Source organism: Prevotella amnii CRIS 21A-A, assembly GCF_000177355.1.
In the GTDB taxonomy this organism is placed as follows: Bacteria; Bacteroidota; Bacteroidia; order Bacteroidales; family Bacteroidaceae; genus Prevotella; species Prevotella amnii.
In genome coordinates this window covers 1-107,227 of sequence record NZ_ADFQ01000075.1, presented here as the reverse complement: position 1 = coordinate 107,227, position 107,227 = coordinate 1, and the positions used below count along the sequence as shown (strand labels likewise).

83 protein-coding genes, 5 tRNA genes and 3 pseudogenes are annotated in these 107,227 nt (G+C 37.2%); 41 read left to right on the top strand and 50 right to left on the bottom strand.

Annotated elements, in window-relative coordinates; genetic code table 11:
- Window positions 1-38: 38 nt before the first annotated feature.
- From rpoC to HMPREF9018_RS06820, 18 genes and pseudogenes are all read right to left on the bottom strand, one after another.
- The gene (gene rpoC / locus HMPREF9018_RS06900) at window positions 39-4,412 is read right to left on the bottom strand and encodes a DNA-directed RNA polymerase subunit beta' (RefSeq protein ID WP_008449764.1); all 4,374 of its coding nucleotides are present in this window, start codon (window positions 4,410-4,412) and stop codon (window positions 39-41) included.
- A 26-nt stretch (window positions 4,413-4,438) separates the two neighbouring features.
- On the bottom strand, window positions 4,439-8,248 hold the full coding sequence (gene rpoB, locus HMPREF9018_RS06895; RefSeq protein ID WP_008449693.1) for a DNA-directed RNA polymerase subunit beta: 3,810 nt from the start codon (window positions 8,246-8,248) through the stop codon (window positions 4,439-4,441).
- Window positions 8,249-8,389: 141 nt separating this feature from the next.
- Complete coding sequence (gene rplL / locus HMPREF9018_RS06890) at window positions 8,390-8,764, bottom strand: 50S ribosomal protein L7/L12 (RefSeq protein ID WP_008449674.1); 375 nt, start codon at window positions 8,762-8,764, stop codon at window positions 8,390-8,392.
- 59 nt (window positions 8,765-8,823) lie between these two features.
- Window positions 8,824-9,342, bottom strand: coding sequence for a 50S ribosomal protein L10 (gene rplJ, locus HMPREF9018_RS06885; RefSeq protein WP_008449683.1), 519 nt, complete (start codon window positions 9,340-9,342; stop codon window positions 8,824-8,826).
- An 18-nt stretch (window positions 9,343-9,360) separates the two neighbouring features.
- On the bottom strand, window positions 9,361-10,053 hold the full coding sequence (rplA, locus tag HMPREF9018_RS06880) for a 50S ribosomal protein L1 (protein WP_008449733.1): 693 nt from the start codon (window positions 10,051-10,053) through the stop codon (window positions 9,361-9,363).
- A 21-nt stretch (window positions 10,054-10,074) separates the two neighbouring features.
- Window positions 10,075-10,515: a 50S ribosomal protein L11 gene (gene rplK, locus HMPREF9018_RS06875; protein ID WP_008449628.1), complete on the bottom strand. Its 441-nt coding sequence runs from the start codon at window positions 10,513-10,515 to the stop codon at window positions 10,075-10,077.
- A gap of 60 nt (window positions 10,516-10,575) precedes the next feature.
- Window positions 10,576-11,121 carry a transcription termination/antitermination protein NusG gene (gene nusG / locus HMPREF9018_RS06870; protein WP_008449608.1) on the bottom strand — a complete coding sequence of 182 codons (546 nt, stop codon included), beginning with the start codon at window positions 11,119-11,121 and terminating at the stop codon, window positions 10,576-10,578.
- Window positions 11,122-11,135: 14 nt separating this feature from the next.
- Window positions 11,136-11,327, bottom strand: coding sequence for a preprotein translocase subunit SecE (secE, locus tag HMPREF9018_RS10735; RefSeq protein ID WP_081452778.1), 192 nt, complete (start codon window positions 11,325-11,327; stop codon window positions 11,136-11,138).
- 16 nt (window positions 11,328-11,343) lie between these two features.
- Window positions 11,344-11,416, bottom strand: a tRNA-Trp gene (locus tag HMPREF9018_RS06865).
- A 60-nt stretch (window positions 11,417-11,476) separates the two neighbouring features.
- The gene (tuf, locus tag HMPREF9018_RS06860) at window positions 11,477-12,673 is read right to left on the bottom strand and encodes an elongation factor Tu (RefSeq protein WP_008449622.1); all 1,197 of its coding nucleotides are present in this window, start codon (window positions 12,671-12,673) and stop codon (window positions 11,477-11,479) included.
- Window positions 12,674-12,744: 71 nt separating this feature from the next.
- Window positions 12,745-12,816, bottom strand: a tRNA-Thr gene (locus HMPREF9018_RS06855).
- Window positions 12,817-12,822: 6 nt separating this feature from the next.
- Window positions 12,823-12,895, bottom strand: a tRNA-Gly gene (locus HMPREF9018_RS06850).
- A 9-nt stretch (window positions 12,896-12,904) separates the two neighbouring features.
- Window positions 12,905-12,986: transfer RNA gene (locus tag HMPREF9018_RS06845), tRNA-Tyr, on the bottom strand.
- Window positions 12,987-13,019: 33 nt separating this feature from the next.
- A tRNA-Thr gene (locus HMPREF9018_RS06840) sits at window positions 13,020-13,093 on the bottom strand.
- Window positions 13,094-13,192: 99 nt separating this feature from the next.
- The gene (gene hpf, locus HMPREF9018_RS06835; RefSeq protein WP_008449667.1) at window positions 13,193-13,492 is read right to left on the bottom strand and encodes a ribosome hibernation-promoting factor, HPF/YfiA family; all 300 of its coding nucleotides are present in this window, start codon (window positions 13,490-13,492) and stop codon (window positions 13,193-13,195) included.
- A 22-nt stretch (window positions 13,493-13,514) separates the two neighbouring features.
- A complete protein-coding gene (locus tag HMPREF9018_RS06830) occupies window positions 13,515-14,393 on the bottom strand; it encodes a tyrosine-type recombinase/integrase (RefSeq protein ID WP_008449673.1) in 879 nt (292 codons plus the stop codon).
- A 72-nt stretch (window positions 14,394-14,465) separates the two neighbouring features.
- Entirely contained in the window at window positions 14,466-14,657 is a 192-nt protein-coding gene (gene rpsU / locus HMPREF9018_RS06825) for a 30S ribosomal protein S21 (protein ID WP_008449704.1), read from the bottom strand.
- A gap of 227 nt (window positions 14,658-14,884) precedes the next feature.
- Window positions 14,885-15,280 (bottom strand): annotated as a pseudogene (locus HMPREF9018_RS06820) (LuxR family transcriptional regulator); the annotation flags it as partial.
- 198 nt (window positions 15,281-15,478) lie between these two features.
- Here HMPREF9018_RS06820 and HMPREF9018_RS06815 point away from each other — a divergent pair.
- The 5 genes and pseudogenes from HMPREF9018_RS06815 to HMPREF9018_RS11110 form a co-directional block, all read left to right on the top strand.
- Complete coding sequence (locus HMPREF9018_RS06815; protein ID WP_231551720.1) at window positions 15,479-15,721, top strand: hypothetical protein; 243 nt, start codon at window positions 15,479-15,481, stop codon at window positions 15,719-15,721.
- Window positions 15,722-15,901: 180 nt separating this feature from the next.
- Window positions 15,902-16,057 (top strand): hypothetical protein, encoded by a 156-nt coding sequence (locus HMPREF9018_RS11010; protein WP_157794589.1) that lies wholly within the window; start codon window positions 15,902-15,904, stop codon window positions 16,055-16,057.
- 59 nt (window positions 16,058-16,116) lie between these two features.
- Window positions 16,117-17,577, top strand: coding sequence for a radical SAM/SPASM domain-containing protein (locus tag HMPREF9018_RS06810; protein WP_008449749.1), 1,461 nt, complete (start codon window positions 16,117-16,119; stop codon window positions 17,575-17,577).
- A 12-nt stretch (window positions 17,578-17,589) separates the two neighbouring features.
- On the top strand, window positions 17,590-19,884 hold the full coding sequence (locus HMPREF9018_RS06805; protein ID WP_008449696.1) for an outer membrane beta-barrel family protein: 2,295 nt from the start codon (window positions 17,590-17,592) through the stop codon (window positions 19,882-19,884).
- An 8-nt stretch (window positions 19,885-19,892) separates the two neighbouring features.
- Window positions 19,893-20,496 (top strand): annotated as a pseudogene (locus HMPREF9018_RS11110) (cysteine peptidase family C39 domain-containing protein); the annotation flags it as partial.
- 520 nt (window positions 20,497-21,016) lie between these two features.
- Here the strand turns inward: HMPREF9018_RS11110 and HMPREF9018_RS06795 are convergent.
- The 5 genes from HMPREF9018_RS06795 to HMPREF9018_RS06775 form a co-directional block, all read right to left on the bottom strand.
- On the bottom strand, window positions 21,017-22,078 hold the full coding sequence (locus tag HMPREF9018_RS06795) for a relaxase/mobilization nuclease domain-containing protein (RefSeq protein WP_008449737.1): 1,062 nt from the start codon (window positions 22,076-22,078) through the stop codon (window positions 21,017-21,019).
- Window positions 22,062-22,493, bottom strand: coding sequence for a plasmid mobilization protein (locus HMPREF9018_RS06790; protein ID WP_008449726.1), 432 nt, complete (start codon window positions 22,491-22,493; stop codon window positions 22,062-22,064). Before HMPREF9018_RS06790 ends, HMPREF9018_RS06795 begins: the two co-directional genes overlap by 17 nt.
- A 360-nt stretch (window positions 22,494-22,853) precedes the next feature.
- Window positions 22,854-23,315: a DUF3408 domain-containing protein gene (locus HMPREF9018_RS06785; RefSeq protein WP_008449678.1), complete on the bottom strand. Its 462-nt coding sequence runs from the start codon at window positions 23,313-23,315 to the stop codon at window positions 22,854-22,856.
- Window positions 23,316-23,319: 4 nt separating this feature from the next.
- Window positions 23,320-24,288, bottom strand: coding sequence for a toprim domain-containing protein (locus tag HMPREF9018_RS06780; protein ID WP_039864613.1), 969 nt, complete (start codon window positions 24,286-24,288; stop codon window positions 23,320-23,322).
- A 181-nt stretch (window positions 24,289-24,469) separates the two neighbouring features.
- Window positions 24,470-25,834 carry a virulence-associated E family protein gene (locus HMPREF9018_RS06775; protein ID WP_009435903.1) on the bottom strand — a complete coding sequence of 455 codons (1,365 nt, stop codon included), beginning with the start codon at window positions 25,832-25,834 and terminating at the stop codon, window positions 24,470-24,472.
- A gap of 376 nt (window positions 25,835-26,210) precedes the next feature.
- Here HMPREF9018_RS06775 and HMPREF9018_RS06770 point away from each other — a divergent pair, with 376 nt between their 5' ends.
- On the top strand, window positions 26,211-26,513 hold the full coding sequence (locus tag HMPREF9018_RS06770; RefSeq protein ID WP_008449658.1) for a helix-turn-helix domain-containing protein: 303 nt from the start codon (window positions 26,211-26,213) through the stop codon (window positions 26,511-26,513).
- 11 nt (window positions 26,514-26,524) lie between these two features.
- Window positions 26,525-26,815, top strand: a complete 291-nt coding sequence (locus tag HMPREF9018_RS06765; protein ID WP_008449754.1) for a helix-turn-helix domain-containing protein — start codon at window positions 26,525-26,527, stop codon at window positions 26,813-26,815.
- Between the two features lie 277 nt (window positions 26,816-27,092).
- Here HMPREF9018_RS06765 and HMPREF9018_RS11285 read toward each other — a convergent pair whose 3' ends face one another.
- From HMPREF9018_RS11285 to HMPREF9018_RS06755, 3 genes and pseudogenes are all read right to left on the bottom strand, one after another.
- Window positions 27,093-27,269 carry a response regulator transcription factor gene (locus HMPREF9018_RS11285; protein ID WP_009435960.1) on the bottom strand — a complete coding sequence of 59 codons (177 nt, stop codon included), beginning with the start codon at window positions 27,267-27,269 and terminating at the stop codon, window positions 27,093-27,095.
- Between the two features lie 236 nt (window positions 27,270-27,505).
- Window positions 27,506-27,691 (bottom strand): annotated as a pseudogene (locus tag HMPREF9018_RS11280) (hypothetical protein).
- 12 nt (window positions 27,692-27,703) lie between these two features.
- Window positions 27,704-28,990 (bottom strand): IS1380-like element ISBf12 family transposase, encoded by a 1,287-nt coding sequence (locus tag HMPREF9018_RS06755; protein ID WP_008449762.1) that lies wholly within the window; start codon window positions 28,988-28,990, stop codon window positions 27,704-27,706.
- Between the two features lie 334 nt (window positions 28,991-29,324).
- Between HMPREF9018_RS06755 and HMPREF9018_RS10715 the strand changes: the two genes are divergently transcribed.
- Window positions 29,325-30,461, top strand: coding sequence for an ISAzo13 family transposase (locus HMPREF9018_RS10715; protein WP_008449745.1), 1,137 nt, complete (start codon window positions 29,325-29,327; stop codon window positions 30,459-30,461).
- 167 nt (window positions 30,462-30,628) lie between these two features.
- Here HMPREF9018_RS10715 and HMPREF9018_RS06745 read toward each other — a convergent pair whose 3' ends face one another.
- The 9 genes from HMPREF9018_RS06745 to HMPREF9018_RS06705 all read right to left on the bottom strand — a co-directional run bounded on the left by HMPREF9018_RS06745 (window position 30,629) and on the right by HMPREF9018_RS06705 (window position 40,252).
- Window positions 30,629-32,794: a TonB-dependent receptor gene (locus tag HMPREF9018_RS06745; protein WP_008449669.1), complete on the bottom strand. Its 2,166-nt coding sequence runs from the start codon at window positions 32,792-32,794 to the stop codon at window positions 30,629-30,631.
- 65 nt (window positions 32,795-32,859) lie between these two features.
- Entirely contained in the window at window positions 32,860-33,642 is a 783-nt protein-coding gene (locus tag HMPREF9018_RS06740; protein ID WP_008449717.1) for a tetratricopeptide repeat protein, read from the bottom strand.
- A gap of 45 nt (window positions 33,643-33,687) precedes the next feature.
- Complete coding sequence (locus HMPREF9018_RS06735) at window positions 33,688-34,140, bottom strand: hypothetical protein (protein WP_230586368.1); 453 nt, start codon at window positions 34,138-34,140, stop codon at window positions 33,688-33,690.
- Window positions 34,141-34,217: 77 nt separating this feature from the next.
- A complete protein-coding gene (locus tag HMPREF9018_RS06730) occupies window positions 34,218-34,940 on the bottom strand; it encodes an ABC transporter permease (protein ID WP_008449671.1) in 723 nt (240 codons plus the stop codon).
- Between the two features lie 147 nt (window positions 34,941-35,087).
- The gene (locus HMPREF9018_RS06725; RefSeq protein WP_008449715.1) at window positions 35,088-35,960 is read right to left on the bottom strand and encodes an ABC transporter ATP-binding protein; all 873 of its coding nucleotides are present in this window, start codon (window positions 35,958-35,960) and stop codon (window positions 35,088-35,090) included.
- Window positions 35,938-36,822, bottom strand: a complete 885-nt coding sequence (locus HMPREF9018_RS06720) for a SagB/ThcOx family dehydrogenase (protein WP_009012966.1) — start codon at window positions 36,820-36,822, stop codon at window positions 35,938-35,940. The genes HMPREF9018_RS06725 and HMPREF9018_RS06720 overlap by 23 nt, the downstream gene beginning before the upstream one ends.
- Window positions 36,823-36,826: 4 nt before the next feature.
- Window positions 36,827-38,122 carry a YcaO-like family protein gene (locus tag HMPREF9018_RS06715; protein WP_009012965.1) on the bottom strand — a complete coding sequence of 432 codons (1,296 nt, stop codon included), beginning with the start codon at window positions 38,120-38,122 and terminating at the stop codon, window positions 36,827-36,829.
- Window positions 38,123-38,134: 12 nt separating this feature from the next.
- Complete coding sequence (locus HMPREF9018_RS06710) at window positions 38,135-39,094, bottom strand: TOMM precursor leader peptide-binding protein (RefSeq protein WP_008449695.1); 960 nt, start codon at window positions 39,092-39,094, stop codon at window positions 38,135-38,137.
- Between the two features lie 732 nt (window positions 39,095-39,826).
- Window positions 39,827-40,252: a hypothetical protein gene (locus HMPREF9018_RS06705; RefSeq protein ID WP_019036535.1), complete on the bottom strand. Its 426-nt coding sequence runs from the start codon at window positions 40,250-40,252 to the stop codon at window positions 39,827-39,829.
- A gap of 206 nt (window positions 40,253-40,458) precedes the next feature.
- On the opposite strand from HMPREF9018_RS06705, the gene HMPREF9018_RS06700 reads away from it, so the two are divergent.
- The 7 genes from HMPREF9018_RS06700 (at window position 40,459) to HMPREF9018_RS06670 (ending at window position 48,632) form a co-directional block, all read left to right on the top strand.
- Window positions 40,459-40,638, top strand: coding sequence for a hypothetical protein (locus HMPREF9018_RS06700; protein ID WP_009012962.1), 180 nt, complete (start codon window positions 40,459-40,461; stop codon window positions 40,636-40,638).
- Window positions 40,639-40,790: 152 nt separating this feature from the next.
- Complete coding sequence (locus HMPREF9018_RS06695; RefSeq protein WP_008449654.1) at window positions 40,791-42,068, top strand: radical SAM/SPASM domain-containing protein; 1,278 nt, start codon at window positions 40,791-40,793, stop codon at window positions 42,066-42,068.
- An 8-nt stretch (window positions 42,069-42,076) separates the two neighbouring features.
- Window positions 42,077-43,816: a TonB-dependent receptor gene (locus HMPREF9018_RS06690; RefSeq protein WP_008449688.1), complete on the top strand. Its 1,740-nt coding sequence runs from the start codon at window positions 42,077-42,079 to the stop codon at window positions 43,814-43,816.
- Between the two features lie 162 nt (window positions 43,817-43,978).
- Window positions 43,979-45,058 (top strand): IS110 family RNA-guided transposase, encoded by a 1,080-nt coding sequence (locus HMPREF9018_RS06685; RefSeq protein WP_008449660.1) that lies wholly within the window; start codon window positions 43,979-43,981, stop codon window positions 45,056-45,058.
- Between the two features lie 326 nt (window positions 45,059-45,384).
- Window positions 45,385-45,945, top strand: coding sequence for a hypothetical protein (locus HMPREF9018_RS06680; protein WP_008449663.1), 561 nt, complete (start codon window positions 45,385-45,387; stop codon window positions 45,943-45,945).
- The gene (locus HMPREF9018_RS06675) at window positions 45,946-48,135 is read left to right on the top strand and encodes a peptidase domain-containing ABC transporter (protein WP_008449702.1); all 2,190 of its coding nucleotides are present in this window, start codon (window positions 45,946-45,948) and stop codon (window positions 48,133-48,135) included. It begins immediately after the preceding gene.
- Window positions 48,136-48,152: 17 nt separating this feature from the next.
- On the top strand, window positions 48,153-48,632 hold the full coding sequence (locus tag HMPREF9018_RS06670) for a hypothetical protein (protein ID WP_008449756.1): 480 nt from the start codon (window positions 48,153-48,155) through the stop codon (window positions 48,630-48,632).
- A 174-nt stretch (window positions 48,633-48,806) separates the two neighbouring features.
- On the opposite strand, the gene HMPREF9018_RS06665 is transcribed toward HMPREF9018_RS06670, so the two are convergent.
- The 5 genes from HMPREF9018_RS06665 to HMPREF9018_RS06645 all read right to left on the bottom strand — a co-directional run bounded on the left by HMPREF9018_RS06665 (window position 48,807) and on the right by HMPREF9018_RS06645 (window position 55,064).
- A complete protein-coding gene (locus HMPREF9018_RS06665) occupies window positions 48,807-49,223 on the bottom strand; it encodes a hypothetical protein (RefSeq protein WP_009012960.1) in 417 nt (138 codons plus the stop codon).
- The gene (locus HMPREF9018_RS06660) at window positions 49,220-50,515 is read right to left on the bottom strand and encodes a site-specific integrase (RefSeq protein WP_008449741.1); all 1,296 of its coding nucleotides are present in this window, start codon (window positions 50,513-50,515) and stop codon (window positions 49,220-49,222) included. Before HMPREF9018_RS06660 ends, HMPREF9018_RS06665 begins: the two co-directional genes overlap by 4 nt.
- A gap of 64 nt (window positions 50,516-50,579) precedes the next feature.
- Window positions 50,580-51,809: a site-specific integrase gene (locus HMPREF9018_RS06655; RefSeq protein ID WP_008449768.1), complete on the bottom strand. Its 1,230-nt coding sequence runs from the start codon at window positions 51,807-51,809 to the stop codon at window positions 50,580-50,582.
- Between the two features lie 522 nt (window positions 51,810-52,331).
- Entirely contained in the window at window positions 52,332-54,026 is a 1,695-nt protein-coding gene (locus HMPREF9018_RS06650) for a phosphoethanolamine transferase (RefSeq protein ID WP_008449600.1), read from the bottom strand.
- Between the two features lie 177 nt (window positions 54,027-54,203).
- Entirely contained in the window at window positions 54,204-55,064 is an 861-nt protein-coding gene (locus tag HMPREF9018_RS06645) for an OmpA family protein (protein WP_008449625.1), read from the bottom strand.
- Window positions 55,065-55,289: 225 nt separating this feature from the next.
- Between HMPREF9018_RS06645 and purL the strand changes: the two genes are divergently transcribed.
- Both purL and gpmI read left to right on the top strand, forming a co-directional pair.
- A complete protein-coding gene (gene purL, locus HMPREF9018_RS06640; RefSeq protein ID WP_008449766.1) occupies window positions 55,290-59,033 on the top strand; it encodes a phosphoribosylformylglycinamidine synthase in 3,744 nt (1,247 codons plus the stop codon).
- A 220-nt stretch (window positions 59,034-59,253) separates the two neighbouring features.
- Window positions 59,254-60,771 carry a 2,3-bisphosphoglycerate-independent phosphoglycerate mutase gene (gpmI, locus tag HMPREF9018_RS06630; protein ID WP_008449644.1) on the top strand — a complete coding sequence of 506 codons (1,518 nt, stop codon included), beginning with the start codon at window positions 59,254-59,256 and terminating at the stop codon, window positions 60,769-60,771.
- Window positions 60,772-60,984: 213 nt separating this feature from the next.
- Here gpmI and HMPREF9018_RS06625 read toward each other — a convergent pair whose 3' ends face one another.
- Window positions 60,985-62,430 (bottom strand): lipopolysaccharide biosynthesis protein, encoded by a 1,446-nt coding sequence (locus HMPREF9018_RS06625; RefSeq protein WP_008449661.1) that lies wholly within the window; start codon window positions 62,428-62,430, stop codon window positions 60,985-60,987.
- Window positions 62,431-62,677: 247 nt separating this feature from the next.
- Here HMPREF9018_RS06625 and HMPREF9018_RS06620 point away from each other — a divergent pair, with 247 nt between their 5' ends.
- The 9 genes from HMPREF9018_RS06620 to HMPREF9018_RS06580 all read left to right on the top strand — a co-directional run bounded on the left by HMPREF9018_RS06620 (window position 62,678) and on the right by HMPREF9018_RS06580 (window position 72,125).
- Window positions 62,678-63,511 (top strand): LicD family protein, encoded by an 834-nt coding sequence (locus HMPREF9018_RS06620; protein WP_008449772.1) that lies wholly within the window; start codon window positions 62,678-62,680, stop codon window positions 63,509-63,511.
- A 37-nt stretch (window positions 63,512-63,548) separates the two neighbouring features.
- On the top strand, window positions 63,549-64,268 hold the full coding sequence (locus HMPREF9018_RS06615) for an IspD/TarI family cytidylyltransferase (RefSeq protein WP_008449747.1): 720 nt from the start codon (window positions 63,549-63,551) through the stop codon (window positions 64,266-64,268).
- A gap of 1 nt (window position 64,269) precedes the next feature.
- Window positions 64,270-65,310: an NAD-dependent epimerase/dehydratase family protein gene (locus HMPREF9018_RS06610; protein WP_039864606.1), complete on the top strand. Its 1,041-nt coding sequence runs from the start codon at window positions 64,270-64,272 to the stop codon at window positions 65,308-65,310.
- On the top strand, window positions 65,310-66,203 hold the full coding sequence (locus HMPREF9018_RS06605) for a hypothetical protein (protein ID WP_008449713.1): 894 nt from the start codon (window positions 65,310-65,312) through the stop codon (window positions 66,201-66,203). The genes HMPREF9018_RS06610 and HMPREF9018_RS06605 overlap by 1 nt, the downstream gene beginning before the upstream one ends.
- Window positions 66,204-66,344: 141 nt before the next feature.
- Entirely contained in the window at window positions 66,345-66,797 is a 453-nt protein-coding gene (gene bcp, locus HMPREF9018_RS06600; protein ID WP_039864617.1) for a thioredoxin-dependent thiol peroxidase, read from the top strand.
- Between the two features lie 52 nt (window positions 66,798-66,849).
- On the top strand, window positions 66,850-67,641 hold the full coding sequence (locus HMPREF9018_RS06595; protein ID WP_008449646.1) for a TIGR02757 family protein: 792 nt from the start codon (window positions 66,850-66,852) through the stop codon (window positions 67,639-67,641).
- A gap of 22 nt (window positions 67,642-67,663) precedes the next feature.
- Window positions 67,664-68,602, top strand: a complete 939-nt coding sequence (locus HMPREF9018_RS06590) for a helix-turn-helix transcriptional regulator (RefSeq protein ID WP_008449752.1) — start codon at window positions 67,664-67,666, stop codon at window positions 68,600-68,602.
- A 489-nt stretch (window positions 68,603-69,091) separates the two neighbouring features.
- The gene (locus tag HMPREF9018_RS06585) at window positions 69,092-69,328 is read left to right on the top strand and encodes a hypothetical protein (protein WP_039864605.1); all 237 of its coding nucleotides are present in this window, start codon (window positions 69,092-69,094) and stop codon (window positions 69,326-69,328) included.
- Between the two features lie 16 nt (window positions 69,329-69,344).
- Window positions 69,345-72,125, top strand: a complete 2,781-nt coding sequence (locus tag HMPREF9018_RS06580) for a hypothetical protein (protein WP_008449638.1) — start codon at window positions 69,345-69,347, stop codon at window positions 72,123-72,125.
- A gap of 287 nt (window positions 72,126-72,412) precedes the next feature.
- Here the strand turns inward: HMPREF9018_RS06580 and HMPREF9018_RS06575 are convergent, their stop codons facing one another.
- The 6 genes from HMPREF9018_RS06575 to HMPREF9018_RS06550 all read right to left on the bottom strand — a co-directional run bounded on the left by HMPREF9018_RS06575 (window position 72,413) and on the right by HMPREF9018_RS06550 (window position 79,058).
- Window positions 72,413-72,892, bottom strand: a complete 480-nt coding sequence (locus HMPREF9018_RS06575; protein ID WP_008449609.1) for a pyruvate ferredoxin oxidoreductase — start codon at window positions 72,890-72,892, stop codon at window positions 72,413-72,415.
- Window positions 72,882-73,394, bottom strand: a complete 513-nt coding sequence (locus HMPREF9018_RS06570) for an RNA polymerase sigma factor (protein ID WP_008449710.1) — start codon at window positions 73,392-73,394, stop codon at window positions 72,882-72,884. The genes HMPREF9018_RS06575 and HMPREF9018_RS06570 overlap by 11 nt, the downstream gene beginning before the upstream one ends.
- A 153-nt stretch (window positions 73,395-73,547) precedes the next feature.
- Entirely contained in the window at window positions 73,548-75,440 is a 1,893-nt protein-coding gene (speA, locus tag HMPREF9018_RS06565) for a biosynthetic arginine decarboxylase (protein WP_008449602.1), read from the bottom strand.
- Window positions 75,441-75,489: 49 nt separating this feature from the next.
- Window positions 75,490-76,071: a shikimate kinase gene (locus tag HMPREF9018_RS06560; RefSeq protein WP_008449615.1), complete on the bottom strand. Its 582-nt coding sequence runs from the start codon at window positions 76,069-76,071 to the stop codon at window positions 75,490-75,492.
- A 21-nt stretch (window positions 76,072-76,092) separates the two neighbouring features.
- Window positions 76,093-78,441 (bottom strand): type I DNA topoisomerase, encoded by a 2,349-nt coding sequence (gene topA / locus HMPREF9018_RS06555; RefSeq protein ID WP_008449636.1) that lies wholly within the window; start codon window positions 78,439-78,441, stop codon window positions 76,093-76,095.
- A gap of 86 nt (window positions 78,442-78,527) precedes the next feature.
- Window positions 78,528-79,058 (bottom strand): NUDIX hydrolase, encoded by a 531-nt coding sequence (locus HMPREF9018_RS06550; protein ID WP_008449664.1) that lies wholly within the window; start codon window positions 79,056-79,058, stop codon window positions 78,528-78,530.
- Between the two features lie 279 nt (window positions 79,059-79,337).
- Here HMPREF9018_RS06550 and HMPREF9018_RS06545 point away from each other — a divergent pair, with 279 nt between their 5' ends.
- Together HMPREF9018_RS06545 and HMPREF9018_RS06540 are read left to right on the top strand one after the other, a co-directional pair.
- Window positions 79,338-80,162, top strand: coding sequence for an alpha/beta hydrolase (locus tag HMPREF9018_RS06545; RefSeq protein ID WP_008449758.1), 825 nt, complete (start codon window positions 79,338-79,340; stop codon window positions 80,160-80,162).
- Between the two features lie 77 nt (window positions 80,163-80,239).
- Window positions 80,240-82,555 (top strand): glycoside hydrolase family 95 protein, encoded by a 2,316-nt coding sequence (locus HMPREF9018_RS06540; RefSeq protein WP_008449606.1) that lies wholly within the window; start codon window positions 80,240-80,242, stop codon window positions 82,553-82,555.
- 80 nt (window positions 82,556-82,635) lie between these two features.
- Here HMPREF9018_RS06540 and HMPREF9018_RS06535 read toward each other — a convergent pair whose 3' ends face one another.
- Window positions 82,636-83,790, bottom strand: coding sequence for a TlpA disulfide reductase family protein (locus tag HMPREF9018_RS06535; RefSeq protein ID WP_008449611.1), 1,155 nt, complete (start codon window positions 83,788-83,790; stop codon window positions 82,636-82,638).
- Between the two features lie 617 nt (window positions 83,791-84,407).
- On the opposite strand from HMPREF9018_RS06535, the gene rimP reads away from it, so the two are divergent.
- From rimP to HMPREF9018_RS06495, 8 genes are all read left to right on the top strand, one after another.
- Window positions 84,408-84,875 (top strand): ribosome assembly cofactor RimP, encoded by a 468-nt coding sequence (gene rimP, locus HMPREF9018_RS06530; RefSeq protein ID WP_008449656.1) that lies wholly within the window; start codon window positions 84,408-84,410, stop codon window positions 84,873-84,875.
- Window positions 84,876-84,879: 4 nt separating this feature from the next.
- Window positions 84,880-86,145 (top strand): transcription termination factor NusA, encoded by a 1,266-nt coding sequence (nusA, locus tag HMPREF9018_RS06525; RefSeq protein ID WP_008449634.1) that lies wholly within the window; start codon window positions 84,880-84,882, stop codon window positions 86,143-86,145.
- A 142-nt stretch (window positions 86,146-86,287) separates the two neighbouring features.
- Entirely contained in the window at window positions 86,288-89,188 is a 2,901-nt protein-coding gene (gene infB, locus HMPREF9018_RS06520; protein ID WP_008449616.1) for a translation initiation factor IF-2, read from the top strand.
- Between the two features lie 132 nt (window positions 89,189-89,320).
- On the top strand, window positions 89,321-90,766 hold the full coding sequence (gene sufB / locus HMPREF9018_RS06515) for a Fe-S cluster assembly protein SufB (protein ID WP_008449708.1): 1,446 nt from the start codon (window positions 89,321-89,323) through the stop codon (window positions 90,764-90,766).
- Window positions 90,767-90,945: 179 nt separating this feature from the next.
- Window positions 90,946-91,701: a Fe-S cluster assembly ATPase SufC gene (gene sufC / locus HMPREF9018_RS06510; protein ID WP_008449770.1), complete on the top strand. Its 756-nt coding sequence runs from the start codon at window positions 90,946-90,948 to the stop codon at window positions 91,699-91,701.
- Window positions 91,702-91,708: 7 nt separating this feature from the next.
- On the top strand, window positions 91,709-93,052 hold the full coding sequence (gene sufD, locus HMPREF9018_RS06505) for a Fe-S cluster assembly protein SufD (RefSeq protein WP_008449723.1): 1,344 nt from the start codon (window positions 91,709-91,711) through the stop codon (window positions 93,050-93,052).
- A 15-nt stretch (window positions 93,053-93,067) separates the two neighbouring features.
- Window positions 93,068-94,285 (top strand): aminotransferase class V-fold PLP-dependent enzyme, encoded by a 1,218-nt coding sequence (locus HMPREF9018_RS06500; RefSeq protein WP_008449620.1) that lies wholly within the window; start codon window positions 93,068-93,070, stop codon window positions 94,283-94,285.
- A 13-nt stretch (window positions 94,286-94,298) separates the two neighbouring features.
- A complete protein-coding gene (locus HMPREF9018_RS06495; protein ID WP_008449679.1) occupies window positions 94,299-94,901 on the top strand; it encodes a ribonuclease HII in 603 nt (200 codons plus the stop codon).
- A gap of 46 nt (window positions 94,902-94,947) precedes the next feature.
- Here the strand turns inward: HMPREF9018_RS06495 and HMPREF9018_RS06490 are convergent, their stop codons facing one another.
- Together HMPREF9018_RS06490 and mtgA are read right to left on the bottom strand one after the other, a co-directional pair.
- The gene (locus HMPREF9018_RS06490) at window positions 94,948-97,485 is read right to left on the bottom strand and encodes an ATP-dependent helicase (RefSeq protein ID WP_008449618.1); all 2,538 of its coding nucleotides are present in this window, start codon (window positions 97,483-97,485) and stop codon (window positions 94,948-94,950) included.
- Between the two features lie 6 nt (window positions 97,486-97,491).
- A complete protein-coding gene (mtgA, locus tag HMPREF9018_RS06485) occupies window positions 97,492-98,181 on the bottom strand; it encodes a monofunctional biosynthetic peptidoglycan transglycosylase (RefSeq protein WP_008449613.1) in 690 nt (229 codons plus the stop codon).
- 374 nt (window positions 98,182-98,555) lie between these two features.
- On the opposite strand from mtgA, the gene guaB reads away from it, so the two are divergent.
- The 5 genes from guaB to mutL all read left to right on the top strand — a co-directional run bounded on the left by guaB (window position 98,556) and on the right by mutL (window position 106,942).
- Window positions 98,556-100,040: an IMP dehydrogenase gene (guaB, locus tag HMPREF9018_RS06475; protein ID WP_008449700.1), complete on the top strand. Its 1,485-nt coding sequence runs from the start codon at window positions 98,556-98,558 to the stop codon at window positions 100,038-100,040.
- Between the two features lie 94 nt (window positions 100,041-100,134).
- A complete protein-coding gene (locus HMPREF9018_RS06470; RefSeq protein ID WP_008449706.1) occupies window positions 100,135-101,292 on the top strand; it encodes a peptidylprolyl isomerase in 1,158 nt (385 codons plus the stop codon).
- Window positions 101,279-102,736, top strand: coding sequence for a peptidylprolyl isomerase (locus HMPREF9018_RS06465; protein WP_039864601.1), 1,458 nt, complete (start codon window positions 101,279-101,281; stop codon window positions 102,734-102,736). Before HMPREF9018_RS06470 ends, HMPREF9018_RS06465 begins: the two co-directional genes overlap by 14 nt.
- A 50-nt stretch (window positions 102,737-102,786) precedes the next feature.
- Entirely contained in the window at window positions 102,787-104,676 is a 1,890-nt protein-coding gene (locus HMPREF9018_RS06460) for an OstA-like protein (RefSeq protein ID WP_039864600.1), read from the top strand.
- 328 nt (window positions 104,677-105,004) lie between these two features.
- Window positions 105,005-106,942, top strand: a complete 1,938-nt coding sequence (gene mutL / locus HMPREF9018_RS06450) for a DNA mismatch repair endonuclease MutL (RefSeq protein WP_008449691.1) — start codon at window positions 105,005-105,007, stop codon at window positions 106,940-106,942.
- Window positions 106,943-107,227: the final 285 nt, after the last annotated feature.

Below are 107,227 nucleotides of genomic sequence, written 5' to 3'. Positions count from 1 at the left end.
TGGATAACACGTTTTTTTATAATGCAAAATAAATCAAATTAATCTACAGAAACATTTTCTGCTTCTTCCTCTGCAAAATCAAGTACATTCTTCTTATTAGCTTCCATACGGTCATGTTCTTCCTTAGAACCTACTATCAACTTTTGCCATTGACGAAGACCTGTACCTGCAGGAATAAGATGCCCACAAATGACATTCTCCTTCATACCAAGCAGCTGATCGCTCTTACCACGAATAGCAGCTTCATTAAGAACCTTTGTTGTTTCTTGGAAAGAAGCAGCACTCATAAAGCTCTTTGTACCAAGAGAAGCACGAGTAATACCTTGCAATATCTGTGTTGCAGTAGCTTGAACAGCATCACGCACTTGGACAGGCTTCATATCACGACGCTTTAAAGCAGAATTTTCATCACGTAACTTACGAGCAGAAAGTATCTGACCTTTATAACAATTTTCGCTATCACCTGGGTCTGTAACAACCTTTTTACCCCAAATACGATCATTCTCTTCTGCAAAATCTAACTTATCTACAAGATCCTGCTCTAAGAATGTAGTATCTCCTGGATCGTCAATACGCACCTTACGCATCATCTGACGAACAATAATCTCAAAGTGCTTATCATTAATCTTCACACCTTGCAAACGATAGACATCTTGTACCTCATTAACAATATATTCCTGAACTGCCGTAGGTCCCATAATAGAAAGAATGTCAGCCGGAGTAATAATGCCATCTGAAAGAGGAGTACCTGCACGAACAGCATCGTGTTCCTGAACAAGTATCTGCTTAGACAGACTTACAAGATACTTACGCTGCTCACCTGTCTTAGAAGTAACTATGATCTCACGATTACCACGCTTTACCTTTCCCATAGTAACCTCACCATCTATTTCTGAAACAACAGCAGGATTAGAAGGATTACGAGCCTCAAACAATTCGGTTACACGTGGAAGACCACCAGTAATATCACCCGCACCACCTACTGAACGTGGTATCTTAACAAGGGTAACACCAGTCTTAATTTCCTGTCCCTCTTTTAACACCTGCTCCAAGTGTCCACCAACAGGAAGATTATATGTACCAAGAATATCAGCAGCAGCATAATTACCATCAGCCTCCTTCTTAGCTCCCTTCTTAACTATATCTACAGTAGGAACACGAGCTTTATCACGAGAGTCGGTAATAATACGCTCAGTAAGACCTGTTGCATCGTCGGTTTCAGCCTTATAAGTAACTCCTTCAATAACATCATGCAAATGGAGTTTACCTGCATACTCAGAAACAATAACAGCATTAAAAGGATCCCACTTACAGATAACATCACCCTTCTTAACCTTATCGCCACTCTTAAAATAAAGAGAACTACCATAAGGTATATTATCATTCAATAGAATAATACCTGTGTTAGGATCTATAAAACGAATTTCTGCTAAACGACTCACTACCATCTCACACTCTTTCCCATCTTCATCTAAGAAAGGTACGGTACGAATCTCATCAAACTCTATCTTAGAATCGTTCTTCGCTGTGATTGTAGCATTAGCAGCAGCATTAGAAGCAATACCACCTGCATGGAATGTACGAAGAGTAAGCTGAGTACCAGGTTCGCCAATAGCTTGGGCTGCAATAACGCCTACAGCCTCTCCCAACTGCACCATACGAGCAGAAGCAAGATTGCGACCATAACATTTCTTACATACACCTTTTTTGCTCTCACAAGTAAGTACAGAACGTATCTCAACCATTTCTATCGGAGATGCTTCTATCAACTTAACCTTAGCCTCTGTTATTTCTTCTCCCGCAGCAACAATTACTTCACCTGTCGTAGGATTAAGAACATCATGCACAGATACACGACCAAGTATACGCTCACCTAAGGAAGCTATAACCTCATCTCCACTTTTTAAAGCACGACACTCAAGACCACGAAGTGAACCACAATCATCTTCTGTTATTATAACATCATGAGAAACATCTACCAAACGACGCGTTAAATATCCTGCATCAGCAGTCTTCATAGCTGTATCTGCAAGACCTTTACGAGCACCATGAGAAGATATAAAATACTCAAGCACTGACATTCCTTCCTTAAAATTAGAAAGAATAGGATTCTCTATGATTTGAGCTCCTTCTGCTCCTGCCTTTTGAGGCTTAGCCATCAAACCACGCATACCAGCAAGCTGTGCTATCTGATCAGCAGAACCACGAGCACCTGAGTCAAGCATCATATATACAGCATTAAAACCCTGATCGGCTTCTGTCATATGCTTCATAACACTAGCCTTTAGATTATTATTTACATGAGTCCACGCATCAATAACCTGATTATAACGCTCCTTATCTGTGATGAAACCCATCTCATAGTTAGCTTTTACCTGATCTACCTCTTCTTGTCCCTTACCTACAATATTAACCTTCTCCTCTGGGACTATTATATCGTCTAAGTTAAAAGAAAGACCTGCAACATATGCCATACGATAGCCCAGATTCTTTATACCATCTAAGAACTCACAAGCACGAGCCATACCTACCGACTTAATAACATCTGCTATCAAGCCACGAAGCGATTTCTTTGATATAATACCATTAAAAAAGCCTATCTCGGTTGGTACAAGTTCATTAACTATAACACGACCAACAGAGGTTTCTACCATATGCTTCTGGATCTTACCATCTACAAGATCTTCTACTATTACATTTACCTTAGCGTGCAATTCACAACGTTTCTCGTTATAAGCAATAACTGCTTCCTCTGGACCATAGAAAGTTAAGCCTTCACCCATAACACCTGCACGGAGCTTTGTTATATAATATAAACCAAGCACCATGTCTTGAGAAGGAACAGTAATAGGAGCACCATTAGCCGGGTTAAGGATATTATGACTTTGAAGCATCAAAATTTGAGTCTCCAAAATAGCTTCATTGCTTAACGGAAGATGGACTGCCATCTGGTCACCATCAAAGTCGGCATTAAAAGCCGTACAAGCTAATGGATGTAACTGAATAGCCTTACCTTCGATAAGTTTTGGCTGAAAAGCTTGAATACCCAAACGGTGAAGCGTAGGAGCACGGTTTAACATAACAGGATGCCCCTTCATAACATTCTCTAAAATGTCCCAAATAACAGGTTCTCTGCGATCTACAATCTTCTTAGCACTCTTCACAGTCTTTACAATACCACGCTCTATCAACTTACGAATAATAAATGGCTTATAAAGTTCTGCTGCCATTAGTTTAGGAAGACCACACTCACCCATCTGCAATTCTGGACCTACTACAATTACAGAACGAGCTGAATAATCAACACGTTTACCTAAAAGATTTTGACGGAAACGCCCTTGCTTACCCTTCAAAGAGTCAGAAAGAGATTTTAATGGACGATTACTCTCGCTCTTTACAGCAGAAGATTTACGACTATTATCAAATAAAGAATCGACAGCTTCCTGAAGCATACGCTTCTCATTACGCAAAATGACTTCAGGAGCATGTATTTCCATTAATCTCTTCAAACGATTATTACGAATAATAACACGACGATAAAGATCATTTAAATCGGACGTAGCAAAACGACCTCCATCTAACGGAACCAATGGACGTAATTCTGGAGGAGTTACTGGAATAATCTTCATGATCATCCATTCAGGCTGATTTATCCCAACAGACTGGCGGAAACCTTCTACGACCTGCAAACGCTTCAAAGCTTCAGTCTTACGCTGCTGACTGGTATCTGTTGTAGCACGATCGCGCAATTCACCAGCAAGATGGTCAAGATCAATATTCTTTAAAAGATCATAAACAGCCTCTGCACCCATCTTTGCAATAAACTTCTTAGGATCTGAATCATCTAAATATTCATTACCTTGTGGCAACTTATTGTCAAGTATGTTTAGATACTCTTCTTCTGAAAGAAGATCGAGCTTATGCGAACCGTTTAAATCTTCATCAGTATCACCTGCCTTCATACCTTCCACTACTCCAGGCTGAATAACAACGTAACGCTCATAATAAATAATAGAATCTAATTTCTTAGTTGGCAGACCAAGTAAATATCCTATTTTATTGGGAAGACTACGAAAATACCAAATATGTGCTACTGGTACTACAAGCTCTATATGCCCAGCACGCTCACGGCGCACTTTTTTCTCCGTAACTTCAACTCCACAACGATCACAGACAATACCCTTATAACGAATACGCTTATATTTACCACATGTACACTCATAATCCTTTGTAGGACCAAAGATACGTTCACAAAACAAGCCATCACGCTCTGGTTTGTAAGTGCGGTAGTTAATAGTCTCTGGTTTAGTTACCTCTCCATAAGAATTTTCTAAAATCTCTTCTGGAGAAGCTAAACCTATCGTAATCTTATTAAAATTACTCTTTACTTTATTATCTTTTTTAAAAGCCATATTTACTTTTATTTGAGGTGTTCAATTTAATCAAGTTTGATACTCAAGCCTAAACCACGAAGCTCATGCAATAAAACATTAAGAGATTCTGGTATACCTGGTGTAGGCATAGGTTCACCCTTAACTATTGCTTCATAAGCCTTAGAACGCCCTACAACGTCATCAGACTTAATAGTTAAAATCTCTTGTAAGACATGAGACGCACCAAACGCCTCAATAGCCCAAACCTCCATCTCTCCAAAACGCTGACCACCAAACTGTGCTTTACCACCAAGTGGCTGTTGCGTTATTAAAGAATAAGGACCTATACTACGAGCATGCATTTTGTCTTCTACCATATGTCCCAACTTTAAGAAATAGGTAACACCTACTGTAGCTGGCTGATCAAAACGTTCACCTGTTTCACCATCGTAAATATGAGTAGAACATAAATTAGGAAGACCTGCCTTATCTGTCCACTCCTTAAGATCTTCTAACTTAGCACCATCAAAGATTGGGGTAGCAAACTTAACTCCTAACTTACGACCTGCTGCACCAAGAATAGCTTCGAAAATCTGACCTAAGTTCATACGAGAAGGCACACCCATAGGATTTAAAACTAAATCTACAGGACGTCCATCCTCAAGGAAAGGCATATCTTCTGTTCGCACAACCTTAGATACAATACCTTTATTACCATGACGTCCAGCGAGCTTATCACCAACCTGAATCTTACGTTTCTTAGCAATATAAACCTTAGCCATCTGAAGAACACCAGAAGGAAGCTCATCGCCTATTGTTATAGCAAATTTACGTCGCTTGAGCTCTGCATCCATCTGCTTATACTTACGAATAAAGTTCATTATCAGCTTTTGGATTAATAAGTTTGTATGCTCGTCTTCGGTCCAACCACTAGACTGTATACTCTCATAGTCAAGATTCTTCAACGCTGCTATAGTAAACTTACTGCCTTTTGTAATTATCTCAGCATCTGAATAGTCCTTAACACCTGAAGAATCCTTACCTTCGGTAAGTTCTAATAACTTATCCACAAGAATATCCTTCAAGTCATTAATCTTTGTTTCTTGCTCCTTATCTAAACGCTGTAAAAATATCTTATCTTGACGTTTACTTTCTCGAGTTTTAAGAGCGCGACTGAATAACTTTTTATCAATAACAACACCACTCAAAGAAGGATTGGCTTTCAAAGAAGAATCTTTAACATCACCTGCTTTATCACCAAAGATAGCACGGAGTAATTTCTCTTCAGGAGAAGGATCACTCTCGCCCTTTGGAGAAATTTTACCAATCATAATATCACCAGGCTCTACACGAGCACCTACACGAATAATACCATTATCATCAAGATCTTTGGTGGTTTCCTCACTCACATTAGGAATATCAGATGTAAACTCTTCTACACCACGCTTAGTCTCACGAACTTCTAAAGAATATTCATCTACATGGACAGAAGTCAGGATATCTTCACGTACCATTCGTTCAGAAATAACTACAGCGTCCTCATAATTATATCCCTTCCAAGGCATATAAGCTACAAGAAGATTACGACCAAGAGCTAACTCTCCATTTTCAGTAGCATAACCTTCTGTTAAAATGTCATTCTTCTTTACACGCTGACCCTTCTCACAAATAGGACGAAGATCAATAACCATATTCTGATTAGTACGACGGAACTTTGGAATACGATACTCTTTTAAAGCTGGCTCAAAACTTACAAATTCCTCTTCTTCTGTTCTATCATAAAGAATGCGTATAGTTGTAGCATCAACATATTCTACAACACCATCTCCTTCTGCCATAATCATTGTACGTGAATCCTCACATACCTGCTTCTCTAAACCTGTTCCTACTATAGGAGCGTCATTATGAAGCAATGGAACAGCTTGACGCATCATATTACAACCCATAAGCGCACGGTGTCCATCGTCATGCTCTAAGAAAGGTATCAAACCTGCAGAAACAGAAGCTATCTGTTGTGGAGAAACATCCATTAAGCTAACATTAGAAGGTAATACCACTGGATAATCTGCATCCTTACGACATTTAACAGTCTCACGAATAAATGTACCATCATCGTTCAAAGGAGCATTACCCTGTCCTATTATTTTCTCTTCTTCTTCCTCTGCTGTTAAGTAAACAACATCATCATTATTCATATCTACCTTTGCAGCACTAACCTTACGATAAGGAGTTACTATAAAGCCAAGATCGTTTATCTTAGCATACATACATAATGATGATATCAAACCAATATTAGGTCCTTCAGGTGATTCTATAGGACACAAACGACCATAATGAGTATAGTGGACATCACGAACTTCAAAACCTGCACGCTCACGAGACAATCCTCCAGGACCAAGAGCAGATAAACGTCTTTTATGAGTAACCTCTGCCAAAGGATTGGTTTGGTCCATAAACTGACTTAAAGGATTAGTCCCAAAAAAAGAATTTATAACACTAGAAATAGTCTTAGCATTAATCAGATCTGTTGGACGAAACACCTCACTATCACGAACATTCATACGTTCTCTAATAGTACGGCTCATACGTGCTAAACCTATAGAAAACTGATTAGCCAACTGCTCACCAACAGTACGAACACGACGATTAGATAAGTGATCGATATCGTCAACTGTAGCATTAGAATTGATTAAATTAATAAGATACTTAACAATTTCTATAATGTCTTCCTTGGTAAGTACCCTTACCTCTGAGTCTGTTTCAATTCCCAACTTTTTATTAATACGATAACGACCTACCTCACCTAAATCATATCTTTTATCAGAAAAGAACAAATTTTGAAAAACCTCACGTGCACTAGCATCATCAGCAGCATCAGCATTACGAAGCTGACGATAAATATAATTTACAGCCTCTATTTCTGAATGACTAGGATCTTTTGCTAATGTATTGAATATTATAGAATACTTATTTGCTGCATCTTCATCCTTATGTAATAAAATCGTTGGAACAGAACTTCCTAATATTATATCAATATTATCTTCTGTTATCAATGTTTCACGCTCCACAACAACTTCATTTCGTTCGATAGAAACAACTTCTCCTGTATCTTCATCAACAAAATCTTCTGTCCACGTCTTCATTACATTTCCTGCTATTCTTCTACCGATAGCAGCCTTCATATTCTTCTTATTAACCTTTATTTCTTCACATAAATCGAAAATTTGAAGAATATCCTTATCACTCTCAAAACCAATTGCACGCAACATTGTTGTCACTGGCAATTTTTTCTTTCGGTCTATGTAAGCATACATAACATTATTAATGTCTGTTGCAAACTCTATCCAAGAGCCTTTAAAAGGAATTATACGAGCACTATATAAAACAGAACCATTAGCATGAACCCCTTGTCCAAAGAAAACACCAGGAGAACGATGTAGCTGAGATACTACAACACGTTCAGCTCCATTAATAACAAAAGTACCATTACCTGTCATATATGGTATAGTACCTAAAAAAACATCATCTGTTACAGTAGCAAAATCCTCATGATCAGGATCTGTACAGTATAATTTCATCTTAGCCTTCAAAGGAACACTATATGTCAATCCACGCTCTAAACACTCTTCTATAGAATAACGAGGAGGATCTACAAAATAATCCAAGAACTCTAGAACAAAATTATTACGCGTATCAGTTATAGGAAAATTTTCTGTGAAAACCTTATATAGACCATCATTCTTACGTTCTTCAGGAGGTGTATCAAGCTGTAAAAAATCACTAAAAGATTTTAGCTGTACATCAAGAAAATCTGGATATGGATAAGGATTCTTAACGCTTGCAAAATTTACTCTGGGTTTATTTTCTAATGCCATAAATAAAATAATAATAATCGAATGAAAACAACCTTAATATAAAAAGGAAAGACATTCAATAAAAGTCTAAAAGACATAAAAAGGTTAGAACTCACCTACTTGGTAAATTCTAACCTTATAATTTAAATAGTTAACTAAAACTTATTTTAATTCAACTTTAGCACCTTCAGCTTCAATAGCCTTCTTCAAGTTTTCAGCTTCATCTTTAGACAAGCCTTCCTTCAATGTAGAAGGTGCTCCATCAACTAAATCTTTAGCTTCTTTCAATCCAAGACCACAAGCTTCCTTAACAGCCTTAACTACCTTTAATTTATTTGGACCAGCTTCAGTAAGAACTACATCAAAAGACGTTTTCTCTTCAGCAGCAGCTGCACCACCAGCAGCAGGACCAGCAACAGCAACAGCTGCAGCTGCAGGTTCGATACCATACTCGTCCTTTAGGACTGTTGCCAACTCATTCACTTCCTTAACAGTAAGATTTACTAATTCTTCTGCAATAGCTTTAATATCTGCCATCTTATTTAAACTTTTTAATTTTGTTCTAAAAATAAATATATCTTTGACTTTATTAGATTTTATTCTGCGCGCTCGCCTAAAGTCTTAAGCACACCATGAATAGTGTTCGCACCAGATTGAAGAGAAGACATCACATTCTTTGCTGGAGATTGTAGCAATGCCACAACATCTGCAATAAGTTCATTCTTACTCTTAAGAGCCGCAAGTTCGGCTAATTTATCAGCACCTACGAAAATAGATTCTTCAGCATATGCCGCTTTTAAAGCAGGTATACCTTCCTTAGAATATTCTTTCAATAGCTTAGCAGGAACATTTGCTGTAGTCGAAAACATAACAGCAGTGTTACCAACCAACGAACTATATAATGGTTCAAAATCTACATCTGAAGCTTCTAAAGCTTTATGAAGAAGGGTGTTTTTAACAACAACCATCTTTATTTCGCTCTTAAAGCATTTACGACGGAGAGAACTTGTAGCTTCTGCATTCAAACCAGTCACATCAACTATATAGAAATGAGGATAGCTTTTTATTGTCTCACCGAGCTCAGCTATAATAGTATCTTTTACTTCTTTTTTCATTTTACCAAACTTTTAGAGTTATTCAGCTGATTTAGGATCAATCTTTATACCCTTACTCATTGTACTCGAAATAAAGATACTCTTGATATATGTACCTTTAGCAGCAGCAGGTTTCAACTTGATAACTGTAGAAATAAATTCCTTAGCATTACCAAAAATTTGTTCAGCAGACATACCAACCTTACCGATTGAAGTATGAATAATACCAGCTTTATCAACCTTAAAATCTATTTTGCCTTGCTTTACTTCCTTAACTGCTTTAGCAACGTCCATAGTCACAGTACCACTTTTAGGGTTAGGCATAAGCCCACGAGGACCAAGAACACGACCTAAAGGACCTAATTTACCCATACAAGATGGCATTGTAATAATAACATCTATATCTGTCCAGCCACCTTTAATCTTCTCAACATATTCATCAAGACCCACATGATCTGCACCAGCTTCTTTTGCAGCAGCTTCCTGATCAGGAGTACAAAGGCAGAGAACACGGGTAACCTTACCTGTACCATATGGGAGCGACACTACGCCACGTACCATTTGATTAGCTTTACGAGGGTCTACACCGAGACGCACGTCTATATCAACCGAAGCATCAAACTTTGTAGTAGTAATATCTTTTACTAATTGTGATGCCTCTGCTAATGTATACGCTTTCCCTGTTTCAACCTTCTCAGCTACTGATTTCTGATTTTTTGTCAGTTTACTCATTTTTACTTTTGAAGTTTAAAATTATTCACCAGGGAAATCCCCTTTTACTGTAATACCCATACTACGAGCAGTACCAGCTATCAAACGCATTGCACTTTCTACAGTGAAGCAATTTAAATCTGGCATCTTATCTTCAGCTATTGCCTTAATCTGATCCCAAGTAACTGTAGCTACCTTCTTTCTATTAGGCTCACCAGAACCTCCTTTAACTTTTGCAGCTTCCATTAACTGGACTGCAGCAGGAGGAGTTTTAATGATAAAGCTGAAAGACTTATCGTTGTAATAAGTAATTACGACTGGAAGTACTTTACCAGCCTTGTCCTGGGTACGGGCATTAAATTCCTTACAAAATCCCATGATATTTATACCCTTGGAACCAAGAGCAGGACCAACTGGGGGTGAAGGATTCGCAGCACCGCCTTTAATCTGTAGTTTGATTAAACCAGCAACTTCTTTAGCCATTTCCTTTGTTAATATTAAAAATTAAACTATAAAAGATAGAACAATTATCCGTAACAATACTTATTCTTCTCTTGCAACTTGCATAAAACTTAATTCAAGTGGATTTTGTCTGCCAAAAATCATAACCATTACCTTCAGCTTATGTTTCTCAGTATTAACATCTTCTATAACACCATGAAAACCAGAAAAAGGTCCTTCTATAACTTTCACCGACTCACCCACATTGTATGGCACATCTTGCATATTTCCAGCCTCAACATCTTCTACATTACCCAATAACCTATTCACATCTGCCTGACGAACAGGTGTAGGCTCAGAAGTCCCACCTAAAAATCCCAAGACATTAGGAATAAATCTAAGTGTAGAAGCTACATCAGGAGTCATATTGGCTTGGACAAGAACATAACCAGGGAGACTTAATTTCTCCTTAACCACACGCTTGCCATTACGTAAAGAGGTATGCTTCTCCATTGGCAATAACACCTCAAAAACACGTTCAGCCAACTTTGAATTCATACGCAATTGAGCATCAATATACTCTTTTACTTTTGATTCTTTACCGCTTATAGCACGAAGTACATACCATTTATTCTCTATATCAGCCATTTCCCCAATATATTTTAACTTGGATATACAAAATTCATCACATGTTGGAAAACAAAGTCCATGAAAAACACAATCACTGCAATGACAAGGGAAGCAGATAACACAACCATTGCACTATGTGTAAGTTCGGCACGTGATGGCCAAGTAGTCTTATGCGCAAGTTCTTCGTAACAAACCTTGCAATATTTAACTAACTTATTAAACATAAAATTTATCTTTTAGCACGGGTTGCAGGGTTCGAACCCACGACCTACGGTTTTGGAGACCGTCGCTCTACCAACTGAGCTAAACCCGTAAGATAATTCCCAACCCAAAAGAATTGGGAACTATTATCTTATACCTTTATATAATAAAATTACTTCAAGTCGTCTAAAATTGCTGTAATCTGACCAGATCCTACGGTACGACCACCCTCACGAATAGCAAAACGTAAACCTTCGTTCAAAGCAACCTTATAAATTAAAGAAACTTCTATTTCAACATTATCACCAGGCATTACCATTTCTACACCTTCTGGTAATTTTATTTCACCTGTACAGTCCATTGTACGAAGATAGAACTGTGGACGATATTTGTTACCGAAAGGAGTATGACGACCACCTTCTTCTTTTTTCAAAACATAAATAGAAGCCTTAAAATGATCATGAGGAGTAATAGCACCTGGGTGTACAACTACCATACCACGCTTAACTTCTGATTTATCAATACCACGAAGTAACAAACCAACATTATCACCAGCTTCACCTTCGCTCAAATTCTTACGGAACATTTCTACTCCAGTGATAACAGACTTTTTGTCTTCACCAAGACCTAACAACTGTACTTCATCACCAACCTTACACTTTCCTGTTTCGATACGACCAGTAGCTACTGTACCACGACCAGTAATTGAGAACACATCTTCTACAGGCATCAAGAAAGGTTTATCAACTTCACGCTCTGGCTGCTGAATCCATGTATCTACAGTATCCATCAATTCCATAACAGAGTTTACCCACTTCTCTACACCATTTAATGCTCCAAGTGCTGAACCACGAATAATAGGAGTATCCTCCTCATATCCATACTGCTCAAGAATCTCACGAACTTCCATCTCAACAAGGTCAAGCATTTCTTCATCATCAACCATGTCGCACTTATTCAAGAAAACAACCAAACGAGGTACATTTACCTGACGAGCCAACAATACGTGCTCACGTGTCTGAGGCATAGGACCATCTGTAGCAGCTACAACAAGAATAGAACCATCCATCTGTGCAGCACCTGTTACCATGTTCTTTACGTAGTCAGCGTGTCCTGGACAATCTACGTGAGCATAGTGACGATTAGCTGTTTCGTACTCTATATGAGCAGAATTAATAGTAATACCACGCTCTTTCTCCTCAGGTGCATTATCGATCTGATCGAAAGACTTTATATCACCAGTACCGAAACCCTTTTCATGAAGAGTCTTAGAAATAGCAGCAGTAAGAGTTGTCTTACCGTGGTCTACGTGACCAATAGTACCAATATTTACGTGCGGTTTGGTACGTACGAATTCTTCTTTAGCCATAGCTTATTTTTTATTTAATATTAAATTAATAATCAATTTTAAAGACTTACATTACTATAAATATAATGTAGAGCTGTAACTGAGAGTTGAACTCAGGACCTCTTCCTTACCAAGGAAGTGCTCTACCACTGAGCTATTACAGCAACGTGAGCGGAAAACGGGGCTCAAACCCGCGACCCCCAGCTTGGAAGGCTAGTGCTCTATCAACTGAGCTATTTCCGCAATTAAGAGTGGGTAGTGATGGATTCGAACCACCGAAGCTAGAAGCAGCAGATTTACAGTCTGCCCCATTTGGCCACTCTGGAAACTACCCTTACTCTTTTTATTCCTATACGCTTTATAGGAGAGCCTCTTGTCGGATTCGAACCAACGACCCCGAGATTACAAATCACGTGCTCTGGCCAACTGAGCTAAAGAGGCGAACATGCAACCGTTATAAACTTTTGCTGCTATACCATTGTAAAACGGCTGCAAAGTTAATGTTTATTTTTTAATCCTCAAAACTTTTAGGATAAAAAATTAACGACTACGTTGTTTTTCTTTATATTTTGCAAGCTGAACTTTAACTGCATCTAAGCACATATCAACACTTTCCTCAAAAGTATCACTTGTCTTTTCAACAAAAAGCGTTGTACCCGGGACTACAATATTAATGCTTGTTGTCTTGTTTAATGCTGAAGCAGGCTTCTCAACTTTTAATTGCACCTCTACTTTCTGAATTTCATCATAAGACTTCTCTAACTTCTCTACCTTTTTATTAATAAAGGCTTGCAACTTCTCAGTAGCATCAAAATGAATTGACCTAATAAAAATCTCCATAATCACCTCCTTTTTTTTATAATTAAGACCTTGGATGGGCACTTTTATAAATTTGCTTTAACTGTTCAAATGTGGTATGAGTATATACTTCTGTTGTAGCAAGAGACTCATGCCCTAATAGCTTACGAACACTTTCTAATCCGGCTTTATGATTTAACATTGCTGTTGCAAAACTATGCCGTAACACATGAGGAGTCCGTTTTTTCAATGTAGACACCTTTGAAAGATTTTTCTTTACAAGGTATCTAACCTGATTAGCATTTACTCTTATACCTTTCTCAGTAACAAAGAACGCTTTTTCTCCTTCAACAGAAACACGCTTTTTTAAATAAGATTTCAACTCTTCTTCCAACTCTTGTCCTATTGGAATTATACGTTGCTTATTACGCTTACCCGTTACTTTTACAGTACACGTATAAAAGTCTACACTACTCATATCAAGCCCTGTTATCTCACTTAGGCGCATACCTGTTTCATATAACATCATTATTATAGCACGCGCTAATACGTCATTATATACGCCACCCCACATCTCCTTCCGCAAAAGACAATCCATTTCCGATTCTTTCACAAACACAGGCAATGGTTTTTGCTTCTTAGGACCACGAACCCCATGCACTGGATCTTTTTCCACAAATCTATGTTTGAGCAAATAACGATACAGACTTCTTAACGCACTTAACCTCCTATTCACAGAAGATACCGCAGCCTTATTATCCATCATATATTCTACCCAATTGCGAATAACATCAGAATCTATACTTTTCAAAGTAAGCTGCTCGTCACAACTCTTATAAAACAGCTCAAAGCCATTTAAATCTTCACGATAACTCTCTATAGTCTTTAAAGAATAACCTTTCTCTAAAGATAGATAGCTTAAGAATTGTTCCACCATTCGCATAATATCATCACCAGTTTTCGGCGACTAAATTACAGAGATTATATGAAACAACCAAGAGTTTTACCAAAAAAGTTACTCCTCCATTTCACGAAGACGCTGCACATAAATAGCACGCTCCATCTTCAAACGCTTCTTAACAGAAGGCTTGTCAAACTGCTGGCGAGAACGTAATTCTTTTACAACACCCGTTTTTTCAAACTTTCTCTTAAATTTTTTTAGCGCTCTTTCGATGTTTTCGCCATCTTTTACTGGTACAATAATCATGTTTTTTATTTTAATTATTTATTTATTTATTAAACAGTGCTTTAGGCTCACTATATGCCATTAGCGATTGCAAAATTACTGCTAATTTTCTTAATAAGCAAAAAAAAATAAATATTTTTCTTCTATCAAATAACAAAACAATAAAAAATGTACTTTATCCAAAAAAACACAACATACATACCAATCCATATTTTACCTTCATCAGTCAACAATATTGGAGTAAGTTAGTGATTTATTAGTTTCCTCTTTGTTCCACTATTCAAATGAAAGTGATATGACATAGAGCATTTATCCTTATCAACTATATCGAAAGTATCAAAAAACTTAAACCCACTGCTATTCAGCTCTACGAGCATTTTTTGTTCGTCCTCCAGTACATGCTCCAAGTAAAAGCTGTAGCCTAATTCCTTCACTTCCTTTGCTGTATGCCCACAAAGAAATAAAGGGTTGTCCGACACATAAAGAAATTCCTGTCTGTAATAGTCTATCAAGTAAACACTCTGATAGGTAACACGAGCAAATGCCTCTACTGTATGAATCAATGTTGACAATATATTTGAATCATAATCTGGTGCATTATGCAAAGTGTTTGATGCGATAAAGAAATCTTTTATGTCTGTCATATATGCTAAACGTGCTAAGGTTCGCTGATATATTTTACTGCAAAAGTACATTTTCAATACGGAATACATCAAAAATATTACACAAAAGTGTAAAAAATAAAAGGAAAGATGCCAAATTACACAAAAGTGTAATAGATGATTATAGCTTTTGGCTTATCGGGACGCTTTGCGGTTGCAACGAAAACAGGAATATCCACATTGACATTGTTCAAGCGGTTAATGGCATTGGCAGTAAAACCGATAGTAGAGGACAAGTACAGCTATATGATTGCAGAGATTGACAGCAAACTATTGAAAGTAATGAAGGTGTTGGGATTTGGTACACATCGAATCGGAAAATCCATTGACTACCTGACATCTGAAACAGTTCCAGTATGTTCCAGCAAAAAAGGTTTCAAAAGTCTCTTTTCCAAATTTAACGAACTTTGCAAGGTTACATAGTTACATTTTTACACAAAAAAAAAGATAATAACTTAATTATTTCATATTTTATGTGGTGAAAATAAAAAAAACAATTAAATTTGCAACAGAAATAATCAAGTCGACAAGATTATAAAGCAGACCTAACTGCCCAAAGGAGCAATGCCGGAAGCTTTAAGACGATAAAATAAATAATAAAAAATGAATAATAATGAAATTGAAAGTTTACTTCTTGCCGAGATGGAAGAAGTAACAGGCGGAAGTATGGGAACATGTGTCTGCGAAAAGGGTGGTGCTGGAGAAACCGTTGTTATAATCAAAGATGGTTCCAGCAATAATGGTGGTATTTTAGCTTAATTTCTCTATGATGGTATGCACACTTTACTGTGTGCATACCATCTTTAACTATTATACATATGAAATATCTACGACTAAACTCTCAATACGCTGTAAGAAATGAGGAGAATTGTTCTTATATTATTAAGAGACACCAGCAGATAGACAAAGAAATAGACAACTTAACTCCTGGTATTACGATGATTCCCCCATTTATTGGTTATATTTTATCGGAGATCGGTAAAAATTATAAAGAAGTATCTATTTTGAAAATAGCCAAAAATTTAGGGGTACAGGATAGTAGCCTTAAACTGTTTCTGGATAAAATAACCAATAAAAATGCAAAGAAGATTGTTGTTAATGGAAGTAATGTGATTTTACCAAAAAATCTTCTAGTATTTAGTAACAATATTGATGAAAATATTTATATAGCTTCTGCTGATTTTAAATATTCTCAACATTTCGACACAAAGCGTCCATCTATTCCTCTCAATGTTACCTTTATGGTAACCACTAAGTGTACTACAGATTGTATATATTGTTATGCTAAACGTAATTTTAAAAAGGAATTATCACTTACTGAAATAATTTCTACAATGAGAGAATGTCATGATATTGGGGTTGTAAATTTAGGAATCACAGGAGGAGATATATTTGCGTATCCACATTGGCGTGTAATTGTTGAAAAGGCTATGCAATTTGGTTATCATCCTTTTATTTCTACTAAGACTCCAATAACAAAAGAAGATGTTACTTTCTTAAAAGATACAGGCATCACTGATTTACAATTTTCTATTGATTCATTATCACTAGAAACACTTAGGTATATGGTAAAGTCGCCCAAAAATTATTTGGATAAGCTGAAAGAAATGTTCAAAGCATGCCAAGAGCTTGATATAAAACTTGATGTAAGAAGTGTTATTATCAACAAAAATGGTAATCTCTATAACTTCAAGGAATTATATGCCTTTCTGATTCAGTTTAACAACATAAAAAGTTGGGCAATAACACCTGCATTTTATTCTGAGTTTAAAGAAAAATATAAAAACATACAACCAGATAATATTCAACTATCAACTATCTCCAAATATATAACCTCTTTAGGTTCCTCTTTCCCTATTTATCTTAACAAGATTAATCAATGTGGCTATACATTACGTAATTTCTCTACAGTTGAAGACTTTGTTAAGTGCAACCAAATATGTCATGCCAATAGCTTCATGATGGCTATCTTGGCAAATGGTCAGTGTACTCCTTGCGAGATGCTTTATGATAATCCTGAGTTTAGTTTAGGCAATATAAAAGAAAGTCAAATCTTTAACATTTGGAATTCATCAAAAGCACTTAAGCTCTTCAAACCTCAACAAGCTATGGTTTGCAATGCCTCCCCTTGCTCAACTTGCAAAGTTTATACAAAATGTCGCTCCTCGATAGATAGGCGCGTTTGCTTTGTTGATATTGCAAAGACACTTGGAGTCGGCAAAGGAGAATTTCCAGACCCTCGATGTCCAGAGTCTGTTGAAATGGATGTAATACTTTAAAAATATAAGATTATGAAACGATTAATATTTATATTAATAACTCTATCTTTCCACTTTGCATGCAAAAGTCAAGATGTTCTTAAAGGAAAAATCGTAAATAAATACGGTGATGGTATTGAATATGCCAATATTGCATTATTAAAAGTTGACTCTACCTATATAAACGGTTGTGTAAGTGATAGTACTGGTTGTTTCCAGCATATCAAAACGGAATCAGCAGCACTTATAAGAGTATCCTATATTGGCTATCATACATCCCTTATTAGCTTAAGAGATTTTAATGGAACTATTATCTTAAAGGAAAATGTGAATAAGTTGAAAGAAGTTGTTGTAAAATCAAATCGTTCAGTCTTTAAGAACACCCCCGATGGTTTATCGGTAAATATACAAGGCAGTCCTTTCGCTGCCCTTGGAGAAGCTAAAGACATTCTAGCTCAATTACCCTATCTTCACGTTGACGGCAACAAAATTAGTGTAATTGGAAAGGGAAGTCCTATAATCTACGTCAACAATAGGCAGATAATGGATAACAATGAACTTAATGGGCTGCGGAGTTCACAGATTAAATATATAAAAGTTATTACAAACCCTGGAAGTAGATTTTCTAATGATGTAAATGCCGTTATTTTTATAACAACTATACCTATCAATAAAAACGGACTAACAGGACTTGCTCAATGGACAGGTAGACAGAGAACAGATTTTTCCCAAACAGGATATTTAACATTTAACTATCATGTTAAGAATATAGATTTATTTGCATCGGTTAACTATATTAATGATCACCAAAAGCAAGATCAGCAAAACTTCATTTTACTGCCTACACAACCCAATTTAACAAACATAAAAAGTGTCAGCAAACAGACTTACCAACCTAAATATTTAATCTCATCTGCTGGAATCAACTATATGTCTCCAGATGGAAAGCTTTCCTCGGGAATAAGGTATAATTTTTCGAAAACGATAGGAGTTCCTTTCATGCAAAATACTACCAACATCATTATATCAGAGGATAAACAAGATAATTTTAAAACCTCACTAGAACAGAATAGTCATGGTTATACGCACTACATAAACTCCTACATACGAAATGAGTTTAGAAACGCTTCTATCTTAGATATTGACTTATCGTATGTATCGTCGAATATAAAAACAACTTTATCAACGCAAGAAGATGGTAGAGAGGGTGAACTAATTGTTTCTAGCGTAACGGATAGAAAAGCACAATTATTTGCAGAACGTGCGTCGTGGACTTATCCATCAACATTTTTTTCGCTTACGTTTGGAAATGAATATACCTACACAGATAACAAACAGGACTTTAATCCTTTCGGGAATCCGCTACTTAAGACCATTCAGTCCTCACAAAATAGCTCGCATCAGCATGCGCTAGTTTTTTTTGTTGAGTCACAAAGAAACTGGACTAAAAATCTAAGCACCAATGTGGGACTAAGATATGACCATGTTAAGTTTGATTATTTCCTTAATCATGAGCGTCAAGCTATGCAAAGTAAATCATATAGCAATCTTATGCCAACTATCTCGCTGGCATACACAAGAGATAAACTCTCAATAGCTTTGTACTTTAGATCTACGATCATGCGTCCTTCTTATCAGGAACTTCGTGCAAGCACAAGTTATAATAATCGCTATTCGTACGAAAGTGGCAATCCATCCTTACAGCCTACTCATAAATATGATGCTGGATTTCGCTTTGGATACAAGGACTTATCATTTTCAATATCATATAACTATTACAAGGATGCCATAAGTTTTTATAAATACATGAATAGTGCTAACGAAGCAGCCATCAGTTCTTTCACCAACGAAGACTATAAGCTTATAAGTGCATCGCTGTCATATTCTCCAAAAATCAAATGGTGGAGACCTAGTTTAACCCTCGAGGGTAGTTTACCCTATATGTGCTTAAATGAAATAAAATATAATTCACCTCTTTTCATCTATTCCTTAAAGAATCTCATTACTCTTCCAAAGAGTTATTACGTAACGTTAAATATAGATGGAAACTCCTCGGGTAATATTATGTTAAGGAAAATAGCACCAGAAATATCTGTGTCATGCTCTGTAAACAAGCAATTTGGAAACCTACTTGTAAAACTAGGTGTAGATGATATATTAAAATCTAAGAAAGAAGCGTGGAGCATATTTTCTAACAACATATTCTCAAACAAAAAAATGAAATACGATTCAAGAGCTATTTATTTTACACTGCAATATAACTTCAACTCGACTAAAAGTCGATACAAGGGAGGTAAGTCTGGAAATGATGAACGAGGAAGATTATAAATTAAAATATGAAACAAAAAATAGTAGTATGCCGCCAGCACGATTCCATGCTATGCGGAGTGGCGTGCCTTAAAATAATATGCAAACATTATGGAAAGGAGTTTTCTATATATTATTTATCAAAAATATATAATGCTACCTCTGTAGGTGTATCTTTGTTAAGCATAGGGGGAAACTGTATCTACTTTAGGATTTACTTATACCTGTGGTAAAGCAAGTTTTCAAAAAATAAAAGTCATAATTTCTCCCTGCATTCTCCACTGGAATCAAAACCATTTCGTGGTATTATATAAGGTCAAGAAAGGAAAGACCTTCTTCATTGCTGACCCAGGGAAAGGACTTGTGAAATACTCGCTTGAAGAGTTTAAGAAGCATTGGATTAGTACCCCATCGGGCGGTGAGGAAAAAGGTATTGCGATGTTCTTAGAGCCCACACCTGCTTTTTATGAAAAGCTGACAGATGAACAGCCAACAGAGGAACGCTCGTTCAAGTTCCTCTTTGGCTATATCAAGAAGTACCGCAAGTATTTCGGGCAGATTGTCTTGGGGTTGCTCGTAGGCAGCCTTTTGCAACTTATCCTACCTTTCCTCACACAATCATCTATCGTGGATGCTTACAATAGGATAATATCGGTGAAAGAAAAAGGATAGATATAATTTAATGCTGCGTATCTCCAAAAAGGAATATCGGTGTTATGGTTGCGGACAATTTGCATATTGCTGCCCCATTTTGGGGTAATGGTTTAGTAACAGAACTTCTACTTAAATCCGCACTTTCATGCCTTTTACAGATAGAGCAGTTTTATGCAAATCATTTCATATTCTGTTCATTATCAGTCAGTTTTCGCAAACTTCGATTTTTCTTCATTTTCTTTAGATTAATTGCACTTCAAAACATCACCTTTTGGACTTCAAGATAATTCTTAAAATACAACTTGTTGAAAATAAAGAAGTTACCTTGTTAGTAGAACTAAACTGGTAACGATTTAGAAACGAGCGAGTTACTTGGTTTCGCTGTTTTCTGCCTAACAAAGAACGCTTGTTATTCTGTTTGCAAAGATAATACTTTGTTACCGAATAACAAGCGTTCTTGATGAGATATTCTTCTTTCTGCATTTTGTTCAGGCGTGAGTTATAATCCTCTTCCACGTTTTTTCTTTCTGTTGGCTTGGTTCCTGAGCTTGCGCTGCCACGCTGTTTCAGCATAGTCATTGCCCTGTGTGGATGGTGTAATCAAATCGCCTAATCCTTCCACAACTTCATCGGCTGCACTAACAATGGTGTCTGCCACTGTACTAATAGGATTCTGCACTTGTGGTGTGTCATTGTCTCGTGAAATTGAGGAGCGGCTTGGAGGTACGAGTTGATAACCGGTATCAGGGCGTTCGTTCTTTTCTGTTGCCTCCTGTATTGTTTGGTGTGGTTTCCTTGGCTCTTCCCTGTTGGTTGGTTCAAAGTTTTTCTGCAGGGAACGGTAGCCGAACTCCCTGCCGATTTCGGATGCCTTGAATGATTGTCCTGCGTATGAGAACTTCAAGCCATAGACCTTGCCCTGCTTGTTCTTCATGCGCTCTATCGCGATGCCGTTCTTGTTCAACTCGTAAAGGAACATGGAATGCCCAGTAATACCCATACCTTTGTACTTGTCAAGCAGGGCATAGCAGATTTGCTGTACCTGCTGTTTTGTCTGCTCTCTTATTGGACTGGCTTTTGGCTCCTGATGCTGCTTTTTCGCCTTGACCTCCTTTGCGATGGTCAAGTGTTTCTCCCTGCTGATTTCTTCCGCCACCCTTGCTGCCCTATTGCTCACAAAAGTAGTATCATAGACCTCTCCGTACAAACTGATGCGGTTGGCAATGATGTGAATGTGTCTGTTGTCGGTATCCTTGTGCGTTACCGCCACCCATTGGTGGTTGTCAAGTCCCATTTGCTTGGCAAATAAATGGGTTATCCACATGAGTTCGGACACTGACAGCTTTTTCTCGTCCTGCGGTGCGATGCCTATTTCGATACGGAGAAACTTGTTCCTGCAACGACTGTTGTAATCGCTGACCACTTTCATTTCCTCATAGATAGCCTTTGGCTCCCTGCTGCAAAGATTGTGGAAGGCAAGTCGATAGCCAAGCTTGCCCTCTCTGAAGATATAGTCTAAAGCCGTGCTGCCGTGCGCTATCGCCTTACATTTTCCTATCATTTCTTGTTAGATTTAAGACCTTATATACCTCATCTTCCACACGAAAATGAGGGTCGTAAAACCGCTTAAATGCTTCTTTTGCACATAGTGATAGGTTCTTTGTGATGAGTACCCACCTTTCGTCCTTGACCTTGATGAGATTGGATACCTGTCCATAGAACTTTCCTGTATGATGGAGAATGGCAATGGCTTCCCTCTCATTGTCTGTCATCTTGGGAACGGCTGTTACTTCTCCGTTAAGGAGTATCTCACGGCAGTAATCTGAGAACTTCCGCCCTGCACTTTCCGCTTTTGACTTGATACGCTGCTTCTCTTCTAAGGTGCATCTTACCTTGATGAACTCCGTTTTGTTCATCCGCTGTTCTTCCTTATCCTGTTGCTGCCATCGGGCAGCTTTTCCTTTGTATCTTTTCATATAAGTTTCTTAGAAAGTTAATCATTGTAGATGATTCATTGTTTCTTAATTCCTGAATACTGACCGATGAGAACGGAGTGATTACGGTCTTATCTCCCCGACAATCGAACGAGGGGAGCAAGAGCAGTTTGTGGGTACAAACTGACGTCTTGCAATGTCAGCTAACGAAACGTTTACGCATAAAGCGTTTTGGTTATTAAAAGCGAATGCCGTGCATTCAGTATCTAACTGCGTTCGTAGCGTTCCCACCATTCAGTGTTTTTAGCAAAAGTTCGTTGCCTTACTCTCTGAAAAGTGTCGAGGGTTTTGAGTGAAAGAGGTGTTCCTTTTTCTGAAACCCCTCGACCATTTTCTTGCGGTTCACAGTTTTCTCCATTTCTCTACATCCTCACCGTATTCCCCCAAATGGATGCGCACGATGTTCTCCACGAAACTTGAAAGATTGCTACCCCTGTCACCCAACCTGCGAACGATGAAGTCGGCACGTTCCTGCGTCTCCCTGCTCAGGTAAACCGCCTTTCTCTCACTTAGCTTTGTCGGAACGAGGAACGCCTGCTTGTATGCGTCGAGTGTCTCTTTTCTCATCTTGGCACTGATGCGTTTTTGAACGGTTGCATGCTCTGTATGCTGTGCAGGCTCGGCTGGCGTAACATACTTTATGACATGTTCTGTTCCTTGTTGTTTTTGCTCTTGAATATTTTTCATTCCCTTTGCTCGAAATTCAGCGACGGTTTGTTCACTTGAACTTTCAGCTTGGCTCATACTGAAAGATTTCCTGATGGTATTTTCCATTTCCTCTTTGCTGACTGTTTTCTTTTCCATACCTCTATCTTATTTTAAGTTTGACTTGTTTTCTTTTGTTGCTTGTATTGGGAGTTTTCTCCAACTTTTTCTGTTGCTCACGGACACGACTGACATGAAACTCGTTGAGGTCTTTGAAGTCTCTATAATACACTGCCATATCTTCTACCTTAAAACCTGTGTTTACAAATTCCTGCACAGCTTTTCGACCTGCATCGTCATTATCAAGAAAAGCACGAACAGAGGTTATATTTCTTTTATTCAGGTAGTGAATACTTCTTACAACATTACTCACGGAATTCATCACAAGGCATTGGTTGGTTACTTCCTCTTTCATTGAAAGGAAAGAAAGAAAATCCATAAAGCCCTCGAACAGACAGACAGGTTGTGCCTTGTCCTCAAATATAGGGGTGATGTCTTTCGGGGCAATCGTTCCCTTAAACAAATGATTGTCCCGTAGTTCATAACCACCTGAAGAATTGGCAAAGCCGATGGCTTCATATCTTCTTTCCCTTACCTCGTAGCTGATACATTTGAGAAAGGGTGTTGCCTTTTCTAAATCAATACAGCGTTCCTTTTTGAGATACTCCTGCAGGTGCGGCGGCAAGGTGTCTGAGATGCTTGTCAGTCTCATTGTTCCGCTTGCTGTTATATCCTTTCTTTGATTTGGACTGATAGATGTTTCTCTCTTTGAAGAACAGGAGCAGTACGCTGTATGCTCTAAAGCGTTCTGCCCCAAACGGCAGATGGCTTCCGAGAGCGTGCAGCCTTCCAAGCGTATACAAAGGTCGATGATACTTCCGCCCCTGCCTTCGGCATAGTCTATCCAAAGGTTCTTTTCCGTGTCCACCTTGAAACTCGGATGAGTTTCCTCCCTGAGTGGTGAGCGATACATGACATAGGTAGATGTTTTACGGACAGGCCTAATGCCTTTCCTTTCGAGATATTCCACGATGGAATATCGTTTGATTAGTGATAAATCTTCTTTTTTCATTGTTTTGATACTTTAATGGGTTGAATGATAATTATTTATGCTTGTCTGTTTTATGGTTTTACCGTTTCCAAAGTTTTTCCCCTCCAAACTTTTTCATCTTTCTTCTTACTACATATTATTTTGTGATAAGTGATTGATAATCAGTATTACTTTGTAGTATAAGACAATACTACACATTCTACTACATTTGACTACTACAAGTTTGAAGGAGCGGGCAGGGCAAGATTTTCCTAATCTTGTAGACATAGATGGGGCTACCACCGTTTCTTCGTTTGCTCACCTTTATATATTCTGCTTTCTTCAAGGCTTCGCCCATACGTTTGGCAACAAGTGGCTGGTGGGTATAAATACCCAAATAGGTGAGTATCTCCGTAGTGGTCATTAACGAATAGTTTTCGTCCTCCGCTGGTTTCTCGAAGCAACGCAGCAAGAGTTCCATCTCAGCGGTCTGTACCTGAAAGTCCTCACTCTCCCTGTATAGTTCGGCAATCTCTTCATCATCAAACCAATAGCGGAAACCTGACTTTAGCAGGGCTTTGGCTTCAGCATAGACATTGTCCATTGAAATACGCTTGGCTTTCTCTATGTCTATGGAAAGTACTTCAAAGGGCAGGAACCTTCTGCTGCCTGTCGGGTCTGTAAGAAAGTCATTGCCGTTCACTGATGCCACAAAGCTTGCCAAGTGGGGATGCTCCTCCACGTACTTGTCATACGGCATACGGTACTTGACCATCGGACAGGTGATGAGGTTTTTCAGCTCGTTCTCATCCCGCTTATTGAGGGCTTTTAGCTGGTCGTCTATGTTTACGATAAGGTTCTGACCGATATAAGTGAGTGTGTCCTTTTCCTGCGGATATATTTTTCCTGTGTAACTGTAACCGTGCAGTGCTGGGGGACAGAGCAGGTCAAGGAACGTGGTCTTGAACTTGCCCTGCTCGCCTGTGAGTACGAGGCAGGTATGGTTACGGCACTCACGGTCGTCCATTGCGTTGGCAACCACTGCCACGAGCCACTTGGTGAGGTACGGCAGCCATTTGTCGGAGTTGCGCACGACAACGCAACTTGCCAAGTCGGGAATGGCTTTCAGTGAAAGGGAAACTTTATTTCCACAATCAGGGTTACTGCTGCCTATATCCGTTGCAGACAACTTTTTGAAATACTCCTGTATGGGGTTGATGCGTGGAGAGAAACTGCTCTCGATGATGGAATAGAGATTATCAGAAGATGTGATAATCCCGATGTCGTTGTCTATCTCCCTGCGGAGCGTGTTGATTTCATAGCGACCCACTTTTGAGAAATGAGCATCGTTCTTGCTTCGGTATTCGGTTCTTCCCAATACAGTGTTGTATCTGAACTCATAGCGAGAGGACAGATAGGTTTCTATCTCACCGTTTTTTGAGGAAGTCTTCTTTTGCTTGGACATATTGTTTCCTCCCTCCGATTTACCTTTATCTGCATTCTTCTTCATTATATGCTTGGTTTGGTTTCCAAGAGTGAAGTTATGAAGAGAACAAGAAAGTGCCAAGCATTCGGAGAGTGCTTGCATAATGTTGCGTACATTGGCTATGAATTTCTCACAGATTTTTGACAAGAAACTGTTGGAAAGTATGGATTTAAGCCCAAAACAAGAGGACAAGTGTGTAAAGGATGCAAGAAAGGCAGGTGCTAATTTGCTACAATACGCATCGTATTGCGTCGGCTAAAAGGATATGATAAAATGGAGTAAAGAGACAAAGAAAGAGAGCGACAATCCTTTTGCCATTTCCATGTTTTTCCCTCTATTTCCCTACTGTTCCCTCGTGCTTTGAAGTATGGCAAACACTCTCTACTTTTGCAGGCAGAAATATGCGGTGAAACGCAAGACGGACAAAGGTTTTATTAAACCAATAAGACAGAAATACAAACAAAACAATAATAAAACTATGGGATATTTTATCATTACGGATTCAAACTGGGCAAAGCTGAGGAACGAGATTCTCAGCCTTGCCGAGACCTGCCACAAGGCATTCGGGGAACGAAGCAGGCACACCGATTGGCTGCACAACGGTGATGTGTGCAGGCTGCTTAATATCAGCAAGCGCACCTTGCAGCACTACCGTGATACGGGTGTGTTGCCCTTTGCCCAAATCGGGCATAAGTGCTACTACAAGCGTGAGGACGTGGAACAGTTGCTCCAAACAAAAACGGAGAAAGCTGAAACGGGAAAAACTAAAATCAACAAATAGACACGAAGATTATGGAACAGGTAAGAGATTTGAATATAGAGGCGGACGATATGCAGGTGGTGCTGTCAGCTATCAGCGGAGTAAGCAAGAGAATTAAGGAAGTGGCACAGACACACAAGCCGCTATTTGGCGATGAGCACTTCCTTACAGGTAAGGAAGTATGCGAGAGGCTGTATATCAGCCCTCGCACCTTGCAGGACTATCGGGACAGGAGGATTATTCCTTACACACAGTTTGCAGGGAAGATACTTTATAAGGAGTCGGATTTGGAAAAAATGTTGGAGGAGAATTATAAGAGGTAACGAAACCTCTGCAAAAGTCCGTAAAAAGAAGAATAAAGTGAATATAACTTACTGATAATCAATCATAGTTTTTCTTCTAAAAATAGTTTTGCAGAGGTCTCGGTAACAGGTATATTGCAAGTAGCTATTCAGCGACAAAGGACATAAAACAATATTAATAATCAAATAGTTACTTGTAATTACTAGACATTTCAATCCGTATATCTTCAGTAGAAAATCCAACAAAACCACTTTTCGATATCAACTTTTGCCTGATACGATATTTTGGAGATAGTACTCAAATTAGATTATAATCCTCTACATATTGTATGGCCTCAGTAATATTGCTAACTCCAAGTTTTTTGAATATGTTTGTTCTGTGAGTCTTGATTGTAGTTATCGAAACAGAGAGATACTCTGCGATGTTCGCTATGCTTTTACCATTTGCACTTTGCCCAATAATAACTTTTTCCATATTAGTTAAATGTGAATTATTGGTTTGCACCCATTTATCGTTTCTCAATTCAAAATGATAGTCAACCCCAGATAACTTAACCAAGGCGTTCCCTATTTGTTTTCTTGTTGAATACGTTAACATACAAATTCCTAGTGTAATATGTTTGTTACTGTCAATTAAGTAATGATTAAAAAATAACTTGGTACATTTTCAGGCCAAAGACATCGGCATTGAACAATGTATTCAATTCGATATTAGCAGTTCTCATATATTTTATTTAACCTCAAATCCGCAACTAAGCCCTTGAAGGTTCTTATTGCGTTTACACGTCCTCTCATTACTGAATTTGCAGATAATTTGAACTTGAAGCACCCACTTCTGCCTACAATATCCCCTTACCCCACAATGTGACTTGAGGCAATACACAATATCATTCCCATAAGTTGTAGGCACTATCCAAAATCAGTCTGGAAAACATCTGCGTAAGCATAATTACAGGTATAGATATTCAGCACATACCGCCTTGATGTCTTGATCCACTTGGCTGGTACAGAGATAAACCTGAAGACAAACGCTTTTATGCGACTTGTTACATTGAGTCCGAACTTCTTTACGTCAAGTCTTTGAATAATGGCCTTGTAAAAGTTACGGATAAGTGCTGTAAGAAGAAGGAACACTGTGTTCTCTGCCATGAATGATTTGGGCAATCTGTCCCACCCGAAACCATTGTTCATATCATCGAAGATACGTTCCTTTTCTCCACGAGGGTTATAGAACTCGACAATTTCTCTTACGGAAGAATCATAGTCGTTAGTCAGGATACAACGGTATGTGTATTCTCCTTCCCAAAAATCCTGCACACCATCCATCCGTTTCTGTCTTTGAATCACAAGTCGATATGCCTTACCTTTCCACTTCTCAACAAGGATAGAGTTCAATTCAAACTCAATGCCATTGATTTCTTCAGTTTTCCAGCCTTTGAGAGCAAAGGTGTCATTGTAGATCGAACTGCAGCGGTTAGCACGGATATAGAAGGACTTGCAGTGTTTTTCTATTTCCTCCACGATTTCCTCGGAACATGATCCACAATCAGCTCTGAAGCGATTGATAATGAGCCCATTCTGTTCAAATCTCTCAAAGAACCTCTTCAGCGTGTCCTTCTGATGGAAACGAACATTTGTGTTACCATCGCTATTCTCTATACCGACTATCAAATCGCCAATAACCGCCACGCCAGGGCGATAACCAAGGAACTTCTTGTATGTAGGCTTTGCATCATACTTCTCTGTCTCTATGAACTGATGGTCGAAATCAACATCATACATCTCACCCTCTTTCAGTTGGCCAGATGCAAATATACAATTGAGCAATAAAGTATTGAGAGTGTCAGCCGTATTGAAATCGTAGGTCTTGCCCATATCTGATGTGTATGAAATGTTTTCTTGCGTCAACTCCTTTATCGCCCTGAGGATAGTATCAGAGCTACAAGTGCGAAGTGTCGGATGAAGTGAGAGGTGGTTCATCAAATGAGTAGTGACATCCTCAATACATGAACCGCCACAGAAGTAGATACTCATGAGAGAACGGATGATTTCGCTGTACTGATAACCGAACGATCTACACCTTAGACCGAGGGTTGAGTCGATGACAGATGATAATGTGGAGTCAAATTGCTCCATGATTGAAAATAATCCCCCAAAAGGAGTGAGTCTCTCAGATTTAATTTGTATCTTCGCCATGTCTATCGTTGGATTCTCTTGTTTTTTTTTGCAACACTAAGATAAGTGAAAATTCTGACATGGCAAAATCCTGAGCAACTTTTTGTTGCTCAGGTACTTAAAAAGTTTAATTTATAATAGTGTTGCGGAATTAAGGTTTAATTAACTGATACGTAATGATATACGTTGTTGTTTAATTCTTTGTTGTCGTTTATTTTTTGTATCTTTGCCCTTGCGCAGGGCGCAGGTGGAAGCATACAAGAGAAGACATAGCGAGTGCGACAAATCAGGGAGTTTCCCAGAAGTCGCCAATCTGGACGAACGCCAACGCAGGTTGTTCTGTGCCCACAAGGCGATGGAACTTGGAACGCACGGCGTGAGTCTGGTCTGCAAAACATATCATGTCACCAGAAATACAGTGTATAGAGGTATTCACGAGCTTGAGAGCGGGGACACAATTGCTGCCGGACACATAAGGAAGAAAGGTGGAGGCAGAAAGAGTATTCTCAGTGTTCATCCCGAGTATATCGACATCTTCCGGGAGATTACGGAAGATGCCATAGGCGGCTTGCCGCAAGATGAGAGCGTACGCATGCTTTTCTATTCGCCTGGCATCATAAGAGACAAGATGGAGGTGGATTACGGAATAAGCATAAGCTATCACACCCTCAAACAAATCATATCCAAAGAGGGATTCAAGAAACGCACTCCGAAGAAGTGTACCTCGATGGCAGAGTGCAATAAAAGAAACGAACAGTTCGAGAAAATCTCCGCAATGAGAAGCATGTGTGAAGAAAATCACATACCCGTCTTCAGTATAGACACGAAGAAGAAAGAGTTGGTCGGCCCATTCAGAAGAGGCGGACAGGTATACTGCGACAGGTCGCCGCGATGCAGGGACCATGACTTCCCCTCCTTTGCAAGCGGCAAAATCATTCCCTATGGCATCTACGATGTTCAAAAGAATACTGGATACATGAGCTTCGGAATAAGCCATGACACAGCCGGGTTCTTCTGCGACAACTTCAAGTACTACTGGTATCGTGTGCTCCAAGACATCTATCCACATGCAACTGCCATCATGTTGCTCTGTGACGGTGGAGGTTCCAACAGCAGTTCCAGCAGGCTTTTCAAGCAAGAGCTGATCAAACTTTCCGAAGACCTCCATATTGACATAATAGTGGCGCACTATCCCCCGTACACGTCGAAGTGGAACCCCATTGAACACAGGCTTTTCTCTCAAATCACCAGAGTATGGAGTGGTATTTCCTTCGAGAGCGTTGAGCAGGCATGCGAACTTGCCGCAGAGGCCAGAACGAAATCCGGCCTTTGTGTCTTCACCAACATCAACAGAAAGAAGTACGACACTTCTCGTTGTGTGGATAGCAATTATGATGATGTCTGTCAACGGCATATTACCTTTGATGAAGAGCTACCGAAATGGAACTACAAGGTTTCATGGAGAGACAAAAAATACCAAGTTATTTTTTAAACGTTACTAAGTAATGATTAAAAAATAACTTGGTACATTTTCGGAGCCGAGGCATCGGTCTTGAGCAGTGTATTCAATTGATGAAAAACTCCAGAAATGGAACTATATGGTTTCATGGAGAGAGAGAAAAAAATACCAAGTTATTTTTTTATCATTACTAAATGGTTTTAAAAACGAAGTTGCATTCCCGTGTAGATGGAACGTCTGTTATAGTGTCTGTATCCTGTTATCGTAGAATAGTCTTCGCTGAACATTATGGCGCTTTCATTCTTGATGTCAAAGATGTTGTTGACAGTCAGAAAGAATATTAAATTGGATGATTTTAAGGTCAGCACTTTGTTGTAAGAGAAGTCAACGCTGCAATATCCTGAATATTGTTTCACATTATAATCGCCATATAAAGGTTTGTATGCCCCTGTTTCATTTATCTCGGCATTTATTATCGGGCTATAATAAAGCCCGGGCCGGGTTAAGCAAGACAGTGAGACAGTGCCTGCTTTCTTATGATAGTAAGAAATAAACGCTTTTATTAAATAGTCCATCCGGTTGTACGAGTTATACCATTTGCCCCCATTTCTGAATTTGGAATAGAGATAAGTGTATGCAAGTGAACCTGTCAAATTTTCGTATTTCTTACTCATACTGATTTCCGCTCCCCATATTTTTCTTAATAATCTTTCGGAAGTATCTGTTTCAGAAAAGTTTTCCTTCAGATTTTCTTTCTTATGATATGTAGCCAACCGGAGATTGAAATCATTTCTCGAAAATGAATACTCCAATGAATACTGCCTCGTTGATATGGAGGAAAACTCCTGTGTGTTGTAATATGGGGTTGCATATCCGTTATACTTCCCTAAAGAGGCCAATATAGAATTATAATTATTGAATGAATATTTTATGTTCGTTTGATAAGACCAATATCCGGATTGTTTCTTGACAGGTATATTTTTTCTGATTCCTACACCTAAAGTTAATTCGTTAAAGATCTGCACTCTGTTATACAGATAAAATTCGAGGTTGTTGTTTGATATACTGTTTTCAAAATAATAACTTGGGTTTTCAGGTTTTACCGCAAAATAATACTTTGGAAACCGGCTCCGGTAATTTTGCTTGGTATATTCATGTGAAAAACCGGATTGTAAATTCCATGACGGAGTGAAATAATATTTGAAATCGAAGTTACTGTATACATAGCAGTTCTTTTGCTTGGATAAAATATTGCCAAATTTAAAGTCCTCGTTTGAAAAGTCTGTGCCATTGTTTATTGAGATAAATCCTTTGCCCAATTTGTATTTGAAATTCAGAATATTGAAATTTCGTCTTTTACCTGCATCCACTGTCCCTGAAAAAGTATAAGAATAATCATTAGCCAGATACTTTTCATTAATAAAATAGGAATAAAGATTGATGCTTAACCTTTTGGTTAATTCTGTATGAAAATTCAAACCGGTATCTTCTGATGAAAATTTATTAATATCCTTATTATTTGCATTGACCCATAAATAAGGTTTAGAAAATTGATAATTTCCATATATCTGAAGAAAACTTTTTTTATTAATGGGCTGAGAGTGGAGGAAACCGATATTTGCAAGTGATAGAGAGAGAGCCGTTTCGCTTGCTGACAACTTCTTTATTGTGCCTATCTCTACCAGGCCCGCAGTTGCATTGCTGTAGACCAATGGGGGATTACTGGCATAGACGTTTTGCTCTTCTATCATTTCTGTATTGAACAGACTGAAATTTCCGATTCCATTTATCTGGGAATTGCGTACGGGTTTATATACCGGTACTTCATTTAACATCACTCTTGACATATCGCCGGCACTTCCTCTCAATTCGACATTGGCACTTTCTGATACATTGGTGGATGCAGGAAGGACAGTGACCATTTTCAATGCGTCACCGGCAGAAGAAGGGGTATTATAAATATCAAATTTAGAAACTTCTTTTATTGAGAATTCTCTTGATAAAGATGGATTAGCCATAATCACTACTTCTACAAGCATCTGTTGATCTTCTTCCATAACGATTGATATCTCTTTGCTTGTATCTAAGTGCACTGTTGGAATGATTTTGGTTTTCAGACCTAAAAAAGAGATGATCAACGTATCATTGTTGAAACTATGGCTTTGACACCGGAGAATAAAATATCCATTTATATCAGAAATGGTTCCCTTATCAGGTTCTTTTTTCAGATAGACATTGGCCGCCAATATAGGTTCACCTTTCTTATCTGTTATTTTTCCCTGTATATTCGCATCCTGCGCATATATATATGATGACCTGATTAAAAACAGGAGAAACAAACTGAATAAATGGAAGTCTATTCTCATGTTCGATCGGATATTTAGCTATTTATAAATCGTTTGATTTTATCTTACCTATGTAGGTGGAGGGTTTATTTATTGATTATTTTTTTGTACTCACCAATAAAGTAACTGTTCGGGTATTCTTTTTCCGCCATTTGTACATATTTCCTGGCTTCGTTCATTTTTTTGTTCTGGATGTAATATCGGATTAATAGTTCGAAAGCATATTCTCTTCCCCAAGTAGGCAGATATGGGTTTTTTATGCTTTTAGGCACTGTTGAAATAGCTTTTTTCAAATAATACTCCACTTTTTTCCCACCACCGAAACTCGCGGGTGTATAGAAATCATTGCTGCCCAGAACGTACCATCCTCTCAGATTCGTTGAATCAAGCTTCAAAGCTTTCTCTGCATTTCTTGTGATTTTAGATGAAAGGACTCCGGCGGCCATTCCTGAAGTGAATTGTATATAAAAACTTTGGGTCAGAGCCAGCAATGCATAATCTTCCGAGTTCTTGTTATTCATTTTTTCCAGAGTTATATATGCCTCTTTGATAGCTTTTTTGCTTTTGTCTTTATCTCCCAGCTTTGCATAAAAGACGCTTTTATAATAATTGACGTAAGATTTCCAATAAAGTACGATGTTATTTTGACTTTTCAGTTTATTTAGCTTTTGGGAAATACTGTCAAGAGGAGAAACGGAATTCCGGGCGAAACAGTTGTTCATGGCTGTCTCGATTTTGTCTTGGATGCCATTTAATATATTCTCTGGAGTTCCGACAGAAGAATTACGGTTCATACCGGTTGCATGCGTACTTGTAGTGATAGTTGCAATGGCAAAGAAAGTAACAAACAAAACGATAAACTTTTTCATATTTTTTCTTTTTAACGAGTTGATAAATTAAAGATATATGTCAATTCACAGGATGATAGAAGGTAAAAGGTGAGGTGATAATAGAGCAATCACCACAAATACCCAGCCTACGAACTGCAAATACCATATATTGCTATACATATATTTTTGAATAATAAATGAACGGTTAGCCTCTATTTCTTTGTAAGTTAATTTGTTACCTACTTTGAGTTGTAATTTTAACCATTTCATGTATTTGTAATAGCAAAATAATTTTGTGTAATCCGAGAAGAATGGATTCGTTTCGAAAATCAGTTGAGTGGCGAATGCCATATAAACCGGATAAGGGACTTTGAACATACTTCCGTAAATCATTAGCATAACGAATAAGAACCATGTCATAGCATTGCCGCTTATCAGGAATAAAAAATTCTTTTTATTAGACACTTGTGCGTTGATGACAGAAACATAAATATGAGGCAGAGGTTTCCAAGTGCCCCCTATTTTGTCTATTTTCATATTTACGGCCTTTGCTGTCAATACATGAGCCAGTTCGTGGAGCATCATCAGGATAATGAAAGTAATTATAAATGTGATCATTGTTTACTCCTTTTTACTTGAAATCTTTTGAAACAAAAATAGAAAGCTATCATGAAAGCCGCGGCCCACAAAGCCAAATACAATGTATAGGTATAATCACCTCTGAGAACTTTCAACACGGGCGTAATCGGGGAGAATTCCACAATGCCTTCGAATACGGGATTTATTTCTGTCATCGGATAAAATGTGTCACTTAAAAATATCAGTCCAAAATAGATGATGTTGATTAATCCTTTTTCGCTTTCAGCTTTCATGTTGGTGAAAGAGAGCAGTAAGCCCAAGAAAGAAAACTCTATTAATCCCAATATTGATCCTGACAGTATGGAAAGGTATTGCGGCACGTTTAATGTCACGCCAAATATGGCTCTACCTAATATAAACAGTATTACAAAAGAAAACAGGATGTAAATCATCCGGCTGAATACCAAACTGATAATATGAGTAATGATGTTGTAAGGCATTACTTTTATGAACTTCATGACTCCTGATGTGTAATACTGTTTGATAACCCCGCCAATAGCGAATAATCCGTCACTGGCTATGGTCATAGCGCAAATTCCCGTCAGCAAGAATACACAATATTCTTTGTTGTTGATTCCCCATATACTGGAAAATATAAGGAAAATAAATGCCGGAAATATCACCGTAAAAAATACGGCTTGCTTGATTCTCATGGAAGAAAGCAATTGATAATAGATTGAAGCTATGAGTACTTTCATCTTTCTGATTTTGTTAAGTAATGATTAAAAAATAACTTGGTACATTTTCGGAGCCGAGGCATCGGTCTTGAGCAGTGTATTCAATTGATGAAAAACTCCAGAAATGGAACTATATGGTTTCATGGAGAGAGAGAAAAAAATACCAAGTTATTTTTTTATCATTACTAAAATTTGATATATATCCTCTAACTCAACAGGCATAAGTGAAAAATTGTAGGTTCGGGTCTGAACCTTTTGTAATGTTTTGGTATCTTCTCTCTTCAAGTATATTTTGAGGAATTTATCATCTGGGATGACCAATACATTTTCATCATTTTCAAAAGGATCAGTGCCGGACAGTTCTTTAGAGATGACAATCTTTTGCTGATATGCCGACTCATTTATCAATTCCTGCGGGCTCAATGCTTTCGAGATAATTTTCCCTTCGTAGATAAAATAGATTTTGGTTGCATATTTTCCGGCTTCTTCCCAAAGATGTGTCGTGAACAGGACACCCCGGTTTTTGCTTTTGAAAATATTCCTCCAGATAACCTCCCTTATCATCGGATCGAGATCGGCGGTCGGTTCATCCAGAATCAACAATGACGGGTTATGTAATACGGACAAAAAAATGGCAACCCTTTTTCTTTCCCCTTTTGAAAGTTGATAAAAGAACCTATTCTTTATCTTATCTAATTCAAGGAAATCGTAGATGTCTCGTGGCAATTCCGATATGTTATAGATTCTTCGAGTGAATCCGATTATTTCTTTGACTTTTAACATGGGGAAAATAACCGGATTATCCCAAAGCACACCAATATTCTGTTTGTTCTGGTCGAAGTTGCCTTTTCCGAAAAATGCGAAATTGCCGGATGAACATTTCATCATATTACACAACAACTCAATGAATGTTGTCTTTCCGGAACCGTTCTGTCCTAATAGAGCTACAATTTCTCCAGGATTAACTTCCAGCGATACATTGCGCAGGATGGAAGTACCCTGAATCGAAAAAGAAATATTATTTGCTTGTAACATTGTCATCTTGAACCTCCTTGTTTTTTCCAATTACAATCACATTTTGCACAGTTTCAAAGGTTCCGTCAGCAGAGAGGATCTGGTTGATGTTGTCATCAACGTAGCTTCCCAGAACGCAAGAGCCAAGTTCGAGAAATTCGGCGAGTAACGAGATGTTCTGAGTTAAAAATCCAACTTCCTGAAGTATAAATCGGTAGCCTCTGTCGCCATATTTGATAAGTACTCTCTCAAAGAAGGACGTGATGAAGAACACGCAACTACAATGTTGCAAATCCACGAAAGGTTCTGCTACGAGATTTTCTCTTAAATATTCCATATAATCTTCTTCTTTGATGAATTCGAGAACTGACTTATTGGGGCTATAATGGTAAATTCCTTTAGGCAATACACTTGTATTCAAATATACGTATAATTCAAGTGGATATAAGGCACCTGCAGATGGAACCGTTCTGAATCGTAACGTAGCTTCTGATTCTTTATTAAAGTCTTCTCCGCTAATTCCATAGCTATAATGGCAGAGTAGCGCCAGCTCGTTGAGCGAAATGGAGTAAGGAGAATAGGCTCTTCCGGAACGGCGCTTAGCAAGGATATTGAATAGATTGGTTTTTTCACTACCAGGCATCTCTTTGAGATAAGGTTTCAAATCATACTCTTTGCTGGTGGGAAACACTTTATACGGTTGGCACGAGCGTTGGTGGACGTATTTATTGGAGAAACTTTGGATACTTTCAACTTGTTTGCGAATCAGAAACTTATCAAATTTCACATTCTCGTTAAAAATCAAAGCCAACGATTCACCAAAATTTTTAGCTCCATATAGTCCTGAATCTAAGCTTGCTATTAATGCTTTTGATTTTATTGTTTTCATATTATTAAGGGAATGGATGTGGATATACATTTAATTCTTCAAAAGGATAGCATTTGTAGCCTAGTTCCTGCGGTATCGTATATAGTCTTTTTCCGCCCAGGAAATAAAAGGAATACGCACCACCCATTTGTATTAATTGAGGAACGATAACCCTCAGACAATAGAAGCCTGCCTGATTTACATCAGGAGTCGTGATGTCTTTTACTAATACATTGTAACCTTTGGACTTCAGTACGCTGGTAATGTGCCGGATGTTCTCTTTGGTTGAGCGTGCAGACTCTTCAAGAAAATCAATCTTTCTGGTCGGCTTTGTTTCCGTCCAGATTTTGAAGACCTCGCACAGTTCTGGTTTTTTTATATATAGTATAGAATGGTCTTCGAAATCCAGTAATGTATGAAAGTTTTCAGAAGGCTGCCAATTCTTTTTCTCTCCTAACAAATATCTGAAATAGCTGACGCTTTGCCCCATTTCGAGAATAACTTTCTTCAATGCTTCGCCATAGGTGTCTCTTGTCGCAGTGCCTACGGCTACAAATTTACCATATTCGGCTTCACCGAAACAGATACCATAAACTGTCGGAATACCTAAATCGTAAGTTATATCCATAAAATGCCACTCGTAGCTTGCTGGAAAACGCTCATGGATAAAATGGCTGATATCCTCGTCTATAATAATTTTTGGAGCGCTTATTTTCTGCCACCAAGTGAGAGAAAACGAATCTCTTTCAATGACTTCATGTAATGCAACCAGCAAAGCCTTGTCCCAATTCGTATGTGCTGCCAAGCCTGTTGATGTACTTACATTTATCCATTGCTTTTCACATGACCAGGGAAGATAGATGCATGCTCCGGGAACCCAGGTTTCTTTCCCATTAGTAATATCCATGCATTTATCCCAATGTAATTCGATATTCTCGTCGAACCGATGGAGAGGATAATTTTCCTGGGCATATTGCTTCTCATGGAACAAGGCATATTCCGAGGGCGGTATAGCGTGTACTTTTAGATTTTTATAAGAACTTAGGATCATATTCTCTTTATTGTAGAATACGGGGCAATACCTTTCTACCGTTTCACCTAAAGTTCCCATAAATGACTTTTGCAGATCAAAGTTACATCCGCTACTTCTTCCTTCATACTTTTCTGCTCCGAAAGCCAGAGTGTTGCTGGGCCAAATACCAAAGCTTACAAGTTTAGGATCGTAATTGAGCCTGGGTAATTTGGATACATGATTTACAATTCCAAACTGATTGGAAATCAGCATTGTACCTTTAATCAGAGAGTTGTTGACTGCATCCATTGTTTTTTTATGTTAAAGAGTTACTGATTCGAGCCACGGAGCCGGATTATAATCCAATGCTGGTTTACATACATGACAAATCGGAGCTTTTATAAAAGTATGCTTTTCTACTTCATAATTGGACGGATTTATCAATATACAACACTTCCAAGTTTCCGGGGGATACCAGGCATAAAGAAACTTCAGCATATCTGCAATTACAATAGCGGAAGCCATATCCTTTACTACCGGTTGGATATTCAAGTCTGGTTTTGCTGATGCTTTCTCTGTTTCAAGGTATTTAACGTAAGAGTCATTGAAGTTGATGAATTCGTCATTGCTCCTTATTCTATTTTTGTAACAATCATAACATCCTGTGTATTTGCCGTGGAAAATCGGCCCAATACTGAATTTTCCAGAGAAAGTCAGTCCTTCAATCAATAACCATGGTTTGCTGTGTTTCAATGCCTTCTCGTTGATAATGTGCATTTTGTACGGATTCCAAGTCAAAGAATCAACAATGATAAAATCGCTGTTACAGAGGATTGACTCAATTGTTTCATCCGACAATTCATCTATTGAGTAGATAACAAAATGTTCTATGTTATATTCGGATGATTTCTCTTTCACTTGGTTGCCAAAATCTGTATTGCCAATATAAGCAATCTTCATTTCTGAAACCGGTTTGTGATTGACTTCATTATATATATCAGAAATAACAGTGGCACCTTCTGCTTCGAAATTCAGTTCATCTAGAATTCCACATTCTTGTAACTCTTTTACTACATCCAAAAGTTTGTTATAGTCAGCCTTATTTAATAGTTTTTGGATTGTTGAAAAAGATATTTTATCCCGTGTATCGTACAATCTGATCAAGTCTTTAAAAATCAGTTCTTTTTCGGAATCTGTAAATTCTATGGTTGTTGTATCTGTTTTGGTTCTTACTTGATACAGTTTATTGTCATTATCGAAGAATATATCAAATTGTTTCATTGTTTTTTAATTTAATGGGTAAAATCGAAACCAGCTATCTTCCGCTTCTTCCTTTCGTGATGAATCGAAAGATAGTCTGGCTTCAAAAACAGACTTGTTGATTTTTGATAGTTGTTTGAATAACTGCTAAAATCTCATTCTGCGTAACAGATAAATGTGAATAATCGTACCATAAACTAATAATCGTAGTATATGTGTGTGATTTCACAACAACCTCGTTTTTAATGATTTAGAGAATAGCTGACTCAAAACGAGCTACACTCATTTGGCTACTATTAGGCTACAGCAGCCTGTTCCATGGATGCACTGGAGGAGAAAAGTGACCAGCAGCAGCAACATGAATTGCAATTACAGCAACAACCTGAAGCAACAACTTTAGCTGCATAATTTGTGTGGCTTAGTAGTTTTTTCGTTTTCATAATTGTATTATTTTAAAGAAACCTACTCGTAAGCTTTTCGGTATCCGCTCCTGTTTACACAGCCAGGACTGTTTCATATATTTCATTTACAAAATACACATATATAATGTGTGGCAAATATATGGAAATTCTTCGAGATATGCAAGGATTTCTCAAAAAAATAAGCGCCACAGCTTGTTTTTAGTAATGATTAAAAAATAACTTGGTACATTTTCGGAGCCGAGGCATCGGTCTTGAGCAGTGTATTCAATTGATGAAAAACTCCAGAAATGGAACTATATGGTTTCATGGAGAGAGAGAAAAAAATACCAAGTTATTTTTTTATCATTACTAAACAAGGGGTCAACGAGGCATGTATCATTTGCTTACATAAAGAGGTATTTATTGAAAAGTCAAAATGCAAGACAGAGGACTCTATACGGGCATAGTTTTTTTGTAACGCGAAATACGATTTAAGAATATTGCTCAAATAGCTTAACTGCCTTTCATCAAGTATATTATCAATTCTTCCTCCGTTATCTCTAAATCTTTTTTGTTGTAGAGTTGAAAAAATAGATGGTGATATATATAGAAAAGTATATTGACAGAAATCAATCAGAACTATTTTTCCATATCCAAGCCTATCAGTAGCTTGGGCACTTTTTATATAAGGAGAATAATCACTGGTGGCTTGACTCCGGATACTCTGTGTGTTGTCGTCTGCCTCTTTTAACCCTTTTAAAATATCGAAAATCGTCATTCTATGGAGTTTTTTACGTGTTCACGTTTTTTGACTATATAATGTTACATGAAAGATTATATATTATCATACAAAAGTATGATTTTGCAAGGAAACCTGCAAGAAAACATCGAAATTATTTGAACTCAACTATATATTTTTCTAATTTTGACGACAAAAGAATGCAATGCCTGAAGCAGTAAGAAGGCGATTAAATGTTACATTAAATGAAAAACCAAAAACTTTTTTCAGTTGAGGAATTATCCTTAATGGAGTCGCTTGAAGTCAAGGGTGGAGCTTCTGAAATGGCAGCCTCTCAGACAGGATGTTCTAACAATGTTGCCGGATGCGGATGTGATGTTATTATTGTGACAGATCAATCTCAACCGGGGGTACAACATGCTTAATGAACAGTTCTACATCATTTCAACGTGTACCTGAAGGTATTTCGTGGTAGATGATAATGAAACTTCAACACTTTAAGAGCCATATCGTTCATTACCATACTTGATATGGCTCTTTTATTTTTTTACGGGATGTTAATTAAGTATTGTAATATATGAAAGCAAGTAATTATAACTATATAATATACCAAAATAACCAATCTTATTGGTACAATGGGCTTGAACACACTTATTTTAAGCTTCCCAAGGATTTAGGGTTAAAAATAGAGAGGCTACTCACAGACAAAGAAAGAATTGAGTTCATCCCTAAAGTTCTAAAAGACAAGCTATCAGCAAGTGGTTTCATTGTGCCGGATAATACTGATGAGCTTTCAATAATTAGGAAAAGATATTGTGATTCAGTAAACAAGAAGAACTATCTGTTAATCATTCTACCAACCTTGGATTGCAACTTTAAATGTTGGTATTGCATACAAAATCATATACCTTCAAGAATGTCGAAGAGTACAATGGAGAATGTGATGACACACATCAAATATATGATTGATGTACAGAATATAGAATCACTTCAAATCGAATGGTTTGGTGGTGAACCGTTAATGTACTTAAAACAAATTATAAAGCCAATATGTGAATTCGCACAAAAAGAATGTGAGAAAAAAGGTGTAAAATATTCAACAACAGCTACATCAAATGGTTACTTCATTTTCCCCAAAAACATTCCATTAATTCAAAAACTTGGCATGACGCGGTTTCATATTACATTAGATGGACCCAAACAGAACCATGATAAAGTAAAATATCAGAAAGGTTGTGATTCTGCATTCGATCATGTTCTAAACAACATCAACCAATTGCTCAGCAATACAAAGGCTGTTAATATTCTATTGAGAATTAACTATACTGACGAGAATCTAAATTATGAAATAGTAGATCAAATCAACCATCACATTACAATGGCTAATCGGGGAAGAATAACGATTACCCCCAAAAAAGTATGGCAAGAAAAGGTAAGGAAAGATAGATATAAAGACATCGGAGAACTTCTTAATTTATTTGAACAATCTGGTTATAACACAATACGTCTGGACGTTATCACAAACTTCGTTCCATGTTACGCTAGTCGTAAGTATTATAATGCCATTAATTTTAATGGTGATGTTATAAAATGTACGGCATGCAATGATTTGTATGAGAACAAAACTCATGGCATTATTCAAAACGATGGTTCTATTTCTTGGAACATGGATTTTATCAGAAAATATGAGGTGAAATCCTTTGAGAATAAACGGTGCTTACAATGCAAACAACTTCCAATTTGTATGGGGGTGTGTCCAAGGGATAATGAATATGTAAATGCGTGTAAATTCGATGGAATGGATATCAATTTGGAAGATTCGATGGTAAATTACATTGATTCAATGTGTAAATAATTTATATTATGGTGGCAAGAATTTTCACAACGTTATGGTTTGCCTTTGTAGTCTCGTTGATAAGCAGCAACGCACAGAACAGGATATACGGTACGGTGACCGATCCGTCTGGCTGTCCATTAGCCGGCGTTGACTGCGTATTGGCCAGCTTATCTGACACGGCAGCCATTGCTCACACGTTGACGGATTCAAAAGGAACCTTCAGTTTGAATGTAGACGAAGACGGACAGTTCCTGTTGAAATTCTCTTGTTTAGGGTATCGGCCACAACAGCTAACGTGCAAGCGTGGCGATGTCGGAGTGGTCAAGCTGACAGAAAGCATACAGAACCTTTCAGAGGTCACTGTGTCGGCTCAAGGGCTAAGAAGCTTCGGCAACGCAGACATCATCCTGTTAGACAGGCGTGCCAGACAGATGGGAAACAACGCTTTGGAGGCCATCAGTAGCCTGCCGCAATTCAGACTTTCAACAAACAGCGGTGAACTGCTGACGGCAGATGGTAAAATTGTCTTGGTGCTGATTGATGGAATCAGGAGGTCGGTACGTGAACTGATGCTGCTCAAAGCCGACGAAATAAAGACCCTGCACTACTATTCCAATCCGCCTGCAAGGTTTGCGCATGAGAAGATAGGTGCTGTATTAGATGTAGCGACTAAGCGCACCAACAAAAGGCACTATTCACTATATCTCGACACCAAAAACAGTATCACCACAGGATATGGTACCAACTTGATTTCCACCAGTTATAGCGATTCGCTCAACAAGGTGTCTGCGGCATATTTTCTGGACTACAGACATCTTGACCGGAACACCATGGAAAACCGTTATGTCTATCCGGATGTGACGAACGATTACAAGGGTCTGTCGGGTAAATACACTGGTACCTACCACATAGGACAATTATTCTATCAGCGTTTCCAAAACAGCAACCTTTTCAATATCACTTTAGAATATCGTAAGTTTCCGGCTACCCAGCAATACAGTCAACAGCTCTTGCGGACGGGTACATTGGAAGATGCCAACCACAGAAGGCTTCAAAGTGACTTTTCATCCATATCGGCCAACATCTACTTCGGACACACCTTCCGTAAAGGCAACAGTCTGTCGGTCAATGTGGTGAACACTTATTTCAAATCCAATTCGAACAATAATCTAACAAACACCTCGGGAACGGGAACGTTTACCAACGTCGTCGACAACAAGTCTTACTCGCTAATAGCAGAAGCACTTTATACTGACAAACTGTGGCAGGGAAATATACAGATAGGAGCCTACTATCAATACAAAAACCTGCGTCAGACAGACGGGGCATCCAATTTGTCGACAGTGAATACGCAAAAGGAATACCTATACGCCGACTACACCAATCAATGGGGGGCATTGTCCTACAACCTGGGAATCGGTGTGGAGAACAACCGATATAGAACTGCGACGAAGGCAATAGCCAACTACATCCTTATGCGGCCTTCTGTTTCTCTTAATTACCAGCTGCACAAACACAGTTCGCTACGCCTGACGTCGTCCATAGCATCTGCGGTTCCTAACGTCGGTCAGCTCACAGATAGTCGTACCGTCGTGGATGAACGATTCTATCTACAAGGCAACAGCAGTCTGAAGCCCTACCATTTCTACCGCACCGAACTTAGCTTCCAGTATGCGTCGGCCAATAATATCTGGTTTGTCAAACCTTCCGTCAGCCATGCCTACTATCCCAGCAAGTTACTATGTTTGCAAAGGCTAACACACTAAGACAAGTCGGATGCCGCTCTTCGGAGGCTTCGCGCCTCCGGCCGCATGGCAAACCACCGCGGTGTTTTTCATAGTCTGCAAGGAAAAAGTTGGTACGATAATAATTGGATTGTATATTTGTAGTGCAAACGACAAATGACAAACAATTAGAACCGTACCGATATGCAAAGAAACAAAATTTCCTTCAAAGGACAAAAGATTTACATCGGAATTGATGTGCATGCAAAAACTTGGGAGATCTGTGTGCTGACCGAGTCGGGTTACAAAGAGAGGCACCCGCAGCAAGCCTCCGCAAAGACGCTCTTTGACTTTTTGAAGAAGCATTTCCCTGATGGCGAGTACCATGCCGTGTATGAGTCAGGCTTCAGTGGTTTTTCCACATACTACGCTCTCAAGGAGTACGGCATCAACTGTGTCGTGACCCATGCCGCGGATGTTCCGACCACCCAGTACGAGGAGGTGATGAAGACCGATAAGGTAGATGCAGCCAAACTTGCGCGCTCCTTGCGCGCCGGTGACATCCGTCCCATATACATCCGTGAGAAAGAGAATATCGATGACAGGTCAGTCATCCGCATAAGGAAGACCATACAGAAACAACTCTCTGGCTACAAGGCAAGGGTGAAACACCTGCTGCACTGCAATGGCGTGGAGATACCCGAGCGGTTCGCAAGACCGGGGACGCACTGGTCAAGGGCTTTCATCAAATGGCTCAAGGAGGATGTCGTGCTGCTTTCCTCCTCAAGATTGTCGTTGGACTTGCTCGTCAAGCAGGTGGAGACGATACGCCAGACACTCTTGGACGCGACAAAATCCATACGAAAGCTTGCGCAGACCGACAGGTACAGGAACAATTACGAGCTTCTGATATCGATACCCGGCATAGGTGTAAGTGTAGCCATGTGCATACTGACAGAAATCTACGATGTGAAGAGATTCCGTAACGAGAACCAGTTCGCCAGTTATCTCGGCCTGATACCGACCTGTCATAGCAGTGGAGAGAAAACCGCAAGCGGAGAGAAGATTTTCCGTGGCAACAAGCATCTCGGACCGATGATCATAGAGGCTGCATGGATAGCCATCTACAGAGATTACGGACTGGGAATGGCCTATGCCAGATACAAGCAGTCCATGAAACCGCAGGAGGCCATAGTCAAAATAGCCAGAAAGATGTCCAACATCATTTTCTCGGTACTCAAGAACAGTAGGAAATATGAGCCATACAGATGGGATAAAGAATAACATACAGACTTTCGGACAACTTCATAAAACGACTCCTTTTCATAATTGATGGACCTTCGGGTGTCATCTCCGATAAGATTGTTGCGTTTTACCTATATTCTGAAGAAGTAAATTGTTGGGCGGATACGTCCGTGTCAACTCATAGAAGTTTGTCTGATAGGTCTGTTGTTCGTAGCCTTTCCATACCCGGTGTTCCCATGCCGGGCTGGTGGCTGTTGCTTCTTCTAAAGTCATCGTACTAATAAACTTCACGCTAAGTGATTGATAATGAACAGTTAATAAATTACAAATATTTTCCAATTATTTGGAAAGCAACATAGAAGAATATGACAGTTGTTTCCGCTGACGGTTCGGACTTCGTGAACCAGATTGTGGGCATCCGCCATGTCAACGAGTATGGCGCATCGCTTGTTCTGAGTTGCAGACCTTTCTCCTGGCTAACTTTGCAGCCTTACTATAACTATCTGTCTTCCAAATACAATACGCCTAATCAGCGTGTCAACCACAATCTGAACAATGTCGGAATCTCTTGTCAGGTGGTGGCAGGCAAGTGGCAGTTCATTACCAACCACAATCTACCGATGACCACTGTTGAAGGTGATGTCTTTGAGAAGATTGGGTATAATGCGAACGCATCCCTTACCTATAAATTAGGTGCAATCACCGTGGGTGCCATGTTCATTTACAATCCCGATCCTTCCAGGATTTATGCGGACACTCCTTCATTCCATTTCGTAGAAAAGACCCGATGGGGTAATTTCAAAAATCTTGTGGCACTGACTTTCGTCTATTCTTTGTCAAAAGGCAATTCACGAAGGCATCTGGGTAAAAACATTAATAATAGAGACAACGACTCCGGTCTTACCAAATACAACACAGCAAAATAAATGTCCTTTTATTTTTATAGGCAACATGACGCCATGCAGTGTGGGATTGCCTGCATGGCTATGGTCTGTAAGTATTATGGTAGAAAGTGTTCATTTGAAACTCTATCAAATACCTGTACTATAACCAATGAGGGTGTTTCAATGCAGGCTTTAAAACAATTGGCAGAAGCCTTAGGTTTTGATGTGCTATGTGGAAAAGCAAGCTTGTATCAAATAAAAGACATAAATTATCCTTGCTTACTCCATTGGAACCAAAATCATTTTGTTGTACTATACAAAGTTAAAAAGAACGGATTCTACATTGCAGACCCTGCAAAAGGGCATGTAAAATACGACCTCGAAGTATTTAAGAAGCATTGGGTCAGCACTCAATCGGACGGTGAGGAGAAAGGAATAGTCATGTTCTTGGAACCCACACCAGCATTTTATGAAAAGCAGATGGAGGAACAGCCAACAGAGGAACGCTCGTTCAGATTCCTCTTTGGCTACATCAAGCAATATCGCAAGTACTTCGGGCAGATTGTCTTAGGTTTGCTCGTGGGCAGTTTGTTACAGCTTATTCTGCCTTTCCTCACCCAGTCTATCGTGGATGTGGGCATCAAAAACCAGAATATCGGTTTTATATGGCTGATACTCTTAGGACAACTGATGCTTACCGTGAGCCGTACTGCCATCGACTTTATTCGCCGTTGGCTGTTGCTGCACATCTCGCTGCGCATCAACATCTCATTGGTAAGCGACTTCTTCATCAAGCTCTTAAAGCTGCCGATGTCATTCTTCGATACCAAACTGATGGGCGACCTCATGCAGCGTATGGGCGACCACAGTAGGGTGAACACGTTTCTGACGCAACAGACGCTCAGTATCGTGTTCTCACTCTTCACCTTTGTGGTGTTCAGCATCGTACTGCTATCCTATAATTGGCTCGTCTTTGCCATCTTCATGCTCGGCAGTCTGCTTTATGGCGGTTGGCTTGCACTCTTCCTCAGGCGCAGAAAGGTACTTGACTACGAACTCTTTGAGCAGCAAGCCATCAACAACAACAAGACCTACGAGTTTATCACCTCCATGCAGGAGATAAAGCTCCAAGACTGCGAGCAGCGCAGACGCTGGGAATGGGAGGACGTGCAGGCAGACCTCTTTGGAGTGCAGATGAAATCGTTGAAACTCCAACAGACACAAGAGGCAGGCAGCATCTTCATCAATGAACTGAAAAACATCGTCATCACGGTGGTCGCAGCAACAGCCGTCATTCATGGACAACTCACGCTGGGTATGATGCTTGCCGTGCAGTATATCATTGGGCAACTCAACTCACCTGTCGAGCAGTTGATGAGTTTCTTCTATTCGGTGCAGGATGTAAAGATAAGCCTTGAACGTATCAATGAAATCCACCGTATGGATGATGAGAACGGAAAGCAAGGATTGGAAACAGCAGTGAAAGAAGAAAACGAAGGCATAGACCTTGAAAACGTAAACTTCAAATACGACCCTCACGCACTGAAAACTATTATAGATGATGTTAGTCTCACTATCCCCAAAGGTAAGGTAACAGCCATTGTGGGCGCATCGGGCAGCGGTAAAACAACGCTCATCAAACTCATGTTAGGCTATTACCCCGTATTGGGAGGTCAAATAACTATTGGCGGAACAGATGTAAACGCACTTAATAAGAAATGGTGGCGCAGGCAATGTGGCGTGGTGATGCAAGACGGTGTGATATTCTCCGAGAGTATAGCAAGGAACATTGCCGTAGATGACGGCGAGATTGACAAGGAGCGATTGCAGAAAGCTGCTGAAATAGCTTGTATTCATGACTATGCAATGGGACTGCCCTTAAAATACAACACTAAGATCGGTCGCGATGGCGTTGGTTTGAGTCAAGGACAGAAACAGCGTATCCTGATAGCAAGGGCAGTGTATAAGAATCCCGACTATATCTTTCTTGACGAAGCCACCAACTCGCTCGATGCCAACAATGAGCGTATGATAGTAGAACATCTTGATGAGTTCTACAAAGGCAAGACGGTGGTTATCGTGGCACACCGCCTAAGTACGGTGAAGAATGCTGATCAGATAGTGGTATTGGATAAAGGCAAGGTGGTAGAAATTGGCAACCATGAAGCACTCACAGCAAAGCGGGGTGCATACTATAACCTCGTAAAAAATCAGTTAGAATTAGGCAACTAACAGCAGAAAGGAATATTATGGCAGACAACGAGATAGAACTCCGCAGCGAGAAAGTAAGGCATATCATTGGCGAGATACCGTCAAGGATTGTCCGTTATGGTATCACGATAATCACCATTGTGATATTGGGACTATTGGTGGGCGCATATTTTATACCTTATCCCGAAACCATCAGTGCAAAGGTGCAGATGACAAATGCCCATCAAGGCACAATAACCGTTCCCTATAAATACGTGAATACGATAGCAAGAGGAATGACAGCGAACATCGAAGTTGAGGGTTACGATGCAGAAACATACGGAGTTGCAAATGGTGTAATAACAGCCACATCGCATACACCCCGACAAACGGCAGAAGGCAGCGTATTCACGGCACAGGTAAGGATAACGGATTGCAGGTATAAAATTATCAGCGGAATGGTGGGCACGGCATCTATACTTATAAGCAATGAAAGCGTGCTCCAGAGGATAGTCAAGCAAATAACAAATAGCATATAATTCCCTTTTTAACCGTAATGAAGCAGTGAAAGAAGAAAGGCAAATGTAGTTACTGCGTAGTACAATTATTTTGAGCAGCCAACTACACGTTAATCCTTTCTCTTTCACCGCTTTAACTCTTATTGTAGTAATGTAGTAAGATATAATCGGTGAAAGAAAAAGGAAATATATTCATTAGTTCTTGGTATTGCCTAACAGGAAGATTGGCGTTACAATGGCAGACTCTGTCTGCAATCTTCTACTGATGTACTTTCTGAATAAATGCGCTTCCATGCTGTCCAATAGAAAGGACAGGGCAATGATTGTTGAGAGCGGATAAAGTGATGCATAACCAACACACTCTCTACCATTGATAACTTCTTCTTGGCCTGCACCCCTTTCATCGGGATGCAAGTTGGAAGATTTTATTATCGCTTGAAGCCTATGATTGAGTTTTCTCCACGTCACACCGAAGAACCTCGCAAGTTCTCCCTCCGTCATGGCAATCTCGCCTTTACCCTTGTGGACAACCTGCATATTACTCCCCCAATCAAAGTAACTGCGATGATTGTACGTGCTATTTTTGCTCTTTGAATTATTGCTTGCTTTCATGCCGTTTCCTCCATTTTACAGGTTGCAAAATCCGAAGGTTCACAAGCCTCTCTCTCCGCAATTTCTTTCTCTTTTGCAGATTGCTTGGCAATGAGCCTGTCCATATCCTCCGAAATCTTCCTGTCCGTCACCTGCGCGTAAATCTGCGTGCTTGATATGGAGGCGTGCCCCATCATCTTGGCAATGCTCTCAATGGGTATTCCTGCACTTAAACTCATTGTACCGAAAGTGTGCCTTGCCATATGATAGGACAACCGTTCTCTGATACCGCAAGCCTTGCCCACAATGCACAGGTTCTTGCCCATTACGCTACGGCTGCAACTACGGGGGAAGACAAGGCTGTCGCCTTTTTCTTTCACCGTCTGCAGTTCTTCGTTTCCCTCCTGTTCTTCCCAACAATGGCGGATAATGGCCTCCGCTATTGGATGCAGCGGCACAACGAACTCCACCTTTGTCTTTTGACGTTCCTTTCGGATATACTTCCTCCCGCCCGCTGCCGTTTGGATATGCCCATATTGCAGAGTTTCCATATCAGCGATTGCCAGTCCCGTAAGACAGGAAAAGACGAACATCAGCCTTGCCAATTCCGCCTCGCTGTCATTCATTTTCATTGTCGCAAGTTTAGCAACTTCACTCTTTTGCAGGAAGCGTATCTTCTTTTCTTCTTTCTCATACTTGGCATGCTCAAAAGGATTGCAGCGAATAATCCTCTTGCTGACCGCACGGAACATCAGCCTGCTCAGCCAGCAGAGATAGTTGTTGATGGTCGTTCCCTTTAATCCGCGCTTTTTGAGAAAGAAGCGATATTCCTCAAACAAGTCCTCCGTAATGGTGGAAATGGATATGTCCTGCAATCCTTTATCTTCCACAAACTCACGGAGGTTCTTGTCAGAATGGGACAGATTCAGATAAGTTCCCTCCGCCCTTGACTTTCCAACGCTTTCCTTGAGTGCTTGCAGCTCCGCCCTGCTCATGGCAAGGAGGGTTGACGGATTCTCTGTTATGCCTTGCAGGTGGTTCTTGATAAGTTCAGCACTTACCACTCCGTCCCTTGTCAGTATATCCTGATAGGTCTTTTCCACAATTTCCCTGAACTCATGGAGTCTTTGATTGGTTTTCCTGTCTGTCGTCAAGCCCTGCTTGGTGTTCCACTCGGAGGGATTGCATTCTTCGCCCGTGGTAATGGTTGTGCTTTTTCCGTCTATGGTGATACGGCATAGAATGGCGGTATTGCCATCTGCCTTAATTTTCTGTCTGTTGATATAGAACATTATCTTGAATGTACTTCTCATTGTCTTGATGCTTTAATGTTTTGATTGATTGGATGAAAAAAAATAAGATGATGAGACTTTATCGTTAGATAGTCAGCTGCATATCACCTGTAAAAGAGAGGAAAAGGTCGAACTCCTCAAAAAGTTTCAGTGGAGTTACTTTGGCATAGCGTTCCGTCATGCTTATGTTGGAATGTCCCAGCATCTTGCTTACCGTTTCAATAGGCACACCCTGTTCAAGCGTGATGAGTGTTGCAAAGGTGTGCCTTGCGGTATGAGTGGTAAATGGAAACGATATGCCTGCACGAAGCCGCAGGGCTTTCAGACAGGTCTGATAGCTCTTGTACTTGATATAGGGAAGCAGTGTTTCCCTTTCATCGCAGTGAAACCTCTCTATCAGCCTAATGGCTTCGGGCAATAACTTGATACGGCAGGGTACGCCTGTCTTGTGGCGGTTGAATTTCAGCCACATTTTGCCTTCATCATCACGGACAAGGTGGGACTTGCTCAGTTCCATCAGGTCGCAATAGGCTGCACCAACATAGCAGGCAAAGAGGAATATGTCCCGTGCCGTTTCCATTTCTTCCTCCAAATCCTCAAAGCAGAGAGCCTTCAGCTTTTCCAACGCTTCCTTGTCGAGTGCCTTGGGGAGTTTCTTGTTGCCCTTTGATATCTTAACCTTGTCAAAAAGGAGCGTGTCTGCCAATCCCTCACGGTATGCCAATCTGCATACCGTCTTCAAATGCGTGGCTACATTATAGAACGTGCTTTCCTGAAAACCACACTCACCTAAGAAATACTGCTGGAACTCATGGATAAAATCCTCTGTAAGTTGCGAGAATGCCAAGTCCGAAACCTTGTACTTCCGTTGAATAAACTTCTGTAAATGTATCCGGGTGGAGTGGTAGCCGTGTATGGCTCCTTCCTTGATGTCTATACCTACATGGTTTTCTTTTTCCTTGATGAGTATGTCCAGCCTTTCGATGAGCATGCACCGTGTCTGCACGCTGCCCTGAAACTGCTCCTTCACATCGGTTGCGTCAAACGGGCATCCTTTGGAGAGCAGGGACTGATAAGCAGACTGAACGGACAGCAACAGGTTTTCCAACCTGCTGTTCACTTCCACCGCCTCACGGCTCTTTCCGTCCATTCGGCTCTCACGGGGATTCCACAAATCGGGATTGCAGGAGAGTTTGCAACTGAACTGGGCAATGGAACGGTCGATGGTTATCCGCCCCATAATCGGGGCTTTGCCCGACTTGTCAAGACCGCTCTTTTTGAGGTAGAGCAACACCTTCATTTTTCCTTGTTTCATACGCTTTAATTTCTGTGGGCAAAGTTACCCGAATTAAAGCGTTCCTCACTTACGCAGAAAACTGCCGACCGAAGCAACAGCCACACGAGCGAAAATAATTCAGTTACCGAATATTACTCCATCGTTACCTATGCTAGAATCGGGTAACGTTCTGGTAACTGAACTTCTGCCTAAATCTGCATATTGCTGCCCTTTTTGAAAGAGGCAGTTTTATGCAAATTGTTCCGTTTCCTGCTTATTATCAGTCAGTTTACACCAACTTCGATTTTACTTCATTTTCTTTGATTAGTTGGACTTCAAAAGGTGATGTTTTGCTCACCAAAAGGTGATGTTTTAGAGGGTAAAAGGTGATGTTTTGCTCACCAACATGACTCCTTATATATAACTAATTGGAAATAAACAAATTACCTTGTTTATTAAACTAAACAGATAACGATTTGGAAACGAGTGAGATAATTGGCTTTGCTATTTTCTGCTTAACAAAGAACGCTTGTTATTCTGTTTGCAAAAGATAATATTTTACTATGACTCTTTTCGATAAAGTTTTTTACCACAATATCTCTTCCTTTTAGCATCAAACTGTTTATTAAATACACTTAATTTAGGGTTATATCCACTTGTTTTTATTCCCATTATATCTAAAATAGAATGAATCATATCATCAGTCATAAAAGGTCTATTTATAGATAGCTGTATCCTTTTTGCAAGCTCTGGACGCTTTGAACGAAATGTTTTAGAGAGATAAATCAGCATAGGTATTTCCACCATTCGAGTATTTATACCTACTTCTGAATGCCCTGCTACCTTATCATTTATATCCATAAGATCCTCACCATGATCTGAAGTATAAATAACTATTGCATCTTTATTTTCAAAACGTTTTATAATGGCATTCATAATGCTATCATTATAACGCACTGCCGTGCTATAACAAGCTCTTAACTCCTTCATTTCTTTATTAGAGCCTTTCACTTGCTTTGTAGAATACTCTTTAAAAGTCTTTGGATAACGTTCGCTATACCGAGTATGTGTACCATATAAATGTAAAACTATAAAGTTTTTCTTGCTTTTATTATGCTTTAAAGTCTTATCTAATAGTGGCAGTAACGATTCATCATAAGGTTCTTTCATATTAAAACCATCTTCTGATCTTAGCCGTGTAAAAGCCTTATTATTACAACGCTCAGCATATATTCTCCCGTGATTACCATAGCTCCCAGAGTACTCTTGATTAGAAAGCCATGTTGTATTATACCCTGCTGCCCTTAAAATACTGAACAGATCGGTATAATTATACCATTGTCCCTTTGCATGTTGACGATAAAAAGTAAAAAGATCTTGTAACACTAATATAGTCATTCCATGAGGGCTGATAACATCATTAAATCTTAACAGCTCTCCTTTCATATATCGCTTGCTCATGTATGGTGTATTGTTAAGATGATAACCATATATTCCCATATAATGACGTGATGTTGATTCGCCTAAGATATAAACAATATATGGGATAGAACTGTTATTACTCAATATCTTAGGCTTAGTATTACCTGCCTTAAGCATTCTCTCAAAATTTCTCATATTAGTAATACCATCACATACGTTAGTTATAGTTCTTACTAATGGGCAACATCTTCTTTCTAAATATCCAATAGTTGTATCACTCTGCCTAAAGAAATCTTTTACAACATTCACAGTAGTGAAAACAATAGCAAAGAAAAGATAAAATGCAAATATAGCCCCTACCTTTGGCTTACAACTTATCTTTTTAAGCATTTTAATAGCTGCATATATTACAAAAGTAATTACTATTAGGGCTACATATAGGTACCAATGTTGCAAATTAGTCTCTACATATTCCCACGTTTCTGAAACATTAGTAGCAAGTAACACCTCTATTATAGCTCTATCGGGCAACCCTTGATAATGATATATAAAGAACAAATCGCCTATAAACACTATCCCTGCGAAGATTATAATTATTTTACGTACAATCCTTCGTATTATTTTGTTTATTGTACATTCTGTAAATAGAGCAATTAAAGTCACTAAACAAGTGGCATAAAGAAACAAATGTACACCTCTTCCAAAAGATGAAGCTACATAAAAAATAGTAAGATTAAAAAGCAGAATTATAGTTATAAAAGCAAAATTATTTACTGCAAATTTAACGAATAGACTTTTAAAGTCCTTTAGTTTTTCCTTTAAAAAAGGTTTCATTAGTTTTATCTTTATATTATTATTAATGTTATATAAAACAGTGATGCTTTATAAATGTTTGCAAAGTTAATATTTTTTAATCTAATTTTTATTATCTACCATCAAAAAATAATCTTATTCAAAAAAAAAGCGCAAGTGTGTTAAAAACAGACTTGCGCTTTTATATTTATATTTCTGTTACTTTTTATCAGTATCTTTTGGTGCTTTACCTATTAAGTCCATAAACTGGTCGAGCTTTGGAGTAATTATTATTTGTGTACGACGATTGCGCTGACGTCCCAGCTCTGTATCATTCCCTACAATAGGGTTATATTCACCACGACCTCCAGCAGTTATTCTGCTTGGATCTACCCCAAAACGGGTCTGTAAATAATTAGCTACAGAAGTAGCACGAAGCGCTGAAAGATCCCAATTGTTACGGATATTAGCCATTATTTTATTAGTAGTATTAATAGGCACATTATCTGTATTTCCCTCTATAAGAACATCATAATTATTATAATCCATAATAATCTTAGCTATCTTACTTAAAGTTTGCTCTGCACGAGAATTGATTTCATACGAACCACTCTTATATAGCATATTGTCGGCCAAAGATATATATACTACACCCTTTAAAACTTGTATATCTACTTCTTTTAGCTCTTCTCTGCTCAATGAGCGCGTAAGATTATTCTGAAGAGCCATATTGAGCGAATCGCTCTTAGTTTTCACCTCGACAAGATGGCGTATATACTGGTTGCTCTCATTAATCTGATCTACCAGCTTAGCTATATTAATATTGTTATAATTAGCACTTGTCAAGCTCTTATCTAAGCTACCTTGTAACGCTGCAGCACTCTCTTTTGCTTGCGCTAACTGATCTTCCAAACTCTTTATACGTGCATTGTTTGCAGCTATGGTTTCCTTTGCACTCTGATAATCGTTTGTCAGCTTATTATTTTCTGTACGGCAATTATCTAAATCTTTCTTACTTGCACAACTTGAAAGAGCTAAAGTAGCAGCTAAAACACTGATAATAAAATAGACTTTCTTCATAATAGTATTGATATTTAATAAAATTCTTCTTTTTTACAAAGTTATTATTATGGTATTAGAAAACAAGAAAAGCATAGATGGTTTAATTATTTTTAACCAATAGCTGTTTTGTTTTATTACATTTTGATATACACATGATATATTAAGTGTAATATATAGTATTATTTCCATTTGAAAATAGTATCTTTGCAACGTATTAATAACACCTAATTTAGATATTAAACAATGATCCATTTCTTTAGAACCCAGCAGAAGAATGTGATTGCAACCGAAGCCAATCACCCTCTATCTGATGCAGAGATTAAAGCACTTTGTTGGTTATATGGCGAAGCTCGTTTCTTAAACGAAAAACACCTAAAAGGTACTTTCGTAGGTCCTCGCAGAGAAATGGTTACTCCATGGAGTACAAATGCCGTTGAGATTACACAAAACATGGGTCTTAGCGGCATTTTTCGTATAGAAGAATATTACCCCGTGAGTAGCCCTGAAGCCGAGTACGACACCATGCTACAACGTATGTATAGTGGCCTTGATCAAGACCTTTTTTCTACTTCGATTACCCCATCACCTATTCGTATCGTAGATGACCTTGAACTATTTAATGAAGAAGAGGGCTTAGCTCTTTCAAAGGAAGAGATAGCTTATCTTAAAAAAATAGAAACAGAAAATGGCAGACCATTAACCGATTCAGAAGTGTTTGGTTTTGCTCAAATAAATAGTGAGCATTGTAGGCATAAGATTTTCGGAGGAGAGTTCATCATAGACGGCAAGGTAAAAGAAAGCAGCTTGTTTAATCTTATTAAGAAAACGACAAAAGAGAATCCTGGAAATATTCTTTCTGCTTATAAAGATAATGTTGCCTTTTCTAAGGGTCCTATCATAGAGCAATTTGCTCCCGCAGACCAGTCTACCTCCGATTACTTTCATATCAAACCCATAGAAAGCGTTATCTCCCTTAAAGCAGAAACTCATAACTTCCCTACTACTGTAGAGCCTTTTAATGGTGCTGCAACTGGTACAGGTGGGGAGATTCGTGACCGTATGGGTGGTGGCGTAGGATCTTGGCCCATTGCAGGTACGGCTGTATATATGACATCTTATCCACGTCTAAAAGAAAAAGGAGAAAAATCGGACACGTTACGTACATGGGAACGCTTGCTTCCCGTACGTCAATGGCTTTATCAAAGTCCTGAGCAAATATTAATAAAAGCATCTAACGGAGCAAGCGATTTTGGAAACAAGTTTGGACAGCCTCTCATTACAGGTTCTCTTCTTACATTTGAACATCAAGAAAATAATGAAAAATATGCTTATGATAAAGTCATTATGCTTGCAGGAGGTGTGGGATATGGCACTAAACGCGATTGTTTAAAGGGCACCCCACAAGCTGGCAATAAGATAGTAGTTGTAGGTGGAGATAACTATCGTATAGGTTTAGGAGGAGGATCAGTTTCCTCTGTTAATACTGGCCGTTACTCTAATGGTATTGAGCTAAATGCCATTCAGAGAGCAAATCCAGAAATGCAAAAGCGAGCTTATAACTTAGTGAGGGCATTAGTGGAAGAAGATCATAATCCTGTTGTTAGTATCCATGATCATGGATCTGCAGGGCATCTTAATTGTTTGAGCGAGCTTGTAGAAGACTGTGGTGGCAAAATAGATATGGGAGAATTGCCTATTGGCGACAAGTCGTTGAGTGCAAAAGAAATTATTGCAAATGAAAGTCAGGAGAGAATGGGGCTGCTCATAGATGAAAGACATCTTGCTCACGTAAAGAAGATTGCTGAGCGTGAACGAGCTCCGATGTATGTAGTGGGTGAAACTACGGGAAATGCTCATTTTAGCTTTGAGCAAACAGATGGTACTAAACCTTTCGACCTTGATGTGGCACAGATGTTTGGACACTCACCTAAAACCATTATGAGAGACGAAACAGTGATACGTACTTATGAAGATACCACCTACGATGTTATTAAGATTAAAGAATATATACATGATATGCTACAACTGGAAGCTGTAGCATGTAAAGATTGGCTTACGAACAAGGTCGATCGCTCGGTAACCGGTAAAGTGGCACGTCAGCAATGTCAGGGTGAGATACAATTACCTTTATCCGATTGTGGTGTAGTATCGTTAGACTACCGTGGTAAGAGTGGTATTGCTACCGCCATAGGTCATGCTCCGCAAGCTGGCTTAGCTAATCCTGAAGCAGGCTCTATACTATCAGTAGCTGAAGCTCTTACTAACATCGTGTGGGCTCCACTTACAGATGGAATGGACTCTTTAAGCCTTTCAGCCAACTGGATGTGGCCTTGCCGCTCACAAAAAGGTGAAGACGCACGTCTATATAACGCTGTAAAGGCTTTATCCGACTTCTGCTGTGCTATTGGTGTCAATGTTCCTACAGGCAAAGACTCGCTTTCTATGACACAACAATATCCTAATGGTGATAAGATAATAGCTCCCGGAACAGTTATTGTTACCAGTGGTGGTGAAGTGTCAGATGTTAAGAAAGTTGTTTCCCCTGTACTCGTTAATAAAAAGAGAACACGCTTACTGCATATAGACTTTAGTTATGACGAGCTTCGTTTAGGTGGTTCAGCATTTGCACAAAGTTTGGGTAAAGTAGGTAGTGATGTGCCTACTGTAAAAGACGCACAATACTTCTGCGATTGTTTTGAAGCTATACAGGAAATGATAAACAACAACTGGATACTTGCAGGGCATGATATTTCTGCAGGTGGGTTAATAACTACTCTGTTGGAAATGGTGTTTGCCAATACTCATGGAGGCTTAAAAATAAATCTTCATGATATTCAGGGAAATGATATTATTAAGAAGCTTTTCGCAGAAAATCCAGGTGTTATTATACAGGTAGATGATTTTTATTATGAAGATGTAAAAAATTATTTAGAGGAAAACAATATAGGTTTTGCTCGCATAGGCTGCCCTGTAGAAGAAGGAAGAGAGCTTAACCTTACAGATGGAGAATTTAATCTAAAGCTAAACATTGATGAGATGCGTGATATATGGTACAAAACATCTTATCTCTTAGATCGTAATCAAAGCCTCAACGGAATGGCTAAAAAGCGTTTTCAAAACTATAAGAAACAACCTTTAGAAATGACATTCAACAGCAATTTTAAAGGAACATTAGCACAATATGGTCTGAACGCTGATCGCTGGAAAGAAAAATCACTCACCTCCCACACTAAGCTACCCACAGCAGCTATAATTCGCGAAAAAGGTACTAACGGCGAGCGCGAAATGGCTTACAGCTTGTACTTAGCAGGTTTTGAGGTAAAAGATGTGATGATGACCGACCTTATCAGTGGGCGCGAAACTTTAGAAGAGGTCCACTTAATTGTTTTCTGTGGAGGCTTCTCTAATTCTGATGTGCTTGGATCGGCAAAAGGATGGGCTGGAGCATTTCTTTTTAACGAGAAAGCCAAGAAAGCCTTAGATGCTTTTTATGCACGAAAAGACACCCTTTCTCTCGGTATATGTAATGGTTGTCAGTTAATGGTAGAACTCAATCTCATTAATCCAGAGCATCAACATCGTACACACTTATGCCACAATACGAGTAAGAAGTTTGAAAGTGGTTTTGTTAGTTTGGTTATTCCTAATAATAATAGTGTCATGCTTGGATCACTAAGTGGTAACAAACTTGGTATTTGGGTAGCTCACGGAGAAGGTAGATTTTATATGCCAGAGCCAGAAGATAAGTATAATATCATAGCTAAATATAACTACGCAGAATACCCTGCTAATCCTAATGGCTCCGATTATAACGTAGCGGGTATATGCTCTACTGACGGAAGACACCTTGCTATGATGCCCCACTTGGAACGCGCTATCTTCCCTTGGCAGCAAGCTTGGTATCCTCTTAACCGTAGAAACGATGAAGTTACACCTTGGATAGAGGCCTTTGTAAATGCACGCCGTTGGATAGAAAAACATCTATAAAATATTTTATTTTATACAAAAACGCATTAGGTGGGTATAACTCGCCTAATGCGTTTTTCTTCTTTTTTATATAAAGAGCTTATTTTTGATATCATAAGGCTTAAAATAAAAATATTATACTTTCAAAACACAACTATTTTCTTTGCTATATTATGGGTTTTCAGTACCTTTGCATATATAGAATATAGAAATTTAAAACAAAACATAGAAAGAAATAATTATGGCAAAGAAAGCTTTATTGATGATTTTAGATGGTTGGGGTAACGGTTTACATGGTAAAGGCGATGTTATATATAACACACCAACACCTTTTCTTGATTATTTAAATGCTGTTAGTGCTCATTCTGAGCTACAAGCTTGTGGCGAAAATGTAGGTTTGCCTGATGGACAGATGGGTAACTCAGAAGTAGGGCATCTAAATATTGGTGCAGGTCGTATAGTTTATCAAGATCTTGTAAAGATTAATAAGGCTTGCCAAAGTGGCGAAATATTAAAAAATCAAGAGATAATAAACGCTTATAGCTATGCACAAAAAACAGGGAAAAAGCTACATCTTATGGGGCTTACCTCTACTGGTGGTGTACACTCTTCATTAAATCACTTGTTTAAGTTGATAGAGATAGGTAAGGAATATGATCTGAAAGATGTTTATGTCCATTGTTTTATGGATGGACGTGATACCGATCCTAAAAGTGGTGCAGGTTTCCTAAGAGAAGTACAAAAGGTCTGCGATGCTAATGGAGCACATATAGCTTCTGTTATAGGGCGTTTTTACGCTATGGACAGAGATAAGCGTTGGGCACGAATAAAAGAGGCTTACGACTTATTAGTACATGGTAAAGGCAAACCTGCTGACGATGTAGCAAAGGCTGTAGAAGAAAGCTATGAAGAGGGTGTTACAGATGAGTTTATAAAAGCTATTACTAATAGCAATGTAAACGGTAATATAGAAGAAGGCGATGTAGTTATTTTCTTCAATTATCGTAACGACCGTGCAAAAGAATTGACCCAAGTATTGAGCCAAACAGACATGGCAGATGAAGGTATGAAAACCATTAAAGACTTACAATATTATTGTATGACTCCTTATGATGCAAGTTTTCATAACGTACATATCCTTTATCCTAAGGAAAATGTTATGAAAACCTTAGGCGAATATCTAAGTTCTTTAGGTAAGAAACAACTACATACTGCAGAAACAGAGAAATATGCACACGTAACTTTCTTTTTTAATGGTGGTCGTGAACAGCCTTACGATGGTGAAGATCGTATATTAGTGCCATCTCCAAAGGTAGCTACATATGATTTAAAACCTGAGATGAGTGCATATGAGGTAAAGGACAAACTTATAGGAGCTATCAATACTCAGGAATACGACTTCATTGTGGTAAATTTCGCTAATGGTGATATGGTAGGTCATACTGGCATTTATAATGCCATAGCTAAAGCAGTATATGCGGTAGATAAATGCGTTAAGGAAGTTATAGAAGCAGCTAAAGCTAATGATTATGAAGCTATTATCATAGCCGATCACGGTAATGCTGATAATGCTATCAACGAAGATGGTACACCTAACACTGCTCACTCGCTAAACCCTGTACCTTTTATATATGTTACAGATAACAATTCTGCAAAGGTAAGAAACGGACGTTTAGCTGACGTCGCACCATCTATCCTACATATAATGGGCTTAGAGCAGCCTAAGGAAATGACAGGAGAAAACTTAATAGAAGATTAACTTATATATTCTCTCTATGAGCCTTATAGAGGAAAATGCTTATAAGCTTTTCCTTTATAAGGTTATATCTAAACAAAAATGTAGTGAAACAGGTATCTATTTCACTACATTTTTATTATATAACTATTAAGAAATGAAAAACAACTTTATATATATGTTTTTAGTTTATCTTCATTTCATATCTTTGCTCATTTTCCTTTAGAAGAGCTTTTACTACTTTTGCTTTTTTCTCAAAAAATATCTGATACACTCTTCTAATATTTGTGAGCCTGAAATCTTCATGATAATAAAGTAAAGAAAAGAAGCCATTATAAGACGGACAATCAAAAGAACTATCTTATTATGAATAAAAGTAGTTGCAAAATAAGTAATAAGCATCACTATAAGTGTAATAACAAGATAAGGCAATATATCTTTAAGCACATCTAAAAGGCGTATGCCTATCTCCTTATTAGCAAAATATTGCCATACAAAAAGCCATAGTATTGTAACAAAAGTATATATACTTACCATAATCACAATACCATAATGAAAACATGTTAACACCGTAGATAGCTGAACAATTATCAACGCTACAGTACACCACATATAAATAGCCGACTTACCTCTACTTACTATCAAGTTTTGATACATTATATAAAAAGGAACAAAAGCACCGCTTATACATAGTATACGAAGCAAAGGGATACTATCTACCCACTTTTCTGAAATCAAAAGAACTATAAATTCGTTTGCCACCATAGCCAATCCAAACATTGCAGGGAAAGCTAAAAAAGCTGTAAAACGAAGCATTTTGCGGAAGATCTTTATCTGTCTCTCTCTGTCATTATTTACCTCTACCAAGATAGGCTGTGCTACCATTGCTATTGTGCCTGAAACAAAAGTGCTTGCCATAGTATCCCATTTGAAAGCCTGTGAGAAATTGCCTACAGCCTTAGCTGAATAAAAACGCCCAAAGATAAAAGTAAGTAGATTTTGGCTTAATGAGTTTATAATAGTTGTTAGTAATATCTTATAACTGAAAGAAAACATTCTCTTTATCGGGCTGAAGTCTATTTTAAGAGATGGATGCCATGGTGTAATAAAAAATCTGCCAATACTCATAATAGCGATAAACAAAAATTGTTGCCATGCCAAGCTCCAATAAGCATACCCTTTAAAAGCTAATATTATACCTATAATACCTGAAAAGATTAAGGATAGTATGCGCAAGATTGTTGTTTCCCTTACTATCATATTTTTAAAAAGATAAGCAGTGTGCGCTGTTCCTAATGCAGAAAATATCAACGAAACAAAAAGAAAACGTGAAAGCGAGATAAGCTCTACCTGATGAAAAAAGTTAGCTATCAATGGAGCTGCAAAAAAAAGTATCGTGTAAGAAATACAGCTTATAAAAGTACTAAACCAAAATACTGAATTATAATCGTTATCTGATGGCTTTTCCATGTTAGCTAAAGCAGAAGTAAAACCACTCTCTTGCAGAGCACTTGCAATAGCTGTAAAAACAGCAAGCATACCTACTAAGCCATAGTCGGACGGAGAAAGCAATCGAGCAAGAAAAATGCCAATAACAGCATTAAGAACTTGCATAGAGCCATTATTAAATGCTCCCCAGAGCAATCCTTTTGCAGTCTTTTCTTTTAACGTTTCTTTTTCCATATATAGAGTTGCGGAGAAATAGTTTTATTTACTTTACATAATGATTTTTACAAAAGTACTATAAAACAAAGGACCTACCAAAATAAAACAGTCATAATAACATGCTCTAAAGATATACGATACCTTCTAAAGGTGTTTATATCGTAGTTTGTTAACTTTTGACTAAAATAAGGTAAAAGATTAATACTTTTCCTTTGCTCGTCCATCATTTAATATTATTTTTGCAATAACAAAGGAATAAGTAGTAATGGTAACAACTTTTAATACAGGCGAAACACAAGAAATGTTGCGTAAGGAATATAATCCTGACGGATCTGTTTTGCGACGCGCCCAGCTACGATTGCTTGACATGGCTATATATCTACAGCAAACAGCTAAAGCCATAGGAATACCTTGCAGATTAGATGGTGGCAATGTTTTAGGCGCTTTAAGGCATAAGGGATTTATTCCTTGGGATGATGATATTGATTTTGTAGTGCATCAACGAGACTTTAACCGTCTATGCAATTATCTTAAAGCACACCCACACCCACAATACGTATTGCAAGATAACACCACCGATAGTGGATTTTATAAAGAATGGGCTTGCCTACGCGACTTAAAGAGCGAAAACAGAAGCCACGACAATAGCAACAGCGAAGACAAACGAATGCATGAAGCTCAGCACTACCGCGGTTTACATATAGACATATTCCCCTATGAGGGATATATGATACCTTGGCTGCAACATTTAGCTGCGAAACTATCGGTTAATGTCAATCTAAAATTATCTGGTAAACACCCACACTTAGCACAGTTATGTTACACAATATTGCATAATATAGTGTTCCCATGTTTTCGTGTCTTTGGTAAAATGTTTGGCAATCCTACTAACTATATGCACTCTTATGGTGCATGGTTTTATGAGCAAAACCCAGAGAATATTATGTTTCCACATAAGGATATAACGTTTGAAGGGTACACTTTTGAAGGTCCTGCTAATCCTGAAGAATTGTGCCGCATTGCTTATGGCAAATATATGGAACTTCCTCCAAAAAACAAGCGAGATAGACATAAGATAGATATAGTTTTTATTGATTAAACAAACATTTTTTCGTGTTTACATACTTTTTTTAGTTATGAATATAGCCGTAATATTTGCTGGTGGCTCTGGTCAGCGTATGCACACCAATGGAAGACCAAAACAGTTTTTAGAGCTTAATGGCAAACCTATTATCATTTATACTCTTGAGCTGTTTGATAATCACCCTATGATAGATGCTATTATAGTGTCTTGCATTGAGGAATGGATACCTTTTTTAGAAAAAGTTATTCGTAAATTTGAAATTAACAAAGTCGTTAAGATTGTACCCGGAGGAAAAACGGGGCAAGATTCTATTTATAAAGGATTATGTGCTGCCGAAGAATATGCACAAGGTAGCAATGCCACTGTACTCATACATGATGGTGTCCGACCATTAATAAATAAAGAAACTATAACCGAAAATATAAAGAAAGTGGCAGAATGCGGTAGCTGTATAACCTGTGCACCAGCTACAGAAACATTTATAGTAAGGCAAGAAGATAAAAGCTTGCGCATTCCCTCACGCAAAGACTCGCTTATAGCACGTGCTCCACAAAGCTTTCTTTTAAAAGACATTTTAGAAGTACATCGTAAAGCTTTAAAGATAAACAAGCACGATTTTATCGACTCTTGCACCATGATGAGCCATTATGGCAAAATATTAGGTACTATTATAGGTCCTATGGAGAATATAAAAATAACAACACCTACCGATTTTTTCGTATTTCGTGCAATGATTGCTGTGCGGGAAGATCAACAGATTTTTGGGTTTTAACATGAACAAAACATTACGTCAGGACATACTACATTTTGCTAACTCTTTTCCCTTATCAGAAGCTCTCCGCAAAAAGACCATAGCCATAACAGGAGCTACAGGGCTATTAGGATCATGCATGACTCTGGCTTTATTAGAGCTTAACAAGCTATATAATCTTAACTTGCGCGTTATTGCCATAGTACGCAATACAGAAAAGGCACACAAAATATTTGGAAATGAGAATAACTATTTTGACATTTTCAAACATAACTTTAATAAACATCTTCCTTTTAAAGCACCAGAACATATTGATAGCATAATACATTTTGCTGCTCCTACTGCTTCAAAGACATTTATAGAAGAGCCTATAGAAACAATGAACACAGTATATTTTGGCACTAACAGCTTATTAGAATATGCAAAAAAGTCTGGATTGTCTTCTTTTGTTTTGGCTTCCACTTTAGAGGTTTATGGTACGATATATGACGATTCTACACTATTAACAGAAGATAAACAAGGTTATATCGACCCTATGGCTACACGTAGTAGTTACCCTTTAGCTAAAAGAGCCGCAGAAGCTCTTTGCCATAACTACGCCATAGAGTATGATGTAAATGCTAAGGTAGCTCGATTAGCACAAGTTTTTGGCGCAGGTGTAGCAAAGAATGATAACCGAGTGTTTGCCCAATTTGCTAAAGCTGCCATAAATAATAAGGACATTGTATTAAATACCACAGGAGAACTTTGCCGTAGCTACTGTTACACAATAGATGCAATTACGGCTATTCTTTTTATTATGATAAAGGGTAATAAGGGTGAGGCTTATAATGTTGCCAACGAGAAAAGTTACATATCTATAAAGGATATGGCTAAGATGGTCTTAGAAAATCATCACCCTACTGGCAAATTACTATTTGACATCAAAGAAGGTTTAGGTTATTCACCCACTACTAAGCTACGTTTATCTTCTAAAAAGTTAGCATCTTTAGGTTGGAAACCAGAGTACAACCTTAGTGAAATGTTCGATCGATTAATAGCAAGTTTTAAAGAAACGGTGTAATGGGGATTTTTAGAAATTTATATAATAGTATCTTTCATACTTATACAAGATTAGATTTAAGCAAATGGAATCATAGTCCGCATAATAATAAGCCCATATATGGTGTATACCATATCTTAATGGATAAAGGGTGGGAAAGTCTTGCAGAAGCTCAGCTACATAGCTTAAAGCAAAGCGGTTTATTAAGTGTTACTAAAAAGCTCTATCTCAGCTGTATAAGTGATAACGAAAAAAATATAGAAAAGCTAAAGAAGAAAATAGATAGTAACAATGTCGAGCTGGTAGCTTTTCATAAAGATCCAAAATGCTATGAATATCCTGCCCTCGAATTTATTAGAAAATTGAGTATAAAAGAAGATGCTTTTTTATATTATTTCCATTCTAAAGGCATAAGCTATCAAATGGTTGATAGCAAAGACAAACAGTTTATGTCTTTTCGTAGTAAGATAAATGCATGGCGTGAACTGTTAGAATATTTTGTTTTTTATAAATGGAAAGTAGCTGTAAACGTTCTTTCGGAAGGCTATGATACTTATGGCTGTTATCGTTGGCCTCCTAAAAAACACAAAATGTATAGTGGTAGTTTTTGGTGGGCTCGCACCGACTTTATACGTACCTTACCCTGTTTCGATTCAAATATTATTGCTAATAACCGTTTTTATTCTGAAACATGGCTCTTTGAAAGACCTAACAAGCAGTTTTCTGCTTTCGATTCCATAGTAGATTTTTATTTTGTACATGTTCCACATAGCATTTATATGGAGAAACACCCTCCTTTAAAAGATATTTTTCGCTTTGTAGCTACTTACAATTTTCGTAAGATAGCAAAACATCTTTTTGGATATAACTACAAAAAGGTGAATCAAAAGCGATTTCAAAAATTAAAAAGATAGTATTTTATAAAAACCTTTCTCCTAAAAAAAATAAAGAAAGAAGCATTAGCTTTTAATAAAAAAAGCATAATGTGTGCTATTTTGCATAAGAAATACTATCTTTGCAATAAGTAATAAATATATAAAAGATATTATTATATGATGAAAATTGGCGATAAAGCTCCTGATGTTCTTGGAACTGATGAGAATGGTAAAGAAATTAAGTTGAGCGATTATAAAGGTAAAAAGATAGTACTTTACTTTTACCCTAAGGACTCTACTCCGGGGTGTACCACAGAGGCTTGCAACCTGCGTGATAATTATAGCGAGCTACAAAAACAAGGTTATGTAGTGATAGGTGCAAGCATTCAAGATGAAAAATCTCATAAACGGTTTATAGAAAAGAATAGTCTTCCTTTTCCTCTTATTGTAGACACTGACTTAAAACTTGTAGAAACTTTTGGTGTTTATGGTGAAAAGAAAATGTGTGGTCGTACCTATATGGGTACTTTCCGTACTACTTTTATTATCAATGAAGAGGGTATTATTGAGCATATTTTTAACCCTAAAGAAATAAAAGTTAAAGAGCATGCTTCTCAAATATTAAGCTTATAGGCATAATATATATCCTTTAAAAACACTACACTTTATAGTTAATATCTCCCTTATGCTAAAAACTGCTATCAGATTGCCTGAAAATATAAAAAAAGAGCTATTATTTTTAGCTGAAAAGTATGAAACTATAGAGTTTTTACAAGGCGACCCTTCGTGGTTTATGCATCAAGTAAAAGGTATTGAAAATCAGGAGACAATGGCTTTCATTGCCTCCTGTTTAAGTTATGGTAACCGTAAGGCGTTTATGCCGAAACTACAAAACATATTAGATTTTACACATAACGAGCCATATCAATGGGTTAGAGAAGGGGCTTTCTTGCATGATATACCAAATGACACGAAGAGCTTTTATCGATTATATTCTAATAATATGATGCGCCATTTCTTATTATCATTACAAGAGATGTTTATCAATAAAGGCAGCTTAAAGGAATATATTCGTCAAAACATTAATACTCTACACAAAAGCAAACATATAAAAGCAGAAGCCATATCTGCTATAGAAATACTATGCAGCTATTTCCATGCTCATGGCTTTTCTGGGATTATTCCCAAAAACACCATCTCCTCATGCAAACGTATATGTATGTTTATGCGTTGGATGGTGCGTGATAACTCCCCTGTAGATCTCGGAATATGGAGTGATATGTTTGAAAAAAAGTCGCTTATAATTCCGTTAGACACTCATGTCTTACAACAATCTATTCGCTTAGGTCTAAACAAAAGCAAAACTACTTCTATGAAAACAGCACAGCAAATAACCATACAGCTATGTAAAGTTTTTCCTGACGACCCTCTCAAAGGCGACTTTGCCCTCTTTGGTTATGGAATAAATTCAAAATAAAAGATAACCTGTATTACTACTTATGCGACTTGATAAACTTAAAAATCAGTTAGAGCTCATTCAACTGTTAGTGGATAGAACAGATTTTTCTATAGAAGAGCTATGCGAAAAGTTAGATATTTCCAGACGTAATCTATATTATCTTATCTCCTTCCTTAGACGCTCAGGATTTATTATTTTTAAGAACAAAGGATATTATCATATAGATTATCACTCACCATTTATAGCTAAATTGTTAAACAGCGTGCAGTTCACAGATAATGAGATACATGCCATTTATGATGTTCTTACGTCATCAGGAATTAATAACGAAACCATTAACCACTTACGTTATCGTCTTGATAATGCATACAATTTATCTAATATTAATAATGCTACTCTACGTAAACAAATAGATGATAATCTTAAAGTTATTACACAAGCCATAAGAGAGAAAAAAATGGTAACTATATATGGATACTCCAGCTTAAACAGTAGCTCGGTACGAGATCGTATAGTAGAACCTTTCTTCCTGATGAATAACTCTCAAGACGTAAGATGTTACGAGCTAAGATCTAAGATAAATAAAACCTTTAAAGTGGCAAGAATGAAAAGTGTAGAGCTGCTCGATACTCCATGGTTACGCGAAGATATGCATAAGGAAATGTTCACTGATATTTTTATGTTTAGCAGCGAGAAGCAGCATCTTGTTACACTACGTATGGGCAGAGTTGCATTTAATCTTTTTATAGAAGAATATCCTCAAGGAGGACGATTTATAGAAAAAGAAGATAATGACCACTGGATATTAAATTTAGAAGTGTGCGATTACCGAGGCATAGGAAGATTTGTTTTAGGTTTAAATAAAGATATCGAAATATTAGGAAATGACAAATTTATAGATTACATACATAACGAAATAAGACAGATGCAAAATAACTTCTTAAAGAAAGATATAAACGGTAAGCAAAAAACAAAATAAATATCTATTTTTGCGTGAGATTTATTTTAAGATAATTTTTTTAGGACGCAATAGATAGTTTGAACGAGTTTTCATTTAAACATAATATAAGCCCGCTCTATATATCTGAAACGGCTGAAGAGATGAAAGCCGTACGATATTTAAAGAGAATTTTCAATAGTAGAATATCAAAAGATTAGTCTAACTTTAAAGATAAACTTTTAATAACACCTCTGCATATTCCATATATTGGTAGAAGAGCTCTAATGTTAGTTGCTTAATAATTAACCCACTATAAAACTACTAATAAGCAGGCTATTTACAAAACTTAGTTTTTAACACTATTCCTTAACTATTTCTGTTTCAAACAATTACAACAACTTTATAAGAATCAACTAAATAATTTTATCCACTAATGTTTTGTTTTATCTATATCTTTTACTAAATTTGCAAATATAGAACAATCAAAGCAAATTTTGGCTTATATACTACTAATCATTTTTTTTAGTTATGAAAAAAGAAAAACTTATAAAAGCCAAGTACCTTAAGCCTACGATAGAAATTTATCCACTACTTAAGGAGTGTGTAATCTTGGCTGCAACGGGAAGACCTGTTAGTGAAACGACGACAATAACAGCTCGTGAAAAAGAAGAAGACAATATTGATTTAGGCAGCGGAGGGAGTATTAGCATCACTTCTGAAGATGGCGATGTCAACTTCAACGGTATTACTATTATTAACCCATAAATATGCAAAAATGAAAATGAACTTTTATAAGCATTTTATATTTGCATGTTTCCTTGCTTTTGGGATATGTGCAATGTCTTGTTCTGACGAAATATTTAGTACAGATAATAATAGCAAAGACGGACAGCTACACTTTATAGCAGAAGTAGTACAAAACAATCAGCTAACAAAAGATAGCAGAGCTGCACAGCCAGCTGACGCCTGCATTGAAGCTCGCAACATATCAGAAACCATGTTTCAAGGTAAAAAGATGTGGTTACAGGATAGAACTATTAATGGTATCTTTTCTTCTTCTAAAAATAAAGCTAAAACACGTGGGTACATAATACCTGCAGATATTTCTTATCTTAATGAAAATGACATAAAATTATCATTATGGAGTTATAGGAAGGGAAAAGAGCAAGACAAATATGATGAATGGTTAAATAAAGAGACATTAAATATTAATAATGATGGATTGGGAACCTTTAAAGAAGATCCAAATAATCCACAAAAATATTTATGGTCGTATAATAAGCCATACTGTAAGTTTGTTACTTTATGTACGAATGAAAGTACTTCTGATGAGAATGGTGAAAGTTCCAAAGTAGCATATACTTACGATTATAACAAGGAAGAACAATTACCTCAAATCAAGTTTGAATGTCCTGATGATGTTTCTAAACAATTCGATTTATTGGCAGCAAGTACAGATGTAAACTATAATACTCAAGCAAAAGATGATCCCATAAAGCTTAAATTACTTCATGCGTTAACTGCTGTACAATTCTCTATCAATTTAGGTATATTACCCGATAACATAAGACTAACAACAGTACAACTAAAAAATATAGTTACCAAAGGAATATATACTTTTCCAACAGCAAAAGAACCTTCTGGTTCTTGGAGTTTTTCTAATAAAGATAAAGGCACTTTATCTTTATCAGATCTTTATGAAAGTTTTGATAACGAAGACAATAATACTATAACATTAGGTAAAGATCCACATAAAGAGAAAGGAGACGACTTCGAATATTGGTCCGGAGACGATGGCTATACATTCTTTGTTATTCCACAAGATTATGCAGATATTAAAGTTTGCCTCACACTATATAATGAAGATAAAAACAAAGAACAATATCTTGAGGTTCCCCTTGGTAAAGGGAAATTTGACGCTGGAAAAACAAAAATCTTAAAATTATCAGCTAACAAATCGTTAAATACATTAATAACCAAAGGACCTAAACTCATATTAATTAATACTAAAGAGGCACAATTTACGGTTTTTAGTTATTTACAAAAAGGACCTAATGGGAAATCTGAAAAAGCACCATGGCAATATGTTGGATATTATGAAGATAATGATCCTAATCTACATGAAGGATCTTTCCCTGACTGGCTTAAGTTGGATAAAACATCAGGTGAGGGTGGAAAAAATGATGGTGAGATAAAAATAAAACCTTTAGAACTAACAACTTCATATCCTTGGGATAACAAATTTGATAAAACTGAAAAAGCACCTAAGCCTTATAACCTTGCAAATGCAAATGGTGAAGCAACCATAGAAGAAACTGCTAATTGTTATATTATTTCTTCACCCGGCACCTATTCCATTCCTTTGGTATATGGTAATGCTATTAAGGATGGAGGAACTAATAAGGCTTCCTTTAAGTATAATGGTAAAAAACCTAAAGATGATAAGAAGCTTGATACTTTTATAAACTATGCTGGTAAAGAAATAACTTCTCCCTATATAAATGAAGATAACGCTAACGATAAAGCTATAAAAGCAGAACTTCTTTGGGAGGATAGAGAAAACATGTTAAGCGTTATACCTAACATAGTAAGTGGGACGCAAAAATACGATTACTTAACATTTACTGTTTCTTCAGATCAAATTAAGAGCGGCAATGCTTTAATAGCAGTAAAAAACAAAAATAATACCATTATGTGGTCGTGGCACCTGTGGTTTGTTCCTGCAAAAGAATATGGAAAAACTGTACAATTAACAGATAAGTACGGAACCCAACGTAATGTAGCTAAATTACCATTAGGCTATATACCTTTTTTATATGGACCTAATGAAAAATATCCAAGAAAAGTAAAATTAGTATTCACACAAAAAGATAATAATAAAATACGAAGTAAGTTTACAGTAGAGCAAAAGACTATAACAAAACACTTGTTTTATGCTAATTATTATCAACATGGACGAAAAGATCCTTTTTCAGGTGATGTTGCACATAAGCAAGATGGGAAAATAACCTGTATTGATGGTACACAAACTTTAGCTTATGCTATACAGAATCCAAATCAGCTAATAAATCATAATTATATGACAAATTGGTGTAGTAATACATATTTTAATCTTTGGTCTGCTAACTTTTCTATATTAGACGAAAACCTTAAACTTAGCAATAATGTTAAGACCATTTACGACCCATGTCCTGTAGGATATAAAGTACCTCCTGTAAATACTTTTACAAAAATGGAAGAAGAAGGTACCGGCTACGATAAAGATAAATATGGTTGGACCTTCAAAACCGATAATAACAAAGAATCTTTATTTATATCAATGACGGGGGGCTTAATTTATAAAAATGGAAAATTAGAACCTAATGTATATGTGATAAATGATGAAAATTTTCCATTTCCAGATGCACAAGGATTTTATCAATTAGCCACAAGCAATAGCACTCTTGACAAAGAAAATAATTCAAGATGTCGTCTTTTATTGGATAAGGAATATTATAAGCCTAATGATAAAGATAATAACATGGCTGAAGCTGATACTATACTACCTGTAAAAGATGAATAGATGAAGTTTTATTTATCTTAAAAATATCTTTCTCCCCATCTTTATAAAATGAAGATGGGGAGAATTTTCTTTACAGTGAGGATATTGTTAGCTTTCCACAAAAGTGTTCTGAAAAGCAACTACGTTTACCAACATAAGAAAAAACATATATAAAGAAAAAGACGATACTTCTTATGAAATATCGCCTTTAGTAAATATAATATCCAAGATTTCCCATTAAAGGATAATACTTAGATTGGAAATAATGTTTTAATGAAATGATTATTTATTTAGAAAGCTGTTTTCTTTTATTTTGTTATTGTAGAAGTAGTTACTGATATGTTGTGCTGAAGCGAATCACTATGCAGCGAATCGGCTTTAGCCACTGAAGGCCCCTCTGATGTTTTATTAGAATTAGCTACACTCACTGGCAAAGAAGAGCCGCTTCCTGTAGAAAAAGCACCATTTATAGCATTACCCAAAGTAAGAACTATAGCCAACAATGCTGCTGCCTTAAAAAGAGGCAATAATCTATAACGAAAAGTTATCACCTTAGCCTTTATAGGCTTATCTTCATCAATAATGGACAAAACCTTTTCATCGAACTCATCGTTAAGAACATTATCATCTTTCTCCTGCTTTACAAAGCTAAATAACAATTTATATTGCAACAAATGCTCTGGCACTTTTTCCTGTGAGAAGAATGTACGAAGTATCTCTTCTTCCTCAAGAGAAGTTTCACAACGCCAATAACGTTCTAAAAGTTGTTCTATATATTTATAATCCATAATTGTCTAATTTTAAATATAATTGTTTTACCGTTTGCCTTGCTCGAAAAATACTAACCTTTACCTGCTCTTCAGATATGGCCAATATATCGGCAATCTCTTTATAAGATTTTCCCTCAAACTCACGAAGCTGCATACAGCTACGCTGCTTTTCAGGTAATGAAGCTACAATTTCCCTTACTATTACTATCCCATCTTTTGCTATCATATTATCTTGTGGAGAATTCGCAGAAGAGAGAGAAGCAAAGGAACTCTCATCTAACGAATCGTTTTTATTCTCCTTTTTCTTTATCCTGTCAAGCGATAAATTACGACATATACGAAAGCTATAAGCCTCTATTGAACTAATATCACTCCAAATGGAACGCTTATCCCATACTTTTATCAAAGTATCTTGCACAATATCCTCAGCCTCTTCTTTATTCATTGTTATCCGAAGGGCTAACCGATAAAGCTCATTCTTTAACGGCAAGACATCATTCCGAAAACTGATTTTCTTCATCTTCTATATAAAAGACGATTAGTTACTTTATAAAGTTACAAAACACTATGCAAAAATATTGTTTTTAACTTTTTTTTACTCATAAAACAAAAGTGGTAGCAGAATATTCCTACCACCACCTTCTAAATTATATTATAGAAACAAGTAAAAAACTCACTCTAAATATGTATAACCATAAAGGCCATTACGATAATTACTAAGAAACTCCTTACCTTCTTCAATAGAAATCTTACCTTCTTTAACACTCTTTGTTACCCATATCTCAAGCTGGCGAACAAGTTTTTTAGGCTTATATTGTACGTATTCAAGCACTTCTTCTACCGTTTCCCCATCGAATATCTGATCAATATTATAACTACCATTCTTTACCGATATATGAACAGCATTAGTATCACCAAACAAATTATGCATATCTCCTAAAATCTCCTGATATGCTCCTACAAGGAACACACCTATATAATAAGGTTCGTTACGTCGCAAAGCGTGTATAGGAAGGACATGACTGCTCTTACCATCTGCCACAAAATTGGCTATTTTACCATCGCTATCACAGGTAATATCCTGAAGTGTAGCTTTACGTGTTGGACGTTCTTTTAGGCGTTGTATAGGAACGACAGGGAAAAGCTGATCTATTGCCCAAGAGTCTGGTAACGACTGAAAGAGGGAGAAATTACAAAAATACTTATCTGCTAACAACTTATCCATATTACGAAGCTCATCAGGAACATGCTTCATAGACTTAGCTATATTGTTTATTTCATGACACACGCTCCAATACATTGCTTCTATCTCTGCCCTTGTTTTTAAGTCTACCATGCCATGAGAGAAGAGCTCTAAAGCCTGATCTCGTATTTGTTCGGCATCATGCCAATCTTCTAACATATTACGCTTATCAAGATTATCCCATATATCATACAAGTCGCGTACTAATTGATGATCAGTTTCTTTTGCTTCAAAATCGTCTGACATTTCAGGCAAAGATGCCGTTTCAAGAACATCAATAACCAATATAGAGTGATGAGCTGCCAAGCTTCTACCACTTTCGGTAATAATATTAGGGTGTGGTATATTATTTTTATCAGATACGTCTACAAAAGTATACACACAATCATTAACATATTCTTGTATACTATAGTTTACCGAACTTTCGCTACTTGAGGATCTTGTTCCATCATAATCCACTCCAAGTCCGCCACCACAATCAACAAACTCTACATTATATCCCATCTTTCGAAGATTAACATAATATTGTCCGGCTTCGTTAAGAGCAGTCTGTATACGACGTATTTTTGTTATTTGTGATCCTATGTGAAAGTGTATAAGCTTTAAGCTATCATGCAATCCCTTATTATCTAATAGTTCAAGGGCATTTAGTAGCTCTGAAGAGGTTAATCCAAATTTAGAAGCATCACCACCACTTTCTGCCCATTTCCCTGACCCACTTGAGGCTAACTTAATACGAATACCAAGATTTGGCTTAACATTAAGTTTCTTTGCAGCATGTGCTATAAGATCTATTTCATTTAATTTTTCTACTACTATAAAGATTCGCTTACCCATTTTCTGAGCTAACAGAGCTAATTCTATATAGCTTTGATCCTTATATCCATTACAAATTATTAATGCATCGCTTTGACATTGTACAGCAATAACAGCATGAAGTTCAGGCTTAGAGCCAGCTTCCAGTCCAAGATTAAACTTTCGCCCATGTGTAATAATTTCCTCAACAACAGGCTGCATTTGATTAACCTTAATAGGGTAGATGATAAAATTTTCTGCATTAAAATTATATTCTTTCTTAGCCTGATCAAAACATGATGCAGTTTTTTCGATACGATTATCAAGAATATCAGGAAAACGTAACAACACTGGCGGTGTTACATCTCGCAAAGCCAACTCGTCCATGATATCACGTAAATCTATCTCTGTATTGTCTTTGCATGGTGACACACATACATTACCTTTCTCATTAATATCAAAGTAAGATGTCCCCCACCCATTAATATTATAAAGTTCTTTAGAATCTTCTATCGTCCACTTCTTCATTTTATTATTGTATATACTACTTTTATAAATAATCTTTATTCAAAACACATTATATATTAAGCAATTCACGCAAACTATATACAGCCTCTTTTATTTTTTCAGCACTATTTAAGAGATTAATATTTAAAACATATTTTGCTTTTAAATAATAACTCTCTCTCTCTGCTACCTGTCTTACAATAAGTTGTCCTATCTCTTCTTCTGTTTTACCCAACAAAAGCGGGCGTATAATCTTGCCCATCTTCAAATGAGCATATAACACTTCTGGAAGAGCTTTTAAGTAAACAGTAGTTCCTTGCCTGTTCATATAATCCATATTATCGAAGAAGCAAGGTGTCCCTCCTCCACAAGCTATGATAACATTTTCATTTTCAGCTACTTCATGTAACATCGCTTGCTCTGTTTTTCTAAAACCTTCTTCTCCTCTCTCTTCAAAAAGCTGCTTTATGCTTCTATGCATACGTGCTTCAATATACCAGTCGAGATCGTAAAAAGGTATATTCATTTCATCTGATAAAACCTTTCCTATAGTTGTTTTACCAGCCCCCATGTAGCCAATAAGGAGAATGCGAAGCGTGTTTTGCTTCGTATTCCCCTTGTTTTGTAACTGCTTTTTAAGAGGTATAGGCATATTGCTTATTATAAATATATATTAAACCTTTTTCTTCTTACGTTTTGGTTCTGGTGCTTTTTTTATAATATCAATACACTGTTCGTAAGTAAGCTCTTTTACTTTATCGTGTAATGCTTTTGGTAATCGATAGTTCTTACCTTCGTAAGCTATATAAGGACCATAACGGCCATTCATCAATTCCATATTTGCATCTTCTGTAAAAGTCTTTAAATGACGCATAGCTTCTTGCAAACGTTTCTCTTGGATAAGGCGTATAGCTCCATCAAGAGATATTGTTAATGGGTCTTGATCCTTAGGAATAGATACATATTTCTTCTTGTGCATTACATAAGGGCCAAAACGACCTGTGCCTATGATTACATCTTCATCTTCAAATTTGCCAAGATTGCGTGGTAACTTAAAAAGCTCTATAGCATCTTCAAGTGTTATGCTTTCCATATTCTTACCCACTGGCAACTGTGAAAAACGCGGTTTAGCCTCATCATCAGCAGTACCTATCTGCACTACAGGACCAAAACGACCTATCTTTACAAAAACAGGTTTACCCGTCTTAGGATCAATGCCCAACTCTCTTTCACCTGCTTTATGCTCAGAGCGTGCATTCATAACCTCTTCTACTTTTGGCTCAAAGCTATGATAAAAATCTTTCATCTCTTTATCCCATGCAGCTTTACCTTCAGCTATCTTGTCAAATTCCTGTTCTACCTTTGCCGTAAAGTTATAGTCCATTATCTCTGGAAAGCTCTTCATAAGGAAATCGTTTACCACTATACCTATATCGGTAGGTATAAGTTTACCCTTATCAGCACCCACCATTTCTGTCTTTTCTATCGACTTTAACTTATTCTTCTTCAAGGTATCTATCTTATAGCTACGCTCTTCTCCCTTTTTATCTCCCTTCTCTACATATTCGCGCTGCTGAATAGTAGATATTGTTGGAGCATAAGTAGAAGGACGACCAATACCCAACTCTTCAAGTTTTCGTACCAGACTTGCCTCTGTATATCTACCCGGAGTTTGAGAATAACGCTCTGTTGACGATACCTCTACCCTATTTAACATATCGCCCTCTTTTATTAAAGGCAAATTATGCAAGCTCTCTTCTTTTACTGCTTGCTCGTCATTAGACTCTTGATATACCTTTAAAAAGCCATCAAAAATCACCACTTCACCATTAGCAACAAAATGTAATCCCTCTTGTTCTGCTGCAGTGCAAGGGATTATATTTATATTAACAACAGTCTTTTCCATCTGCGCATCAGACATTTGTGATGCTATAGTGCGCTTCCATATAAGATCGTATAAACGACGCTCCTGCACACTTCCTTCTATCGTTTGATTATCTGCATAAGTAGGACGGATAGCTTCATGAGCCTCCTGTGCCCCCTTGCTGTTAGTATGATACTGACGGACTTTGCTATATTCCTTACCATAAATCTTCTCTATCTCTGCCTTAGATGTATTTATGGCAAGCTTAGAGAGGTTCACACTGTCGGTACGCATATAGGTAATACGCCCAGCTTCATATAGACGTTGAGCTACCATCATAGTTTGACTTACTGTAAATCCTAATTTACGTGCTGCTTCCTGCTGAAGAGTAGAAGTAGTAAAAGGAGGAGCAGGTGTACGCTTTAAAGGCTTCTTTGTTACCGAAGAAACCTCAAACTGAGCATCTTTGCACAATTCAAGAAAAGCAACAGCCTCTTCATGAGTATAAAAACGCTTATTCAGCTCTGCCTTTATCTCCGTAGGCTTATCTTCTTTACTTCCTAATAATGTGAAAACTGCATTTATTCTATAATATCTTTCCGACTTAAAATTCTGTATTTCACGCTCCTTTTCTACTATTAATCTAACAGCAACGCTCTGTACACGCCCAGCACTTAGAGATGGCTTTACCTTTCGCCATAATACTGGAGACAACTTAAAGCCAACTATGCGATCTAACACCCTACGTGCTTGCTGTGCGTTAACAAGATTCATATCTAAATGACGAGGATTATTTATTGCCTCCAATATAGCAGGCTTAGTAATCTCATGAAACACTATTCTGTTTGTCTTAGACTCATCTAAACCTAAAACCTCGCACAAATGCCAACTAATAGCTTCTCCCTCACGATCCTCATCGGAGGCTAACCAAATCTTCTTTGCCAATTGGGCTTCCTTCTTTAGCTCGCTAACTACTTTTTTCTTCTCCGTAGGAATTTCATAATTAGGTGCTAACGAATCAAGATCTATACTCAATTCTTTCTTTTTCAGATCGCGGATATGCCCATAAGATGACATCACCTTAAAGTCCTTTCCTAAGAATTTCTCTATAGTTTTTGCCTTAGCAGGGCTCTCTACTATAACTAAATTATCTTGCATAGTCTATATATTGTACTTTTTCAAGAGCGCAAAAGTAGTAAACTTTTCCTCTTACACCTTATATAATATAGTTTATTTCTACTTTTTTAAGTTTTCAAATACTTTTCTTTGAATAATCTTACTGCTTTACGAATGGAATATAAGCCAAACTTTTCTTCGTCTAATCTTTCTATAGCTAACCAATAAGAAGCCGCTACATCATCATGTGCCTCCAAACTATCTTCGTTTGTAACCGTGCAAATATAAAACATATCAAGAGTAGGCACTACAAAGCCACTATATAAATAGCTATTAGGAATAGAACAAAAATACGAACTCTTTGCTATCTGCAAGCAAGTTTCTTCCATAACTTCACGTACCAATGCCTCCTCTATAGTTTCACCTATATCACAGAAGCCACCAGGCAAATCAAGCATATCTTTGGCAGGCTCTCGCTTCCTTTTCGTAACAAGAACCTCCCCATACGTGTTAATAATAAAAGCTGCCACAGCAGAACTGGCATTTAAGAAAAACTCAAAACCACAACTTTTACAACACTTGCTCTTATTACTTTGCACCTGAAAATCTTTACTACCACATACAGGACAATACCTAAACTTATCTAAAACATGAGACATATAAAAGCTTTTAAATATTTAATGCTATATATTAAAATACGTTTAAGCTCCGTATTTAATGTTATGTATATATGCAAAAATAACAAAAACATTATATATAAAAGCACTATACCTACAACTTTTTATTATCTTTGCGCATAAATAATCCTAAGGCATAGTGTTCCTTACTTAGCTTTTATTCCTCTTTCCTTTGCTATAATAAAGAGAATAAAATAAGATAAAAATGCAGCTCGCATTGTTTTAGAGAAACAACTTTGCCAAAACAAAACAAGAAATAACATGAATTTTCATAAACTCCTTTTTACGGCTGGATTAGCCTTTATTACTTTATCTACAAATGCACAACGCTCATTTAACATAAACTTATACAATGGTCAGCCACCGCACAGCAGTAATGACCAAACCGACTCTGCTAAAATACGCATCTATCTCCCAGAAGAAAAAGAAGCTACAGGTCGTGCTATTGTGATATGCCCTGGCGGCGGATACGAAAAACTATCTTTAGAAAAAGAAGGATACGACTGGGCAGAGTTTTTGCAAAATCAAGGCATTGCTGCTATAGTCCTTAAATATCGTATGCCTCACGGCAAACCAGAAATACCTATTGAAGATGCTCAACAAGCTATGAAAATGGTACGACTCAATGCTGCAAGCTGGAAAATTGATAGTAATGACGTAGGCATTATGGGATTTTCTTCGGGTGGACATCTTGCAGCTACAATTGCTACTAAGTCTAAAGGAGACGCCAGACCTAACTTTCAAATACTTTTCTATCCCGTAATATCAATGATGGAAGGTTATGGAGATGCTGTCAGCTTGGAAAACCTGTTAGGACGACACCCTAACAAACGCACACAAAAACAATATAGTGCCGACCTAAACGTCAGCCGTGTTACTCCACGTGCCTTTATTGCTTTAAGCGATGACGATAACATCGTACCACCTGCTAACGGAGTAAATTACTACACCGAGCTATACCGTAACGGTGTGAAAGCATCATTACATGTATACCCAAGTGGCGGACATGGCTGGGGAAGCAAGATAGGATTTCGTTTTCATGAAGAACTGATAATGGAACTAAAAGCATGGTTAAAGAGCTTTTAACTATGCTTTAAATATAAAAACAACAGAATAACCGTAACAACCTTTATACTTACTAACAATCTTTACAAATAACTTTAATGCTTTCAAAACTAATCTTTATAACCATAACACTATGTGCCTCAACACAAGCAAAGGCTCAAAAACATAATACTATATGGTTTGACACCCCTTGCTCTTCATATACAAAAAAAATATGGCTAAAATCTCCTAATATATTAACAGCTGGTGATGAGATGCAAAATGCTGATCCTGAATGGGAGAATCGCTCACTTCCTATAGGAAACGGATCACTGGGAGCAAACATCATGGGAGGCATTGCATGCGATAGGTTCACACTAAACGAAAAGAGCTTATGGCGCGGTGGACCAGGCGTAAAAGGTGGTGCGGCATACTATTGGGACCAGAACAAGCAATCGGCACATTTCTTAAAAGCTATAAGAAAAGCTTTCTTGCAAGGAAACACAAAATTAGCAGCCAAACTAACACAAGACAATTTTAATGGAAAAGCTGCATATTCTATAGCTACCGAGCCACACTTCCGCTTTGGAAACTTTACCACTATGGGAGAAGTTACCATACAAACAGGACATAAAGAGCAAGACATCTCAGGCTATAAACGATGCTTATCTCTCGATTCGGCTATAGCTTCGGTAAGCTATCACACCAACACCACCTACTATAAACGATCTTATTTCATATCCTACCCTGACAATGTGATGGTTATTAAATATACAGCAAAAGGAGCCGACTTGCTTAACCTAACCTTAACCTATACCCCATCGCCTATAGCACAAGGACAAGTAGTTAATGACTCTACAGACGGAATAACTTACAAAGGCAAGCTCAATGACAACAACATGCGCTTTACTATACGCATAAAAGCAAATATTGATAGTGGAACAAGCAAGGTAATAGACGGTAAACTGCATATTTTAAAAGCAAAAACAGTTACCTTTTTCCTAACTGCAGATACTGATTACAAACAAAATACCAACCCCTCTTTTACAGACCCTAAAACATATATTGGTGTAAACCCTGATAAAACCACAAAAAAATGGATAAAACACGCACTACAAAAAGGTTATAATAACCTACTAAATAATCATCTTGCAGATTATACACCTTTATTTAAACGCGTGAAATTAATAATAAATCCAGATGATAAAGATACTAAAGAAGCTCTTTGCTTACCTACAAACAAACGATTACAACGATACCGTACAGGAAAAGCCGACTATGACCTTGAAGCTCTTTACTTCCAATATGGACGTTATCTGCTCATAGCATCGTCACGTCCAGGCACACTCCCTGCTAACTTACAAGGACTTTGGCATAACAATGTAGACGGACCATGGCGTGTAGATTATCATAATAATATTAATCTTCAGATGAATTATTGGCACGCCCTAACCACAAACCTCGCCGAATGTGCACTGCCACTTAATAACTTTATCTGTATGCTTGAAAAACCAGGACGTCGCACTGCTAAAGCCTACTATAATGCTCGCGGCTGGACAACATCTATATCGAGCAATATCTTTGGCTTCACTGCACCACTCATAGATAAAGATATGACATGGAACTTATCGCCAATATCTGGACCATGGCTATCTACCCACCTTTGGGAATATTACGATTTTACTCGCAATAAAACATATTTGCGTAACACCGCTTACCCCATATTAAAGGGAAGTGCACAATTTGCAGTTGATTTCCTATGGCATAAACCTGACGGAACTTATACAGCTGCACCGTCTACCTCTCCTGAACATGGCTCTATAGATCAAGGCGCAACTTTCGTACATGCCGTAGTACGCGAGATTCTTACAGATGCTATTGCTGCAAGCAAAGTGTTAGATATAGATAGAAAGGAACGGAAACAGTGGGAAAAAGTGCTCCTGAAGCTATCACCATATCGTATAGGACGCTACGGACAGCTCATGGAATGGTCTGAAGATATTGATGATCCTAACGATAATCATCGCCATGTAAACCATCTTTTTGGCTTATTCCCGGGTCATACCATATCTACCTCTACCACACCTACCCTTGCCCGTGCTGCACGTATAGTGTTAGAACATCGTGGTGATGGAGCTACAGGGTGGAGCATGGCTTGGAAAATATGTCTTTGGGCACGTTTACATGATGGTGATCATGCGTATAAGCTCTTTCAAAACCTTCTTCGTAACAGCACGTTAGATAATCTTTTAGACACACATACACCCTTTCAAATAGATGGCAACTTTGGTGCTACAGCAGGTATTGCTGAAATGTTAGTACAAAGCCAAATGGGAAAAACAGAACTATTACCTGCCCTGCCTAAAGCATGGAAACACGGATATGTTAAAGGATTAGTAGTAAGAGGAGGTAAAGAGATAGAGCTGAAATGGTAACATACTTATTACCCTATTTTTGGCTAAGCCAAAAATAGGGTAAATAATAAGCACATAAAGATATAATAAACTCTTATTTTTTAAAGCAACTTTTGTATCTCTTCATCTAAGTTCTTAATCTGTGAAGGATTTTTCACTACATTATTACCACGATCGATAAGGTAAATAATAGGCAACGTTGTTGCAGTAGCCGTATAAGCTTGGCTCACTCCTTTATCATCATAAACATTTACCCAAGGAAGGTTAGCTACCTGTTCCTTCCAGAAATGCTGATTTTCATCGAGCGAAACCATATAAATCTCTAAACCACGTGAATGATATTTATTATAAAGATCACGCAAATGCATTATATATTCCGTAGAGCCTTTCATACCAAATACATGAAAATCGAGCAATACAACCTGTCCTTTAAAATCGGTAAGATGACGCTCATTTCCCATGTTATCACGTAAAGGAAGATCGATAACCCCTCGTACATCAGCCTTTAGCTCTATGGGCTTTTGCCTTGCTTTTACTATGCGTTCATCTTTCATACCCTTAATGGTTATGTTATGAAGATTTTGAGTGCGAAGTGTTCCAGGATAATAAGTATCCCAACTTGTAGCTACAGCTCCAAACACCTTAGTATCTTTTGCGTCCTTTGAAGGGTCGAATATCAAAACCGCTTGATTATTTATTACAACATACTGAAACAGTGCGAAATAGCTATACGACTTCATTGGAGCCTTAAAAATATAGTTTGTTGTAATATCACGTTTATAATCGGCAAGCATCACTTCTATCAAAGAGTCGGCTAACTCTGGACGCTGTGCTAACAACTGCTGACAACGGCTTTGAAGATTAATCTGCTTCAAAGCCAGCTCCTTAACCTTTTCGTTATCAGCCGAACCCTTTATAACATAATTGGTAGCCATCTGAGGATAAACTGCCTTTACTGCAATATGCTCTGTAGAATCGATAGCAATATTAATGATCTGATCGGCTATACGAAGACGATAAAATTCCGGATTATCACCTCTACCACCTGAAAAAGAAAATACACCACTTTCATCAAGCTTTACTGAATCTATTTTAGCAATACCTTCTAAGCCATTATGTTCTAAGAATAGCACAGAATCTTTCGCATTAGAAATAGTCCCTTCTATACGAAAACCTTCCTTTGCACAACTCGCCAACATTATCATACCCAGTGTACAACAGCCTACAAAGACCTTATTTATAATATTTTTTTTCATATCATGTTTGGTGTTAAAAAAGCATAGTAATATAAGTGTAAAAACAGTGTAAACAAGAAGAAATAATCCTTAATTATAATTTCTCATACACAAACCTATCTTGTGCAAAGGTAATGTTTTTTAAGAAATAGCCCAAATATTTAGAAAAATGTATTAATAAAAAGCATCTTTTTAACCGCTATACATCTGTTTTTCCAAAATAACAAACAATGCTTAATAGAGCAAAAGGTAACTATATTAGAATGTTTTTAATCTATTTTTAAGTGAAAAATAAGTTATTTTTCTTTTATTTTTAATTTATTTTTCCTTTCTATAGTTCGTTCTTAATCTAAGAATATGCTTTTTTTTCATCATCAAAAGCCTCACGTATTTTTATATAAAAGTTTGGCTTTTGCTTTCTCACAAGGGCTATATAATGTTTATATTTTTAAGATATGCCATTTCTTTTTTATTGTAACCTTCTTAGGTTTTTATAATGTTTTTCTAAAAATTAACTATAGGCGGATAAAATAAATCTACTCTTTTTTTGCAGTACGCGAAAAATGTTTGTACCTTTGCAGTGTTCAGAGGAATGGGGGACTTGACAAAGTTCCTCATTTTTTATTATTTAGCAAATTATGATAGACAAAGCTGTTGTTAAAAAACTCGTATCCGAATGGCTGGAAGGAAAAGAATATTTCCTTGTAGATATTCAGATTAGTTCGGAAAACAAGATCGTAGTAGAAATTGATCATGCAGATGGGGTGTGGATAGAAGACTGTGTTGAGCTCAGCAAGTATATCGAGGAGCATCTTTCTCGTGATGAGGCTGACTACGAACTGGAAGTAGGCTCGGCAGGCTTAGGACAGCCCTTTAAAGTGGCTCAGCAGTACATTAACTTTATAGGTAAAGAAGTTGAGGTGCTTGATAAAGAAGGTAAGAAAGTAAAAGGGCTGCTAAAAAGCGTAGATGGTGACGAGTTTATAGTTGCTGTCAATGAGAAAGTGCGAATAGAAGGCAAGAAACGTCCTGTAAAAATGGATGTTGATCATAAGTACAACATGAAAGAAGTGAAATATACAAAATACGTAATAAGTTTCAAATAAAGCTATGGCTGCAAGAAAAATAGAAGAAGATCGTCCTAATATGGTCGAAACCTTCAAGGAGTTTAAAGACACTAAAAGTATCGACCGTACCACTTTGGTAAGCGTTTTGGAAGAGAGCTTTCGCAATGTGCTTGCAAAAATATTTGGTAGTGACGAAAATTTTGATGTTATTGTAAATCCTGATAAGGGAGACTTTGAGATCTATCGTAATCGTGTGGTTGTGGCAGATGACGAGTTAGAGAACGAAAACAAGCAGATAAGTCTTACTGATGCTCGCAAATTAGAGCCCGACTTTGAGGTAGGTGAAGACGTTAGTGAGAAGATAGATTTTAATAAGTTTGGTCGCCGTGCTATCCTCAATCTGCGTCAAACATTAGCGTCAAAGATATTAGAGCTGGAGCATGACTCTTTATATAATAAATATAAGAACCGTGTAGGGCAAATTGTTTCAGGTGAGGTTTATCAAACATGGAAGCGCGAAGTATTATTAGTAGATGAAGATAATAACGAGATGATATTGCCCAAAGGCGAGCAAATACCTCGTGATAATTATCGTAAGGGAGAAACTATCCGTGCCGTTATTCATCGTGTTACCAATGATAATAATAATCCGAAGATTATCCTTTCGCGCACAGCACCCGAGTTTTTAGAGCGTTTGCTCGAAGCTGAAGTGCCTGAAATAAATGATGGCTTGATAGCTATAAAGAAAGTTGCCCGTATGCCAGGTGAGCGTGCTAAAATAGCAGTAGAAAGCTATGATGAGCGTATAGACCCTGTAGGCGCATGTGTAGGTGTACGCGGTAGTCGTGTACATGGCATTGTAAGAGAGCTATGTAACGAAAATATTGATGTTATAACATGGACGGCTAACACAAAGCTGTTTATACAGCGTGCATTAGCTCCAGCAAAAGTAAGTAGCCTCACCATAGATGAAGAGACTAAGAAAGCAGAAGTTTATCTACAGCCAGAAGAAGTTAGTTTGGCAATTGGTCGCAATGGTTTAAACATCAAGTTAGCAAGTATGCTGACAGATTATACTATTGATGTCTTCCGTGAGTTAGATGAAAACGAGACAGAAGATGATATCTATTTAGACGAATTTGCTGACGAGATAGACCAATGGGTAATAGATGCTATAAAAGGTATAGGCATGGAGACTGCCCGACAAGTACTTAACGCGCCACGCGAAATGTTGATAGAAAAAGCAGATTTAGAGGAGGAGACAGTAGATAATGTGTTGAATATTCTAAAATCCGAATTTGACAATTAGGTGATGGCTGGTGGGTGATGGTTGTTAGCAGAAAGCCTAAAGGGTGTGACTCTTCTGCAGCTCCATGTTCGGAACCCCTCTACCGAAAGCTATAAAAGGTAATACTATCTACAACGAACACCCACACCGAAAAAGGAAATTAATGAGTATCAGACTAAGTAAAGCAATTCGAGAATTAAACATTGGACTTCCAACGGCTGTTGAGTTTCTACAAAAGAAGCTCGAATTAAGCGAAGAGTCTATTGATGTTAACTACAAGCTAAGCGATAATCAATATAAGGCTCTCATAAAAGCTTTTAAAAACGATAAAGACGTAAAGGACAAAGCCGCAGATATCCTACAAAAGAAAGCAAAAGATAAAAAAGAAAGCACAAAGACAACTAATCATAGTGCAGATAGCTTGTTCGCCTCTAAAAGGCAAAAATATACCCCACTTGGTAAAATAGACCTTCAAGAGAAGAACAAACCATCGTCAAAGGGAGCAAAGCCTGTTAGTACAGATACATCTGTTGCAAAAAATTCTTCTAAAGAAGTATTAGCAAAAGATGAAAAAACAGAACAAGTAACAACTCCTAAGCAAGAAACTCCTGAGGTGAAAGAAGCTAAGGCTGATAAACTATCTGATAAAAAAGAAGCACAAATAACAGAAGTTTCTACAGAAAGCAAACAAGAGAAACAAGCTAAAATAAAAAACGAAACTATTAACGTTTTAGTGAATACAGAAAAGAAAGTAGAAAACATAGCTACTCAAGGAGCAGCTAATGTAGAAACAGAGACAAAGGACGAAGGTATCTTTAAGACAAAAAATGAAGAAAAGATGCTTAACGCCCCAAAAGTGAACGTGCTTGGTAAAATAGATTTAAGTAGCCTTAATCAAAGCACTCGCCCTAAAAAGAAGAGCAAAGAAGAGCGCAAAAAAGAGCGTGAAGACAAGGCTGAACAAAAGAAAGCACAAAGTAAGAAAAAGCGTGTACGCATTAATAAAGAACGCGTAGATATTAATGCATCTGCAAATCAGCAAGGCAGCGGGCAAGGTAATCGTAACAAGAGTAACAACAACAGCCACAACAACAACCGTGGCAGCGGCAAGAAAAACAACCGCAACAATAACAACAACCGCAATCATAAGCCTTTAGAGGTAGACGATGAGGCTGTTGCACGTCAGGTAAAGGAAACTCTGGCTCGCCTTACAAGTAAGACCCAAAACAAAAAAGGTGCTAAATATCGCAAAGAGAAGCGTGAGGCAGTACAGGAAAAACTTAATGCAGAAGCACGTGCAGAGAAGAGAGAAAGTAAGGTTTTGAAGCTTACCGAGTTTGTTACTGTGTCAGAACTGGCTACCATGATGAATGTCCCTGTAACTAATGTTATATCAACATTAATGTCAGTAGGCATTATGGTTTCTATAAATCAACGTTTAGATGCCGAGACTATTAATCTTGTAGCAGACGAGTTCAACTTTAAAACAGAATATGTTTCTGCCGAAGTACAGGAAGCAGTAAGCGAGGAAATAGACGATGAGAATGACCTTGTCTCGCGTGCTCCTATTGTAACAGTGATGGGTCATGTAGATCATGGTAAGACTTCGTTGCTCGATTATATTCGTAATACAAATGTTATCGCTGGTGAAGCTGGTGGTATCACACAACATATAGGCGCATATTGTGTGAAAGTGGGTAGCGGAAAGAGTGTAACCTTCTTAGACACTCCCGGACACGAGGCCTTTACAGCTATGCGTGCTCGTGGTACTCAAGTAACAGACATCGCTATAATCATTATTGCTGCCGACGACTCTGTCATGCCTACTACTCGTGAAGCCATTTCTCATGCACAAGCAGCTGGCGTTCCAATGGTGTTTGCCATAAACAAGATAGACAAGCCCGGAGCTAATCCTGATAAGATACGTGAAGACCTTTCACAGATGAATCTCCTTGTAGAAGAATGGGGTGGTAAATATCAATGTCAGGAAATTAGCGCAAAGAAAGGGATTGGTGTTGAAGACTTATTAGATAAGGTACTTCTTGAAGCAGAGATGCTCGACTTAAAAGCTAACCCAAATCGCAAAGCTACAGGTACTATCATCGAGTCGTCTTTAGACAAAGGACGTGGTTATGTTAGCACAGTATTAGTTTCTAATGGTACTTTAAAGATAGGAGATAATGTCATTGCTGGCACCTCATACGGACGTATTAAAGCTATGTTTAACGAGCGTAACCAACGTATTGAAACCGCTAAGCCTGCAGAACCTGCCATTATATTAGGTTTAAATGGTGCTCCTGCAGCTGGTGATACTTTCCATGTTATGGAAACAGAGCAAGAAGCACGTGAGATAGCCAATAAGCGAGAGCAACTACAACGTGAGCAAGGGCTACGTACACAGACCAGACTTACCTTGTCTGATATTTCTCATCGTATTGCTCGTGGAGAGTTTCATGAGATGAATATTATAGTAAAAGGAGATACCGATGGGTCTATAGAAGCCTTGTCTGATTCATTTATTAAACTATCAACAGAGAAAGTTAATGTAAATGTTATTAGTAAAGCAGTAGGTCAGATCTCTGAAAGCGATGTAATGCTTGCAAGCGCATCAGATGCTGTCATTGTAGGTTTTCAGGTACGTCCATCTACAGAAGCACGTCGTTTAGCCGATCGTGAGGGGGTAGAGATTAACACTTACTCTGTTATCTACGATGCTATTGATGATGTAAAATCCACTATGGTGGGTATGCTTGATAAGGTAAAGAAAGAAATTATAACAGGACAAGTAGAAGTAAAACAAGTCTTTAAAATTTCAAAAGTTGGTACTGTGGCAGGAGCTTTGGTAACTGAAGGTAAAGTACACAACAAAGATAAAGGAAGAGTGGTACGCAACGGTATCGTTATACACACAGCTCCTATTGATGCTCTAAAAAGATATAAAGACGATGTTAAAGAAGTCGCTACAGGTTTGGAATGTGGTATATCACTCGTCAATTACAACGATTTACAAACGGGAGATATTATTGAAACATTCACAGAAATAGAAGTTGAACAAAAATTATAATGAAATAACAATAAAATCCCCTAATACACGATGTATTTAGGGGATTTTTTATTATCTTCGTAGCAACAAATGTTACTGCCTTTTATTATGGTATAGCATTTGTTGTCTTTATTAATAAAAGAGATTTAAATAATGTCAGATAACAAAAATAACGAATATGTAAAGAAGATTGCTGAGCAAAAATATGAATTTGGGTTCACAACAGACGTACACACCGATATTATTCCAAAAGGATTAAATGAAGATATTGTACGTTTAATCTCGGCAAAAAAAGGTGAGCCAGACTGGCTTCTTGATTTCCGTTTAGAAGCTTTCAGGTATTGGCAAACCCTTCCTATCCCCCAATGGGGGCATCTAACCCTTCCTGAACTACATCTTCAGGACATCTCTTACTATGCTGATCCGTTAGCAAAAAAGCCTAAGGATAAAGAAATTGACCCTGAGTTAGAAAAAACATTTGATAAGCTTGGCATTCCTTTAGAGGAACGCTTAGCTTTGAGCGGTACTGCCGTTGATGCTGTAATGGACTCTGTTTCTGTAAAAACTACTTTTAAAAAACAATTAGCAGAAAAGGGTATAATCTTTTGTTCTTTTGGCGAAGCTGTTAAGGAGCACCCCGCTTTAGTACGTCAATACTTAGGAAGTGTGGTACCTTATAAGGACAACTGGTCATCAGCTCTTAACTCTGCTGTTTTTAGCGATGGATCATTTGTTTACATACCAAAAGGTGTTCGTTGTCCTATGGAGCTTAGTTCGTACTTTCGTATAAATGCTGTCAATACAGGGCAGTTTGAACGTACGCTAATAATTGCTGACGATAATGCCTACGTTAGCTACTTAGAAGGTTGTACTGCGCCTATGCGTGATGAAAACCAGCTACATGCTGCTGTAGTAGAAATAATTGTAATGAACAATGCTGAAGTTAAGTATTCTACTGTGCAAAACTGGTATCCTGGCGATGAACATGGCAAAGGCGGTGTACTTAATCTTGTTACAAAGCGTGGAGAATGTAGAGGTGCCAATTCTGTTTTATCATGGACACAGGTAGAAACAGGGTCTGCAATAACATGGAAATATCCTTCTTGCATTCTTAGAGGAAACAATTCTCAAGCGGAGTTTTATTCAGTAGCTGTTACCAATAACTATCAGGAAGCAGATACAGGGACTAAAATGATACACATAGGAAAGAACACTAAAAGTACTATTATATCTAAAGGAATATCTGCCGGTCATAGCCAAAACTCATATAGAGGCTTAGTGCGAGCAACAGCTAATGCTGATAATGCACGCAACTATTCAAGCTGCGACTCCCTACTCTTAGGTTCAAAATGTGGTGCTCACACTTTCCCTTACATGGATATTCATAACGATTCTGCCATAGTAGAACACGAGGCAACTACATCTAAAATAAACGAAGAACAACTTTTCTATTGTAATCAACGTGGTATACCAACGGAAGATGCTGTAGGCTTAATCGTGAATGGATATGCAAAAGATGTGTTAAACAAACTTCCTATGGAATTTGCTGTAGAAGCGCAAAAGCTCCTTTCTGTAACATTAGAAGGAACAGTAGGATAAATAAAAACGTATTATTAATGAAGAAATTACCTCAAGGCTAACGCCAAAAGAGGTACATAAGAAAAAAAGAAGCCTGTTTTAAGAAAATAAGGCACAGAGAATAGACCAAAGCCAATAGGCTTTCTGATATTTTTTATATGTGTTAGAGATAATATTAACAAAATAAGATATAAAACATTATGTTAGAAGTAAGAAACTTGCATGCTACTATTGCAGGTAAAGAAATATTAAGAGGCATCAACCTCACTATTAACGACGGAGAAATACATGCTATCATGGGACCTAATGGGTCTGGAAAGTCTACCCTAAGCGCCGTTCTTACGGGTAACCCTCTTTATAAAGTTACTGATGGTATGGCAGTTTTTAATGGTAAAAACCTCCTCGAAATGAAACCAGAAGATCGTGCTCGTGAAGGACTTTTCTTATCTTTCCAATACCCAGTGGAAATACCTGGTGTGAGCATGACCAATTTTATGAAAGCCGCAATAAATGCAAAGCGTATATATCAAGGTTTAGAGCCTTTAAAAGCCTCCGACTTTATGACACTTATGCGTGAAAAAAGAAAACTCGTAGAATTAGATTCAAAGTTATCACGTCGCAGTGTTAATGAGGGTTTTTCTGGTGGGGAAAAGAAAAGAAATGAAATATTTCAAATGGCTATGTTAGAACCGAAACTTAGCATCTTAGATGAGACTGATTCAGGTTTAGATGTTGATGCCATGCGTATAGTTGCAGAAGGTGTTAACAAAATGCACACTAAAGAGACATCGGCTATTGTCATTACACACTACGAACGCTTACTCGATATGATCAAACCTGATTTTATTCACGTTCTTTATAAAGGGCAGATAGTGAAAACGGCTGGTCCTGAACTTGCTAAAGATATAGAGTTACGTGGTTATGATTGGATAAAAGAAGAGGTTGATAAATACTAATTATTTCATGAAAAGTGAACAACAATATATAGACCTATATACACAGGCATCACAGCTTATTAAAAGTAAGTCTGTAAAAGTGATGAATGACCTCCGTGATGAGGCTTTTATGAATTTTAAAAAATTAGGTTTCCCTTCTAAAAAAGAGGAACGCTATAAGTATACTAATATCCATTCGCTCTTTGAACCAAATTACGGCTTGAATCTAAACAGATTGGAAATACCTATAGACCCTTATAAAACTTTCAAATGTGGCATTCCTAATCTTAGCACATCACTTTACTTTATTGTAAACGATCAATTATATACAAAAAAACTTCCTAATACTTATTTAGGAGAAGGAGTTATCATTGATAGTCTTGCTAAAGCAGCTACACATTATCCAGAGCTTATTACAAAATATTATGGAAAGCTTGCTAAGACATCAGAAGATGGCATAACAGCTTTAAATACAATGTTAGCACAGGACGGGTTATTTATATATGTTCCTAAAAACGTAAAATTAAAAAATACCGTACAGATAGTAAACATTCTTCGTTCTGATGTAGACCTAATGGTAAATAGGCGTGTTCTTATTATCTTGGAAGAAGGAGCAGAAGGGCAATTCCTCTTTTGCGATGATACTGCCGATGATAGAAATTTCCTAACAACACAAGTTATCGAAGCCTTTGTAGGAAACAATGCTCATATTGATCTTAATTGTCTTGAGGAAACACATACCAAGAATGTGCGTATTTCTAATGCTTTTATTCAACAGGAAAGCTATTCTAAAGCAAGCCATAATGTTATTACTTTACATAATGGTATTACGCGTAATATGCTAAATCTGACATTTAAAGGTCAGCATAGTGAGTGTTTTATTAATGGCTGTATAATAGCCGACAAAGAACAACACGTAGACAACAACACACTCATAGATCATGCTGCACCTCACTGCCAGAGCCATGAGCTTTACAAATATGTACTTAATGACAAAGCTGTAGGTGCTTTTGCAGGACTTGTTTTAGTACGTAAAGAAGCACAAAAGACAACTTCAATAGAGACTAACCGTAATCTTGTTTCTACTAATACTGCACGCATGTACTCACAGCCCATGTTAGAAATATATGCCGATGATGTACAGTGTAATCACGGATCTACAGTAGGACAACTTAATGATGCTGCTCTTTTTTATATGCAACAACGTGGTATTGATCAGCAAGAAGCACGTACTCTACTCCAAACTGCATTTATCTACGAGGTCATAGATAAAATAGAGCTCGATTCTTTACGCGAACGCTTACATCTTTTAGTAGAAAAACGCTTCCGTGGAGAACTTAATAAATGTAACAGATGTAAAATTTGTAAATAAGAAAGGAATATATTTATGTATGACACTAATAAGGTACGAGCCGATTTCCCTATCCTATCACGCACCATTCATGGCAAGCCTTTAGTGTATTTAGATAACGGGGCTACTACACAAAAGCCCCTTTCCGTGTTAGAGGCTATGCACAATGAATATATTAATGTTAATGCTAATGTACATCGTGGTGTACATTGGCTTTCACAACAAGCTACAGACCTACATGAAGCAGCACGTGAAACAGTAAGACAATTCATCAATGCTAAGTCTATAACCGAAATAGTTTTCACACGTGGGACAACAGAAAGCCTCAACCTAATAGCGTCTTCTTTCGCTGATGGATTTCTTAAAGAAGGTGATGAGGTTATAATTTCCACTATGGAACACCACTCTAATATAGTACCTTGGCAATTGCAGGCTGCCAAAAAAGGAATAGCATTAAAAGTCATTCCTCTGACTAAAGCTGGAGAGTTAGACCTGAAAGTTTATACTAAACTCTTCACTCCTCATACCAAACTTGTAAGCATAACTCATGTTAGTAATGTGCTTGGCACTATAAATCCTGTAAAAAAAATAATAAGTATAGCACATGAACATAACGTACCTGTTATGTTAGACGGCGCACAAAGTGTACCTCATTTTAAAGTAGATGTACAACAACTTGACTGCGACTTCCTTGCTTTTAGTGGACATAAAATATATGGCCCTACAGGGGTAGGCGTTCTCTATGGTAAAGAAGAATGGTTAGACAAGCTACCACCATATCAAGGTGGAGGTGAAATGATAGAACACGTTAGCTTTGAAAAAACAACCTTCGAACGTCCACCACTAAAGTTTGAAGCTGGTACACCTGATTATATCGCCACCCATGGCTTAGCTACTGCCATTAATTACGTTACTCATTTAGGTATGGATAACATCTTTGCCCATGAGCAAGAGCTAACTCGTTATGCCTTGCAACAACTCCGTGAGATAAAAGATATACACATATATGGTCATACTGATAATTTTGGAGATGCCGTTATCAGCTTTAACGTTGGCAATATTCACCATATGGATATTGGCACATTGCTCGACCAGTTAGGTATTGCTGTTAGGACAGGACATCATTGTGCTCAACCCCTAATTGAGACTTTAGGCACATTAGGTACTGTACGTGCTTCTTTTGGACTATATAACACAAAAGAAGAAGTAGATGAGCTCGTAAAAGGTCTGAAAAAAGTTTTAACTATGTTTTAAAGAACACTATTAAATGCTATATTCTCAATATAATATTGGGCTATGTGAAGCTGGCTGCGATGAGGCTGGGCGTGGTTGCTTAGCAGGTAGTGTATATGCTGCTGCTGTTATACTACCTAAAACCTATTGTAATGAGCATCTCAATGATTCTAAAAAACTATCTTCAAAGACACGCTACGCCTTACGTAAAGATATAGAACTTAACGCTGTAGCATGGGCAATAGGTAAAGTTACTCCAGAAGAAATAGATCGGATAAATATACTTAACGCCAGTATTCTTGCCATGCATCGTGCACTCGATCAGCTTATTATTCGCCCTGAAGCTATCATAATAGACGGAAATCGCTTCAAACCCTATCACAACATACCCTATACTACTATTATTAAAGGTGATGGCAAATACTTATCAATAGCAGCTGCTTCTATATTAGCAAAAACATATCGAGATGATTATATGTGTACTCTTGCTAAAAAATATCCCCAATACGAATGGGAACATAACATGGGATACCCTACTAAAGCACACCGACAAGCTATTGCTAAATATGGTATTACTCCTTATCATCGTAAGAGTTTTAAACTACTTGGCGAAACTAAACAACTACTGTTATTTTAATATGTATTCTATGTTTTTATTATATAACTTAAATTATAATTTAACATTATAAAATTTTATATTTAGAAAATTTTAATAATAGAGTTCTTATACCAGCTTCCTTAAAAGAGATCTTTGCCTTTGCATTCTCTCCTTGCCCCTCTATACTTAAAACCTCTCCTATACCAAACCTCTGATGCTCTATAATTGTACCTACTCCTATTAATTTATCATTAACCTTAGACTTTATATCTGATTCATCAGCATTTTGCATTACCCTTCCTCCATTAGTAATAGCTGCTGATAAACGACGGAAATTACCTCCTTCTGACAATAATATGCTCTTTGCACGTGCTGATAAAGGGTCGACTGCCACCTCGGCACGTTTACGCTCCGTTATCTTAGGTTTAGGATCCGCACGAAACTGGCTACCTACAGGATTATTATTTTGGAATCTACTGTCAAGCCGTTTATAATCGCTACCATATTGCCTGCTACCCAAATATGGCTTATTAGGCTCATATTCCTGAGTTTTATTGGCTCTATAGCCTCTATATTGTGATGTATAACTTTCGTTTTTTATGCTTCCTACCCGCTCTTTATAACAACTATTATCAGCCATCATACTCTCTTCCTTACAAATAAGATTCGGATCTATATCCTTAATAAAACGACTTGGAGTATCAAACTGCATCGCGCCATAACGGAAACGATTCTTGGCATTAGTAATAATACAATGACGACCTGCACGAGTAATAGCTACATATAAGAGTCTACGCTCTTCTTCTATTTCACGTCTTGAATTTGCTGACATCGGACTAGGAAAAATATTTTCTTCCAAACCCACAATAAAAACAGTAGGATATTCTAACCCCTTAGCTGCATGAATTGTCATCATTGTTACCTTTGGGGAATCATCATCAGTCTTATCATTATCAGAATATAAAGCTATTTCTTGTAAATAATCAGTAAGAAAAACATTATCTTCTCTGTTTTCTTCACGTGCAGTATCTACAAACTCTTGCATTGCAGAAAGAAACTCTTCAAGATTTTCTTGTTTCGACAAAGATTCGGTATCAGAGTTAGAGTAAATATCATTAGATATTTTACTTTGCATAACTATATCCTTCCCTAACAAATAGGCATCTGTTGTCGTTAGACGTGCCACAAAGCTATTAATAAGTAATATAAATTCATTTATTTTTGATAACGTTCCACTATTTACCTTAAGCCCATATTGTAATGGATTAGTTATAACTTGCCAAAGACTAACCATGTTTTCTGAAGCACAAGCTATAATTTTTTCTATCGTTGTTTTACCTATACCTCGAGCAGGATAATTTATTATACGACGAAAAGCCTCTTCATCATTATTATTAACAATAAGACGAAAATAAGCTATAATATCTTTTATCTCTTTACGCTGATAAAATGATAATCCGCCCACAATCTTATAAGGTATTGATTGACGGCGAAATTCATCTTCAAAAGTACGACTTTGTGCATTTGTTCTATACAAAATAGCAAAATCAGAATAAGATGCATTATCAATATGTTTAATACGTTGCAACTCTTTAGCAACAACAATAGCTTCTTCTTTATCGCTATAACATGGCTTATATTGTAATTTACTCCCCTCTTCTTCCTGCGAATATACATCCTTTGAAATCTGATGTTCATTATGCTTCATCAACGAATTAGCAGCTTTTACTATAAATTGTGTCGAACGATAGTTCCTCTCCAACTTAAACGTTTGTACATCTTTAAATATATTTTTAAAATTAAGAATATTATCAATATTTGCCCCTCTAAATGAATATATGCTTTGGTAATCATCTCCAACGACGCATATATGCTGATGTATGTTTACAAGTTGGGTAATTATAGCTACCTGTGCATAATTAGTATCCTGATACTCATCAACAAGAATATATTCAAATAATTTAGCATATTTGTTTCTCACATCTTCATTATCTCGGAATAACACGTAAGTGTTTACAAGTATGCTGTCAAAGTCCATAGCATTAGCCTGTTTACAACGTGCTTCATAAGCCTTATAAATAGAATAGACATAAGGCATACGACATTGCTTGTCTCTATCTATGGCTGCCTTATCTTGTTCATACTTATCAGCTGTAATGAGATGATTTTTCGCCATAGATATAAAGTTATGCACCATATTAAGCTTATATACTTTTTCATCATATCCCATAACCTTGATTATATTCTTAAGCAACGAGCGAGAATCGCTCTCATCGTAAATTGTAAAACTACTGTTATAGCCAATATACTGTGATTCTTTGCGTAAAATTCGTGAGAATATAGAATGAAAAGTACCCATATAAATACGGTTAGCATCGCTTTGGTTTGTTATTTTTGCTATACGATCTTTCATTTCACGAGCAGCCTTATTGGTAAATGTTAGGGCAAGAATATTCCAAGGTTTTAATCCTGATTCTAAAAGATAAGCTATCTTATAAGTAAGCACACGAGTTTTACCTGAGCCTGCTCCTGCTACTACCAATGAAGGACCATCACAATATTCCACCGCTTCACGTTGATGAGGATTCAATTCACTTAATAATATTTCTTTTTTATTTTTCATTTCACTTTAATGTTCTTTAGGGAATAGTTTTATAAAAAGCATCTGCCTTTCTATTTGTTTCATACGTTTATACATATAAGGACCTGGCGATTTAGAGGAAAAACGCCTTGGGTTTGGTAATGTTGCGGCTATCAAAGCACAATTGCTTCTACTTAGGTCCTTAGCTTCAACCCCAAAATGATGTTTAGCTACAGCTTGTACACCATAAATACCATTCCCCATTTCTATTGAATTAAGATACACCTCCATAATACGCTGCTTACTCCACATTGTTTCTATAAGGAATGTAAAATATGCTTCTAATCCCTTTCGTATCCACGATCGCCCTTGCCACAAAAATACATTTTTAGCCGTTTGTTGTGATATAGTAGAACCACCACGTAAGCGTTTACTACTATTAAGATTTTCTTTAGCAGCTTGTTCTATAGCTTTATAATCAAACCCGTGATGAGAAAGAAAACGCTGATCCTCACTAGCTATTACTGCTACTGGCATATAAGGAGATATTTCTTTTAAAGAAACCCACGAATGGTATAACTTTATATCTTCTCCTTTCCTCATTTGTTCAAAGCAACGTGATAACATAAGAGGCGTAAAAACAACAGGAACAAACCTATATATAACAACACTAAGTATTGATGATACAAATAATAATCCTACTACCAAACGGAAAATCTTTAATATTTTCTTTATCATAAAATCTAAAATAAAGCCCAACCAGCAAATGCAAAATTAATCATAAACTCTGAAGAATCATTCTTTCAACATGGAAAAGTTAAAATTATCCCTTAGTCTTCTGTATATTTTCCCTTAAATATAAGTTACTCTTTTTTGTAGCTATACTTATATTTACTCCTCTTGACACTATTTTCTTATTCATATACTTGTATTTCCTCTCCTTGATTATGTTTTCTTCTATAAATATTATCTTATAAATAGTTTCATAAGATATACAAATCATTTTTCAGATTTCAGTTAAAATCTTTTAATGAGAATATAAAATATACATATAATCTTTGTAAAATAACTAATAATTAGTACATTTGCATGCAACAAATTTTTTACTTATTATGTCTTCATTTGTTGCAGAAAAAATTGTAATGGACGGATTAACCTATGATGACGTCCTTTTAATTCCAGCTTATTCTGAAGTACTCCCTAAAGAAGTACAGTTAAAAACCAAGTTTTCTCGTAATATTGAGCTAAACATTCCTTTTGTTACAGCTGCAATGGACACTGTAACAGAAAGCTCTATGGCTATAGCTATTGCAAGAGAAGGAGGTATTGGCGTTATCCATAAAAATATGTCTATTGAAGAACAAGCGCGCCAAGTAGCTATTGTGAAACGTGCAGAAAATGGTATGATTTATGATCCAGTAACTATTCGGCGTGGAAGCACAGTGCAAGAAGCATTGTCTATAATGGCAGAATATCATATTGGGGGTATTCCTGTAGTTGACGATGATAATCATTTAGTAGGAATTGTAACTAATCGAGACTTACGTTTTGAACGTTGCTTAGATAAAAGTATTGATCAAGTAATGACAAGTGAAAATCTTGTTACCACTCATCAGAAAACAAATTTATCTGAAGCTGCAGAGATATTACAAGAAAACAAAATTGAAAAACTACCTGTTGTAGATAAAGACAACCATCTTATAGGATTAATTACTTATAAAGATATTACAAAAGCAAAAGACAAGCCTATGGCTTGTAAAGATGATAAAGGGCGTCTTCGTGTAGCTGCCGGAGTAGGTGTTACTATTGACACTATGGAACGTGCTCAAGCATTGGTTAATGCTGGAGTAGATGCTATTGTTATAGATACTGCTCATGGTCATTCTATAGGAGTTATAGAGAAGCTTAGGGAAGTAAAAAAATCTTTTCCTTCATTAGATGTTGTTGTAGGAAATATAGCAACAGGAGATGCTGCTAAGTTCCTTTTAAAGAATGGTGCAGATGCTGTTAAAGTGGGTATTGGACCAGGATCTATTTGTACTACTCGAGTTGTTGCTGGTGTTGGAGTTCCTCAACTGAGTGCTATATATGATGTTTATTCTGCTTTAAAAGATACAGATGTTCCTTTAATTGCAGATGGCGGATTACGTTATTCTGGCGATATTGTAAAGGCTTTGGCTGCTGGAGGAAGTTCTGTTATGATAGGTTCTTTAGTAGCTGGTACAGAAGAAAGTCCTGGCGATACTATTATTTTTAATGGGCGTAAATTTAAAAGCTATCGGGGAATGGGCTCGCTTGAGGCTATGGAACAAAAGAATGGCTCTCGCGATCGTTACTTCCAAGGCGATGTAAGCGATATTAAAAAACTTGTACCAGAAGGTATTGCAGGAAGAGTTCCTTACAAAGGTACGGTTCAAGAAGTGGTTTATCAACTTGTAGGAGGTTTGCGTTCTGGTATGGGATATTGTGGTTCAGCTTCTATAAAACAACTCCATAAAGCTAAGTTTACACGCATTACTAATGCTGGAATATTAGAAAGCCACCCTCATGATATATCTATCACAAGTGAAGCACCTAACTATTCACGTCATGATTAAAAGGATAATGCTATTTAGCTATTAACGTTAACTTACATTATTTTTTTCAACAAACAGAAAAAAATCCTTATCTTTGTAGTCTGATAAAAAGTAGATGAAAATAATATTATTACTTCTTCTTCTTATAACAAGATGGCAAGCTATAGCTCAAAGTAGCTCTGTTGTTATGTCTATTAATGGTAAGGTTGTTACTAGAGAAGAATTCGAATATGCTTACAAAAAGAATAATAAAGGCAGTCAACACATTAGTGTGACTGCTTTTGCTAAGCAGTATGCTGTTTATAAACAAAAAGTAGCTGCCGCTGAAGAAGCACAACTTGATAAACTTTCTTCACTTAACAATGATATAGATGTTCTTCTTTCGCATAAAGAAGAACCTAAAACTTATATAAAAGACAATTTTAAATCAACTCCTTTTGAACAAAATGCTAATCTTCTGTATCGTATCTATAATGACGAGATAAATAATAATGGAGGACTATTTCGTTATGGAGAAATTTTCTTAAGTATTAAGCAACATTCTACTGCTTATGAAGAAGATAAAATACATCTGCTTGCCGATTCTATTTATATTGCACTACAACATGGAGACAATTTTGAAACTCTTGCAAAGAAATATTCTAATAGAAAAGAAGAAGGTGTCTTTTTTATAGCTACTAAAAATAATATGTTAGAAGATGTAGAGAAAGTTCTCTCTACTATGAAGGTGGGTGAAATATGTAGGCCTATTAGCTCTCCATTTGGATTACATATTTTAAAACTTATAGGTCGTGAAAAATTTCCTACATATAAGGTTATACGTCCACAATTAATACTACAAATAGAAAAATCTAATCTTCGCAAACAAATTATAGAACAACAACAAAATAAAATTCCTTATACAGAAGCCATCTCTGATATTGACACAAAAAGAAAAGCCAATACTATTATAGATGAGAATTTACGTCGTGAAATACATGACGGATTATTAGTAGCTGCTATAACACAAAGGAAATTAGATAGCTTACTTAATAATGAAAAAGAATTACAACATTATTTTAGTAAGCACAAAAAGATTTTTCGCAATATCAATAAAAACAAAAGTAATAATATAATCTCATTTAAAGATAATCTGCCACTTATAAAAATATGTTATAAACAATTTCTTGAACATATTTGGGAAAAAGAATTAAAACATAAATATAATGTTGTTATCAATAAAAAAGAATTGTCGATAATACGTAAGATATTTAAAGCTAATGAAGATAAATAAAGTAAAAAAAATAATGCTGTTATTTTGTACAGCACTATCAATAATGAGTATTCGTGCAGGTATTTACAATACTAAAAGATCTTTATATACAAAAGACGATACAACAAAAACTATAGTACAACAACCTAATAACACACCTATAAGTAAGAAAAATATCATAGATGAAGTGATTTGGGTTGTAGGAGATGAGCCTATTCTACGTTCAGAAGTAGAAATTACCAAGCTACAAGGTGAAGCTGAAGGCACAAAATGGGCAGGTGACCCAGAATATCTTATACCAGAACAGATTGCTGTACAAAAGCTTTTTCTTCATCAAGCAGCCCTCGATAGCTTAACAATTACAGAAAGTGAAATTTATCAAGGAGTAGAACAGCAGATAAACTACTGGATTTCACTTCCTCAAATTGGCTCAAAGGAACGATTAGAAGAGTTCCAACATAAAAGTTTAGCACAAATACGCCAAGACTTACACGATGACTACAAGAATCGTCAACTTGTTCAAAAGATGCAAGAAAAATTAGTTTCTGACATAAAAGTATCGCCATCAGAAGTGCGCACTTATTTTAATAAAATACCTATAGATAGCATTCCTATCGTTCCTACACAAGTAGAAGTAGAGATACTTACTCAAACTCCTAAAATAGAAGTAGAAGAAATTAACAGAATAAAAAATCAGCTACGCGATTATACTAATCGTATAAATAATGGAGAAACAACATTTGAGACCTTAGCTCGACTTTATTCAGAAGATCCTGGCTCTGCTCGTCAAGGCGGAGAATTAGGTTTTATAGGTAGGGCGTCTCTCGATCCCGCTTTTGCTGGCGCAGCTTTTAATCTTACTGATCCTAAAAAAATATCAAAAATCGTAGAAAGTGAGTTTGGCTATCATATTATTCAGCTTATTGATAAGCGAGGTGATAAAATAAACGTTCGCCATATTTTATTAAAGCCAAAAGTATCACAAGCAGCTATAGATGCAGCAAAAAACAAATTAGACTCTATAGGTAATGATATTCGCTCTAAAAAATACACTTTTGAAGCAGTAACAGCTTATATGTCAGATGATAAAGACACAAAAAACAGTCATGGATTAATGGTTAATTCCTCTACCAATGCTCGTACTTCACGTTTTAGAATGCAAGATCTTCCCACAGAGGTAGCACGTGTTGTAGATACAATGAAAGTGAATGAGATCTCAGCTCCTTTTACTATGACTAACACAAAGGGTAAGATTGTTTGCGCTATAGTAAAGCTAAAATCGCGTACACCTGAGCATCGTGCATCAATAACAGAGGATTTCCAAGAAATGAAAAATATTGTGCTTGCTAATCGTCGTAGACAGGTAATTCATGATTGGGTAGTAAAGAAAATTAAAGACACCTATGTAAGAATGTTACCACAATATAGAAATGGAAAATATCAATATGAAGGTTGGGTTAGATGATTTCATACCGTTTATATAAAGAATTGACTAGGCATATTATCATTATAAAAATGGTATTATGCCTTTTTGGGATATGCCTATCAGAACCTTTGTGTGCACAGGTAAAAAGAAAGGCTTCAATAGCAAAGATTTTTTTAGATCATGCTGATATACTTCGGCACAGTCCTAATGATCAGACAAATGTGCAAGTAGCTAAGGGTAATGTTATAATGCGTTATAAAGGTTCAACACTAAGGTGCGATAGTGCTTATTTAAACAATGTAGAAAACAGCTTCTCTGCTTTTGGACATGTATACATTACTCATCAAGGAGGTATAACGCTAAATAGTGAACGTGCTTTTTACGAAGGTTTTAATCAGATGCTAAGAGCACGTGGTAAGGTAATGCTACGTGAGCCAAGAAGATCACTTAGATGTGATAGCTTAGATTATAATATGGCATCTAAGGAAGCTAATTTCTTTGGAGGACGTGGCACTTTAGTATATAATGGGAACACTATTATTGCCGACCAAGGCGATTATAACACAGAAACAAAAGATGCAAATTTCTATGGGAATGTGATAATGCGTAGCTATAAATATCACATAACCACTCCTACTGCACATGGTAACACTGAGACCGGAGAACTACACGTAGTAGGTCCTTCGGTCATTCGCACAAGAAAAGGCGAAATTATACATACTAGTGACGGTACATATAATAGTATATCAGATGATATGACTCTCAACGGTCGCTCTACAATAAAATCTCCTCAACGTGATGTTGAGGGTGATTATATTACTTATAATAGTAATACAGGAGATGCTACAGGTCATGGTAAAGTAAAAATTGTAGATAAAGTTAATAAACGCATTATTACTGGAGAAGATGTTATTTATAACTCTAAAACAGGATATAGTGAAGGTAATGGAAACGTAAAGATAATAGACAACCGCGAGCAGCGCACCATGTTTGGTGATAAGATTATCTATAATTCTAAAACAGGTTATAGCGAAGGACATGGAAACGTAAAGATAGTAGATAAAAAAAAGCAACGCACCATGACAGGCAACAACCTTTTTTATAATAGCAAAACTAACGAAGGAGAAGGCAAAGGAAACGTTTTCTTTATAGATCATAAAGAAAAGCATGCTTTTAAAGGAGACTATATCCATTACACCGATTCTGCTGCTATTGGCTTTGGAGGAAATCCGGGCGCAGAGATTATGGATTTTTCACAAAGCAAAGATACTCTCTATATACATGCTGATACTATTAGCATGAAAGGTTTTAATATGAACACACCACAGATGTATAGAAAAATATATGGTGTAAATAATGTACGTGCTTATCGTGCAGACATACAAGGAGTATGTGGATTCTTAGTAACAAACACAAAAGACTCTACCATTACTATGTACGATTATCCTATTATATGGAGCGGCAACCGACAATTAGTAGGCGACTCTATTCGCACTTACATGAACGATTCTACCGTTCGCGAGGCATATATCTTTGGAAATGCTTTTTCTATAGAACAGCTACATGATAAAACACATTATAATCAGTTATCTTCAAAGATGATGCATGCCTTCTTTACTAATGGTAATATTCGTAGAGTAGATGCTATAGGCAACGTACTATCAATATACTATTATACTGAAAAGAATGATACCACCCTTATGGGGCATAATTACACAGAAACCGACACGTTACGTATGTTTATAAACGATAAGCAGCAAATGGAAAAAATATGGCTATCGAAATCGGTAGGAACACTCAGTCCTATGACACAGATACCACCTGAACGCCTTAAACTTCCACATTTCGAATGGTTCGAAGAAGTGAGACCTAAGGATAAAAATGATATTTTTCGTAAAGCTGCTCGTATGTCTGCAACAACTATACGCAATGCGCAAGTAGCTCCTCCTCCTATGCAACATATTGAAGGACGGAAATAAGACAAAATAAAAAAACAATGCTATTTTTTTATAAAAGAAAACCTCGACGATTTCACCATGAATATATTTACGTTGATGAGCGAAAGGAATTTATTGAGAAATTAAAAGAAAAGTATATACAACATAAGTTATGCTCAGAGGATAATAATATAAATTCATCTCTTTATAGACGCGAAAGAATAAAAGAACGAGTCAGAGAAGAGTTTAATAATAATTACCAAAGAGTAAAAAGAAGAAACTATTTTAATATTATCCCACTTGGACTAATAGGATTAATACTTATAGCATTACTTGGAGCTGTGTATATTTGTTTTTATAGATATTTTTTATGAGCGATATAATACAATTATTACCCGACAGTGTTGCCAATCAAATAGCTGCAGGCGAGGTTATACAGCGTCCTGCATCTGTAATTAAAGAGTTAGTTGAAAATTCTGTTGACGCTAAAGCCACCATAATCAACGTATTAGTAATAGATTCAGGACGCACATCAATACAGGTTATTGATAATGGTAAAGGTATGTCTGACACAGATGCACGACTATCCTTTGAACGACATGCAACCTCTAAAATTAGAAAAGCTGATGATCTCTTTGCCTTACACACAATGGGCTTTCGTGGAGAAGCACTTGCCTCTATTGCTGCTGTATCACAAGTAGAACTGAAAACACGCATAGAGGGTCAAGAGTTAGGCTGCCATTTATCTATTTCTGGGGGTAAATTTATAGCACAAGAGCCATGTCAATGCACTATAGGGAGCAATTTCCTGATAGAAAACTTATTCTTCAATGTGCCTGCAAGAAGAAAATTTCTAAAGTCAAACACTACAGAGCTTAACAATATTATTACAGCTTTTCAGCGTATAGCTCTGGTTTACCCTGATATAAATTTTACTCTTCACAGCAATGGCTCTGAAGTATATAATCTTCGAAGAGGTAGTTTTAAACAACGCGTTATAGAAATATTTGGTAAACGACTAAATCAAAGTTTATTACCCATAGATATCGAAACTACCCTGTGCAATATCCATGGCTTTGTAGGAAAGCCTGAGTCTGCCAAGAAAAAAGGAGTTCACCAATACCTTTTTGTTAATGAACGCTATATGAAGCATCCTTATTTTCATAAAGCTATAATGTCTGCTTATGAACGTCTTATACCGCAAGGAGAAATGGTTCCTTATTTTATCTATTTCGACGTACCACCAGAAAATATTGATGTTAATATTCATCCTACAAAAACTGAAATAAAATTTGAAAACGAACAGGCTATTTGGCAAATTCTTATGGCTGCTGTTCGCGATACTATAGGTAAATTTTATGATGTTTCTTCCATTGACTTCGATACTGAAGGACGTCCTGACATTCCTGTGTTTTCACCAAATAACGAAACTGCTGCTCCTGAAACTAATTTTAATCCTAACTTCAACCCATTCTTAGAAAATAGTTTTTCTGATAAAGAAAACCATATAACTACTACTAATAATAATACTGATAACCCAAAATATAATATTAACTCCAACGTTTCTAACCACATAAAAGTTAATACTGATAATTGGGAAGAACTATACGCAGGCTCTTTACAGAATAACACTACTACTAATAATATACAACAAACCTCTTTGCTGGATTTAGATTTTGACGAAAATGGTGAAGAAATTTTAATACAATCGAAACTATCTAAAGATATTGCAACTGCCATAGAAGAAAAATCTCCATCTCATTATCAATATAAAGGAAGATATATTATAACAGCTATAAAATCTGGACTTATGTTTATAGATCAGCATCGTGCACACATAAGGATTTTATATGAAAATTATCTAAAACAATTCACAGAACATAAAGGGCATAGCCAAAAGGTATTATTCCCTGAAGTAATACATCTGACAAAGACAGAACACTCTATCCTTGAAAAGATATTACCCGAAATGCATGATATTGGTTTTCAAATAGATAATATAGGAGGAGATAGCTTTGCTATAAACGGGGTTCCCATAGGATTAGAAGGGCTAAACACAATAAACCTTGTACAAGAAATTATAGTCACAGCAAGTGAAAAGAATATAAGTATAAAAGAAGAAATTAACATATCCATAGCCACCAAATTAGCATACAATGCTGCTATTCCTGTAGGACAAGTATTAGGAAATAAAGAGATGGAATCGCTTGTGAACGACCTTTTTGCTTGTGATACTGTCAATTATACACCTAATGGTAAAACGATTATTGCTATTTTAAAACAGCAAGATATAGATCATCTGTTTTAGAAAAATGAAAGAATTTCTCTATAAGCAACTATTTTATATATTATAAAAACTAACATTTTAAATAACAAAACATTACTATTAGTATAATAATAAAACATCTATACGGAACAAAAATAACCTATTTTTGGTGCAAAAATAAATTAAAAATGCTACAAAAATAGGTTGTTTTTTATTTTCACAAGTTATTCTTTCTCCTACAACTAATGGCTTTTCTCTCTTGCAAAGATAAGCCTATCCAGCTTTTAAACACCTTATATTTGTAGTTTTTCATACTAACAAATAAAA

Excerpts from the sequence above, each read along its gene's own strand:
- rpoC (WP_008449764.1), bottom strand. The coding sequence starts at position 4,412 with ATGGCTTTTAAAAAAGATAATAAAGTAAAGAGTAATTTTAATAAGATT.
- rpoB (WP_008449693.1), bottom strand. The coding sequence starts at position 8,248 with ATGGCATTAGAAAATAAACCCAGAGTAAATTTTGCAAGCGTTAAGAAT.
- rplL (WP_008449674.1), bottom strand. The coding sequence starts at position 8,764 with ATGGCAGATATTAAAGCTATTGCAGAAGAATTAGTAAATCTTACTGTT.
- rplJ (WP_008449683.1), bottom strand. The coding sequence starts at position 9,342 with ATGAAAAAAGAAGTAAAAGATACTATTATAGCTGAGCTCGGTGAGACA.
- rplA (WP_008449733.1), bottom strand. The coding sequence starts at position 10,053 with ATGAGTAAACTGACAAAAAATCAGAAATCAGTAGCTGAGAAGGTTGAA.
- rplK (WP_008449628.1), bottom strand. The coding sequence starts at position 10,515 with ATGGCTAAAGAAGTTGCTGGTTTAATCAAACTACAGATTAAAGGCGGT.
- nusG (WP_008449608.1), bottom strand. The coding sequence starts at position 11,121 with ATGGCTGATATAGAGAATAAATGGTATGTACTTCGTGCTATAAGCGGT.
- secE (WP_081452778.1), bottom strand. The coding sequence starts at position 11,327 with ATGTTTAATAAGTTAGTTAAATATTGCAAGGTTTGTTACGAAGAACTT.
- tuf (WP_008449622.1), bottom strand. The coding sequence starts at position 12,673 with ATGGCTAAAGAAGAATTCGTACGTACCAAACCGCACGTAAATATTGGT.
- hpf (WP_008449667.1), bottom strand. The coding sequence starts at position 13,492 with ATGGAGATTTTTATTAGGTCAATTCATTTTGATGCTACTGAGAAGTTG.
- HMPREF9018_RS06830 (WP_008449673.1), bottom strand. The coding sequence starts at position 14,393 with ATGCGAATGGTGGAACAATTCTTAAGCTATCTATCTTTAGAGAAAGGT.
- rpsU (WP_008449704.1), bottom strand. The coding sequence starts at position 14,657 with ATGATTATTGTACCAGTAAAAGATGGCGAAAACATCGAAAGAGCGCTA.
- HMPREF9018_RS11010 (WP_157794589.1), top strand. The coding sequence starts at position 15,902 with ATGAATAATAATGAAATTGAAAGTTTACTTCTTGCCGAGATGGAAGAA.
- HMPREF9018_RS06810 (WP_008449749.1), top strand. The coding sequence starts at position 16,117 with ATGAAATATCTACGACTAAACTCTCAATACGCTGTAAGAAATGAGGAG.
- HMPREF9018_RS06805 (WP_008449696.1), top strand. The coding sequence starts at position 17,590 with ATGAAACGATTAATATTTATATTAATAACTCTATCTTTCCACTTTGCA.
- HMPREF9018_RS06795 (WP_008449737.1), bottom strand. The coding sequence starts at position 22,078 with ATGATAGGAAAATGTAAGGCGATAGCGCACGGCAGCACGGCTTTAGAC.
- HMPREF9018_RS06790 (WP_008449726.1), bottom strand. The coding sequence starts at position 22,493 with ATGAAAAGATACAAAGGAAAAGCTGCCCGATGGCAGCAACAGGATAAG.
- HMPREF9018_RS06785 (WP_008449678.1), bottom strand. The coding sequence starts at position 23,315 with ATGGAAAAGAAAACAGTCAGCAAAGAGGAAATGGAAAATACCATCAGG.
- HMPREF9018_RS06780 (WP_039864613.1), bottom strand. The coding sequence starts at position 24,288 with ATGAAAAAAGAAGATTTATCACTAATCAAACGATATTCCATCGTGGAA.
- HMPREF9018_RS06775 (WP_009435903.1), bottom strand. The coding sequence starts at position 25,834 with ATGCAAGCACTCTCCGAATGCTTGGCACTTTCTTGTTCTCTTCATAAC.
- HMPREF9018_RS06770 (WP_008449658.1), top strand. The coding sequence starts at position 26,211 with ATGGGATATTTTATCATTACGGATTCAAACTGGGCAAAGCTGAGGAAC.
- HMPREF9018_RS06765 (WP_008449754.1), top strand. The coding sequence starts at position 26,525 with ATGGAACAGGTAAGAGATTTGAATATAGAGGCGGACGATATGCAGGTG.
- HMPREF9018_RS11285 (WP_009435960.1), bottom strand. The coding sequence starts at position 27,269 with ATGGAAAAAGTTATTATTGGGCAAAGTGCAAATGGTAAAAGCATAGCG.
- HMPREF9018_RS06755 (WP_008449762.1), bottom strand. The coding sequence starts at position 28,990 with ATGGCGAAGATACAAATTAAATCTGAGAGACTCACTCCTTTTGGGGGA.
- HMPREF9018_RS10715 (WP_008449745.1), top strand. The coding sequence starts at position 29,325 with ATGGAACTTGGAACGCACGGCGTGAGTCTGGTCTGCAAAACATATCAT.
- HMPREF9018_RS06745 (WP_008449669.1), bottom strand. The coding sequence starts at position 32,794 with ATGAGAATAGACTTCCATTTATTCAGTTTGTTTCTCCTGTTTTTAATC.
- HMPREF9018_RS06740 (WP_008449717.1), bottom strand. The coding sequence starts at position 33,642 with ATGAAAAAGTTTATCGTTTTGTTTGTTACTTTCTTTGCCATTGCAACT.
- HMPREF9018_RS06735 (WP_230586368.1), bottom strand. The coding sequence starts at position 34,140 with ATGAAAATAGACAAAATAGGGGGCACTTGGAAACCTCTGCCTCATATT.
- HMPREF9018_RS06730 (WP_008449671.1), bottom strand. The coding sequence starts at position 34,940 with ATGAAAGTACTCATAGCTTCAATCTATTATCAATTGCTTTCTTCCATG.
- HMPREF9018_RS06725 (WP_008449715.1), bottom strand. The coding sequence starts at position 35,960 with ATGACAATGTTACAAGCAAATAATATTTCTTTTTCGATTCAGGGTACT.
- HMPREF9018_RS06720 (WP_009012966.1), bottom strand. The coding sequence starts at position 36,822 with ATGAAAACAATAAAATCAAAAGCATTAATAGCAAGCTTAGATTCAGGA.
- HMPREF9018_RS06715 (WP_009012965.1), bottom strand. The coding sequence starts at position 38,122 with ATGGATGCAGTCAACAACTCTCTGATTAAAGGTACAATGCTGATTTCC.
- HMPREF9018_RS06710 (WP_008449695.1), bottom strand. The coding sequence starts at position 39,094 with ATGAAACAATTTGATATATTCTTCGATAATGACAATAAACTGTATCAA.
- HMPREF9018_RS06705 (WP_019036535.1), bottom strand. The coding sequence starts at position 40,252 with ATGACGATTTTCGATATTTTAAAAGGGTTAAAAGAGGCAGACGACAAC.
- HMPREF9018_RS06700 (WP_009012962.1), top strand. The coding sequence starts at position 40,459 with ATGAAAAACCAAAAACTTTTTTCAGTTGAGGAATTATCCTTAATGGAG.
- HMPREF9018_RS06695 (WP_008449654.1), top strand. The coding sequence starts at position 40,791 with ATGAAAGCAAGTAATTATAACTATATAATATACCAAAATAACCAATCT.
- HMPREF9018_RS06690 (WP_008449688.1), top strand. The coding sequence starts at position 42,077 with ATGGTGGCAAGAATTTTCACAACGTTATGGTTTGCCTTTGTAGTCTCG.
- HMPREF9018_RS06685 (WP_008449660.1), top strand. The coding sequence starts at position 43,979 with ATGCAAAGAAACAAAATTTCCTTCAAAGGACAAAAGATTTACATCGGA.
- HMPREF9018_RS06680 (WP_008449663.1), top strand. The coding sequence starts at position 45,385 with ATGACAGTTGTTTCCGCTGACGGTTCGGACTTCGTGAACCAGATTGTG.
- HMPREF9018_RS06675 (WP_008449702.1), top strand. The coding sequence starts at position 45,946 with ATGTCCTTTTATTTTTATAGGCAACATGACGCCATGCAGTGTGGGATT.
- HMPREF9018_RS06670 (WP_008449756.1), top strand. The coding sequence starts at position 48,153 with ATGGCAGACAACGAGATAGAACTCCGCAGCGAGAAAGTAAGGCATATC.
- HMPREF9018_RS06665 (WP_009012960.1), bottom strand. The coding sequence starts at position 49,223 with ATGAAAGCAAGCAATAATTCAAAGAGCAAAAATAGCACGTACAATCAT.
- HMPREF9018_RS06660 (WP_008449741.1), bottom strand. The coding sequence starts at position 50,515 with ATGAGAAGTACATTCAAGATAATGTTCTATATCAACAGACAGAAAATT.
- HMPREF9018_RS06655 (WP_008449768.1), bottom strand. The coding sequence starts at position 51,809 with ATGAAACAAGGAAAAATGAAGGTGTTGCTCTACCTCAAAAAGAGCGGT.
- HMPREF9018_RS06650 (WP_008449600.1), bottom strand. The coding sequence starts at position 54,026 with ATGAAACCTTTTTTAAAGGAAAAACTAAAGGACTTTAAAAGTCTATTC.
- HMPREF9018_RS06645 (WP_008449625.1), bottom strand. The coding sequence starts at position 55,064 with ATGAAGAAAGTCTATTTTATTATCAGTGTTTTAGCTGCTACTTTAGCT.
- purL (WP_008449766.1), top strand. The coding sequence starts at position 55,290 with ATGATCCATTTCTTTAGAACCCAGCAGAAGAATGTGATTGCAACCGAA.
- gpmI (WP_008449644.1), top strand. The coding sequence starts at position 59,254 with ATGGCAAAGAAAGCTTTATTGATGATTTTAGATGGTTGGGGTAACGGT.
- HMPREF9018_RS06625 (WP_008449661.1), bottom strand. The coding sequence starts at position 62,430 with ATGGAAAAAGAAACGTTAAAAGAAAAGACTGCAAAAGGATTGCTCTGG.
- HMPREF9018_RS06620 (WP_008449772.1), top strand. The coding sequence starts at position 62,678 with ATGGTAACAACTTTTAATACAGGCGAAACACAAGAAATGTTGCGTAAG.
- HMPREF9018_RS06615 (WP_008449747.1), top strand. The coding sequence starts at position 63,549 with ATGAATATAGCCGTAATATTTGCTGGTGGCTCTGGTCAGCGTATGCAC.
- HMPREF9018_RS06610 (WP_039864606.1), top strand. The coding sequence starts at position 64,270 with ATGAACAAAACATTACGTCAGGACATACTACATTTTGCTAACTCTTTT.
- HMPREF9018_RS06605 (WP_008449713.1), top strand. The coding sequence starts at position 65,310 with ATGGGGATTTTTAGAAATTTATATAATAGTATCTTTCATACTTATACA.
- bcp (WP_039864617.1), top strand. The coding sequence starts at position 66,345 with ATGAAAATTGGCGATAAAGCTCCTGATGTTCTTGGAACTGATGAGAAT.
- HMPREF9018_RS06595 (WP_008449646.1), top strand. The coding sequence starts at position 66,850 with ATGCTAAAAACTGCTATCAGATTGCCTGAAAATATAAAAAAAGAGCTA.
- HMPREF9018_RS06590 (WP_008449752.1), top strand. The coding sequence starts at position 67,664 with ATGCGACTTGATAAACTTAAAAATCAGTTAGAGCTCATTCAACTGTTA.
- HMPREF9018_RS06585 (WP_039864605.1), top strand. The coding sequence starts at position 69,092 with ATGAAAAAAGAAAAACTTATAAAAGCCAAGTACCTTAAGCCTACGATA.
- HMPREF9018_RS06580 (WP_008449638.1), top strand. The coding sequence starts at position 69,345 with ATGAACTTTTATAAGCATTTTATATTTGCATGTTTCCTTGCTTTTGGG.
- HMPREF9018_RS06575 (WP_008449609.1), bottom strand. The coding sequence starts at position 72,892 with ATGGATTATAAATATATAGAACAACTTTTAGAACGTTATTGGCGTTGT.
- HMPREF9018_RS06570 (WP_008449710.1), bottom strand. The coding sequence starts at position 73,394 with ATGAAGAAAATCAGTTTTCGGAATGATGTCTTGCCGTTAAAGAATGAG.
- speA (WP_008449602.1), bottom strand. The coding sequence starts at position 75,440 with ATGAAGAAGTGGACGATAGAAGATTCTAAAGAACTTTATAATATTAAT.
- HMPREF9018_RS06560 (WP_008449615.1), bottom strand. The coding sequence starts at position 76,071 with ATGCCTATACCTCTTAAAAAGCAGTTACAAAACAAGGGGAATACGAAG.
- topA (WP_008449636.1), bottom strand. The coding sequence starts at position 78,441 with ATGCAAGATAATTTAGTTATAGTAGAGAGCCCTGCTAAGGCAAAAACT.
- HMPREF9018_RS06550 (WP_008449664.1), bottom strand. The coding sequence starts at position 79,058 with ATGTCTCATGTTTTAGATAAGTTTAGGTATTGTCCTGTATGTGGTAGT.
- HMPREF9018_RS06545 (WP_008449758.1), top strand. The coding sequence starts at position 79,338 with ATGAATTTTCATAAACTCCTTTTTACGGCTGGATTAGCCTTTATTACT.
- HMPREF9018_RS06540 (WP_008449606.1), top strand. The coding sequence starts at position 80,240 with ATGCTTTCAAAACTAATCTTTATAACCATAACACTATGTGCCTCAACA.
- HMPREF9018_RS06535 (WP_008449611.1), bottom strand. The coding sequence starts at position 83,790 with ATGAAAAAAAATATTATAAATAAGGTCTTTGTAGGCTGTTGTACACTG.
- rimP (WP_008449656.1), top strand. The coding sequence starts at position 84,408 with ATGATAGACAAAGCTGTTGTTAAAAAACTCGTATCCGAATGGCTGGAA.
- nusA (WP_008449634.1), top strand. The coding sequence starts at position 84,880 with ATGGCTGCAAGAAAAATAGAAGAAGATCGTCCTAATATGGTCGAAACC.
- infB (WP_008449616.1), top strand. The coding sequence starts at position 86,288 with ATGAGTATCAGACTAAGTAAAGCAATTCGAGAATTAAACATTGGACTT.
- sufB (WP_008449708.1), top strand. The coding sequence starts at position 89,321 with ATGTCAGATAACAAAAATAACGAATATGTAAAGAAGATTGCTGAGCAA.
- sufC (WP_008449770.1), top strand. The coding sequence starts at position 90,946 with ATGTTAGAAGTAAGAAACTTGCATGCTACTATTGCAGGTAAAGAAATA.
- sufD (WP_008449723.1), top strand. The coding sequence starts at position 91,709 with ATGAAAAGTGAACAACAATATATAGACCTATATACACAGGCATCACAG.
- HMPREF9018_RS06500 (WP_008449620.1), top strand. The coding sequence starts at position 93,068 with ATGTATGACACTAATAAGGTACGAGCCGATTTCCCTATCCTATCACGC.
- HMPREF9018_RS06495 (WP_008449679.1), top strand. The coding sequence starts at position 94,299 with ATGCTATATTCTCAATATAATATTGGGCTATGTGAAGCTGGCTGCGAT.
- HMPREF9018_RS06490 (WP_008449618.1), bottom strand. The coding sequence starts at position 97,485 with ATGAAAAATAAAAAAGAAATATTATTAAGTGAATTGAATCCTCATCAA.
- mtgA (WP_008449613.1), bottom strand. The coding sequence starts at position 98,181 with ATGATAAAGAAAATATTAAAGATTTTCCGTTTGGTAGTAGGATTATTA.
- guaB (WP_008449700.1), top strand. The coding sequence starts at position 98,556 with ATGTCTTCATTTGTTGCAGAAAAAATTGTAATGGACGGATTAACCTAT.
- HMPREF9018_RS06470 (WP_008449706.1), top strand. The coding sequence starts at position 100,135 with ATGAAAATAATATTATTACTTCTTCTTCTTATAACAAGATGGCAAGCT.
- HMPREF9018_RS06465 (WP_039864601.1), top strand. The coding sequence starts at position 101,279 with ATGAAGATAAATAAAGTAAAAAAAATAATGCTGTTATTTTGTACAGCA.
- HMPREF9018_RS06460 (WP_039864600.1), top strand. The coding sequence starts at position 102,787 with ATGGTATTATGCCTTTTTGGGATATGCCTATCAGAACCTTTGTGTGCA.
- mutL (WP_008449691.1), top strand. The coding sequence starts at position 105,005 with ATGAGCGATATAATACAATTATTACCCGACAGTGTTGCCAATCAAATA.